This window comes from Marinobacterium sp. xm-d-564, from assembly GCF_013283345.1.
In the GTDB taxonomy this organism is placed as follows: domain Bacteria; phylum Pseudomonadota; class Gammaproteobacteria; order Pseudomonadales; family Balneatricaceae; genus Marinobacterium_E.
The window spans coordinates 1-114,365 of sequence record NZ_WBYO01000007.1; the positions used below are offsets into that span (position 1 = coordinate 1).

General features: G+C 48.0%; 106 protein-coding genes and 5 tRNA genes. 77 read left to right on the forward strand and 34 right to left on the reverse strand.

Annotated features, from left to right (window positions below):
* Positions 1 to 514: 514 nt before the first annotated feature.
* Both XMD564_RS08215 and XMD564_RS08220 read left to right on the forward strand, forming a co-directional pair.
* A complete protein-coding gene (locus tag XMD564_RS08215) occupies positions 515 to 775 on the forward strand; it encodes a succinate dehydrogenase assembly factor 2 (protein WP_173482130.1) in 261 nt (86 codons plus the stop codon).
* Positions 753 to 1,172, forward strand: coding sequence for a hypothetical protein (locus tag XMD564_RS08220; protein ID WP_173482129.1), 420 nt, complete (start codon positions 753 to 755; stop codon positions 1,170 to 1,172). Before XMD564_RS08215 ends, XMD564_RS08220 begins: the two co-directional genes overlap by 23 nt.
* On the opposite strand, the gene nadB is transcribed toward XMD564_RS08220, so the two are convergent.
* Positions 1,162 to 2,769, reverse strand: coding sequence for an L-aspartate oxidase (gene nadB / locus XMD564_RS08225; RefSeq protein WP_173508125.1), 1,608 nt, complete (start codon positions 2,767 to 2,769; stop codon positions 1,162 to 1,164). The two genes, XMD564_RS08220 and nadB, sit on opposite strands and share 11 nt — an antisense overlap.
* Before the next feature lie 215 nt (positions 2,770 to 2,984).
* Here nadB and rpoE point away from each other — a divergent pair, with 215 nt between their 5' ends.
* The 17 genes from rpoE to XMD564_RS08310 all read left to right on the forward strand — a co-directional run bounded on the left by rpoE (position 2,985) and on the right by XMD564_RS08310 (position 19,824).
* Positions 2,985 to 3,563 (forward strand): RNA polymerase sigma factor RpoE, encoded by a 579-nt coding sequence (rpoE, locus tag XMD564_RS08230; RefSeq protein ID WP_371740267.1) that lies wholly within the window; start codon positions 2,985 to 2,987, stop codon positions 3,561 to 3,563.
* An 18-nt stretch (positions 3,564 to 3,581) separates the two neighbouring features.
* On the forward strand, positions 3,582 to 4,376 hold the full coding sequence (locus tag XMD564_RS08235) for a MucB/RseB C-terminal domain-containing protein (RefSeq protein ID WP_173482127.1): 795 nt from the start codon (positions 3,582 to 3,584) through the stop codon (positions 4,374 to 4,376).
* A gap of 3 nt (positions 4,377 to 4,379) precedes the next feature.
* Positions 4,380 to 4,808 carry a SoxR reducing system RseC family protein gene (locus tag XMD564_RS08240; protein WP_173482126.1) on the forward strand — a complete coding sequence of 143 codons (429 nt, stop codon included), beginning with the start codon at positions 4,380 to 4,382 and terminating at the stop codon, positions 4,806 to 4,808.
* A 22-nt stretch (positions 4,809 to 4,830) separates the two neighbouring features.
* On the forward strand, positions 4,831 to 6,228 hold the full coding sequence (locus XMD564_RS08245) for a DegQ family serine endoprotease (RefSeq protein ID WP_173508126.1): 1,398 nt from the start codon (positions 4,831 to 4,833) through the stop codon (positions 6,226 to 6,228).
* Positions 6,229 to 6,361: 133 nt separating this feature from the next.
* Positions 6,362 to 8,161 carry a translation elongation factor 4 gene (gene lepA / locus XMD564_RS08250; RefSeq protein WP_173482124.1) on the forward strand — a complete coding sequence of 600 codons (1,800 nt, stop codon included), beginning with the start codon at positions 6,362 to 6,364 and terminating at the stop codon, positions 8,159 to 8,161.
* Positions 8,162 to 8,168: 7 nt separating this feature from the next.
* A complete protein-coding gene (lepB, locus tag XMD564_RS08255; RefSeq protein ID WP_173508127.1) occupies positions 8,169 to 8,960 on the forward strand; it encodes a signal peptidase I in 792 nt (263 codons plus the stop codon).
* 18 nt (positions 8,961 to 8,978) lie between these two features.
* Entirely contained in the window at positions 8,979 to 9,353 is a 375-nt protein-coding gene (locus XMD564_RS08260; RefSeq protein ID WP_173482122.1) for a DUF4845 domain-containing protein, read from the forward strand.
* Positions 9,350 to 10,027: a ribonuclease III gene (gene rnc / locus XMD564_RS08265; protein WP_173482121.1), complete on the forward strand. Its 678-nt coding sequence runs from the start codon at positions 9,350 to 9,352 to the stop codon at positions 10,025 to 10,027. Before XMD564_RS08260 ends, rnc begins: the two co-directional genes overlap by 4 nt.
* Before the next feature lie 2 nt (positions 10,028 to 10,029).
* Entirely contained in the window at positions 10,030 to 10,932 is a 903-nt protein-coding gene (gene era, locus XMD564_RS08270; RefSeq protein ID WP_173482120.1) for a GTPase Era, read from the forward strand.
* Positions 10,933 to 11,637, forward strand: a complete 705-nt coding sequence (recO, locus tag XMD564_RS08275; protein WP_173484079.1) for a DNA repair protein RecO — start codon at positions 10,933 to 10,935, stop codon at positions 11,635 to 11,637.
* Positions 11,637 to 12,380, forward strand: a complete 744-nt coding sequence (gene pdxJ / locus XMD564_RS08280) for a pyridoxine 5'-phosphate synthase (protein WP_371731474.1) — start codon at positions 11,637 to 11,639, stop codon at positions 12,378 to 12,380. Before recO ends, pdxJ begins: the two co-directional genes overlap by 1 nt.
* Positions 12,381 to 12,755 (forward strand): holo-ACP synthase, encoded by a 375-nt coding sequence (acpS, locus tag XMD564_RS08285; RefSeq protein ID WP_173482117.1) that lies wholly within the window; start codon positions 12,381 to 12,383, stop codon positions 12,753 to 12,755.
* A gap of 71 nt (positions 12,756 to 12,826) precedes the next feature.
* The gene (gene cysM, locus XMD564_RS08290) at positions 12,827 to 13,732 is read left to right on the forward strand and encodes a cysteine synthase CysM (protein WP_173508128.1); all 906 of its coding nucleotides are present in this window, start codon (positions 12,827 to 12,829) and stop codon (positions 13,730 to 13,732) included.
* A gap of 90 nt (positions 13,733 to 13,822) precedes the next feature.
* The gene (gene relA, locus XMD564_RS08295; RefSeq protein ID WP_173482115.1) at positions 13,823 to 16,087 is read left to right on the forward strand and encodes a GTP diphosphokinase; all 2,265 of its coding nucleotides are present in this window, start codon (positions 13,823 to 13,825) and stop codon (positions 16,085 to 16,087) included.
* Entirely contained in the window at positions 16,087 to 16,908 is an 822-nt protein-coding gene (gene mazG / locus XMD564_RS08300) for a nucleoside triphosphate pyrophosphohydrolase (protein WP_173482114.1), read from the forward strand. The genes relA and mazG overlap by 1 nt, the downstream gene beginning before the upstream one ends.
* Positions 16,909 to 17,168: 260 nt before the next feature.
* Positions 17,169 to 17,822, forward strand: coding sequence for an adenylate kinase (gene adk / locus XMD564_RS08305; protein WP_173482113.1), 654 nt, complete (start codon positions 17,169 to 17,171; stop codon positions 17,820 to 17,822).
* A gap of 226 nt (positions 17,823 to 18,048) precedes the next feature.
* The gene (locus XMD564_RS08310; protein ID WP_173508129.1) at positions 18,049 to 19,824 is read left to right on the forward strand and encodes an ATP-binding protein; all 1,776 of its coding nucleotides are present in this window, start codon (positions 18,049 to 18,051) and stop codon (positions 19,822 to 19,824) included.
* A 103-nt stretch (positions 19,825 to 19,927) separates the two neighbouring features.
* Here the strand turns inward: XMD564_RS08310 and ahpF are convergent, their stop codons facing one another.
* The 9 genes from ahpF to gloB all read right to left on the reverse strand — a co-directional run bounded on the left by ahpF (position 19,928) and on the right by gloB (position 30,569).
* Complete coding sequence (gene ahpF, locus XMD564_RS08315; RefSeq protein ID WP_173494515.1) at positions 19,928 to 21,475, reverse strand: alkyl hydroperoxide reductase subunit F; 1,548 nt, start codon at positions 21,473 to 21,475, stop codon at positions 19,928 to 19,930.
* 83 nt (positions 21,476 to 21,558) lie between these two features.
* Positions 21,559 to 22,125 carry an alkyl hydroperoxide reductase subunit C gene (ahpC, locus tag XMD564_RS08320; protein WP_173482111.1) on the reverse strand — a complete coding sequence of 189 codons (567 nt, stop codon included), beginning with the start codon at positions 22,123 to 22,125 and terminating at the stop codon, positions 21,559 to 21,561.
* A 115-nt stretch (positions 22,126 to 22,240) separates the two neighbouring features.
* Positions 22,241 to 23,836 (reverse strand): ABC transporter ATP-binding protein, encoded by a 1,596-nt coding sequence (locus XMD564_RS08325; protein ID WP_173482110.1) that lies wholly within the window; start codon positions 23,834 to 23,836, stop codon positions 22,241 to 22,243.
* Positions 23,833 to 24,858 carry an ABC transporter permease gene (locus XMD564_RS08330; protein ID WP_173508130.1) on the reverse strand — a complete coding sequence of 342 codons (1,026 nt, stop codon included), beginning with the start codon at positions 24,856 to 24,858 and terminating at the stop codon, positions 23,833 to 23,835. The genes XMD564_RS08325 and XMD564_RS08330 overlap by 4 nt, the downstream gene beginning before the upstream one ends.
* Before the next feature lie 3 nt (positions 24,859 to 24,861).
* Entirely contained in the window at positions 24,862 to 25,953 is a 1,092-nt protein-coding gene (locus XMD564_RS08335) for a microcin C ABC transporter permease YejB (protein WP_173508131.1), read from the reverse strand.
* A complete protein-coding gene (locus tag XMD564_RS08340) occupies positions 25,953 to 27,755 on the reverse strand; it encodes an extracellular solute-binding protein (RefSeq protein ID WP_371740268.1) in 1,803 nt (600 codons plus the stop codon). The genes XMD564_RS08335 and XMD564_RS08340 overlap by 1 nt, the downstream gene beginning before the upstream one ends.
* A 69-nt stretch (positions 27,756 to 27,824) precedes the next feature.
* Positions 27,825 to 28,073 carry a hypothetical protein gene (locus XMD564_RS08345; RefSeq protein ID WP_173494512.1) on the reverse strand — a complete coding sequence of 83 codons (249 nt, stop codon included), beginning with the start codon at positions 28,071 to 28,073 and terminating at the stop codon, positions 27,825 to 27,827.
* Entirely contained in the window at positions 28,073 to 29,674 is a 1,602-nt protein-coding gene (locus XMD564_RS08350; protein WP_173494511.1) for a LysM peptidoglycan-binding domain-containing protein, read from the reverse strand. The genes XMD564_RS08345 and XMD564_RS08350 overlap by 1 nt, the downstream gene beginning before the upstream one ends.
* Before the next feature lie 121 nt (positions 29,675 to 29,795).
* The gene (gloB, locus tag XMD564_RS08355; RefSeq protein ID WP_173508132.1) at positions 29,796 to 30,569 is read right to left on the reverse strand and encodes a hydroxyacylglutathione hydrolase; all 774 of its coding nucleotides are present in this window, start codon (positions 30,567 to 30,569) and stop codon (positions 29,796 to 29,798) included.
* Positions 30,570 to 30,648: 79 nt separating this feature from the next.
* Here gloB and XMD564_RS08360 point away from each other — a divergent pair, with 79 nt between their 5' ends.
* Genes XMD564_RS08360 through dnaQ form a run of 3 tightly spaced genes read left to right on the forward strand, consistent with a single transcriptional unit; the run spans position 30,649 to position 32,566 of the window.
* Positions 30,649 to 31,416, forward strand: a complete 768-nt coding sequence (locus XMD564_RS08360; protein WP_173482104.1) for a class I SAM-dependent methyltransferase — start codon at positions 30,649 to 30,651, stop codon at positions 31,414 to 31,416.
* Entirely contained in the window at positions 31,413 to 31,847 is a 435-nt protein-coding gene (rnhA, locus tag XMD564_RS08365; protein WP_173483475.1) for a ribonuclease HI, read from the forward strand. Before XMD564_RS08360 ends, rnhA begins: the two co-directional genes overlap by 4 nt.
* Positions 31,847 to 32,566: a DNA polymerase III subunit epsilon gene (gene dnaQ / locus XMD564_RS08370; RefSeq protein WP_173482102.1), complete on the forward strand. Its 720-nt coding sequence runs from the start codon at positions 31,847 to 31,849 to the stop codon at positions 32,564 to 32,566. Before rnhA ends, dnaQ begins: the two co-directional genes overlap by 1 nt.
* On the opposite strand, the gene XMD564_RS08375 is transcribed toward dnaQ, so the two are convergent.
* From XMD564_RS08375 to XMD564_RS08405, 7 genes are all read right to left on the reverse strand, one after another.
* Entirely contained in the window at positions 32,554 to 34,173 is a 1,620-nt protein-coding gene (locus XMD564_RS08375; RefSeq protein ID WP_173508133.1) for a SufS family cysteine desulfurase, read from the reverse strand. The two genes, dnaQ and XMD564_RS08375, sit on opposite strands and share 13 nt — an antisense overlap.
* Positions 34,173 to 34,547, reverse strand: a complete 375-nt coding sequence (locus XMD564_RS08380; protein ID WP_173482100.1) for a DUF2069 domain-containing protein — start codon at positions 34,545 to 34,547, stop codon at positions 34,173 to 34,175. The genes XMD564_RS08375 and XMD564_RS08380 overlap by 1 nt, the downstream gene beginning before the upstream one ends.
* Positions 34,548 to 34,557: 10 nt before the next feature.
* The gene (gene wrbA, locus XMD564_RS08385; protein WP_173508134.1) at positions 34,558 to 35,136 is read right to left on the reverse strand and encodes an NAD(P)H:quinone oxidoreductase; all 579 of its coding nucleotides are present in this window, start codon (positions 35,134 to 35,136) and stop codon (positions 34,558 to 34,560) included.
* A gap of 1 nt (position 35,137) precedes the next feature.
* Positions 35,138 to 35,482: an arsenate reductase (glutaredoxin) gene (gene arsC / locus XMD564_RS08390; RefSeq protein ID WP_173483478.1), complete on the reverse strand. Its 345-nt coding sequence runs from the start codon at positions 35,480 to 35,482 to the stop codon at positions 35,138 to 35,140.
* Between the two features lie 12 nt (positions 35,483 to 35,494).
* Positions 35,495 to 37,213, reverse strand: a complete 1,719-nt coding sequence (locus XMD564_RS08395; protein ID WP_173494509.1) for a proline--tRNA ligase — start codon at positions 37,211 to 37,213, stop codon at positions 35,495 to 35,497.
* 79 nt (positions 37,214 to 37,292) lie between these two features.
* Positions 37,293 to 37,778: a DUF523 domain-containing protein gene (locus tag XMD564_RS08400; RefSeq protein ID WP_173482096.1), complete on the reverse strand. Its 486-nt coding sequence runs from the start codon at positions 37,776 to 37,778 to the stop codon at positions 37,293 to 37,295.
* A 141-nt stretch (positions 37,779 to 37,919) separates the two neighbouring features.
* Positions 37,920 to 38,354 carry a MaoC family dehydratase gene (locus tag XMD564_RS08405; RefSeq protein WP_173483480.1) on the reverse strand — a complete coding sequence of 145 codons (435 nt, stop codon included), beginning with the start codon at positions 38,352 to 38,354 and terminating at the stop codon, positions 37,920 to 37,922.
* A 146-nt stretch (positions 38,355 to 38,500) separates the two neighbouring features.
* On the opposite strand from XMD564_RS08405, the gene fabV reads away from it, so the two are divergent.
* The 3 genes from fabV (at position 38,501) to XMD564_RS08420 (ending at position 41,219) form a co-directional block, all read left to right on the forward strand.
* Positions 38,501 to 39,694 (forward strand): enoyl-ACP reductase FabV, encoded by a 1,194-nt coding sequence (fabV, locus tag XMD564_RS08410; protein ID WP_173482094.1) that lies wholly within the window; start codon positions 38,501 to 38,503, stop codon positions 39,692 to 39,694.
* Positions 39,695 to 39,862: 168 nt separating this feature from the next.
* Positions 39,863 to 40,948 (forward strand): ferrochelatase, encoded by a 1,086-nt coding sequence (gene hemH, locus XMD564_RS08415; protein ID WP_173482093.1) that lies wholly within the window; start codon positions 39,863 to 39,865, stop codon positions 40,946 to 40,948.
* Between the two features lie 85 nt (positions 40,949 to 41,033).
* The gene (locus XMD564_RS08420; RefSeq protein ID WP_173482092.1) at positions 41,034 to 41,219 is read left to right on the forward strand and encodes a hypothetical protein; all 186 of its coding nucleotides are present in this window, start codon (positions 41,034 to 41,036) and stop codon (positions 41,217 to 41,219) included.
* 8 nt (positions 41,220 to 41,227) lie between these two features.
* Here the strand turns inward: XMD564_RS08420 and XMD564_RS08425 are convergent, their stop codons facing one another.
* Positions 41,228 to 41,596 carry a hypothetical protein gene (locus XMD564_RS08425; RefSeq protein WP_173482091.1) on the reverse strand — a complete coding sequence of 123 codons (369 nt, stop codon included), beginning with the start codon at positions 41,594 to 41,596 and terminating at the stop codon, positions 41,228 to 41,230.
* Between the two features lie 47 nt (positions 41,597 to 41,643).
* Entirely contained in the window at positions 41,644 to 42,771 is a 1,128-nt protein-coding gene (locus XMD564_RS08430) for a GNAT family N-acetyltransferase (protein WP_173482090.1), read from the reverse strand.
* 53 nt (positions 42,772 to 42,824) lie between these two features.
* Here XMD564_RS08430 and XMD564_RS08435 point away from each other — a divergent pair, with 53 nt between their 5' ends.
* The 31 genes from XMD564_RS08435 (at position 42,825) to XMD564_RS08585 (ending at position 82,106) form a co-directional block, all read left to right on the forward strand.
* Positions 42,825 to 43,268: an HIT domain-containing protein gene (locus XMD564_RS08435; protein ID WP_173508135.1), complete on the forward strand. Its 444-nt coding sequence runs from the start codon at positions 42,825 to 42,827 to the stop codon at positions 43,266 to 43,268.
* 238 nt (positions 43,269 to 43,506) lie between these two features.
* The gene (gene aspS / locus XMD564_RS08440) at positions 43,507 to 45,270 is read left to right on the forward strand and encodes an aspartate--tRNA ligase (protein ID WP_173489143.1); all 1,764 of its coding nucleotides are present in this window, start codon (positions 43,507 to 43,509) and stop codon (positions 45,268 to 45,270) included.
* A gap of 248 nt (positions 45,271 to 45,518) precedes the next feature.
* On the forward strand, positions 45,519 to 46,037 hold the full coding sequence (gene ruvC / locus XMD564_RS08445) for a crossover junction endodeoxyribonuclease RuvC (RefSeq protein WP_173484071.1): 519 nt from the start codon (positions 45,519 to 45,521) through the stop codon (positions 46,035 to 46,037).
* Positions 46,038 to 46,082: 45 nt separating this feature from the next.
* Positions 46,083 to 46,715 (forward strand): Holliday junction branch migration protein RuvA, encoded by a 633-nt coding sequence (gene ruvA, locus XMD564_RS08450; protein ID WP_173482086.1) that lies wholly within the window; start codon positions 46,083 to 46,085, stop codon positions 46,713 to 46,715.
* 1 nt (position 46,716) lies between these two features.
* The gene (ruvB, locus tag XMD564_RS08455; protein WP_173482085.1) at positions 46,717 to 47,730 is read left to right on the forward strand and encodes a Holliday junction branch migration DNA helicase RuvB; all 1,014 of its coding nucleotides are present in this window, start codon (positions 46,717 to 46,719) and stop codon (positions 47,728 to 47,730) included.
* Between the two features lie 6 nt (positions 47,731 to 47,736).
* Positions 47,737 to 48,153 (forward strand): tol-pal system-associated acyl-CoA thioesterase, encoded by a 417-nt coding sequence (gene ybgC / locus XMD564_RS08460; protein ID WP_173482084.1) that lies wholly within the window; start codon positions 47,737 to 47,739, stop codon positions 48,151 to 48,153.
* A gap of 12 nt (positions 48,154 to 48,165) precedes the next feature.
* The gene (gene tolQ / locus XMD564_RS08465; protein WP_173482083.1) at positions 48,166 to 48,843 is read left to right on the forward strand and encodes a protein TolQ; all 678 of its coding nucleotides are present in this window, start codon (positions 48,166 to 48,168) and stop codon (positions 48,841 to 48,843) included.
* A gap of 9 nt (positions 48,844 to 48,852) precedes the next feature.
* Positions 48,853 to 49,269, forward strand: a complete 417-nt coding sequence (gene tolR, locus XMD564_RS08470) for a protein TolR (protein ID WP_173482082.1) — start codon at positions 48,853 to 48,855, stop codon at positions 49,267 to 49,269.
* A 4-nt stretch (positions 49,270 to 49,273) separates the two neighbouring features.
* On the forward strand, positions 49,274 to 50,221 hold the full coding sequence (gene tolA, locus XMD564_RS08475) for a cell envelope integrity protein TolA (protein ID WP_173483482.1): 948 nt from the start codon (positions 49,274 to 49,276) through the stop codon (positions 50,219 to 50,221).
* Complete coding sequence (tolB, locus tag XMD564_RS08480; protein WP_173482080.1) at positions 50,215 to 51,525, forward strand: Tol-Pal system beta propeller repeat protein TolB; 1,311 nt, start codon at positions 50,215 to 50,217, stop codon at positions 51,523 to 51,525. Before tolA ends, tolB begins: the two co-directional genes overlap by 7 nt.
* Positions 51,526 to 51,833: 308 nt before the next feature.
* Complete coding sequence (locus tag XMD564_RS08485) at positions 51,834 to 53,174, forward strand: Na(+)-translocating NADH-quinone reductase subunit A (RefSeq protein ID WP_173482079.1); 1,341 nt, start codon at positions 51,834 to 51,836, stop codon at positions 53,172 to 53,174.
* 13 nt (positions 53,175 to 53,187) lie between these two features.
* On the forward strand, positions 53,188 to 54,396 hold the full coding sequence (locus XMD564_RS08490; RefSeq protein ID WP_173482078.1) for an NADH:ubiquinone reductase (Na(+)-transporting) subunit B: 1,209 nt from the start codon (positions 53,188 to 53,190) through the stop codon (positions 54,394 to 54,396).
* Positions 54,386 to 55,168, forward strand: coding sequence for a Na(+)-translocating NADH-quinone reductase subunit C (locus XMD564_RS08495; protein ID WP_173508136.1), 783 nt, complete (start codon positions 54,386 to 54,388; stop codon positions 55,166 to 55,168). Before XMD564_RS08490 ends, XMD564_RS08495 begins: the two co-directional genes overlap by 11 nt.
* Before the next feature lie 2 nt (positions 55,169 to 55,170).
* The gene (locus XMD564_RS08500) at positions 55,171 to 55,830 is read left to right on the forward strand and encodes an NADH:ubiquinone reductase (Na(+)-transporting) subunit D (RefSeq protein ID WP_173508137.1); all 660 of its coding nucleotides are present in this window, start codon (positions 55,171 to 55,173) and stop codon (positions 55,828 to 55,830) included.
* Positions 55,830 to 56,438 (forward strand): NADH:ubiquinone reductase (Na(+)-transporting) subunit E, encoded by a 609-nt coding sequence (gene nqrE, locus XMD564_RS08505; RefSeq protein WP_173482075.1) that lies wholly within the window; start codon positions 55,830 to 55,832, stop codon positions 56,436 to 56,438. Before XMD564_RS08500 ends, nqrE begins: the two co-directional genes overlap by 1 nt.
* A 30-nt stretch (positions 56,439 to 56,468) precedes the next feature.
* Entirely contained in the window at positions 56,469 to 57,698 is a 1,230-nt protein-coding gene (gene nqrF / locus XMD564_RS08510) for an NADH:ubiquinone reductase (Na(+)-transporting) subunit F (RefSeq protein ID WP_173508138.1), read from the forward strand.
* A gap of 3 nt (positions 57,699 to 57,701) precedes the next feature.
* Positions 57,702 to 58,748 carry an FAD:protein FMN transferase gene (locus XMD564_RS08515; RefSeq protein ID WP_173508139.1) on the forward strand — a complete coding sequence of 349 codons (1,047 nt, stop codon included), beginning with the start codon at positions 57,702 to 57,704 and terminating at the stop codon, positions 58,746 to 58,748.
* A 3-nt stretch (positions 58,749 to 58,751) separates the two neighbouring features.
* Complete coding sequence (gene nqrM / locus XMD564_RS08520) at positions 58,752 to 58,985, forward strand: (Na+)-NQR maturation NqrM (RefSeq protein WP_173482072.1); 234 nt, start codon at positions 58,752 to 58,754, stop codon at positions 58,983 to 58,985.
* Between the two features lie 39 nt (positions 58,986 to 59,024).
* Complete coding sequence (gene sthA, locus XMD564_RS08525; protein WP_173508140.1) at positions 59,025 to 60,425, forward strand: Si-specific NAD(P)(+) transhydrogenase; 1,401 nt, start codon at positions 59,025 to 59,027, stop codon at positions 60,423 to 60,425.
* 118 nt (positions 60,426 to 60,543) lie between these two features.
* Positions 60,544 to 61,506, forward strand: coding sequence for a MoxR family ATPase (locus tag XMD564_RS08530; protein WP_173508141.1), 963 nt, complete (start codon positions 60,544 to 60,546; stop codon positions 61,504 to 61,506).
* A 10-nt stretch (positions 61,507 to 61,516) separates the two neighbouring features.
* Positions 61,517 to 62,419, forward strand: a complete 903-nt coding sequence (locus XMD564_RS08535) for a DUF58 domain-containing protein (RefSeq protein ID WP_173508142.1) — start codon at positions 61,517 to 61,519, stop codon at positions 62,417 to 62,419.
* The gene (locus XMD564_RS08540) at positions 62,412 to 62,738 is read left to right on the forward strand and encodes a hypothetical protein (RefSeq protein WP_173508143.1); all 327 of its coding nucleotides are present in this window, start codon (positions 62,412 to 62,414) and stop codon (positions 62,736 to 62,738) included. Before XMD564_RS08535 ends, XMD564_RS08540 begins: the two co-directional genes overlap by 8 nt.
* A gap of 7 nt (positions 62,739 to 62,745) precedes the next feature.
* Positions 62,746 to 63,720, forward strand: a complete 975-nt coding sequence (locus XMD564_RS08545) for a VWA domain-containing protein (RefSeq protein ID WP_173508144.1) — start codon at positions 62,746 to 62,748, stop codon at positions 63,718 to 63,720.
* The gene (locus XMD564_RS08550) at positions 63,720 to 64,706 is read left to right on the forward strand and encodes a VWA domain-containing protein (protein ID WP_173508145.1); all 987 of its coding nucleotides are present in this window, start codon (positions 63,720 to 63,722) and stop codon (positions 64,704 to 64,706) included. Before XMD564_RS08545 ends, XMD564_RS08550 begins: the two co-directional genes overlap by 1 nt.
* A complete protein-coding gene (locus XMD564_RS08555) occupies positions 64,699 to 65,430 on the forward strand; it encodes a tol-pal system YbgF family protein (RefSeq protein WP_173508146.1) in 732 nt (243 codons plus the stop codon). The genes XMD564_RS08550 and XMD564_RS08555 overlap by 8 nt, the downstream gene beginning before the upstream one ends.
* Complete coding sequence (locus XMD564_RS08560) at positions 65,424 to 66,755, forward strand: hypothetical protein (protein ID WP_173508147.1); 1,332 nt, start codon at positions 65,424 to 65,426, stop codon at positions 66,753 to 66,755. The genes XMD564_RS08555 and XMD564_RS08560 overlap by 7 nt, the downstream gene beginning before the upstream one ends.
* Positions 66,756 to 66,923: 168 nt before the next feature.
* Positions 66,924 to 69,056 (forward strand): type I secretion system permease/ATPase, encoded by a 2,133-nt coding sequence (locus XMD564_RS08565; RefSeq protein WP_173508148.1) that lies wholly within the window; start codon positions 66,924 to 66,926, stop codon positions 69,054 to 69,056.
* A complete protein-coding gene (locus XMD564_RS08570; RefSeq protein WP_173508149.1) occupies positions 69,056 to 70,393 on the forward strand; it encodes an HlyD family type I secretion periplasmic adaptor subunit in 1,338 nt (445 codons plus the stop codon). Before XMD564_RS08565 ends, XMD564_RS08570 begins: the two co-directional genes overlap by 1 nt.
* Positions 70,393 to 71,019: a response regulator transcription factor gene (locus tag XMD564_RS08575; protein ID WP_173508150.1), complete on the forward strand. Its 627-nt coding sequence runs from the start codon at positions 70,393 to 70,395 to the stop codon at positions 71,017 to 71,019. Before XMD564_RS08570 ends, XMD564_RS08575 begins: the two co-directional genes overlap by 1 nt.
* A 160-nt stretch (positions 71,020 to 71,179) precedes the next feature.
* On the forward strand, positions 71,180 to 81,757 hold the full coding sequence (locus XMD564_RS08580) for a retention module-containing protein (protein ID WP_173508151.1): 10,578 nt from the start codon (positions 71,180 to 71,182) through the stop codon (positions 81,755 to 81,757).
* A 10-nt stretch (positions 81,758 to 81,767) separates the two neighbouring features.
* Positions 81,768 to 82,106 (forward strand): hypothetical protein, encoded by a 339-nt coding sequence (locus tag XMD564_RS08585; protein WP_173508152.1) that lies wholly within the window; start codon positions 81,768 to 81,770, stop codon positions 82,104 to 82,106.
* 66 nt (positions 82,107 to 82,172) lie between these two features.
* Here the strand turns inward: XMD564_RS08585 and XMD564_RS08590 are convergent, their stop codons facing one another.
* Both XMD564_RS08590 and XMD564_RS08595 read right to left on the reverse strand, forming a co-directional pair.
* A complete protein-coding gene (locus tag XMD564_RS08590; protein ID WP_173508153.1) occupies positions 82,173 to 84,098 on the reverse strand; it encodes an EAL domain-containing protein in 1,926 nt (641 codons plus the stop codon).
* Between the two features lie 30 nt (positions 84,099 to 84,128).
* Positions 84,129 to 84,764, reverse strand: coding sequence for a transglutaminase-like cysteine peptidase (locus XMD564_RS08595; RefSeq protein ID WP_217364291.1), 636 nt, complete (start codon positions 84,762 to 84,764; stop codon positions 84,129 to 84,131).
* Positions 84,765 to 84,990: 226 nt separating this feature from the next.
* Here XMD564_RS08595 and XMD564_RS08600 point away from each other — a divergent pair, with 226 nt between their 5' ends.
* The gene (locus XMD564_RS08600) at positions 84,991 to 86,400 is read left to right on the forward strand and encodes a TolC family outer membrane protein (protein WP_173508155.1); all 1,410 of its coding nucleotides are present in this window, start codon (positions 84,991 to 84,993) and stop codon (positions 86,398 to 86,400) included.
* Between the two features lie 109 nt (positions 86,401 to 86,509).
* Here XMD564_RS08600 and XMD564_RS08605 read toward each other — a convergent pair whose 3' ends face one another.
* Complete coding sequence (locus XMD564_RS08605; RefSeq protein WP_173508156.1) at positions 86,510 to 87,658, reverse strand: alpha-hydroxy acid oxidase; 1,149 nt, start codon at positions 87,656 to 87,658, stop codon at positions 86,510 to 86,512.
* 116 nt (positions 87,659 to 87,774) lie between these two features.
* On the opposite strand from XMD564_RS08605, the gene XMD564_RS08610 reads away from it, so the two are divergent.
* From XMD564_RS08610 to XMD564_RS08625, 4 genes are all read left to right on the forward strand, one after another.
* A complete protein-coding gene (locus XMD564_RS08610) occupies positions 87,775 to 88,416 on the forward strand; it encodes a FadR/GntR family transcriptional regulator (protein WP_256415756.1) in 642 nt (213 codons plus the stop codon).
* 174 nt (positions 88,417 to 88,590) lie between these two features.
* Positions 88,591 to 89,562, forward strand: a complete 972-nt coding sequence (locus tag XMD564_RS08615) for a tripartite tricarboxylate transporter substrate binding protein (RefSeq protein ID WP_217363849.1) — start codon at positions 88,591 to 88,593, stop codon at positions 89,560 to 89,562.
* Entirely contained in the window at positions 89,562 to 89,999 is a 438-nt protein-coding gene (locus tag XMD564_RS08620) for a tripartite tricarboxylate transporter TctB family protein (RefSeq protein ID WP_173482061.1), read from the forward strand. The genes XMD564_RS08615 and XMD564_RS08620 overlap by 1 nt, the downstream gene beginning before the upstream one ends.
* A 3-nt stretch (positions 90,000 to 90,002) precedes the next feature.
* Positions 90,003 to 91,505, forward strand: coding sequence for a tripartite tricarboxylate transporter permease (locus XMD564_RS08625; protein ID WP_173508158.1), 1,503 nt, complete (start codon positions 90,003 to 90,005; stop codon positions 91,503 to 91,505).
* 60 nt (positions 91,506 to 91,565) lie between these two features.
* On the opposite strand, the gene XMD564_RS08630 is transcribed toward XMD564_RS08625, so the two are convergent.
* Together XMD564_RS08630 and XMD564_RS08635 are read right to left on the reverse strand one after the other, a co-directional pair.
* The gene (locus XMD564_RS08630; protein WP_173508159.1) at positions 91,566 to 92,261 is read right to left on the reverse strand and encodes a response regulator; all 696 of its coding nucleotides are present in this window, start codon (positions 92,259 to 92,261) and stop codon (positions 91,566 to 91,568) included.
* Positions 92,254 to 93,843: a sensor histidine kinase gene (locus XMD564_RS08635; RefSeq protein WP_173508160.1), complete on the reverse strand. Its 1,590-nt coding sequence runs from the start codon at positions 93,841 to 93,843 to the stop codon at positions 92,254 to 92,256. Before XMD564_RS08635 ends, XMD564_RS08630 begins: the two co-directional genes overlap by 8 nt.
* A gap of 224 nt (positions 93,844 to 94,067) precedes the next feature.
* Between XMD564_RS08635 and thrS the strand changes: the two genes are divergently transcribed.
* From thrS to XMD564_RS08680, 9 genes are all read left to right on the forward strand, one after another.
* The gene (gene thrS, locus XMD564_RS08640; RefSeq protein WP_173483499.1) at positions 94,068 to 95,984 is read left to right on the forward strand and encodes a threonine--tRNA ligase; all 1,917 of its coding nucleotides are present in this window, start codon (positions 94,068 to 94,070) and stop codon (positions 95,982 to 95,984) included.
* Between the two features lie 56 nt (positions 95,985 to 96,040).
* Positions 96,041 to 96,541 carry a translation initiation factor IF-3 gene (gene infC / locus XMD564_RS08645; RefSeq protein WP_173482056.1) on the forward strand — a complete coding sequence of 167 codons (501 nt, stop codon included), beginning with the start codon at positions 96,041 to 96,043 and terminating at the stop codon, positions 96,539 to 96,541.
* Positions 96,542 to 96,635: 94 nt separating this feature from the next.
* Positions 96,636 to 96,830 carry a 50S ribosomal protein L35 gene (rpmI, locus tag XMD564_RS08650; protein ID WP_173482055.1) on the forward strand — a complete coding sequence of 65 codons (195 nt, stop codon included), beginning with the start codon at positions 96,636 to 96,638 and terminating at the stop codon, positions 96,828 to 96,830.
* A 32-nt stretch (positions 96,831 to 96,862) separates the two neighbouring features.
* On the forward strand, positions 96,863 to 97,219 hold the full coding sequence (gene rplT / locus XMD564_RS08655) for a 50S ribosomal protein L20 (protein ID WP_173482054.1): 357 nt from the start codon (positions 96,863 to 96,865) through the stop codon (positions 97,217 to 97,219).
* A gap of 102 nt (positions 97,220 to 97,321) precedes the next feature.
* A complete protein-coding gene (pheS, locus tag XMD564_RS08660; protein WP_173483500.1) occupies positions 97,322 to 98,305 on the forward strand; it encodes a phenylalanine--tRNA ligase subunit alpha in 984 nt (327 codons plus the stop codon).
* Between the two features lie 31 nt (positions 98,306 to 98,336).
* Entirely contained in the window at positions 98,337 to 100,715 is a 2,379-nt protein-coding gene (gene pheT / locus XMD564_RS08665; RefSeq protein ID WP_173508161.1) for a phenylalanine--tRNA ligase subunit beta, read from the forward strand.
* Between the two features lie 20 nt (positions 100,716 to 100,735).
* On the forward strand, positions 100,736 to 101,038 hold the full coding sequence (gene ihfA / locus XMD564_RS08670) for an integration host factor subunit alpha (protein WP_173482051.1): 303 nt from the start codon (positions 100,736 to 100,738) through the stop codon (positions 101,036 to 101,038).
* On the forward strand, positions 101,038 to 101,385 hold the full coding sequence (locus XMD564_RS08675; protein ID WP_173482050.1) for a MerR family transcriptional regulator: 348 nt from the start codon (positions 101,038 to 101,040) through the stop codon (positions 101,383 to 101,385). Before ihfA ends, XMD564_RS08675 begins: the two co-directional genes overlap by 1 nt.
* Before the next feature lie 45 nt (positions 101,386 to 101,430).
* A tRNA-Pro gene (locus XMD564_RS08680) sits at positions 101,431 to 101,507 on the forward strand.
* A 369-nt stretch (positions 101,508 to 101,876) separates the two neighbouring features.
* Here the strand turns inward: XMD564_RS08680 and XMD564_RS08685 are convergent.
* Both XMD564_RS08685 and ilvY read right to left on the reverse strand, forming a co-directional pair.
* A complete protein-coding gene (locus XMD564_RS08685) occupies positions 101,877 to 102,569 on the reverse strand; it encodes a tetratricopeptide repeat protein (RefSeq protein ID WP_173481121.1) in 693 nt (230 codons plus the stop codon).
* On the reverse strand, positions 102,569 to 103,444 hold the full coding sequence (ilvY, locus tag XMD564_RS08690; protein WP_173481120.1) for an HTH-type transcriptional activator IlvY: 876 nt from the start codon (positions 103,442 to 103,444) through the stop codon (positions 102,569 to 102,571). The genes XMD564_RS08685 and ilvY overlap by 1 nt, the downstream gene beginning before the upstream one ends.
* A 176-nt stretch (positions 103,445 to 103,620) precedes the next feature.
* Here ilvY and ilvC point away from each other — a divergent pair, with 176 nt between their 5' ends.
* Both ilvC and modF read left to right on the forward strand, forming a co-directional pair.
* Positions 103,621 to 105,093: a ketol-acid reductoisomerase gene (ilvC, locus tag XMD564_RS08695; protein ID WP_173508162.1), complete on the forward strand. Its 1,473-nt coding sequence runs from the start codon at positions 103,621 to 103,623 to the stop codon at positions 105,091 to 105,093.
* Between the two features lie 97 nt (positions 105,094 to 105,190).
* Entirely contained in the window at positions 105,191 to 106,636 is a 1,446-nt protein-coding gene (gene modF / locus XMD564_RS08700; protein WP_173481118.1) for a molybdate ABC transporter ATP-binding protein ModF, read from the forward strand.
* Positions 106,637 to 106,734: 98 nt separating this feature from the next.
* Here modF and XMD564_RS08705 read toward each other — a convergent pair whose 3' ends face one another.
* Positions 106,735 to 107,139 (reverse strand): response regulator, encoded by a 405-nt coding sequence (locus XMD564_RS08705; protein WP_173508163.1) that lies wholly within the window; start codon positions 107,137 to 107,139, stop codon positions 106,735 to 106,737.
* A gap of 115 nt (positions 107,140 to 107,254) precedes the next feature.
* Between XMD564_RS08705 and XMD564_RS08710 the strand changes: the two genes are divergently transcribed.
* A complete protein-coding gene (locus XMD564_RS08710) occupies positions 107,255 to 107,821 on the forward strand; it encodes a peroxidase-related enzyme (protein WP_173483506.1) in 567 nt (188 codons plus the stop codon).
* A gap of 11 nt (positions 107,822 to 107,832) precedes the next feature.
* Positions 107,833 to 108,252: a DUF4426 domain-containing protein gene (locus XMD564_RS08715; RefSeq protein ID WP_173481115.1), complete on the forward strand. Its 420-nt coding sequence runs from the start codon at positions 107,833 to 107,835 to the stop codon at positions 108,250 to 108,252.
* Positions 108,253 to 108,255: 3 nt separating this feature from the next.
* Here the strand turns inward: XMD564_RS08715 and XMD564_RS08720 are convergent, their stop codons facing one another.
* The 6 genes from XMD564_RS08720 to XMD564_RS08745 all read right to left on the reverse strand — a co-directional run bounded on the left by XMD564_RS08720 (position 108,256) and on the right by XMD564_RS08745 (position 109,462).
* Positions 108,256 to 108,738 carry a universal stress protein gene (locus XMD564_RS08720; protein ID WP_173481114.1) on the reverse strand — a complete coding sequence of 161 codons (483 nt, stop codon included), beginning with the start codon at positions 108,736 to 108,738 and terminating at the stop codon, positions 108,256 to 108,258.
* Between the two features lie 92 nt (positions 108,739 to 108,830).
* Entirely contained in the window at positions 108,831 to 109,016 is a 186-nt protein-coding gene (locus XMD564_RS08725; protein ID WP_173481113.1) for a DUF6726 family protein, read from the reverse strand.
* Positions 109,017 to 109,105: 89 nt separating this feature from the next.
* Positions 109,106 to 109,181 (reverse strand) — tRNA-Thr (locus XMD564_RS08730).
* Positions 109,182 to 109,190: 9 nt separating this feature from the next.
* Positions 109,191 to 109,267, reverse strand: a tRNA-Pro gene (locus tag XMD564_RS08735).
* An 18-nt stretch (positions 109,268 to 109,285) separates the two neighbouring features.
* A tRNA-Pro gene (locus tag XMD564_RS08740) sits at positions 109,286 to 109,362 on the reverse strand.
* A 24-nt stretch (positions 109,363 to 109,386) separates the two neighbouring features.
* Positions 109,387 to 109,462: transfer RNA gene (locus XMD564_RS08745), tRNA-Asn, on the reverse strand.
* Positions 109,463 to 109,616: 154 nt separating this feature from the next.
* On the opposite strand from XMD564_RS08745, the gene ycaO reads away from it, so the two are divergent.
* The 3 genes from ycaO to XMD564_RS08760 all read left to right on the forward strand — a co-directional run bounded on the left by ycaO (position 109,617) and on the right by XMD564_RS08760 (position 113,670).
* A complete protein-coding gene (gene ycaO / locus XMD564_RS08750) occupies positions 109,617 to 111,362 on the forward strand; it encodes a 30S ribosomal protein S12 methylthiotransferase accessory factor YcaO (protein WP_173508164.1) in 1,746 nt (581 codons plus the stop codon).
* 465 nt (positions 111,363 to 111,827) lie between these two features.
* Positions 111,828 to 112,823 (forward strand): ArsJ-associated glyceraldehyde-3-phosphate dehydrogenase, encoded by a 996-nt coding sequence (locus XMD564_RS08755; RefSeq protein WP_173508165.1) that lies wholly within the window; start codon positions 111,828 to 111,830, stop codon positions 112,821 to 112,823.
* 199 nt (positions 112,824 to 113,022) lie between these two features.
* Positions 113,023 to 113,670, forward strand: a complete 648-nt coding sequence (locus XMD564_RS08760; protein ID WP_173508166.1) for an LON peptidase substrate-binding domain-containing protein — start codon at positions 113,023 to 113,025, stop codon at positions 113,668 to 113,670.
* 58 nt (positions 113,671 to 113,728) lie between these two features.
* Here XMD564_RS08760 and XMD564_RS08765 read toward each other — a convergent pair whose 3' ends face one another.
* Entirely contained in the window at positions 113,729 to 114,043 is a 315-nt protein-coding gene (locus XMD564_RS08765; protein WP_173483509.1) for a hypothetical protein, read from the reverse strand.
* Positions 114,044 to 114,365: the final 322 nt, after the last annotated feature.

The following is a 114,365-nucleotide window of genomic DNA, read 5'->3' on the forward strand; positions in this document are numbered from 1 at the left end:
GTTTCCCCATGTGAGAGTAGGTCATTGCCAGGCACCTAATAAACAAAGAACCCCAGTACCGAAAGGTCCTGGGGTTTTTTGTTTTTTGGTCGCAAGGAGACTTCTGAGCGAATGCCCATGTGACAACCCATGCCCCAACGGGGCGGGGTTGAGGCGCTGCAAGCGTCGCGAAGCGATGACGAGCAACGCTCGGCACCTATTGTAGGTCATTGAGAGCTTCGTAAAGGATCTCTGCCAAATCCATCGCGGCCTTTGCAAGACCGCTCCAACGGTTTTAAAAAAGATCTCTGCCAACGTCAATAGCGGATGACAGGCTGAAGGCCAGTCACCGTAGCTTCGTAGCGAGTTAAGCACACCAGTGACAGGCTTTAGCCTGTCACCTGCTCTCCAATCACGCTCCCAACCTTCGCAGCCTTTGCAAGACCGCTCCAACGTCTCAACTTTCTCCCCCTACCATGCCCATTTAATGCTATATTTACTCTCATCTAATCAACGCGTTTTGGAGTGGTATAGCGTGTATTCTGAAGAAGACATTCGTCGTCTTACTTGGCAGTCTCGTCGTGGTATGTGGGAACTGGATCTGCTGTTTGTTCCGTTCATGGAGAATCATTTTCGGGACCAATCAGTTGAGGATCAAGATCGCTTTGTGAAGCTTCTTGATTGTGAGGATCAGGAGCTTTTTCTCTGGTTCATGCAGCGTGAAAAGCCGGCTGACCCAGATATGGAGAGGGCGGTCACTGTGGTGTTGGATTGTGTTCGCGCCAGTAAGGTTTGATCTTATTGAATCTAAAGCCAAACGTCTGTTTACGTTTGGCTTTTTTGTTTTAGTCGGTTTAACACCTTTACTCACCGGTGCATCGACTGCGGTGTATCTTCTGTTACTTACCTTCTCACTATGGGTCTATCGTGCTTTGGCTCCATTTGAGCGCTTTACCGGGTTTGTTTGGAATGCCGATAAAGATAGGTTTTGCCTGTTTATAGATGAGAAGATGTTAGTGACAGCTCCACCTGTTCAAATTATAAACTTAAGGTTTGTTCTCTTTATTAAAGTACAACCATTAGAGCGTGCATTACCCGTTTGGATTTGTGTCTGGTTTGACCAATTACCAGAGAGTGGGTGGCGGCGCTTATCGGTTATTTCTCAATACGCGCCTATTGCTGCTAAGCGTTAACGCCCCAGAAGTAGTTTTCCGGCACCAGAACGGTGTCATAAAGATCAGGTGACTGTTCTGGGTAGTCGAGCGTGTAGTGAAGGCCACGTGATTCAGTGCGTTTCATAGCACAGCGGATAATTAATTCCGAGACGGTCACTAGATTACGAAGCTCGATCAGATACTTACTCACTTTATAGTTGCTGTAGTACTCATTGATCTCATCGTTCAATAGATCGATACGGTGCTGTGCTCGCTGTAGGCGTTTATCAGTACGTACAATACCCACGTAGTCCCACATAAAACGGCGCAGTTCATCCCAGTTGTGCGAGATTATGACATCTTCGTCTGAGTTAACTACCTGTGAGTCATCCCAGTTAGGGACTTCTGGGAAGGCTTCTCCACTCTCTTGTAGCAGTGATGCCACTTGTTCAGCCGCGGATTTACCGTACACGATACACTCAAGTAGAGAGTTTGACGCTAATCGGTTTGCGCCATGAAGGCCTGTAAACGCGGTCTCACCAATGGCAAAGAGTCCTTTGATATCGGTCTGGCCATTTATGTCGGTCATGACACCGCCACAGGTGTAGTGTGCAGCTGGTACTACGGGTATCGGTTCCTTAGTAATGTCGATCCCAAGTTCTAAACAGCGCTCATAAATGGTTGGGAAGTGCTCTTTAATGAAATCTGCGGGTTTGTGAGAAATATCCAAGTGAACATATTCACAACCAACACGTTTCATCTCAAAGTCGATGGCGCGGGCGACGATATCGCGTGGTGCCAGTTCGGCTCTCTCATCAAAACGGTGCATGAAACGGGTGCCGTTAGGTAGTTTCAGAATACCGCCTTCGCCACGGATCGCTTCGGTGACCAAAAAGCTCTGTGCCTTAGGGTGATAAAGGTAGGTAGGGTGAAACTGATTAAACTCTAGGTTTGCAACTCGGCAGCCTGCTCGCCAAGCCATTGCAATACCATCGCCGGATGCGACGCCGTTCGGGTTGGTGTTATAGAGGTAAGCCTTAGAGGCACCGCCAGTTGCTAATATGACGGTTCGAGCAAGAAACAGATCAACGCTCTCTGTCTCTTGGTTGTAGACATAGGCACCTACACACGCATCTTCACCTAAGCCTAATTTACGACGGGTGATCAGGTCGATCGCAATTCGATCTTCAAACAGCTCAATGTTGCTGGCCGACCTTGCTTGGCTGATTAGAGTTTGTTGAATCGCTTTGCCTGTTGCATCGGCCGAGTGAAGTACACGGCGATGTGAGTGGCCGCCTTCTCGTGTTAAATGATACTGCTCTTCCTGTCGTGTGAAAGGTACACCCTGATCAATTAGCCATTGAATGCCTTTGGGGCCATCTTTTACGGTGTGTTGAACAGAGTCTAAGTGTCCAAGGTTGGCACCAGCAACCAGGGTGTCGTTGATGTGGTTTTCGGTTTGATCTTTTGGATCAAAAACACCGGCAATTCCACCCTGTGCCCACCAGGTAGCACCATACTCTAATTTACCCTTGCTCAAGACGTGTGCCTTCAGGTTAGACGGTAAATTTAGTGCGGCTGTTAAACCGGCTGCGCCACTGCCAATGATCAGTACATCTGCTTCAAATCGTGCCATCTGTTTTGACTTATTGAGACCGTAAAAAAGAGCTCTATTATGCGAGTGTGTTTAGCTCTTGGTAAGGGGTTTGTAAAAAAACTTCAATAATTGGGGAACTTTTCGACATTTTTTGAATCTTAGTCTGTGTAAGAGATTGATCGGCTTGATATTAGGTTGGTGTAACAATCATACTGTCATCCTCCGAAGCCCTTTGGCATTGACTAGGATAGAGAGTGAACGATACCAACCACAAGATAACCGATCAGATGCTTGTTGAGCGTGTACAGGCAGGTGATCAGCGTGCGTTTGATCTGCTTGTGAAGCGTTATCAGCATAAGATTATTGCACTGGTAGGGCGTTACATTCACGATCAATCAGAGTCGTTGGATGTTGCACAAGAGACGTTCATTAAGGCTTATAAGGCTCTTAAGAACTTTAGAGGTGAAAGTGCCTTTTACACTTGGCTGTATCGTATAGCCATTAACACTGCGAAGAACTATTTAGTCGCAAGAAGTAAAAGACCGCCTGATAGAGATTTAGATTTTCAAAATCTAGAGAGCGACACAGAGCTTAGAGATCTTGAAACACCAGAAAATAGTTTGCATCGAGATGAGATGTTCGAGGTGATGACCCGAACGCTCGAGCAACTTCCTGAAGAGCTTCGAGTGGCGTTAACACTTAGAGAGCTTGAAGGGATGAGCTACGATGAGATCTCCGAAGTAATGGGGTGTCCAATTGGCACCGTCAGATCAAGGATCCATCGAGCTCGTGAAGCGATTGATAATGAGTTGAAACCAATGCTCTCTAACTAGAGCAAATGAGGATCAAATATGTCGAGCAATAGAGAAAGTCTTTCTGCATTGATGGACTCGGAGGCAACTGAATTTGAGTTGCGTCGTGCTCTTAAACATTACGACGAGAACAGTGAAGACGCTCAAGTATGGCGTCGTTACCACCTCGCTCGAACCTTGATGCGTGAACAGAGCATCAACTCTACTGTTGATATCTCCTCTCAAGTCATGGCCTCTATTTCAGAAGAGCAATCAACTCAGGTTGAAGAGACAAAAACCTCTAGTTGGAGTGCGGTAGGTAGTATGGCTATTGCTGCATCCCTTACCCTAGCTGTCATGATTGGTTTGAACAGCGCTCAGCTGGGTGAGCCGAGCGCATTGGCATCCAGTGGCTACCTAGAGCGTAATCAAGGTTCTTCAGATCTTATGCGCACATCCCTTGCTTCAGGCGTTGAAGCGGTGCAAGAGAGTAAACCAACTCTCGAAGTGATTCGTCTATCTGAAGGTCTTCGCGGTCAGATCGATGAGCATATTGCACTGTTAAACAGCACTGGGACTGACTGGCAGGTTAACTGGCTACCCGATGGTTTTGCTGAAGTATCAGAACGAGTGACTGGTAACAGTCAATCTAAGCTCTACAAAAAGGGTGATCAGGTGCTAAGTGTGGTGATTAAACCGGCTGAAGCAGTCTCTGCATCGGAAGGCGCCTTAAGCGCACAAGGTTTGGTGGCTGTCGGTCGTTTAGTTGATGATCGTTTTGTCTCGGTAGTGGGTGATTTGTCACTGACGGATGCTGATAAAGTGGCTGCAAGCGTGGTGGTCGCTAGCAATTAATTCATGATCGAAGAGCGTGCGACGGTTCTCCGTTCTGAGGCCGATCAGGTTTGGGTAGAGGTGAGTCGCCAAAGTGCTTGTGCATCCTGTGCAAGCTCATCGACTTGTGGCCAGAAACGCCTCAGCGATTGGTTCCCAACCAAACGCGTTGAAGTTCTAATCGATAACCCCAGTCGACTTATTGTATCGCCAGGCCAAGAGGTTTGGGTTGGATTGGAAGAGGGTGCCTTGGTAGGTGCCTCTGTTACCGTCTACCTTATACCGCTGGTCGGTATGATCCTTCTGCCAATTTTGGCGAGATTTTTAAACTTTTCAGAATTTTTTCAGATAGTTGGCGCTATCCTTGGATTCATAGTCGGCTTGTTCATTGGCCGTAATATGGGTTTAAGAGGCGTAGCATCAGGGCAGTATCAGCCACGTTTGCTTCGCTAAGGTTTTTACCTAAGGAGTAAATATGACCTTTCTTCGATCAATTACCTTCGTAGCGGGTATCGCTATTTCATCCTTGGCGATGGCCAAGCAGTTACCCGATTTCACGGATTTAGTGAAAACGCTGTCGCCATCGGTCGTCAATATAAGCACGATTCAAGAACAGAAACAGAGTTCTCGTTCGGCTATGCCCCACAACTTCAACGACCAGGAAGTGCCAGAGATCTTCCGCGACTTCTTCAGGGGTTTTCAGCAGCCACCTGGGCAGCAGCCTCGTATGCATCCACAATCGCTGGGCTCGGGCTTTATTATTTCGGATGATGGCTACATTTTGACCAATCACCATGTGATCGATAAAGCTGAGAAAGTTCTGGTTAGACTGAATGATCGACGCGAAATTGAGGCAGAGATTATTGGTTCTGATCAACGTTCAGATGTGGCGCTACTCAAGGTCGATGCTAAAGATCTACCGGCACTGGAGATCGGTAGCTCTTCTGAGCTTGAAGTGGGTGAGTGGGTACTGGCTATTGGCAGTCCTTTTGGTTTTGACTCAACCGTCACTGCCGGTATTGTCAGCGCTAAGGAGAGAGCCCTTCCAGGTGACTCTTATGTTCCTTTTATTCAAACCGATGTGGCGATCAACCCAGGCAACTCCGGAGGCCCGCTATTCAATCTAGATGGCGAAGTGGTCGGTATCAACTCGCAGATATATACCCGCTCAGGTGGCTTCATGGGGGTCTCTTTCTCCATTCCCATCGATGTGGCTATGGAGGTTGCCAATCAGCTTAAAGAGAAGGGTAGCGTCTCTCGAGGTTGGTTGGGTGTGATTATTCAAGAGGTTACACGTGACCTTGCTGAATCATTCGGCTTAGATAAACCATCAGGTGCGCTGGTTGCACAGGTGTTAAGTGATAGTCCTGCAGAAGAGGCAGGGTTTGAAGCGGGTGATGTCATCGTTAAATTTAATGGCCGTGAGATCGGTTTGTCAGCCGAGCTACCTGCTCAGGTTGGTCGTATTGCACCGGGCGAAACAGCGGATGTCGAGGTGTTCCGTTCAGGTAGATCAGTCAACTTGAAAGTGACGATTGGTGAGCTTCCCTCAAATGAAGAGTTAGCCGCTAACCGAGCACAACCTGAGCCTAAAGAGAGAAAGTCTCTGGGCTTGGTGGTTCAAGATATGACGTCTGAAATCAAAGAGCGTACCGGCGTTGATGCAGGCGTCTATGTTGAATCAGTTGGACAGGGCCCAGCGGCCAATGCCGGGGTACGTCAGGGTGATGTGATCACTATGCTAGCCGGTCAGTCAATCAGTTCAGTGGAGCAACTGAGCGATATCGTGGCCGACTTGCCAGATGACAAAGCGGTGCCACTTCGAGTGATTCGTGGCGGTAATCCAGTCTTTTTGGCAATGCGTCTCGAGTGAACCTAGTGGATCGTTGAAAAGATCCTCTGCAGGGGCCTTAATGGCCCCTGTTTTCTATCTATAGGGCATGAATTCGAGTAGAATTGTGCGCTAAATTTTCTTTGTCGTTCCAAGAGTATAGGTTTTACACAGAGTGAGTGAACTAGATCACATTCGTAACTTCAGTATCATTGCACACATCGACCACGGTAAGTCGACGTTAGCCGATCGCATTATTCAAATTTGTGGCGGTCTGTCTGATCGTGAAATGGCTGAACAGGTCCTCGATTCAATGGATATCGAGCGCGAACGTGGCATCACCATCAAAGCTCAAAGTGTTACCTTGGACTATAAAGCGCGCAACGGTGAAACTTACCAGTTGAACTTCATCGATACGCCGGGACACGTCGACTTCTCTTATGAAGTTTCACGCTCACTCTATGCATGTGAAGGCGCGCTTCTTGTTGTCGATGCCGCGCAAGGTGTTGAAGCGCAGTCGGTTGCCAACTGTTACACCGCGATAGAGCAGGGCCTTGAGGTTCTACCTGTCTTGAACAAAATGGATCTACCTCAGGCTGAACCCGAAGTGGTTCGTCAGGAGATTGAAGAGGTGATCGGTATCGACGCTTCAGCTGCGGTCCCTTGTTCAGCTAAAACTGGGATGGGCGTTGAAGATGTTCTAGAGGCGCTGATCGATGTAATCCCACCACCACAAGGTGACCGTGAAGCACCACTTCAAGCTCTAATTATCGACTCCTGGTTTGATAACTACCTTGGGGTTGTCTCACTGGTTCGTGTGACTCAAGGAACCTTGCGTCGTAAAGATCGCATCATGGTTAAATCGACTGGCATGAACTATCAGGCTGAGATGGTCGGTATCTTTACACCGAAACAGGTGAAAACTGACATCTTACAAGCGGGTGAAGTAGGCTTCGTTGTTGCCGGCATCAAAGATATTCACGGTGCACCAGTGGGTGATACCTTGACGCATCAAAAAACACCTGATGTTGATGCACTGCCAGGTTTCCAAAAAGTTCAACCACAGGTTTATGCCGGTCTATTCCCAACCAGTTCGGATGACTATGAAGACTTCCGTGAAGCGCTCGACAAGCTAACGCTTAATGATGCTTCTCTCTTCTTCGAGCCTGAAACATCGGATGCACTTGGCTTTGGTTTCCGTTGTGGTTTCTTGGGTATGCTTCATATGGAGATCATCCAAGAACGCCTTGAGCGCGAATACGATCTCGATCTGATTACAACAGCACCAACGGTTGTCTATGAAGTGGAGATGAACAACGGCGATATCATCTACATTGACAGCCCATCGAAACTGCCTGACCCAGGCGGCATTCGTGAGATGCGTGAGCCGATCGTGACAGCCAATATCCTTGTGCCTCAGGATTATCTTGGCCAGGTCATTGGTTTGTGTGTGGAGAAACGCGGTATTCAGAAGAATATGCAGTTTGTCGGTAAGCAGGTTCAGTTAAGTTATGAACTGCCGATGGCCGAAGTGGTATTGGACTTCTTTGACCGGTTGAAATCGGTATCACGTGGATATGCTTCCCTTGAGTACAACTTCACCCGTTTCGAGGCCGCTAAGCTGGTTCGAATGGATATTCTCATTAACGGTGAGAAAGTGGATGCTTTGGCTGTTATCCTTCACCGCGATAACTCAATGTACCGTGGCCGTCTGCTCTGTGAAAAGATGAAAGACCTTATTCCACGTCAGATGTTCGATGTCGCTATTCAAGCGGCTCTGGGTGGTAAGATCATTGCTCGTACAACGGTTAAAGCTCTGCGCAAGAACGTCTTGGCAAAATGTTACGGTGGTGACGTGAGCCGTAAGAAGAAACTGCTCGCTAAGCAGAAAGAGGGTAAGAAGCGCATGAAGCAGGTGGGTCGAGTTGAGATTCCGCAAGATGCATTCCTAGCCGTACTGAAGGTAGACAGCTGAGGCTAATATGAACTTAGATTTTGCACTGATTTTGGTCGTAGTTACATTAGTTACAGGCCTGCTATGGTTATTGGATATCGCCTTTTTTGCACCCTCTAGAAAACGCAAAGAGTCGCAAATGGTGGAAGAGGGTTTCGAAGAACCTAAGGTTAATAAACCCTACTGGGCCGAACTCTCTAGCTCTATCTTTCCGGTATTAGCGGCTGTTTTGATTCTTCGTTCATTTTTATACGAACCCTTTCAAATCCCTTCAGGTTCGATGCTGCCAACGCTGAAAGTCGGTGACTTCATTTTGGTGAATAAATACCACTACGGTCTTCGTACACCGGTTGGAAACATCAAGTTTGTCGACAATAACGAGCCGCAACGTGGCGACGTTATGGTATTTAAATACCCTCAAAACCCGAGCGTGTACTATATTAAACGTGTGATAGGTCTTCCGGGTGACGAAATTGTTTATAAAGATAAGATGCTCTTTGTGAACGGTGAGCCGCAGAATCAAACGTTGATTGCTCAAATACCAGCGATCAACCCCAAGCGTCTTCAAGTTGAAGAGCAGCTAGGCGATGTTGCGCACGAGATCTATCGCGATGTAAATGCACGTGTAATGAATGGTGGCTGGCGTGTGCCAGAGGGTCACTACTTTATGATGGGCGATAACCGCGATAACAGTAATGACAGCCGTTATTGGGGTTTTGTTCCTGATGAATTGATCGTCGGTAAAGCGGTGAGTGTTTGGATGCATTGGGCTCAACTATTGAGCATTCCAGATTTCACGGCGATCCGATCCATTCAGTAAATAATACTGAGGTTGAGTATGGATAAGCACATTCGACAAAAGGGCATCAGTACACTATCGATACTGTTACTGCTTATTGTTGGCTCAGTTGGCTTTAGCCTTGGGTTTAAACTGCTAGCGCCTTACTCAACCCATACAACCGTGGTCAGCATTATTGAAGATATTATTGCTGACCCGGCTGAACTCTCAAAAAGTCGCGCCGAGATTCGTCGTGATATCGAGCGTCGATTTACGATTAATCAAGTAGCTCTGCCTGGACGTGACGCTTTGCAGATCACTCAGGATACTGGTGAACTGATATTCACGCTGGACTATGAAGAGCGCGTCCCACTGTACGGCAACATTGATGCTGTCGTTGTTTTTAAAGATGAATTTAAAGCGATAAAACCTTGATACGACCTGTCTCAGAGTTGGCTAGAAAGCTTGGCCACACCTACCAAGATGAATCCCTGCTTGAATTGGCGTTAACGCACCGAAGCTGTGGTAAGCGCAACAATGAACGCCTGGAATTTTTGGGCGATTCAATCCTAAACTTTGTCATAGCTAATGCGCTGTTTGAGCAGTTTGAACAGGCTAAAGAGGGTGAAATGAGCCGTCTTAGAGCAAAGTTGGTGAAAGGTGAAACTCTTGCAGAGATCGGTCGTGAGCTAGGTTTGGGTGATTATCTTCGCCTTGGTTCGGGTGAGTTAAAGAGTGGTGGTTTCCGTCGCGACTCAATTTTGGCTGATGCGGTAGAGGCGATCATTGGTTCCATTCACTTGGACAGTGATTTTGAGACGTCTAAACAGTTCATCTTAGGGTTGTTCAAAGAGCGTTTAGCAGCGATCGATCTTAAAAAGTCAGTCAAAGACTCTAAAACGCGCCTTCAAGAGTTTATGCAGTCACGACGTAAGCCGCTACCTGATTACCAACTGGATAAAGTCGTTGGTGAGGCGCATGATCAGACCTTCTATATCTCTTGTCAGGTTCAACTGTTGGATCAAAGCTGCAAGGGTGTTGGATCCAGCCGCCGCCAGGCAGAACAAGAAGCCGCTCGTGCTGCACTGATTGCACTAGGGCAGGAGTAATCATGGAAGCGAATACACGCTGTGGCTATGTTGCTATTGTTGGCCGACCGAATGTGGGTAAGAGCACACTGCTCAACCATATCCTTGGTCAAAAGCTGAGCATCACCTCAAAAAAACCTCAAACGACTCGTCATCAGATTCTTGGTATTAAAACCGAAGAGGATCTGCAGGTTATCTACGTTGATACACCCGGGCTACACAACGACGCTACAGGTAAAGCACTGAACCGTTACATGAACAAAGCCGCCTCTGAGGCGCTGCGTCATGTCGATCTAGTCGTCTTTATTGTCGATCGTACCGCTTGGACCGAAGAGGATGAGATCGTACTCTCTAAGTTGGAGAAGCTTCGTTGCCCAGTCATATTGGCGGTTAATAAAGTGGATCTACTCAAGGATAAAGAGTCGCTTCTCCCTTGGATCGAAACGCTCAATAGCAAACGCCATTTTGATCAGATCGTGCCTATCTCTGCTCACAAAGGGCATAACGTCGATCAACTAGAGCGTGCCGTTGAATCCTACATGCCGGAAGGGATGCACTTCTACCCTGAAGATCAGATCACCGACCGTAGCTCCCGTTTTGTCGCGGCAGAGCTTGTGCGTGAAAAACTGATGCGTAATCTAGGGGATGAAGTCCCTTACGGAACCACGGTTGAGATCGAAGAGTTTACTCAAGATGAACGTGGTCTGTTGACCATCAGTGCACTGATTCTTGTTGAGCGAGAGGGGCAAAAACGTATTGTTATCGGTGATAAGGGTGAGCGAATTAAAGTGATCGGTCGTGACGCTCGCATCGATATGGAACGCATGTTTGATGCCAAGGTCATGCTGAACCTTTGGGTTAAAGTGAAACGCGGCTGGGCAGACAACGAACGTGCCCTAGCAAGCCTTGGATATCATCACGACTAAATGAACAGTCGCACTGAACAGGTCGCAGCGTTTGTTCTTCACTCGCGTCCCTATCGTGAAACCAGTGCACTTGTCGATCTATTTACACTCGAGTATGGCAAAGTATCAGTAGTTGCTCGAGGTGTGCGCAGGCCAGGCTCAAAGTTACGCCATACGCTTCAACCCTTTACAGTATTGGCCGTTCGATTTGCAGGCCAGTCAGAGCTTAAAACGCTTCATCAAGCCGAATTGGCAGAACTACTCCCCACTTTGACTGGCAAAGCGTTAATGTGTGGCTTGTACGCCAATGAACTACTGGAGCGTTTGCTTCAACCCTTAGAGGCGACACCTAAGTTATTCCTCAATTACAAAGTGCTGCTTAATGATCTGCTTCAATCTCAAGATCACGAGGTGAGTTTACGGCTATTTGAGCAGGCGCTACTGAAGGAGTTAGGGAGTTGGAGCGATCTGTCAGGCTGTCATCAGCCGTACTACCGTTATGATGTTGTGCAGGGGATAAGTGCGGTAGATGAGGTTGCCTCGGCGCATTTCACAGGTGATCAGCTTCGTTCCATTGAACAAGGTGAGTATACTGATCCCAGCGTTAAGAAAGCGGCAAAGTATTTAATGAGAGAGCTCTTAAAAGAGCAGTTAGGTGACAAGCCGTTGCGATCAAGAGAGTTGTTTCAACCGAGATCTAAAGAGAGAAAAGGAGAGAGTGAGTGATCCAGCCAAATCGTATTTTATTAGGTGTGAACATCGATCACATCGCGACTCTTCGTCAAGCTCGTGGTACTCAATACCCAGACCCTGTCTATGCAGCGTCTATTGCTGAGCACGCTGGCGCCGATGGTATTACGGTGCACCTTCGTGAGGACCGTCGCCACATTCAAGATCGTGACATTCGTCTATTGGCGCAAACGCTTCAGACTCGTATGAATTTTGAGATGGCGGTTACTGATGAGATGGTCAGTTTTGCTGAAGAGATCAAACCTGCACACGCCTGTTTAGTGCCAGAGAAACGCGAAGAGTTAACGACTGAAGGCGGTCTGGATGTACTTGGTCATGAAATTCACATTCAGTCGGCGTGTCAGCGCTTGGCGAGAGCCGGAGTCGAAGTCTCACTCTTTATCGATCCTGATCAGGCACAAATTGATGCGGCTAAACGTGTGGGAGCTCCAGTGATTGAACTGCATACTGGTGCTTACGCTGAGGCAGAAGGCCAAGAGCAGTTAGACGAGCTTGAACGACTTAAAGAGGCAGCAACCTATGCTCACTCAATAGGTCTGGTGGTCAACGCTGGTCATGGTCTGCACTACCATAACGTAGAGCCGATTGCTGAAATTCCAGAGTTCAATGAGCTAAACATTGGTCATGCGATCATTGCCCGTTCACTCTTTGTCGGCTTGGATCAAGCGGTTCGTGAAATGCGTGATCTGATGCTTAATGCCAGAGCGATGGCCAGTTAAATGCTTGTTGGAACCGGTGTCGATATTCTTGAAATCTCTAGAGTGGAGCGCGCACTTGAGCGAACTCCCGGTTTTGCTGAGAGAATATTGACCCCCACTGAGTTGGAAGCGTTCAACCAATCTAGCCAACCCGCGCGTTTTTTAGCTAAACGCTTTGCAGCGAAGGAAGCGGCCGTTAAAGCCTTGGGTACAGGTATCGCTAAAGGCGTTAGCTGGCAGCACCTCGAGGTGGTTAAGAACAGTGCAGGTCGCCCTGATCTGTTGGTGACTGACAAAGCTCTAGAACACGCCGAGGTGCTTGGCATTACCCGGTGGTTTTTAAGCTACAGTGATGAGCAGCACTATGTGGTTGCTCAAGTGATCGCTCAGGCTTAATTCACCATTTCGATGGTGGAATTCCCCTGATATAATCGAATAATAAAATTAATTCTTATAACGGATTAGAGATGAGCTCAACTCAATACCCTACTATCGCTGAACTGGTCGGCAATACACCGCTGGTCAGACTGCAACGTATCGAAGCGCCAAATAACAACACCATTCTCTGTAAATTAGAGGGTAATAATCCTGCGGGCTCCGTTAAGGATCGTCCGGCATTGAGCATGATCACTCTCGCTGAAGAGCGTGGCGAGATCGCACCGGGTGATACATTGATCGAGGCGACTTCTGGAAATACCGGTATCGCGTTAGCCATGGCCGCAGCAATCAAGGGGTATACGCTTAAACTGATCATGCCTAATAACATGAGCGAAGAGCGAAAATCGGCTATGAGTGCCTATGGTGCAGAGTTGATTGAGGTGACCAAAGAGGAGGGCATGGAAGGTGCTCGTGACTTGGCCGAAGCCATGCAAGCGCGCGGCGAGGGAAAGGTTCTAAATCAGTTTGGTAACTTCGATAATCCTGAAGCGCACTACCGCACAACAGGGCCTGAAATCTGGCAACAAACCTCAGGAACTATCACACACTTTGTCAGCTCTATGGGAACTACAGGTACCATCATGGGGACCTCGCGCTACCTTAAAGAGCAGAATCCAAGCGTTCAAATTGTTGGTCTTCAACCCTCTGAAGGGTCTCAAATCCCTGGCATACGTCGTTGGCCAAAAGAGTATCTACCAACGATATTCGAAGAGAGTCGTGTCGATCGTGTATTGGATGTTGATCAGGCGGATGCTGAAGTCATGATGCGTCGTTTAGCGACCGAAGAGGGTATTTTCTGTGGTGTTTCGTCAGGTGGTTCCGTTGCTGGCGCGCTAAGATTGGCTCAAGAGGTTGAAAATGCAGTAATCGTCGCCATTATTTGTGATAGAGGCGATCGTTATCTTTCGACAGGTGTCTTCTCTAAGTCATCATAGGTTAAGCCCCGTCGTTCTAATATTGACGCCGTTTTTATGAGTTTGAGCTAGGGTATCAGCTCGCTACTCGCAATACAGGAGTAGCCTACATTGGTTAAGGTTCGTGACGATCAACCGGTCCGTGAAGATGGATCCGTTGATCTGGATCGTTGGTTAGAGATTCTATCTAACCGTTATACATTCGAAGATGAAGCGCGTTTCCGTCAGGCATGCGAATTAGTTGAAGCCTCCTTGAATGAAGAGAGCTCAACTCATGATGTCTGGTCACTGGGGCAAAACGCCTATCTTACTGGTCTGGAGATGGTCCAGATCCTCGTTGACCTGCAGCAGACAGAAGAGGCTCTGGTAGCCGGTGTGCTTTACCGTGCAGTGCGAGAAGAGCGACTATCAATCGACCGGGTTAAAGCTAAATTCGGTGCTGAAATCGCTCGTCTTCTGCGCGGTGTCTTGCAGATGGCTGCAATTGGCAGTCGCAAAAATCCACGTGATGAAGAGGGCGTGTTAGGCACTGGCGGCAGTCAGGTCGACAACGTTCGTAAGATGCTGGTCGCCATGGTGGACGATGTTCGCGTTGCACTCATCAAACTGGCTGAGCGGACCTGCGCGATTCGTGCAGTAAAAGATGCGGATCGACGTAAACGTTACATCGTTGCACGTGAAGTGTTCGATATTTACGCCCCATTAGCGCATCGGTTGGGTATCGGCCACATCAAATGGGAATTAGAAGATCTCTCATTTCGATATCTAAAACCTAATGATTACAAACACATAGCAAAGCTACTTGCTGAAAAGCGTCTTGCGCGTCAAGAGTACATCGACAGTGTCATTAAGCTGCTCGAAGAGAAACTTGTAGAGGTAGGTATTGATGGTCAGGTTTCTGGCCGCGCTAAACACATCTACAGTATCTGGCGAAAGATGCAGCGTAAGAATATCGAATTCAATCAGGTTTACGATGTCCGTGCCCTGCGTATATTGGTGCCAGAAATTCGTGATTGTTACACCGTGCTGGGCATAGTTCATGGCGCATGGCGAAATATCCCGCACGAATTTGATGACTACATCGCATCACCAAAACCCAACGGTTATCGTTCACTGCATACCGCGGTATTCGGTCCTGAATCACAGGCAGTAGAGATTCAGATTCGCACCTTTGACATGCATGAAGAGGCTGAGCTAGGTGTCTGTGCTCACCACCTCTACAAAGGGACAGATACAGCGAGTCGCGCCGATGGCTATGAAGAGAAGATCTCTTGGTTACGCCAGGTTCTCGAGTGGCATGACGAACTGGGCGATACTGAATCATTGGGTGATATTCTCCACTCCGATGTGACCCAGGATCGTGTCTATGTATTCACGCCAGAAGGGCACGTCATTGATCTTCCTGCTGGCGCTACCCCAGTTGATTTTGCTTACCGTGTGCACACGGAAATCGGTCACCGCTGTCGAGGTGCACGTGTCTCGGGTCGTATTGTTCCGCTCAACCGCGCGCTGCAGACTGGTGATCAAGTTGAGATCATGACAGGCCCAGAAGAGCGCCCAAGTCGTGATTGGCTCAACACCAACCTAGGTTATGTAAAAACCTCTAAGGGTAGAGCTAAGATTGCTCATTGGTTTAAGACTCAGGCTCGTGATCAAAATGTGGATGCGGGTAAAGAGATGATTCAGCGTGAGTTTAAGCGATTGGCATTAGACGCCACTGAGGTAGACCTATCGGATATCGCACAACGTCTTAAGTTCCTTTCCAATGAGAACATGTTTGCGGCACTCGGTGCTGGCGATCTAAGAATCTCGCAAGTGATCTCAGCTGCACAAGCGCGTGAAGAGCAGGCCGAACGTGAATCACAATTGGATCTGGATGTTCCTGCTTCGTCACCAAAACAGAGTAGGTCGAGTGACTCTGGTGTCCATGTTGTTGGCGTCGGCAGCTTGATGACTCAATTTGCTAGTTGTTGTAAGCCGATTCACGGCGATGCCATTGCTGGATTCGTGACACAGGGCCGCGGCGTCTCGATCCACCGTGAAGATTGTAAAGAGCTACAACACCTGCGCGAGGTGGAGCCCAGTAAAATTGTTCAAGTGGCTTGGGAAGAGGAGGCTGAAGCCACCTACCCAGTCGATATTGTCATAGAGGCCTTTGACCGATCAGGACTGTTGCGCGATGTTATGACCATCTTAGCGAACGAGCGAATCAATATATTGTCGGCTAACACACTGACGGATAAGAGTAGCAACGAAGCGAATTTGGCGCTGACCCTAGAGATCGGTCGACTCGATAAGCTTGGCAAGGTGATGGATAAGATCAATCAAATTCCGAATGTCAGTGACGTTCGCCGTGAACGCTCAGGGGTTCATTAATGAGTGATCGCTATACCCTGGATGACCTCATCTACCTGATGGAGCGTTTGCGTGACCCAAAAGCCGGTTGTCCATGGGATCTGGAGCAGACCTTTGCTTCAATCGTGCCTCATACCCTCGAAGAGGCTTATGAAGTCGCTGATACCATCGAACGACAGGATTGGCCTCATCTAAAAGATGAGTTGGGCGATCTACTGTTTCAGGTCATCTTCTATTCGCAACTGGGTAAAGAACAATCCCTATTTGATCTTCATGAAGTGGTTGATCAACTCTGCAGTAAGCTGCTGCGTCGCCACCCTCACGTCTTTCCAACAGGTCAGTTACGTGACAGTGCAGAGTCGATCGAAATAGATCAGCAAACTGTGAATGCACAGTGGGAGCGGATCAAAGAGCAGGAGCGCGAAAGCAAAGATCGCGCCCGTGTTTTAGATGAGGTACCAACGACACTGCCGGCTATGAGTCGTGCCGTAAAGCTAACCAAGCGTGCCTCTAAGGTAGGGTTTGATTGGGATGATGCTACCGGCGTGCTGGATAAGATTGAAGAGGAGATCCAAGAGCTCCGCGAAGCGATGCAGCAAGGTGATTTGGATGCGGTTCGCGAAGAGTTAGGCGACCTACTATTTGTTAACGCCAACCTTGCACGAAAATTATCAGTCGATCCCGAGCAGGCTGTTCGTAATACCAACCTTAAATTTGAACGTCGCTTCAACCATGTCGAGGATAGGGTGCTAGCCAGTGGTAAGGATTGGAGAGAGTTTACGCTTGAAGAGCTAGACGCTTGGTGGGATGAAGCCAAAAAGATCGAGAAATCTAAAAAATAGGTTTGATAGAGTCTTTGGCACTATTCGCTTAAAGCCTAATAGTGATTCAGTTCTCAAGCTCTATACAGCCATGCTAATATGCGTGGCTTGCTCGGGATAAGTGATTCCCTTGAGCGCACTTTAAACAGCTTTATAAAGTGCTAAAGGTGACACCGCACGGCTATGGTCGAATTGTGTAATAGCCACACCTAAATTAATGTCAGCGGTAAGAATTTTAATGCTGCGCCCAGGCGCAGCGTATTTTTTTAAGGAGAAAATTAATGCGAATGATACTTCTCGGTGCACCAGGTGCCGGTAAGGGTACTCAGGCTCAGTACATCACTGAGAAATACGGTATCCCACAGATCTCTACTGGGGACATGCTACGTGCAGCCGTAAAAGCGGGTACGCCTCTAGGTGTTGAAGCCAAGAAGGTTATGGACGCAGGTGGTCTGGTATCAGACGACATCATCATCGGCCTAGTTAAAGAGCGCATTGCAGAATCAGATTGTGCTAACGGTTTCCTATTCGACGGCTTCCCGCGCACTATTCCTCAAGCAGATGCTCTGAAAGAAGCTGGCGTTGCTCTAGATGCAGTCGTTGAAATTGACGTCGCAGATGAAGAGATCATCAAGCGTATGTCGGGTCGTCGTGTACACCCTGGTTCAGGTCGTACTTATCACGTCGTATTTAACCCACCTAAAACAGAGGGTAAAGATGACGTAACAGGTGAAGACCTTGTACAGCGTGAAGATGACCAAGAAGAGACAGTTCGCGCTCGCCTAAACGTTTACCATGATCAGACTAAACCTCTAATCGGTTATTACCGTGGTTGGGCTGATGAAGATGCTGCAACTGCGCCAAAATACGTATACGTAGAGGGCGTGGGTAGCGTTGACCAGATCCGTGATCGAGTATTCGAAGGCCTAGCTTGATATCAGAGCTACGGTAAATTAAACCGCACTTATTAGTGCGGTTTTTTTATGCCTACAGGGGGTTTTATTCTCATTCTAAAAGTCTCTTTAAAGGCAGCATTCGACCCAAAGCAGGCATTTCAACGCATCATCACTCTAAGAATAATTCCTGTTTGTCACTTTTGGGTCTATAGTTACAAGAGAGGTTGTCACTATTTTAGAACCCTTAAAGAGTTTAGATAGGTCGTTGAATTTGCAAAATATCGAGAAAAAGAGAGCCACTAATCGTCAGGGAGCAGCCCTGTCGGTTATATTGATCTTCTCCTGTATCGTCTATTTTATTTATGCATGGTTGTTTGATCTAACCTACGGGTTATATATGGCAGCTTGGCCAATAATTGGATACGCGACATCCTTTATTCTCTACACAAAAGATAAGGGTGTTCTCGCCACAACATTGAATCTGAGCACGTTATCGCTTGCCGTCACAATTGCCGCTAATTATGTTGACCCTGCTGTTAACCTCACAAACCTGTTGATATTGATCGTCGTGCTCTCGTTTTATCTGCTCGACATATCGAAAAACAGGCTTCAAATTATCTTCTTAAATGGATTGGTCCTCTTGTCGGTCAGTCTAACGCTTGGATCTGATTATGACCTTTTTGGAATCAGTATTGGTGACAGAGGGTTAGAGGGAAAAATTGGTAATCTCATCACGCTATCAACCGTTGTTGTCGGTATTGGCTACATGTCATTCAGATTTGTATCTGAACTGAAGGAGAAAGAATATTTCCTCGAAAATAAGGCGAGTGTTGAAGTCAAGCTGAGGCAGGATGTCGAGGAACATGTCGTTGAGCTTGCTAGAGAAAGGTTAAAAGCAGATTCTGCCAACAGGGCTAAGAGTGAATTCCTGGCAAATATGTCACATGAAATTCGCACACCGCTCAATGGGATATTTGGCTCACTTCAGGTGGTCGGGGCGCACCCTGAAGACCGAGAGACTGTGGTTCGTTACACCAATGTTGCAATGCAGAGCTATCACTCGGTGCTGGGGATTGTTAACGATATTCTGGATATCTCTAAAATCAACGAAGGCAAGGTGAGCCTCTATCCGGAGCCCGCTCGTCTGTGCGACACGGTAGGTATGGTATCGTCCGAACAGGCTGCTCAGGCTCATAATAAGGGCATCAAGTTAGAGACTCACTGCTCCGCACATGCGCGCGAGGGGAACCGTTTAATCGATACGACCCGCTTTAGCCAGATATTGCGAAACATTTTATCCAACGCGGTTAAATTCACTGATAAGGGCACAGTCTCTCTGTCGGTAGACATTGGTAACCAAAACAGTGAAGTTATCATCGTAATCGAAGATACCGGGGTAGGCATTCCTGCTGACAAGCTCGAAACAGTGTTTGAGGCATTCGAGCAGGCCGAGGCGAGTCGTACGACTGAACGAGGAGGCACGGGGCTCGGTTTGGCAATCACTAAACGACTTGTTGAGTTGATGGATGGCACCATAAAGGTCGATTCGACACTTGGCGAGGGAACACGATTCACTGTGAAGCTCACACTACCTGCCACTCAGCAACCTACAGCCGACCAGGAGCAGGGTGAGACTATCACCGAAATAAAACCGGCACGTATTCTCTTAGTTGAAGATGTGACGACTAACCGCCTTATTTTTAACGCCCTTCTCAAAACCTATCCGTTTGAGATTATTGAAGCTATAAACGGTGAGATCGGGGTAGAGAAAGCGTTAAATGAAGAGTTCGATCTGGTGTTTATGGATATCCAGATGCCGGTGATGGATGGTCTGGGGGCCTTGAGTGCTTTGAAGGCCGCGAACTACGACAAACCCGTAATCGCATGTACTGCCAATGTTATGAAAGAGGATATCGAACAATATCTTGCAGCGGGCTTCGACTCTGTTATCGGTAAGCCCTATCTGAAAGAAGATTTGATCAGCAATATTCAATCAGCGGTGACGCGCGACTCCCTACCTAAGTACATCAAACGGACTTAATCGGCCCAGAGACGCTGAGTACTTAAATGACTCCTAAGTGCCGTTAAGAGACAAAAAAGGAGAGCATTAAACTCTCCTTTTTTTATTTGCTAGCCTCTTCGACTTAGTTTCGAATCAGGTGATCAAAGGCGGATAGAGAGGCTGTAGCACCGGCACCCATCGAGATGATGATCTGTTTGTAAGGCACGGTGGTTGCATCACCCGCTGCGAATACGCCTGGTACATTGGTAGCACCGCGATCATCGATCTGGATCTCACCAAATTTGGTTAGCTCAACGGCACTCTCTTTTAACCACTCAGTATTTGGCACTAAGCCGATCTGAACAAATACACCTTCTAGCTCAACGCTGTGAGATTCGCCAGAGGTGCGGTCGGTATAGATCAAGCCGTTAACCTTACCATTCGCTCCAGTGATCTCTGTGGTTTGCGCGTTCTTGATAATGGTGACATTAGAGAGCGAGTTTGCTTTGTCTTGCAACACTTGGTCTGCACGAAGTGTGTCACCAAATTCTAAAACGGTTACTTCACTGACCACACCGGCAAGATCGATAGCTGCTTCGATGCCTGAGTTGCCGCCACCAATAACAGCTACGCGCTTACCTTTAAACAGTGGGCCATCACAGTGTGGACAGTAGGCAACGCCTTTGCCTTTGTATTCCGCTTCACCTGGGACACCCATCTCACGCCAGCGGGCGCCCGTCGCCATAATAATGGTTTTCGACTGTAGGTTTGCACCGCTCTCTAAGTTCAGTTGATGTAGGCCATCGGCTTCAGAGAGGCCCGCTGCGCGTTGCGCCGTGATGATATCTACGTTGTACTCTTTAACGTGCTGTTCCATGTTAGAGACCAGTTTTGGTCCCTCTGTGTAGGGAACTGAGATTAGGTTCTCAATGCCCATGGTGTCTTGAACCTGACCACCAAATCGCTCGGCGACTAAACCGGTGCGAATCCCTTTGCGAGCTGCATAGATAGCAGCGGCTGCACCTGCAGGACCGCCACCTACAACGAGTACATCGTATGGGTCGCGTTCCGATAACGCTTCTGCTTCGCGCTCAGCACCGGCAGTATCAAGCTTCGCTAGAATCTCTTTGAGCTCAGTACGCCCTTGGGTAAATAGTTCACCGTTCAGGAATACAGCGGGTACGGCCATCACCTCACGCTCTTCTACTTCAGATTGGTAGAGTGCGCCATCGATCATCGTGCTGGTGATGTTTGGATTTAGGCGTGCCATCAGGTTTAGAGCTTGCACCAAATCCGGACAGTTTTGACAAGAGAGCGAGATGTAAGTTTCAAAATGGAACTCACCCTCAAGGCTCTTAATCTGACTCTGAACCTCTTCAGGCTCTTTGCTTGGGTGTCCACCGGCTTGAAGAAGAGCAAGAATCAGAGTTGTAAATTCGTGACCCATTGGAATACCGGAGAACACAACACGTGGTTCAGCATCGGCTTCACCAAGAATGGCCATGCTTGGCACTCGGTGATGATCCCAATCAGTTAGCGTAATTTTGTCGCTACGCTCAGCGAGCGTTGTCGCGAGCTCTCTAAGTTCGTTACCTTTTGCTGAGTCGTCAGCAGCTAACTTAAGCTCAATCGGTTGTTTGATGTAGCTAAGGTACTGGTCCAACTGTTGGACAATATTTGGCTCTAGCATGATGACCTCATGAATAAAAAATAACTAAGCTTTAGAGAGAAACGAGGCTGCGAGTGCAGCCTCGGGAAAGGACTTAGGTCCGATTAGATCTTACCAACAAGATCCAAAGATGGTGCTAGAGTCTCAGCGCCTTCTTTCCATTTAGCAGGACATACTTCGCCTGGGTGAGCAGCAACGTACTGTGCAGCTTTGATCTTGCGAAGAAGTTCTGATGCGTCACGGCCTACAGAACCAGAGTTGATCTCAACGATCTGAATTTTACCTTCTGGATCGATAACGAAAGTACCGCGCTCAGCAAGACCTGCTTCCTCGATCATTACGTCGAAGTTGCGAGAGATCTGGCCAGTTGGATCGCCGATCATTGGGTAAGTGATTTTACCGATCGTCTCAGAAGAGTCGTGCCATGCTTTGTGAGTGAAGTGAGTATCAGTTGATACTGCGTAGATCTCAACACCGATCTTCTGGAACTCAGCGTAGCTGTCTGCAAGGTCACCTAGCTCTGTTGGGCAGATGAACGTGAAATCTGCTGGGTAGAAGAAAACAACAGACCACTTACCTTTAAGGTCAGCTTCTGAAACTTCTACGAATTCGCCAGCGTGGAATGCTGTTGCGTTAAATGGTTTAACTTCCTGGTTAATGTAAGCAGACATTCTGTCTTCTCCTTGGTTGGTTAAATTGTCATGTTTCAAGAATGCGACGAATCTTAAAGTTCGCCGACAAAAAGGTAAAATTAATTGTAACTAATGATGTTATTAATAAATGCTATCAGGCAGTCTCTTTTTCAAGGGCTGATGCAGAAATTAATTCGCGGGTGTAATCCGTCGAAGGGGCATTAAAAATAGCCTCTGCAGTGCCAGATTCAACCACTTTGCCACCTTTCATCACCATAACGCGGTGACTTAACGCTTTTATGACAGCGAGATCGTGGCTAATAAAAAGATAGCTTAGTTTATATTGGCGTTGCAGGGATTGAAGTAGATCAATGACCTGTTTTTGAACCGTTCTGTCGAGGGCAGAGGTCGGCTCATCTAACACGATTAATTTAGGCTTTAATACCAGTGCTCGCGCGATGGCGATTCGTTGTCGCTGGCCACCTGAGAACTCATGCGGGTAGCGATGTCTAGATTCTGGATCTAGCTGCACATCCAGAAGGGCTTGAATGACAGCGGCTTCTCTCTGTTCAGGTGAGAAACTCTGTTGTACTTCCAGCCCCTCACTAATGATCTCTGCCACAGTCATTCTCGGGCTGAGGCTACCGAAGGGATCTTGGAAAACGATCTGGGCAACACGGCGATGAGGTCGCATCTCCTTTTGGTTGAGCGAATCAACACGTCTGCCATCTAGCCATATCTCACCTTCGCTTTTGGTCAGTTTCAGAAGGGCAAAGGCCAGGGTTGATTTACCTGACCCTGATTCACCGACAATACCCAATGTCTCGCCCTTTTTGATCTGCAGATCGATGCCGTCAACCGCTTTAATGTGATCATAAACGCGTTTTAGAAGGCCCTGAGTTTTAGGAAACCAGACTCGAATGTTTTTAGCTTCTAACAAGGTGTTAGCGTCTGCTTCAACAGCAGCGAGGTCGCGCACAGGTTCTGCATTGAGCAGTGTGTTTGTGTAGGGGTGGTTGGGTGCATTAAACAGTGTAAGAGTATCTCCCTGCTCAACGACCTTTCCCTGTTGCATGACGAGAATTCGATCGGCGTAACGCTGCACAACATTCAGATCGTGAGTGATGATCAGTATGGCCATTCCCAATTTTTGTTGCAGTGCCATCAGCAGATCTAATATCTGCTTCTGTATCGTGACATCCAACGCAGTGGTGGGTTCGTCGGCAATTAGAATCTCGGGTTCGTTGGCTAATGCCATCGCAATCATGACACGCTGGCGCTGACCGCCTGATAGCTCGTGGGGGTAACTTTTCAAACGGGATTCAGGTGATGGGATACCCACCAGCTCTAGAAGCTCTATCACTCGTGTACGGGCCTTAGAGCCCGATAATCCCTTATGCAGTTTAAGCGATTCAGCTATCTGTTTCTCGATGCTATGAAGCGGATTAAGAGAGGTCATCGGCTCCTGAAAAATGTAGCTGATTCGGTGGCCTCTTATTGATCGAAGTTCGGCTTCTGTTGCGTCCTGAAGATCTTTCCCCTGGAAAACGATCGAGTCTGCTTGTATCTCTGTCTGCTCAGGCAGCAGTTTCAATAGCGACAGGGCTGAGACCGATTTGCCTGAACCCGATTCGCCAACAATCGCCAGTGTTTCACCTGCGTGTAGAGAAAAACTTAGATTCTCTACAGCTGCTTCAGGCTGATCAGGAAATCGAATCGATAAATGTTTTACGTCTAGAATCGGTTTCATCGGCTCTGTTTCCTGGGATCAAACGCGTCACGAACACCTTCACCAATAAAGATCAGTAACGTCAGCATGATAGAGAGTGATAAGAAAGCGGTCACACCTAACCAAGGTGCATGAAGATTCTCTTTGCCCTGTGCCACAAGTTCACCTAAGGATGGCGAACCGGGTGGTAGGCCAAAGCCAAGAAAGTCGAGCGCGGTTAATGTCACCAGTGCACCATTAAAGATGAAGGGCATAAACGTCAGAGTCGCAACCATAGCATTGGGAAGGACATGCTTAAACATGATGACTGAGTTCGGTTGCCCTAGAGCCCTTGCTGCTCTGACATACTCTAGGTTGCGTGCACGCAAGAATTCAGCGCGCACCACATCCACCAAATTCATCCATGAGAAGAGCAACATAATCCCTAGCAACCACCAGAAATTAGGCTCCACTAGGCTGGCTAGAATGATCAATAGGAAGAGAACCGGTAGACCGGACCAGATCTCAATAAAACGCTGCATAAACAGATCGACCTTGCCTCCGTAATACCCCTGTAAAGCACCCGCCACAACGCCAATCACCGAGCTTGCAAGGGTCAGGACCGTGGCAAACAGTATCGAGATACGAAAACCGTAGATCAATCTTGCCGCGACATCACGCCCCTGGTCATCAGTGCCTAACCAGTTGTCGGTAGTAGGCGGTGAGGGGGCCGGTTGGTCTAAGTTAAAGTTGATTGTGTCGTAGCTGAACGGGATAACGGGCCACCATAGAGTGCCGTTTTGCTCCTCAATCAGTTCAGTAATATAGGGATCTCGGTAGTCGACCGGTGCATCAAAGTCACCGCCAAAATCGGTCTCTGTATAGTTTTCCATTAACGGATAAAACAGCCCTTGATCCGTTTTGATTAGGATCGGTTTGTCATTCGCGATCAACTCGGCAAAGAGTGACAGGGTAAACAACAACATAAAGATCCAAAAGGAGTAGTAGGCTCGTCGGTTGCTTTTAAACTGAGCAATGCGTCGCTGAGTAATGGGTGATGCCATCGTTTAACCCTCTCGACTCTCAAAGTCGATACGAGGATCGACAAGGGTATAGGTGATGTCTGATACCAGCTTTAATAGAAGCCCCACTAGGGTGAAGATGTAGAGCGTACCGAAAATAACAGGGTAATCACGGTTGATAACCGCCTCATAGCCAAGCAGCCCTAAACCATCCAGCGAGAAGATCACCTCAATCAACATCGATCCTGTGAAGAAAATACCAATCAATGCAGCAGGCATACCCGCTATGATCAGTAGCATGGCATTTCGGAATACATGGCCGTAAAGAACCTGATGCTCGGTTAAACCCTTAGCCCGAGCGGTCAGTGCATACTGCTTATGGATCTCATCAAGGAAGGTGTTTTTAGTCAGCATGGTCAGCGTTGCGAAGCTGGAAATAACGGACGCTAGGATTGGTAGAGCAAGGTGCCAGAAGTAATCCCCGATTTTTTCGATCGGAGTCATCTCTTCAAATCCGGGTGAGGTTAAGCCACGCAACGGAAACCACTCAAAGTAGGTGCCGCCGGCAAATAGCACGATCAGTAAAATAGCAAACAAGAAGTTTGGGATCGCGTAGCCAACAATGATGATGCTGGAACTCCAGATATCAAAAGGGGAGCCATCTCGAACCGCTTTTCGAATGCCTAAAGGAATGGAGACTAGGTAGGTGATCAGTGTGGTCCATAGCCCAAGTGAGATCGAGACAGGCATCTTTTCGACAATCAGATCAACCACCGGTTTATCACTGAAAAAACTACGGCCAAAATCGAAGGTTAGATAGTCTGTCAGCATCTTAAAAAACCGCTCATGGGCCGGCTTGTCAAAGCCATAGAGTTGTTCGATCTCAGCAACCAGTGCGGGATCCATGCCTTGGGCACCCCGATATTTTGATTCGCCGCCTTGTGCATCGGCGCTGATATCTGAACGCTCTCCTGAACCAATACGACTGGTCGCATCAACCGAAAAACCCTGTAGGTGAGCTAGAGCTTGTTCAACCGGTCCACCAGGCGCCAGTTGAATGATTAGGAAGTTCAACAGCAAGATACCGAACAGCGTCGGTATCATGAGCAGTAATCGTCGAACAATGTACGCTGCCATTATGGCTTAGCCCACCAGGTATCCAGTCCAATGGTGTAGGTGGGGCGAATCGCAGGAAACTCAAATTTATCCCAGTAGGCGACACGGTGTGAGTCGATGTGGAACTGAGGCACCACAAAATGGTTCCACTGCAATACTCGATCCAGTGCTCGAGCACGCAGCACAAGCTGCTCACGATCCGGAGCTTGAATCAGAAGCTCCACTAACTGATCAATCGCGGGATCTTTGATGCCGATTAGATTTCTGCTACCGGGTTGATCGGCGGCTTCCGATCCCCAAAATTCGCGCTGCTCATTGCCTGGTGAGCTGCTCTGTCCAAAGCTGCCGACGATCATGTCGAAGTCAGTTGAACGAAGACGATTAATATACTGGGATACATCAACGATGCGGATGCTGACCTGCATCCCCAGTTTCTCTAGATTTTGAATAAAGGGTGCAACGACGCGTTCAAAATCCTTTTGCACCAGTAGTATTTCGAAATTGAATGAATCTCCGGCATCATTAACCAATTTGCCATCTTTTAGTGTCCAGCCAGCCTCTTTTAAAAGTTTAAGTGCTGTGCGAAGTTGAGTTCGGTTGCGCCCATCCCCTTTGGTGGTTGGCGCTTGGTAAACGGTTGTAAACACCTCATCCGGAATCTGGCCTCTGAACGGCTCTAAAATGGCCAACTCTTTTTCACTGGGTAGTTCAGTGGCGGCCATCTCTGAATTAGAGAAGAAACTGTGACTGCGAGTGTATGCGCTGTAAAACAGGTTGGCATTGGTCCACTCAAAATCGAAGCCGTGTGCGATGGCTGATCGAACACGAGGATCACTGAACTTGTCGAGGCGCGTATTCATGATAAAGGCTTGCATACCAGCCGGGTTGGCATCAGCAATCAGCTCCTTCTTAATACGACCCTCATCAAATGCCGGGCCCGTATAGCTGGTCGCCCAGTTTTTAGAGGAGTTCTCCTCTCTAAAGTCATACTCTTCAGCTTTGAATGCCTCCAGTGCGACGGTGCTGTCACGGTAGTAATCAAACTGCATGGCATCAAAGTTGTAGCGACCGCGGTTAACCGGAAGGTCGGTTCCCCAATAATCTGGGTTGCGCTTGTAGGTAATGGTTCTACCCGCTTCAAAAGAGTCTACAACGTAGGGCCCTGAACCCAAGATAGGGTCCAGCGAAGGCTTGGTGAAGTCTCGTTCTTTCCAATAGTTCGCAGAGAGAATAGGGACCTCGCCAATGATCAATGGCAATTCGCGGTTCTCTTCACTGCCAAACTCAAAACGGACAGTATGGTCTGTAATAGCGGTGATTGAACGGATGTCGCGGTAGTAAGCTTTGTAGAAGGGTGAGCCCTGTTCACGCAATAGTCTGAAGGTCTCGATGACATCGATTGCTGTCACAGGGGTACCATCGCTGAAACGTGCCTGCTTACGAAGATCAAACTCAACCCAGGCTCTGGATTCAGGCATACGGACCGCTTCGGCTAGTAAGCCGTACTGAGTGAAGGGTTCGTCGTAAGAGCGAGCCATCAGGGTGTCAAAGGTTAATCCGGTACCATCCGCTGCTGTGCCTTTGATAATAAAAGGGTTAAAGCTATCAAAAGTGCCGTTGGCGGCCTGTTTAAAAACTCCGCCTTTAGGTGCTTCTGGGTTAACGTACTCAAAATGACTAAACCCTGCATCGTATTTCAGGTCGCCGTGCATCGCGATCCCGTGCGAAGACTCGACACTGGCATGAGCCGTCAGTGCAACGGCGAATGAGAGAATGGCGCCTATTTTTTTTATGGAATTTTTTTGAATAGAACCCAAAGCCACGGAAACCTCCAACGAAACAGTTTATAAAACTATACGTTAGAAATAGGGTGCTAGGGTTAAAAATTCAACTTATTTTGTTGAATTGAGTGACTCAGCAAGCTTTTCCAGTTGCTGATGACGTTCGCCACGAGGCGTCTCTTGGCTTTTAAGCTGCTGATCCAACTCCATCAGCTTAGTCAGCTTGATTTGATCGCCCATCGAGAGACTGCGAATGAGGTCTTGATCAACCCATTCGCGGATGCGTTTCATCACAACTACTTTGAAGAACACAGCTAGAACCACCGAGATTACGATGATTGCAATGCCTAAAGTATCCATTAGCCCTGCTCAGGTTGTTTAACGCGAAGGGGTTGGCCTGGCATCAATAGGGTATCGATGCTGATGTCGTTCCATTTAAGCAGTTGCTGAACACTGATGTTGTGGCGCTGCGCAATGACGCTGAGGTTATCACCCTTGCGGACCAAGTACTGTGCAGTTGAAGAGGCTTGAGCATCGGCTTTGAAAATCGCTAAACGCTCACCAATTTTAAGCGTCTTAGAGGTGCCAAAGTTGTTCCAGCGAGCGATCGACTTGTGATCAACGCCGTAGATTTTCGCAATTTTCCAGAGCGAATCACCGGATTTAACCGTGTGAAGAATCTTTTTACTGCCTGCGGGTGCGCTCTTGCGGATACTGGCGGTGCGACGTTGCGTATCACTCAAGCGGTACTGGCTGGCATCAACCAGCGCTGATGGGATCAATAGAGATTGGCCAACGCGAATCAGAGAACTTTTCAAATCATTCGAGGTCTGAATGGTCGAAATGTTTGTGTTAAAGCGCTTAGCGATGACCGATAAGCTATCGCCAGGCTTAACTTCGTAACGAGCCCAGTTGATTCTGTCTGAAGGGGCGAGTGATGCTAGTTCGGTTTTAAAGCGCGCCGCGTTATCAACCGGAACCAATAGCTGGTGCGGGCCTTCTGGGTCCGTAGCCCATTGTGAAAATCCCGCGTTGAGCCTGTAGATCTCATCCAGTTCCACTCCGCTCAACTCAGCAGCGCGTGACAGATCAATCTGCCCCCCAGTATCGACGATTTCAAAATAGGGTTTGTCTGCAAGAGGTGCTAAAGCAAGACCATGCTTCTCGGGGTTTTTGAACACCTCAGAGATCGCTAGAATTTTAGGGACGTAGTGGCGAGTCTCACGCGGCAGTTTTAGATTCCAAAAATCGGTTGGCTTGCCGGCTTTTTTATTGCGTTTAACTGCACGACCTACGGTTCCCTCACCGGCGTTGTAAGCGGCCATGGCCAACAACCAATCCCCATCGAGGTAGTCGTGCAGATACTCTAGGTAGTTCAATGCCGCATGCGTTGATGCAACAATGTCGCGTCGACCGTCGTACCACCAGTTACGTTTAAGACCGAAATGATCGCCGGTTGCTGGCATGAACTGCCATGCTCCAGACGCTTTAGCCGGTGATTTGGCAAATGGGTCGTAAGAGGACTCTACTGCTGGTATTAGAGCGATCTCTGCCGGCATGCCACGTTTGATCACTTCATGCAGTACAAAGTGGTAGTAACGAGAGGCGCGGCCTGTTAAGCGGTTCAAATATTTGTCGTGCTCAACATACCAATCGATATGCTGTTGAACGACCTTTTTGTCCAGGTTGTGGTTGAGTCGCATGTTGTTGCGGGTTATTTCCCACAAGTCTGCTTTCTTTGGATCTTTCTCAAGTTCTAGAAGTACCGATTTAATCGGGGCTTCATCCCACTCTGGCTTCACTTTGGGTTCGGTACGCTGAACAAGAACAGGCTCGCTCTCAAGCACCTGGACAGGCTCGGTTGGACTCTGCTGTGCGCTCTGTTGTGTCGCGACGGTCTGACAGCCTGCGAGTGTGATCGCAAGGGCGCCAACCATCAGTGTCGATTTCAACTTTGCCATAGTGCCTTTCTGGACATTTATACCGAAAATTTAAAGCCGCAATTCTACCTGTGAGGGGCTATTGGGTCAATTTCATTAATTTTCTGTTAAGGAATAAAAAGTCCACTTCATAGATCACTATTTAGAAGCTGTTCTTCCATTCTCGCAGTGCCGCCAAGGTCTCGACTCCAGCAGAGAGTGTTTGGTTAGAATAGTGGCTGGCGCTTTGAATCAATGCCGCTTCACGCGTTCGCATGTAGGGGTTTATCTGGCGTTCTAATCCGATGCTGCTTGGCAGTGTCGGTCTGTTATCGGATCTTAGCTGTTCGCATCGAGTGATCGCTTGGTCGATGTCACTATTTTCTGGGTCAGCGGCTTTGGCAAAGGCCAGGTTGGCTAGAGAGTACTCATGCGTACAGTAGACCTCGGTCGCATCCGGTAGGCTTGCAAAGTAGTCCATTGCTTGTTGCATCTGATCTGCACTTCCCTCAAACAGGCGACCGCAGCCAGCTAAAAACAGTGTATCGCCACAGAACAGCTGTGGTGTATCGCCGTTAACTAAGTAGGCGATATGATCCAGAGTGTGTGCAGGGACAGCTTTGATACATAGAGACGCCCCAAACAGCTCAATGGAGTCTCCGTCAGATAGAGGGTGTGTTACACCAGGAAACTTTGACTCAGATGAGCCGTAAACAGGCACTGAGTATCGCGCATTCAAGGCGTCAACACCGCCAGTATGATCTCGGTGGTGATGGGTGACTAGGATAGCAGCCAATGTTTTGTTGGATTGAGTCAGATGCTGTTCAACCACATCCGCATCACCTGGATCGACAACGGCAATGGATGAGTCATCAGGTGATTCGATGACCCAGATATAGTTATCGTCAAATGCGGGTAATGGGGTTAGCTTAAACATCCTGAACTCCGAAGCTGAAATTTCCTCTCAGGTTACCTAGAATAGAGATCAATGAGAACCTACTTTGAAGGTGAAAACGATGAGTAGTGTGACTGATTTGAACGCAGTCAGCGAACTGCAGGCCTGGTATGACTCAGAGTTGGGTCAGCAGTTTTTGGCACAAGAGCGCCAAATGATCGAGCGTGCATTGCTCTCCGTGCAGGGCAGTCGTCTATTACAGGTTACTTTGGACGGTCGTCAGTGGCTCTGTGATACAGCCAGAGCTCAGCACGCTGTATTGGTTGCTCCTAGAGTTGAGCTAGGGATGGAAGAACGAACCCTAATTGCAACGCCAGAAGAGCTGCCCGTGCAGTCGGCGGTCATTGATATTTTGGTATTGCACCATGCTCATGAGTTTTCTGCGGATCCACACCAAGTTATTCGTGAAGCGGCCCGTATCCTTCGCCCTGGTGGTCATCTGATTTTGTTGGGTTTTAATCCGACCTCCTGGTTAGGGTTGCACTCACAGTTTAAGAGAAATCAGGGCGCCCCTTGGCGTGCCCAATTTATCTCGCAACACCGTTTAGGCGATTGGTTTAAGTTGCTGCAGCTCTCATCCTTAGGTGGGGACTCTAAAGAGTTCAACTACCCTCTGGAGAGTAACCAGTGGCGGCAACGGATCAGGCCTGTGGCCAAGGTGATTAAGGCGTTGCCGTTTAAATCCGGCAATCTATTCACAATAACAGCAAGAAAAGATGTAGCGGGTCTCACACCACTGCAACCGCAGTGGAATCGTCGTCTACTTGGCAAGTTACAAGTGATAGAATCTAAAGCAACAAGTGCTGGTGTAAGGCGAAATAAGAGTTGAAAGTAGTCACGATATATACCGACGGGGCCTGTAAAGGTAATCCTGGGCCTGGTGGTTGGGGTGCGCTATTAAGTTATGGCGGTGCTGAGAAAGAGATGTGGGGTGGGGAGCATGAAACCACCAATAATCGCATGGAGATCATGGCGGCTATCGAATCGCTAGAGTGTTTAAAACGACCCTCTAAGGTAATTCTCTACACAGATTCGGAATACCTGCGCAAAGGGATCACAGAGTGGATCCACGGCTGGATGAAGCGAAATTGGAAAAACTCCCAGGGCAAGCCGGTTAAAAATGCCGAGCTTTGGCAGCGACTTCATCAGGCGACACAACAACATGACATTGAGTGGCGATGGGTTAAGGGCCATAGTGGTGATCCAGGTAATGAACGAGCCGATCAGTTGGCTAATCGCGGATATGAGGAACAGCTCTAATGAGTCGTCAAATTGTACTCGATACTGAAACCACCGGTCTTGAGCCCGAAGAGGGTCACAACATCATCGAGATCGGTTGTGTGGAGATGGTGGCACGCCGCTTAACCGGTAACAACTACCATCAATACATTCTGCCCGATCGTGAGGTTGATGCTGAGGCGATGCAGGTCCACGGCATTACCAATGAATTTTTGGCAGACAAGCCTAAGTTCAATGTTGTGATGCACGAATTCATTGAATACGTGCGTGGTGCCGAACTGATCATCCATAACGCGTCGTTCGATGTCGGCTTCATTAATAAGGAGTTTGAGCGCAACGGGATTAAAGAGCGCATCGAAGAGTTCTGTACGATTACCGACAGCTTAGCCTTAGCGCGTAAAAAACACCCTGGTCAGAAGAACAACCTAGATGCTCTCTGTCGTCGGTACTTTATAGATAACTCGCACCGTGAATTGCACGGCGCCTTGCTCGACTCTGAAATCCTAGCCGATGTCTATTTGGCGATTACGGGTGGTCAAACCGCCTTGAGTCTATCGGTGGATGGGCAAGATGAAGAGGGTGGTGGACAGCGAATCAGACGCCTTACTCCTGAACAGGTTTCTGGTCTTAAAGTGTTGAAAGCGAGTGAAGATGACCTCACTGAGCACGAACGTTTTTTGGATATGCTGGATAAGAAATCAGACGGCGCTGTGTGGCGAAACCTTTCTCAGGAGTCATGAGACTCTAGCCATTCAATCAAACGTTGAATGGCGTTGCCACGCGTGCGACTCAACTGCCTTTCCAAGCCAAGGTCCGTTAGGTAAGTCTTGATCTGTTCGACAGTGGATCCCTGATCAATCTGGTGCTTAAAAAGCTGAATCAGAGCAGTAATCTGACGGCTCTCTGAGCACCCATCGAACTGAATAAAACCCTTTTCACTACTCAGTTTTAGCCAAGTCTGACTGGCACAACCTGTGACGAGATTTTCTGGTCGCTTTAGGCTTGGGTCTATTGAGACTGATCCCAAACTCATCAGTGCATTCAGTCGTGTTGGCCAATCTTTCGCTTGCTCAACCTGTTCTATCCAAAGCTTTGCTGAATCGCTATTCGATGTCTCATCACTCGTCACTGGTTGATGGCTACAGAGTGAACGCAAAAGGGCGATACAAGTGTCTAGCTCTTCAATTGTGTTATAAAACGCTAAAGAGATGCGCACAGAAGAGTGCAATCCAAATGACTGCATGAGCGGTTGCGCGCAGTGGCTACCGGCACGAACAGCGATGCCCTGTGCATCGAGTTGAGCGGCTATGTCGTCGGCATTGATCGTCTCATGATAGAAACTCACAATGGGTAAGCTGAACTCTCCAGCAGGGAGTATTTTAATCCCCTCTATGGATTTGAGTCCCTGCAAGAGGTGACTGGTCAGTTGCTGCTCGTGCTCTTCTATCTCTGCACGGTCTAGATTGTTTAGGTACTCAGCGGCAGCTGCCAATCCAATGGCGCCGGCAATATCGGGCGTGCCCGCTTCAAAGCGCAGCGGCGCCTCGGCATACTGGGTCTCAGTTAAGCTGACCGACTCAATCATCTCGCCGCCAACTTGCCAAGGGGGCATCGCATTAAGCAGAGCCTCTTTCCCGTAAAGAACCCCAATACCGGTCGGACCAAACATCTTGTGACCCGAAAACGCATAAAAATCAGCGTCAAGATCCTGCATGTCCAAGACCAGGTGCGGTGCCGCTTGAGCCCCATCGATCAGAGTCGTTAGGCCCTCTCTCTTGGCCAGTTTTACCATCTCTTTAATGGGGTAGACGGTGCCTAGGACATTGGAGGCGTGGGGTAGTGCCACCAGTTTTGGATTGAGTTTAAGGTAGCTTTGGTACTGATCTGAATTGAGTTCACCTGACGCTGTCAGTTCGATGACGTCTAAGTGGGCGCCAACCTGCTGCGCTAATCGCTGAAACGGAAGAATCGCAGCGTGATGAGCAGAGATAGCGATAACAATGCGATCACCTGCCTTGAGAATGGGTCTTAGGTAACTCTCGGCGACGAGATTGAGACCTTCGGTTGCACCTCGAGTCCAGACAATTTCATTGGGTTTAGCATTAATGAACTGTGCTAATTGACCTCGAGCCTGTTCAAAGTGTGCGGTTGCTAGGCTGCTCAGGTGGTAAGCCGCACGGTGAACATTGGCATTCTCTTTCCGATAAAACTGAGTTATTGCATCGATCACTTCGCGCGGTTTTTGAGTGGTAGCCCCGTTATCGAAGTAGATCAGGGGTTTCCCATCAACTCGTGTATTGAGGATAGGAAAGCTCGAACGTATTCGTCGCAGGGTTTGGCTGTCCATCAGTGACTGGTTTGCTCACGCAGCCAGCGACTCTGCCAGCGTGTATACATCATCGCAGCGGTAAACAGAGTCGAAATCAACAACACTTCAATCACACCATAGAGGGCTAAATGGGGTTGGATAGCCGTCAGTACACTGCCCAAGAAATAGAGCAGCAATACGAAGCAGAGCCAAGCGTGAGGACGCGGTGTGCCCTTTAATATAGCGGGTGTAAAACCGATCAGTGGCAGTAAGTGAACCAGCCAAATCACCCAAGGGTTATCTCCAGAACTCGGTGCTAACCATAAGAAACGTAGAGTGTAGAAGATTAAAAGGGCGATAAAGCTGACACGGGTAATTAAACCACTGATTGACGCTTTGCGTTGTAGAGACATGTTAACTCCTTTAACGACTGCTCAAACGCTGCGCTAGGGTACCTAAACGTTTACCCTGAGCGACGGCAATTCTCTGTTCGTCTTGTGATAGGCGGTGACTGTTTTGCGATACCTGACTGGCACCGTAAGGTGTGCCACCACGGGTGGTTGAGTGCAGTTCAGCAACATTATAGGGAACACCGACTAACAGCATTCCTTGATGGATCAAAGGCAGAGCCATAGAGAGCAGCGTACTCTCTTGACCGCCATGCAGTGAGCTGGATGAGGTGAACAGTGTTGCCGGTTTATCGATCAGCGAGCCAGACAGCCACTCTGACGTGGTCGTCTCGATAAATGCGCTTAACGCACTGGCCATATGACCAAACCGGGTTGGACTTCCTAATGCTAGGCCTGAGCACTCTCTTAAATCGTCCTGTGTGACATAGAGTGTCCCTTCACTATCTGCGAGGTTAGACGTTTCTGCATCCGGAACGGTTCTTATTTGAGCGTTAATACCAGATTGTTCAATGCCCAGTGCGATCGATTCAGCCAGCGCACGGGTCGCGCCATGACGACTGTAGAATAGAACCAGTACGTACGGCGCAGACATATTACAGAATCTCTAATACTTGCTCAGGAGGGCGGCCAATGCGCGCCTTGTCACCGTTGATCACAACGGGACGCTCCATCAGTTTTGGGTACTCAACCATAGCGGCAATCAATGCATCAGCTGAGGACTCTTTAGTCAGACCGGCCAACTTGAACTCATCCTCTTTGGTGCGGACTAAGTCGATAGGTGTGACACCCAGTGCAGCGATCAGTTGGCGCAGCTCATCGGCGGATAGAGGCTCTTTTAAATATTCACGAACGGTGAGTTCAGCACCTTGCTCTTCAACCAGTGCCAAAGTTTGACGTGATTTAGAACAGCGAGGGTTGTGAAGAATAGTGATGCTCATTGAAATAGTTCCTTATTGGCCCAGTTTCGCGATCAGCGCGTCCACGGCATTATCCAGTGGAAGATCAGAGGCTTTAGCGTCACGACGGCCTTTGTACTCAAGTTGGCCGGCTGCAATACCGCGGTCAGAGATCACCAGGCGGTGTGGAATGCCTGTTAGCTCCATGTCAGCAAATTTAACCCCTGGGCGCTCTTTTCGGTCGTCTAGTAGTACATCAACACCTTTTGCCTTCAGTTCTGAGTAGAGTTTGTCCGATAGCGCTTTTACGTCATCAGATTTATCGTAGTTCAGTGGTACTAGAGCAACGGTGAAAGGTGCTAGAGATTCTGGCCAGATGATGCCGTTCTCATCGTGATTCTGCTCAATGGCAGCTGCAACGACACGAGTAACACCGATACCGTAACAACCCATGGTCATTGGCACCGCTTTGCCGTTTTCATCCAATACCGTTGCATTCATCGCTTCGGAGTACTTCAAGCCCAACTGGAAAATGTGTCCCACTTCGATACCGCGACGAATGTTCAGCGTACCTTTGCCGTCTGGACTTGGATCGCCAACCTGCACGTTGCGAAGGTCTGCAACGCGTGGGGTTGGAAGATCACGCTCCCAGTTAATTCCGAAATAGTGTTTACCATCGATGTTAGCACCGGCACCAAAGTCCGACGCGCACGCCACTGCACGATCAATAACGATTGGCATAGGAAGGTTGACTGGACCAAGGGAGCCTGGACCAGCGCCCACAATCGCGCGAATCTCTTCTTCAGTCGCCATAGTCAGAGGAGAGGCAACTTCAGGCTGCTTCTCGGCCTTAATCTCATTTAACTCATGGTCGCCACGAACCAGAAGGGCAACTATGTCTGAATCAACCTCATCTGACGCTTTGACCATTAAGGTTTTAATCGTCTTCTCGATCGGTAGGTTGTGCTGTTCAACGAGCGCGGCAATGGTTTTAGCATCAGGCGTGTCAACCAAACGCATCTCTTCTGTAGGTGCATCCGGAGCGGCTTTAGGTGCGATTGCTTCCGCCATTTCAACATTGGCTGCGTAATCGCTGCTGTCAGAGAAGGCGATATCATCTTCACCAGAAGCGGCAAGAACGTGAAACTCATGAGAGCCGGTACCCCCAATAGAACCGTTATCGGCAATGACTGGACGGTAATCTAGGTTAAGGCGGTCGAAGATGCGAACGTAAGCATCAAAGTAGTCGTCGTAGGTCTTCTGTAGTGACTCTTGGTTGATGTGGAAGGAGTAGCCATCCTTCATAACAAATTCACGTGAGCGCATTACACCGAAACGCGGACGAATCTCATCACGGAATTTGGTTTGAATTTGGTAAAAGTTAGCCGGTAGCTGTTTGTAACTCTTAAGCTGGTTGCGAACCAGATCGGTAATCACCTCTTCGTGAGTCGGTCCAACACAGAAATCACGCTGGTGACGATCTTTCAAACGGAGCAGTTCAGGTCCGTACTGTTCCCAGCGGCCTGACTCTTGCCACAATTCAGCCGGCTGAATCGCAGGCATCAGTAGCTCCTGAGCACCCGAAGCATCGAGCTCTTCGCGAATGATCTTTTCAACCTTGCGCAGTGTTTTAAGACCCATCGGTAGCCAGGTGTATAGGCCTGATGCCAGTTTGCGGATGAGGCCCGCACGAAGCATTAACTGATGACTGATAACCTCTGCATCAGCAGGAGTCTCTTTGACGGTCGCAATAAGAAATTGACTAGCACGCATGGTGAAATTGTTTCCAGCTCAAATAAAAAGAGCCCATAGTTTAAGGATGGGCTCTTTCGGCTACAAGTTTTAAAAACAATTATGCGGTTTCAGATACTAAATCTAGCTCTTCTAACATCGCTTCTAAGCGATCAATTTCCGTCTCATTAAAGACTGGGATGCCAGACTCAATGACCTCTTGCGCTGCAATACCAGCGCCAGACGCCTCTTTACCACTGAAGGCAGCGCCTGAGATGTCGCGATTACCACAGGCTGGGCTATCTGCTTTCATCAAAGCCGCAACGCACCCCTCTCGCTTTGCCAGTTCTGCTGTGAGCTCGGCGCCAAGAACAAACTGCGGAGTAACGTCTTCGCCTTCATCTGTGATGACTTCAACCGGAATACGACGAGCAATAGTGGCGTAGGGGCGAGGGACAGTGAGACCACCGGCGACCTCGGGACAGATCCTAACGAGGCGATCTTCGTTTTGTAGCCTCTCTAGCAGGGGGTGATTAATGAGGTTGTGACGTCCATCGTATCGAACGTTTTCGCCCAAAAGACAGGCGCTGATAAGCACTTTATTCATAAATGTGTGACCGTGTTTTTTTATTATTGTGTCGTAGATGTCGCTGTACGACGATTTAGTGGTTGGCGATCATACAGAAGTGGAAAGGGGAAGTCAGCCTGTGAGTCTCAATCAATGGTCTTACACAGGCTGTTAGGCTGTTTAAGCCTCTGGACGGGCGTCCACCATAAAGGTTGCTTCACCCGTTGCGATTACCTTGTCGCCAACATAAACGTTGGTGTCACAAAGGACACGACGACGGCGTTCATTGATCTCTTTAACGGTGATTTCTGCTCTCGCTGTTTGCCCGATAAAAAGGGGTGCCTTGAACTTAATCTGCTGATCAACATAGATCGCTCCAGGTCCAGGAAGTTTCGTACCGGCCACAGTAGAGATTAATGCCGCACTTAGCATGCCGTGGGCAATGCGCTGGCCGAATGGAGTTGTCGCCGCATACTCTTCGTTGATGTGTACAGGATTGGTGTCACCCGAAATGCCTGCAAAGCCATAGACATCTGCCTCAGAAATGGTCTTTGCAAAACTGTCGCTCATACCAACTTCAAGGTCTTCTAAGTAGTAGCCGTGTAAATTATCCATAAATCATCCTAAACAGTGTGGAATTGGGTTTTTGCAACAGGTTACTCACTTTTTCATGGGGTGCAAGAGAGGTTTCAAGATTCCCCAGTGGGGATAAATCAGGTATCTTTGCGTTACGTTATATTGAATGGACTAAACTTTATACCATGATCATTAAACCAAAAATTCGCGGTTTCATCTGCACAACAACTCACCCAACAGGCTGTGAAGCAAACGTTCGCGAGCAAATTGCGAAGACTCAAGCGCAAGGAACGATTGATGGTCCTAAGCGTGTACTTATTGTAGGTGCATCATCGGGTTATGGTTTGAGTTCACGTATAACAGCAGCCTTTGGTGCGGGTGCTTCTACCATTGGTGTCTTCTTTGAAAAAGAGGGAACCGAGAAGAAACCAGGTACCGCGGGTTGGTATAACTCGGCGAGTTTTGAAAAGCTGGCCCACGAAGCAGGGCTTTACGCTAAATCGATTAACGGCGACGCTTTCTCTCATGAAGCGAAAGCGAAAACCATTGAGATGATCAAAGAGGACTTAGGTCAAATTGATCTTGTGGTCTATTCGCTGGCGTCTCCTGTTCGTAAAATGCCAGACTCTGGTGAGGTGATTCGTTCTGCCTTGAAGCCGATCGGTGAGGTCTACCGTTCAACAGCGATCGATACTAACAAAGATGTCATCATCGAAGCGGAAGTCGAACCAGCCAATCAAGAAGAGATCGACGCAACCGTCAAAGTGATGGGCGGTCAGGATTGGGAGCTTTGGATCGAAGCTCTGGATGAAGCAGGAGTTTTGGCTGACGGTGCTAAAACCGTTGCTTACAGCTACATTGGTACCGATATCACTTGGCCGATCTACTGGCACGGTACCCTTGGTAAAGCGAAGCAGGATTTGGATCGTGCTGCCTCTGAATTGAATGCGCGCTTGTCGAAAAAGGGTGGTCAAGCAAACGTAGGGGTTCTTAAGTCCGTTGTGACACAGGCCTCGTCTGCTATTCCTGTGATGCCACTCTATCTAGCTATGGTGTTCAAAATCATGCGTGCTGAAGGTGTTCATGAAGGGTGCCAAGAGCAGATTGACCGACTATTCCGCACCGGTCTCTACGGTGACAGCTGCGAAATGGACGAAGGCAACCGCTTCCGTCTAGATGATTGGGAGCTTCGTGACAGTATTCAAACGGCGTGTAAAGCCCTATGGCCAGATGTCACTTCTGAAAATCTGTTTGAATTGACCGATTACCAACTCTACAAAGATGAGTTCTTGAAGCTGTTCGGCTTCGGTATTGACGGTGTTGATTACGACGCTGAAGTGGATACTTTGGTTCCGTTCAAGCCACTCGAATTGTCTTAATACAAGTCAACTCAAAAAAAACCGGCTATGTGCCGGTTTTTTATTGTCAGTTGCTACAGGTGATCGTAAAGCCCATAGAGTGCGTATGGATTTTTCTGATTTCAGTCTTGGTGCACTCACATAAGATTGGCTACACTGTCACCATCAAACATTTAGAGCGTTTTTTAGATGAAATACAAAGGCTTTCCAAAATTTTCTCATAGCCAGAAAGATAAAATCGGCGTCCTTGTGACCAATCTGGGTACACCGGATGCACCGACTCCCAAAGCGCTTAAACGCTACCTTAAGGAGTTTCTTTGGGATCCTCGTGTCGTGGAAGTTCCGCGTCCAATTTGGTGGATGGTTCTCAATCTTATCATCTTAAATATACGCCCGAAGCGTTCTGCTGAAGCCTACTCAACCGTGTGGACGGACGAAGGCTCACCGCTTCTTACTCATACTAAAAATCAGACAGAAGCTATCCGTAACCATTTTGAATCGCTGTATGGCGATCGCGTCGTGGTTGATTTTGCGATGCGTTATGGCAATCCATCGATTGAATCAGTGCTAGATCGCATGCAAGAAGCGGGTGTTCGAAAGTTAGTAGTGTTGCCACTCTATCCGCAATACAGCGCTTCAACGACCGCTTCTACCTTTGATGCGGTAGCGAGTGATTTTCAAAAACGCCGTCTGATTCCAGATTTCCGTTTTATTCAGCAGTACGCTGATGAACCTGCTTACATTGAGGCGGTAGCAGAGAAGATCCAAGCTCATTGGGCTGAGCATGGGCGAGCGGATAAACTCATTCTCTCTTATCATGGTGTACCAAAACGATACCTTTTAAATGGCGATCCGTACCACTGTCAGTGTCATAAAACGACACGACTGATTGCCGATCGTTTGGGGTTAGAAGAGGGGGAGTACATGACCTGCTTCCAGTCTCGATTTGGTCGCGAAGAGTGGTTGAAGCCATATACTGATGAGACGCTTAAATCCCTACCTGGCCAGGGTGTGAAATCTGTTCAGGTGGTCTGCCCTGGGTTTTCGTCTGATTGTCTTGAGACCATTGAAGAGATCGGTGAAGAGAACCGCGAATATTTCGAAGAGGCGGGTGGTGAGCGTTATGAATACATTGAAGCGCTAAACTCTGATGCATCACACATTAACATGCTGTGTGGATTGATTGATCGTGAACTTCAAGGGTGGATCTCCAAACCTGAAGATGATTATCAATTACGAGCATCCGAAGCCAAAGCTAAAGGCGCGGAACAGTAGAGTTTGTTCTGCGCTAAAAAGCACTTTGCCTAGTGAATACTTTAGGCCACAATAGAATCTAATCTATTGGATCAGGAGGTCTGTGATGTCTGCTACGAAACCGCACCCTAAATTTCTTGAAGCGATGAGTCAGTTGTCACAGATGGACGAAGATGAGCGATTATCAGAGGCGAACAAAGAGCTGTTTGATCAAGCGATCAAGTACGCCCCACTCGATATTCAGCCTCAATTGATTGCGATTCAGAAAAAGTACGAAACCCCACTGCACTGATTGCTCGTTTATTGATCACTCCAATGCGACAGCTGGGACTTTAACCTCTCAATTTTAGCTTCAGCTCGATCCTCTCTAATTTTCGGTGGCGTATCAGTTGTGCGTCGCCCACCGTAAGACTGAACGGTCACTTGCCCATGTTTGACCTCGCTGGCGCGTTTAACACTGTTAGCGCGTCGATCAAAAGGTGAAGTACGACGTTCGGGGCCTTCATAGGCATCATGAATCGCCTGTCGCCACCAGTCATAAGCCGCATCATAAGAGACCAGTAGTTCGCTGGCGCGCTCTCCAGAGGGGAATTCCCAAAAGTAACGTATCTTTCCTTCTACAAGGTCACGAATAAGATAAGCGTCTTTGAGCTGGTTGAGCAGTGTCATGTTTAGTCCGTTAAATGGATTGTCTGGAATCTTTTCATAAGAGTAGACTATAAATCTGTGTTCTTAAACGGAAGTCTTTCAGATAAGTAAGATTTTTGTGATGACAGATAGTCCCGCTCCTCATCAACGAAGTTAGCGATCGCTTTGTGAAATTCTGGGTGATTAACCCAATGTACAGAGTGAGTAAATATAGGTTCAAAACCGCGCTTAATCTTATGTTCTCCCTGTGCACCTGAGTCAAAGCGCTTGAGCTGTCGTGCAATGCAGTAGTCGATCCCCTGGTAGTAGCAGGTCTCGAAGTGCAGCGCGTCATACTCTTCATAACAGCCCCAATAGCGACCATAGAGCGTACTGCTGTCATGGAAGGATAGGGCGCCCGCAACGATTTTTCCGTCAAGTTGTGCAAAGACAAACAGCATCTGCTCGGGCATGGTGTGCACTAATTCGGTAAAGAAGCTCTCATTTAGGTAGGGCTCACGTCCCCGTTTAAGGTAGGTGAGTGAGTAGAGTTCGTAAAACTGCTGAAGTTGATCTTGGGTAATATCTGAACCTGAGAGGTGAATGAATTTAAACGCCTCGGTTTTTTCGCGCTCTTTACGCAGCTCTTTGCGTTTTCGAGAAGTGAGCCCTTCTAGGAAGTGGTTAAAGTCACGATAATCTCTATTAAACCACTGATACTGCAGTCCGCTTCTGATTAACAAATCCCTAGGCAGAGCGCTTTTTATCGATGAGTCGTTTGGAAAGAGAAGGTGCCAGCTCTCTAATTTGTACTCGCTAGCAAAGGTTTTAATCGCTTGGGATATTCTCTGTAGAGACTCTTCAGCTTTCAGTTTACCTACCCATCTCGGGCCGGTTGATGGCGTAAAAGGGACTGCGCTTAGAAGCTTTGGATAGTAGTTTAAGCCGGATTGATGGAAAGCGTTTGCCCAACTCTGATCAAAAACATACTCACCCCAAGAGTGGTATTTAATATAGAGAGGGAGATAGATAATCGTCTCACCCTCCTCAATTAATTCTAAGTGACAGGGTTGCCAACCCTGTTCCGTCGAAACAGACCCTGAATGTTCCATCGCGGCCAAGAATTCATGACGCAGAAAGGGATAGTCGGAATCCTTAAGTTCATTCCAACGATGCTTATCAATACTATTAATGGATTGATGAGTCCTAATTTCCATCTGCTTGGTCTATATTTAAGAAAAGGTTAGGTCGTTACGAGGAGTATATAGAAATGGATGAACTAGAACTCGAATTTCAGTTAGATGCTCAACTTGCTGCGGATACGATTAAGTTGGGTGATTTCCCGCTCTCTTCGGTTTTGCTGATGAATGATAGCCAATATCCTTGGCTGATTCTTGTACCTCGTCGTGCGGGTATGACAGAGATCTACCATCTCAGTGCAGAGGATCAACAGCAGATGCTGCTGGAGACCAGTGCACTGGCTCAAGCGTTATCCGATATCTTCGCGGCCAAAAAGATGAATGTTGCGAATCTAGGTAACATGGTTTCCCAATTGCATATACATGTTATCGCCCGGTTAGAGAGTGATCCTGCTTGGCCAGGACCAGTCTGGGGGAAAGTGCCAGCACGGCCTTACAGCTCAGATGAACTAGCCTCTGTCAAAGAGCGTTTGGATGCCTTGTTAACCGGTGAGGTTGAGTTTAGAGCGGTATAATCAGCGTTTGACAGGTTGAAAACCAGTCACCGCTCTTCGTCGATAGTTTGACGTCCCAAAGGTGACAGGCCTTCAGCCTGTCATCCGCTCTAGAAACCACAAGATACTCTTTGAAATAGCAAAAATTGCCCTGTAATAGCCTGTTAATTCAGGTATAATTCCCGCCTTTCGGCCATAGGCCTAACCATTTTAGTTAATACTCGTTTCAGCGGGTTTTAGTAGATAGGACAGCAGAGTTATGCGCAGCCACTATTGCGGCGATCTTCGTGAAGAACATATTGGACAAGAAATTACCCTGGCAGGTTGGGTGCACCGTCGTCGTGACCACGGTGGCGTAATCTTCCTAGATCTTCGTGATCGTGAGGGTTTGACACAGGTTGTGTTTGATCCAGATCGCGAAGAGAGTTTCGCGTTGGCGGATAGCTGCCGTAACGAGTTCGTAGTTGAGGTTAAAGGCCTTGTTCGTGCTCGGCCAGAGGGTACTACCAACCCGGATATGCCAACGGGTGCTATCGAGGTGCTGGGTAAAGAGCTGATCATCCTGAACAAGGCTGAAACTCCTCCTTTTCAGTTGGATGAGCACCAGCAAGTGGGTGAAGATGTTCGTCTTCGTCACCGCTACGTCGATCTCCGCCGTCCAGAGATTCAAGAGAAGCTTCGTTTCCGCTCTAAAGTGACTCACCAGGTTCGTGCTTACCTTGAAGATCAAGGTTTCCTAGATATCGAAACGCCGATCCTGACTCGTGCCACCCCAGAGGGTGCTCGTGACTACCTAGTTCCAAGCCGTACTCATGAAGGTAGCTTCTTTGCACTGCCTCAGTCACCACAGCTATTTAAACAGCTCCTTATGGTCTCTGGCTTTGATCGCTACTACCAAATTGCTAAGTGTTTCCGTGACGAAGATTTGCGTGCGGATCGTCAGCCAGAGTTCACTCAGATCGATATCGAGACCTCATTCCTTGATGAACACGAGGTGATGGCAATCACTGAAAACATGATCCGTGGCCTGTTCAAAGATCAATTGAACATCGATCTAGGCGAGTTCCCGCACATGCCATACTCTGAGGCGATGCAGCGTTTTGGTTCTGATAAGCCAGATCTGCGCATTCCTATGGAGCTGGTTGATGTTGCAGATCTGGTCGCAAGTGTCGACTTTAAAGTGTTTGCTGGCCCAGCAACGGATCCAAAAGGTCGCGTCGCGGCTCTTAAAGTACCGGGCGGTTCTGAGCTGACTCGTAAGCAGATTGATGAGTACACTAAGTATGTATCAATCTACGGTGCGAAAGGTTTGGCGTGGATCAAAGTGAATGATCTAGCGGCTGGCGCTGAAGGCCTTCAGTCTCCAATTGTTAAGTTCTTGGGTGCAGAGATTGCGCTGCAGATTATGGAGCGCCTTGAAGCGAAAGATGGTGATCTTGTCTTCTTCGGTGCGGATAAAGCCAACATCGTTAACGAAGCCTTGGGTGCGCTGCGTATCAAAGTGGGTGAAGACCTTAACATGCTTGAGCGTGAGTGGGCGCCACTATGGGTTGTCGACTTCCCAATGTTCGAAGAGAACTCCGATGGCAGCATGACAGCGCTTCACCACCCATTCACAGCACCGAGCTGTTCACCAGAAGAGTTGATTGCTCAGCCTGAAGGTCAGCTGTCACGTGCCTACGACATGGTTCTTAACGGTTGTGAGCTTGGTGGTGGTTCGGTTCGTATCCACGATCAAGAGATGCAGAAAGCGGTCTTCAAAGTACTGGGTATCAGTGATGAAGAGGCGGACGAGAAGTTTGGATTCCTATTGAACGCGCTTAAGTTTGGTGCGCCACCACACGCGGGTCTGGCATTTGGTCTTGACCGTCTGATTATGCTGATGACGGGTTCTACTTCGATTCGTGAAGTGATCGCCTTCCCTAAAACTCAGTCAGCGGCTTGTCCAATGACTGAAGCACCGGGTGAAGTGAGCGCGGCTCAACTGCGTGACCTAAACATCAAGTTGCGTAAAACACCTTAATCGAGTGTTTGATTAAAAAAAACCGGCAGTAAGCCGGTTTTTTTGTGTCTTGAAATAGGCGGATAGAGTTGGGTCAGACCAGAGGTCAGACCCTGGCACCTTGTAGCTACGCAAGATCCGGTGTCTGACCTCTGGTCTGACACCACCTTCAAATCACGCTCCAATCCTTCTACAAAGCACCTATTGGTCTCGACCAAAACTACTGTTAGTATATACAGCATTAAAACAATCTCTACGACAGGCGACCGATGCTGATATTGGGAATCGACCCAGGTTCAAGAATTACCGGATACGGCATCATCAATGCTCAGGGTAATAAGGCTGAGTACGTTGCCAGTGGTTGTATCAAAATCGCAGATGCGACCCTTCCTGATAAGTTAAACCAAGTCTTTAGCGGTGTCTCTGAACTGATTGAGCGCTACCAGCCTCAAGAGTGTGCGATAGAGCAGGTCTTTATGTCTCGTAACGCTGACTCTGCGCTTAAGTTAGGGCAGGCACGAGGGGCCGCTATCGTAGCGGCCGTCAATCGAGGCGTAGAGGTTCATGAATATGCGGCACGCCTGGTGAAGCAGGCAGTAGCTGGAACTGGCGCTGCGGATAAGGGGCAGGTCCAGATGATGGTGCAACGTATTTTGTCACTTCCGGGGTTGCCACAGATCGATGCGGCTGATGGGTTGGCCATCGCACTTTGTCATGCCTATACCCGTCAAGGCTTAATAGCGACAGCGGGAACTCGTCGTTCAGTAAAAGGGCGATGGAGATTGTAGATGCTTTCGAATAATATCAATGCGTTACTTTATTGAGGTCAGATTGTGATAGGTCGTTTAACAGGTGAATTGGTAGAGAAGTCACCTCCAGAGTTGCTGATAGATGTTTCCGGTGTCGGTTATGAACTGGAAGCGTCCATGAATACCTTCTACAAATTGCCGGATGTCGGCACCTTTGTAACGCTGTATACACACTTCGTTGTGCGTGAAGATGCACAGCTTCTTTATGGATTTGCCGACAAAAACGAACGCACTCTGTTTCGAACCCTGATCAAGGTGAATGGGGTGGGGCCTAAGTTGGCGTTGACCATTCTTTCGGGTATCTCCGTCCAAGAGTTCATTCGAACGGTTCAGCATGAGGACAGTACAGCCCTGGTACGTCTGCCGGGTGTCGGTAAAAAAACCGCTGAGCGTTTAATCATCGAGATGAAGGATAAGCTGGATCGACTTGAGCTACCGACCCGTGTTGAAGCGGAACTGAGTGATTTTGCAATGCCCATCGTGGATGCGAAGCCTACCGTCGATTACAGAGCAGATGCAGAGACGGCACTGGTCGCATTGGGTTATAAACCGCTGCAAGCAACTAAGGCGATTGAAAAAGCGGTCACCGAATTGGGTGAGACGGCCGATACAGAATCGTTGATTCGTCAGGCACTTAAGATGATGGTGGCAAGCTAAGATGCAGATTGAACCTGATCGTTTTATATCGCCGGTTAAGACACCCAATGAAGAGGTGCATGATCGCGCGGTTCGCCCTAAGACACTTCAAGACTATGAAGGTCAGCCGCAAGTTCGAGAGCAGATGGAGATCTTCATCCATGCCGCTCGCAAGCGTAATGAAGCACTGGATCATACTCTGATCTTTGGCCCGCCAGGATTGGGTAAAACCACACTGGCCAATATTATTGCCAATGAGATGGGCAGTGAAATTAAAACCACCTCTGGCCCTGTTTTAGAGAAAGCGGGTGATATTGCAGCTCTTCTGACCAATCTTGAGCCGGGAGATGTGCTCTTCATAGACGAGATTCATCGACTCAGTGCCAGTGTCGAAGAGGTACTCTATCCCGCGATGGAGGACTACCAGCTCGATATCATGATCGGTGAAGGCCCAGCTGCACGATCGATCAAACTGGAACTGCCCCCCTTTACGTTAGTCGGTGCTACGACACGTGCCGGCTTATTGACGTCACCACTGCGTGATCGTTTCGGTATTGTGCAGCGGTTAGAGTTCTATTCGATTGCCGATCTGACCAATATTGTCATGCGAACGGCACGTTTAAGTGGTTCTGAAATCGATGAGGGTGGTGCGCACGAGATTGCACGTCGTTCTCGCGGTACTCCTCGTATTGCCAACCGGCTCCTGCGCCGTGCACGTGACTTCTCTGAAGTGAAAGGGGATGGGCGTATCACCGAAGAGATGGCTGATCTGGCATTGAATATGCTCAATGTCGATCAACATGGTTTTGATCACATGGACCGTCGAATGCTGCTCGCCATGCTAGAAAAGTTTGGTGGTGGTCCTGTTGGTGTGGACAGTCTTGCGGCAGCCATTAGCGAAGAGCGTGACACCATCGAAGACGTTCTCGAGCCCTATTTGATTCAGCAAGGTTTTGTCATGCGCACGCCAAGAGGGCGGGTGCTAACCGACCATGCTTACCGATACTTTGGTGTCGATAAGCCTGAAGGAAACTAGTTTATTATGGCGTTTCAGTGGCCTGTCAGAGTCTACATAGAAGATACCGATTTTGGCGGTATTGTTTACTACGTTAATTATCTAAAATTTATGGAGCGTGCTCGGACGGAGTTGTTGCGTTCGGCGGGTTGGTCGCAGCACGAACTGTCACAGCAAAATTTGATTTTTGTGGTTGGTTCGGTGGAGGCGCAATATTTAGCGCCGGCTAGGCTTGATGATTCGTTAATTGTCAGAACAACCGTCAAAAAACCGCAAGGTGCACGTGTTAAATTTCTGCAAGCTGTTGTTAAGGAGGGATCTGATAGAGTCCTCTGCCAAGCAGAAGTTGAAGTGATATCCGTCACTGGAGCCATGCGTCCGAAACGCTGGCCAAAAGAGTTAATTACATCAATCACCCAAGCGCATCCGGAAGCTTGGGATTAACAGGAGTTGAGTGTGGAAGATCAGCTGTCGATTTGGAGTCTCGTATTTGGTGCGAGTTTCGTCGTCCAGTTAGTTATGTTGTCGCTTTTGGCGGCTTCGTTTTTATCTTGGGTTGTTATCTTTCAACGTCGCCGCGTCATTAGCGGTGCACAAAAAGCGTTTAAAGCATTTGAAGAGCGTTTTTGGTCGGGTGCTGATTTAGGTCAGCTCTACCGCGAAGCCAATGCTGAACCTAATTCAGAGAGCGGAGCTGAAAATATTTTCCGTGCTGGACTCAAAGAATTTACACGTCTGACACAGCAGTCAAATGCTGATCCGGATATGGTGATGAACGGTGTGCAGCGAGCCATGCGTGTCGCAATGGCACGTGAAGAGGAGAAGCTCGAAGCGCACCTTCCTTTCCTTGCAACGGTGGGTTCTACCAGCCCCTATGTCGGTCTGTTTGGAACCGTGTGGGGTATCATGAATGCGTTTCGTGGTCTGGCTAACGTTCAGCAGGCGACCCTTGCCTCGGTAGCGCCGGGTATTTCAGAAGCCTTGGTCGCGACGGCTATAGGTCTGTTTGCGGCGATTCCGGCCGTGGTGGCCTACAACCGTTACTCAGCATCGGTGGATTCTCTGTTGAACAGTTACGAAACCTTTGCCGATGAGTTCTCTAGCATTCTTTACCGTCGCGTTCATGCTCGTTAAGGGTAAAAGATGATTAGGCGTCAGCGCACAAAGCGCAAATTGAATGCAGAGATTAACGTCGTACCCTATATCGATGTGACCTTGGTTCTGCTGATTATCTTTATGGTGACAGCTCCTATGTTGACTCAAGGCGTTGATGTGGAACTCCCGAAAGCCTCCTCTGAGCCTGTAGAGACTCAAGATGAAGAGCCATTGATCGTGACGGTTGATGCAGAAGGACTTTACTACATCAATTTGGGTGAAGATGAGACGGTTCCTAAAAGTGCCGAACAGATAGCGGGTCAGATCAGGCAGATACTCTCGGTTAACCCTGGAAAAATGATGTTGGTTCGAGGTGATCGTCAAGCGAGCTATGATCAGGTGGTTCAGTTAATGGTGCTGTTACAGGGTGCTGGAGCTGAACGAGTCGGTTTGGTGACGGAGTAGATCCTTGTTCGATCGTAGTTATCTTCTGCCAACCCTTTTTGCTGCACTGGTTCATGCACTGGTGTTGGTGGTTATTTCAGGGGTTTGGATCGGTCAAGAGGTGGATCGTAAAGCGCAGCCGCGACATATCGAGGCTCGAATGGTCGATCTTTCGGCTCTGGCTGAAAAGAAAGCCGCTGAAGAGAAATTGATGAAAGATAAAGCAGCTGCAGAGGCTGCGAAGAAAAAAGCCGCGGAACGAGCCAAGAAAGCCAAAGCCGATGAGGCAAAGCGCAAGAAAGCAGCGGACGCTAAACGTAAAGCGGATGCTAAAAAAGCCGCTGATAAGAAAAAAGCCGATGACGCTAAGCGCAAAAAAGCGGCTGAAGAGAAAAAGAGAGCAGAGGCTGAACGTAAAGCTGCAGAGCGTAAAAAAGCTGAAGCGGCTAAGAAAAAAGCTGATGCAGAGGCTAAAAAAGCCAAATTAAAAGCCGCTGAAGAGGCTAAGAAAAAGGCGGAAGCTAAGAAGCGTCAAGCGGAAGAGGCTAAACGCAAAGCTGCAGAAGAGGCCAAACGAAAAGCGGATGCAGAGCGTAAAGCCCAGGAGCAGGCTGAAGCAAAACGTCGCGAAGAGCTGGCAAGGCAGCGTGCCGCAGCAGCTGAAAGAGCAGCACAAACGGTCGCTGATGTAGGTGCCTACATTCGAACGCTAACAGAAGATAACTGGCGTCTGCCCTCTACAGCACGTAACGGGATGACAGCGACCGTGCGGATTCACTTCTTCCCATCGGGTGAAGTGGATCTGGCAGAGATTATTAAAAGCAGTGGTGACATGGCTTACGATCGATCAGTACTTCAGGCGATTGAGCGTGTAGGGCAGTATGAGTTGATTGCAAGCGTCGACCCGATTACGTTTGAGCGTAATTTGCGTAGAGTGTTAATTGAATTTAGACCTGAGGGATTGAGATGGTAAATCTTAACCAATTTAAAAGCCTGATATTTGTTCTGTTGTGGGCGCCACTAATCGTTAAAGCTGAATTGGTTGTCGAAGTGACACAGGGTCTTTCTGAGCCAACACCAGTAGCGGTTGTCCCTTTTAAGTGGACAGGGCAGGGTGCGCTTCCAGAAGATGTGGCGCAGATTGTCGATCAAGATCTATCACGTTCAGGTCTATTCACTACTTTACCAAGATCAGCGATGTTAAGCCTGCCTTCTGAGCGCAGCCAGGTCTTCTTCCGTGATTGGCGAATGACGAAGAGTGACTTCCTTGTGGTCGGTAAAATCGAGCCGATCTCCGCGACACGCGTCAGCCTTCGCTATGAACTTTATGATGTTCTTAAAGAGGAGAACATCATGATCCAGCCTTTAGAGAGTGACATTAACCAACTTAGAGATGCGGCTCACTTTATTGCGGATCAGATCTATCAGGCACTGACAGGCAATCGTGGTGCTTTTTCAACTCGCATCGTCTACGTCACCGCTGAACAGTTGACCAGTCAAACCTCTCGCTACCGTCTTGAGATGGCTGACTGGGATGGCAACCGTCCGCGTGTAATTTTAGAGTCACGCGAACCGATCATGTCACCGAGCTGGTCCGCGGATGGCAAGAAGATCGCTTACGTTTCGTTTGAAACGGGTCGTCCATCAATCTATGTTCAGTACCTGGCAACCGGGAAACGCGAACGAATCCAATCATTCTCCGGCTTGAATGGTGCGCCGGCTTGGTCACCTGATGGCAATAAGCTAGCTCTGGTGCTCTCTAAAGACGGTAATGCCGAGATCTATGTGTTGGATGTGACCTCGGGTCAGTTGCAACGAGTGACTAATCACTATGGGATCGATACCGAGCCAAGCTGGGCGCCCGATGGTGAGTCGCTCTTCTTCACCTCTGACCGAGGAGGGTCGCCACAGATCTATCGTCTATTCTTGGCGACACGTCAAATGACTCGAGTAACCTACGAAGGAAACTACAACGCCCGTGCCAGCATGACCCCTGACGGTCGCTTCCTAGCGTTGATTCACCGCTCAGGTGGGTCAGGTAATCGCTTCTCTGTTGCGGTATTGGATCTAAAGACTGATCGACTCGATATTCTGACAGAGACCGGTTTGGAAGAGTCTCCCACCATTGCGCCTAATGCCAGCGTAGTCCTTTATGCAACGCAAGAGGGTAATCAAGGTGTGCTATCAGCAGTCTCTTTGGATGGTCAGGTACGATTTAGAATGCCGAATACTCGTGGTGATGTTCGCGCTCCTGCATGGAGTCCCTACCTTTATTAATGTTGGTAGTATAATTCCACATAACCGGACAGGTTATTCCTGTCCGTCATAAACACCCCCGCCTTCGGTTTTAAAAAGCATCTATATAACAAACCGTTAACTGTTTATTCAAAATTAGTTAGCTGTTTGTCCTGTAAATTAACTACATAATCACTGAAAGCCCCTCTCCCTCTGTAGCGGCAATAAACCTCTGTCAGGTATAATTTGCGCGATTTTGGGAAAGGTCCGTCTGTACGATTGAGCTTCAAAAGAGCGAGATGGTTTCAGTACGAGGCTTTAAAAATTTTTAGCGGATTGGAATAAAGCGAATGATCAAGATCAGAAAGGGTCTAGATCTGCCTATCACAGGTGCACCAGAACAGAAGGTATCCCCTTCAGCTGATGTTAAAACTGTGGCGCTTCTAGGAGCCGATTACGTTGGTCTAAAACCAACAATGATGGTTCGGGAAGGGGATCGAGTAAAACTCGGTCAGGTGATCTTTACTGATAAGAAGAATGATGGCGTTCAATTCACAGCTCCTGGTGCAGGGGTTGTTACTGCGATTAATCGCGGTGAACGTCGAGTGCTACAGTCAGTCGTCATTGAATTGGATTCAGACGAAGACGCAGTTGAGTTTTCTAGTTACGCAGCTTCTGAGCTTGCCTCTTTGGAAGAGTCTCAGGTTCGTGAAAACCTAATTGCTTCAGGGTTGTGGGCTTCTCTAAGAACTCGTCCTTTCGGTAAGGTACCAGCAGTCGATGCGGTACCAAGTTCGATCTTTGTGACTGCGATGGACACCAATCCATTAGCGATGGACCCTAGCGTTGTTCTAAGTGCCGAAAAAGAGGCGTTTGAACAGGGTCTAACCGTTCTGACTCGCATCCAAGCCAACAACGTTTATCTCTGTGCAGCTCCAGGTACAGAGCTACCTTCCGTATCTGGTGTTACAACAGAAACCTTTGAAGGTACTCACCCTGCCGGCAACGTAGGTACACACATTCACTTCCTTGATCCGGTTCACCGTAACAAGCAGGTATGGTACTTGGGTTACCAAGATGTGATCGCGATCGGTAAGTTATTTACAACGGGTCGTTTGAGCACTGAGCGTTACCTATCTTTAGCGGGTCCCCAAGTTGAGGTGCCTACGCTGCTTAAAACACGTGTTGGTGCGTCACTTGATGAGTTGACGGCTGGTCAGCTTAAAGCTGGCGATAACCGTGTGATCAATGGCTCTGTTTGGAATGGTGCTAAAGCGTCTGGTCCAACCGCTTACCTTGCGCGTTACGCCAACCAGGTAAGCGTTCTTCGTGAAGGCACAGAACGTGAATTCATGGGTTGGGTAGCACCAGGCACAGAGAAATTCTCTGTGATGAACATGTTTGTATCTATGTTCAAGCCGGGTAAAAAGTTTGCCTTTACTACAACAACAAACGGTTCAGAACGTGCCATGGTTCCTACTGGTCAGTTTGAACGTTTGATGCCCCTAGATATTCTTCCAACTCAACTGCTTCGTTCACTGGTTGTCGGCGATATCGCTGTTGCTATGGACCTTGGTTGTCTTGAGCTGGAAGAGGAAGATCTGGCGCTCTGTACTTTTGCCTGCCCAGGTAAATATGAGTACGGCGAGATCCTTCGTGACAACCTTTCTCGTATAGAGAAAGAAGCCTAAGGAGGAGAAGATTATGAGCTTACGTGGTTTTTTTGATTCTTTAGAACCTCACTTCCACAAAGGTGGTAAGTACGAGAACTGGTACGCACTCTACGAAGCGGTAGATACCATTTTCTACACGCCAGGTGCCGTGACTAAGACAGCCTCACACGTTCGTGATGCGGTTGACCTAAAACGTATGATGATCCTGGTTTGGATGTGTACCTTCCCTGCGGTATTTGCTGGCCTGTACAATGTTGGCTTCCAAGCAAACAGCGCAATGGAAGTGCTTGGCCTGACCGAAGCGGAAGGCTGGCGGGGTGCTGTAATTTCTGCTCTTGCAGGTTACGACGCAACAAGCGCCTGGGATAACATCCTACATGGTGCCATGTACTGGCTACCCATCTATGCAACGACCTTTATTGTTGGTGGCTTCTGGGAAGTCCTATTTGCAATGAAGCGTGGCCATGAAGTGAACGAAGGTTTCTTCGTAACTTCGATCCTTTTCTCACTGATTCTTCCTCCGACTGTTCCGCTATGGCAGGTCGCACTGGGCATCAGCTTTGGTGTTGTTATCGGTAAAGAGGTGTTCGGTGGTACTGGTAAAAACTTCCTTAACCCAGCACTGACAGGCCGTGCATTCCTATTCTTTGCTTACCCAGCACAGATGTCAGGTGATGCGATCTGGACCGCAGTTGATGGCTTCTCAGGTGCAACACCGCTTGGTCTAGCCGCTGCCGGTGGTATCGAGGGCGTTCTTGCTGCAAACGTGACTTGGATGGATGCTTTCCTAGGCTCGATTCAAGGTTCAGTGGGTGAAACCTCAACATTGGCGATCATGATTGGTGGTGCAGTGTTGCTGTTTGCTCGTGTTGCCGCGTGGCGAATTGTTGCCGGTGTTTTCCTCGGCATGGTTGCGACCACGTTACTGTTCAATGCGATCGGTTCTGAAACCAATCCAATGTTCAGCGTTCCTTTCTACTGGCATCTTGTTATGGGTGGATTCGCGTTCGGTATGTTCTTTATGGCGACCGACCCAGTTTCTGGCTCAATGACGGATAAAGGTAAGTGGGTTTTTGGTGCTCTAATCGGCGTGATGGTTGTTCTTATCCGCGTGGTTAACCCAGCATTCCCAGAAGGTATGATGCTCGCGATCCTATTCGCGAACCTCTTTGCACCGCTCATCGATAACTTCGTGGTGCAAGCGAACATCAAACGGAGGATCGCACGTAATGTCGGCTAATAACGATACGATTAGCAAAACGGTTACGGTAACCGTCCTGCTATGTGTAATCTGTTCGGTTGTGGTGTCAGCAGCAGCTGTCATCCTTAAACCCAAACAGGTTGCTAACAAAGATCTTGACCGTAAGACAAACATTCTTGCGGCAGCGGGTCTTCTTCAACCAGGTAAGTCGGTTGATGAGCTCTTCGCACAGATCACAACAAAGGTTGTGGATATGGAAACAGGCAAGTTTACGGATGCAGTAGACGGTGCCAAGTTCGATATCCAAAAAGCAGCTAAAGACCCTGCGCTATCAAAATCACTGTCACGTGAAGAGGATAAAGCGTCGATCAAGCGTCAGCCTAACTACATGCCAGTCTACGTTGTAGAGGGTAATAACGGTGCGTTGGATAAGATCATTCTGCCTGTTCACGGTTACGGTCTATGGTCAACGCTGTATGGCTTCCTAGCATTGGAAGGCGATCTAAACACAGTGGTCGGTTTAGGCTTCTACTCACACGCAGAGACTCCGGGTCTTGGTGGTGAGGTGGATAATCCTGCTTGGAAAGCGATCTGGCCGGGCAAAAAAGTCTACGCCAATGATATGCAGAAGCCTGAGCTTCAGCTAATCAAAGGTAAGGTTGATGCATCAACAGTTAACGCTGAGTACAAAGTTGACGGTCTGTCAGGTGCAACGTTGACGGCTAACGGTGTCACCAACCTTGTTCAATTCTGGATGGGCAAAAACGGCTACGCTCCGTTCTTGGCTAACCTTCGTGCAGGAGACGCTTAATCATGGCTAAGTCAAAAGAGATCTTGACGACCCCTATCTTTAAGGACAACCCAATTGCACTGCAAATCTTGGGTGTATGTTCTGCACTAGCGGTTACGTCAAACATGGCAACGGCATTGGTTATGTCGTTGGCTGTTATTGTGGTTACCGCATTCTCGAACATGTTCGTGTCGATCATTCGTAACCATATCCCGGGTAACATCCGTATCATCGTTCAGATGACGATCATTGCATCCTTGGTAATCGTCGTTGACCAGATTCTAAAAGCTTATGCTTACGATATCTCTAAGCAGCTTTCGGTATTCGTTGGTCTGATCATTACTAACTGTATCGTAATGGGTCGTGCAGAGGCCTTTGCGATGAAGAACCCACCACTACCAAGCTTCTTAGATGGTATTGGTAACGGTCTTGGTTACGGCGCTGTACTGATGTTTGTCGGTTTCTTCCGCGAACTCTTTGGTGCAGGTTCACTCTTCGGTATTGAGATTCTTCCGCTAGTGACTAATGGTGGTTGGTACCAGAGCAACGGTCTATTGTTGCTTCCTCCAAGTGCCTTCTTCCTAATCGGTATCTTCATCTGGATTATCCGTTCTTGGGATCCAAAACAGGTTGAGGCGCCAGATTTTGAAATGGCGGCTAACACGAAAGGAGGTTCTCACTAATGGAACAGATGATCAGTCTTGCCGTTAAGGCGATCTTCGTTGAGAACATGGCTCTCGCATTCTTCTTGGGAATGTGTACCTTCTTGGCGATCTCTAAGAAGGTTCAAACAGCCTTTGGTCTTGGTGTAGCCGTTATCGTTGTATTGGCGATTACGACTCCAGTAAACAACCTGATCTTCAACCTGTTGCTTCGTGAAGGGGCATTGGCTTGGGCGGGTTACCCAGAAGTTGACCTTAGCTTCCTAGGTTACATCTCTTACATCGGCGTTATCGCTGCGATCGTTCAGATCCTAGAGATGTTCCTAGATAAATTCGTTCCAGCGCTTTACAACGCGTTAGGTGTCTTCCTACCACTGATCACAGTTAACTGTGCAATCATGGGTGCAGCGTTGTTCATGGTAGAGCGTGACTACACCTTTGGTGAGAGTGTCGTATACGGCACGAGTGCAGGCATCGGTTGGGCACTTGCGATCACAGCGCTAGCGGGTATTCGTGAGAAGCTGAAGTACTCAGATGTACCAGAGGGGCTTCGTGGTCTAGGTATCACCTTCATCACTGTAGGTCTGATGTCACTGGGCTTCATGTCATTCTCTGGCGTGTCTCTGTAACTGGTCTACTAGGAGAGGAATGAATTAGCTATGAATGCAGAAATCATCCTAGGCGTGGTGATGTTTACAGTCGTGGTACTAGCATTGGTTGCTATTATCTTGGCTGCCCGCGCTAAGCTGGTTAGCTCCGGCAATGTAACAATTGAAATTAACGGTGATCCTGAAAAAACAATCACTGTGCCTGCAGGCGGTAAATTGCTGCAGACTCTAGCAGACAAGGGTGTATTCCTTGCCTCTGCTTGTGGTGGTGGCGGTACCTGTGCCCAGTGTAAATGTGAAGTTCATGAAGGTGGCGGTTCTATGCTGCCTACAGAAGAGTCACACTTCACAATGCGTGAAGCAAAAGAGGGCTGGCGTCTAAGCTGTCAGGTGCCTGTTAAACAGGACATGAAGATTCATGTTGAAGATGATGTCTTCGGCGTTAAGAAGTGGACTTGTACGGTTGACTCTAACCCGAACGTCGCAACCTTCATCAAAGAGCTGACTCTGCGTCTGCCTGAAGGCGAGAACGTCGACTTCCGTGCAGGGGGTTACGTTCAGCTAGAGTGTCCACCACACACCGTAAACTACAAAGACTTCGCAATCGAGGAAGAGTACCACCCAGATTGGGATAAGTTTGATATTTGGCGTTACGTCTCTAAAGTAGATGAAACAACGATTCGTGCTTACTCGATGGCGAACTACCCTGAAGAGCGCGGTGTGGTTAAGTTCAATATCCGTATTGCAACTCCACCTCCGGGTCGTGACGATGTGCCACCTGGCATCATGTCATCGTACGTATTTAGCCTGAAACCTGGTGATACTATTGATGTTTACGGACCATTCGGTGAGTTCTTCGCTCGCGATACTGATAACGAAATGGTCTTCATCGGCGGTGGTGCCGGTATGGCGCCAATGCGCTCACACATCTTCGATCAGCTTAAGCGTCTAAACTCTAAGCGTAAGATCTCTTTCTGGTACGGTGCACGCTCTGTTCGTGAAGCCTTCTACACAGAAGAGTTCGATAAGTTGGCTGAAGAGAATGAGAACTTCGAATGGCACCTAGCACTGTCTGATCCACTTCCAGAAGATAACTGGGAAGGTCTGACTGGCTTCATCCACAACGTCCTTCTAGAGAACTACTTGAAGGATCATGAAGCACCAGAGGATTGTGAGTACTACATGTGTGGGCCACCAATGATGAACGCAGCGGTGATCGACATGCTACTCAACCTAGGTGTTGAACGTGAGAACATCATGCTTGACGACTTCGGTGGCTAATAGATGATTTCAGGTTTTAAAAGCCTTATTAAATGGCCGGTAGCTATGCTACTGGCCGTTTTTGTTCTAACGGGCTGTAACTTTTTTGAAAATGAGAAGGTGGTTGGCATTGATGGTCAAACCATGGGCACTACCTTCAGTATGCGCTGGGTTGATCTTAACGAAGATCGAATCAACGATATTCGCAATCGTGCCGGTAAGGTTCTTGCAACCGTTAATCAGCAGATGTCGACCTACATTCCTAATAGTGAACTCTCGACCTTTAATAAGCTTCCTGCAGGCAGTGAGATGGAAGTCTCAGACGCGCTGGCAGCGGTTGTAGAGCAGTCATTGACGATCAGTGAACGATCCGGCGGGGCGTTTGATGTCACAGTGGGTCCGTTGGTTAACCTTTGGGGCTTTGGGCCCAATGGCCGTATCGAAAAGGCACCTACCGAGGCAGAGATCGCTTCGTTGCAGGAACGTATTGGTTACCAAAAAGTCGAGGTTTTAAAAGACCCCACTCGTTTGCGAAAATTAGGACAGCAGTATGTTGATCTGTCGGCCATCGCTAAAGGCTACGGCGTTGATCAACTGGCTGAGACTCTCGAAGCCGAAGGTATTTACAACTATTTGGTTGAGATCGGCGGTGAGCTTCGCGCTAAAGGCTTGAAGCCAGATGGTTCACACTGGCGCATTGCCATTGAGTCACCGGCATCGATGGAGCGCAGTATCGGACGAATCATTAATGTTAAGGATACGGCGATTGCTACATCCGGTGATTACCGAAACTACTTTGAGGAAGGCGGTGTCCGTTTTTCGCACACCATTAATCCTGAGACGGGTAAACCGATTACTCACCGCTTAGCGTCAGTAACCGTATTAATGCCGACCTGTGCTGAGGCGGATGCATTAGCAACGACCCTGATGGTCATGGGCGAAAACAGAGGCTTTGAGTTCGCCAAAGAAGAGGGGATAGCAGCCTACTTCTTATATAAGTCAGAGCAGGGTGATACATTTATCGAACAGGCAACAGCAGAGTTTGAAGCCTTTGTTCAAGAAGGAGAGTAAGCCATGGAAATTATGGTCATTACATTTATTGTTCTACTGGTTGTCATCGTTGGTATGTCAGTAGGCGTGATCTTCTCGAATAAGCCAATTAAGGGCTCTTGTGGTGGCATGAGTGCACTTGGCATGGATACAGTTTGTGATATCTGTGGCGGTCGTCCCGAAGATTGTGATGGCGAGCAAGACGCGGTCCAAAAGAAAGAGATTAATAAAGACGATCTAGCTTACGAAGTTAAGTAGATCGATCGACGATAACGACAAGGAAAGTTGAGGTACTAAATGGCAGCCTACGAATACGATGTAGTGGTAATTGGCTCGGGTCCTGCGGGTGAGGGTGCTGCAATGAATGCAGCTAAAAAAGGTCGCCGTGTAGCGGTGATCGAAGAGCAGTCCACAGTCGGCGGTAACTGTACTCATAAAGGTACCATCCCTTCTAAAGCGCTGCGTCACTCCGTTAAACAGATCATCGAGTTCAACACCAACCCAATGTTCCGTGATATCGGTGAACCACGCTGGTTCTCATTTCCTAAAGTGTTAAGTCGTGCCGAGAAGGTGATCTCTAATCAGGTCATGCTACGCACTAACTTCTATGCGCGCAATCGTGTTGATCTCTTCTTTGGTGAAGCCAAGCTGGTTTCAAACAGTGAAGTCAGTATTGTAGGTAATAACGGCAGTGCTGATACGCTCAAAGCGAAAAACATCATCATCGCAACGGGCTCCAGCCCATACTGTCCACCGGATGTTGATTTTAACCACCCACGTATCTACAACTCAGACACTGTGCTTAAACTCTGCCATACACCACGCAATATGGTGATCTACGGTGCCGGTGTTATCGGTTGTGAATACGCCTCTATCTTCAGTGGGTTAGGGGTGAAAGTGGATTTGATCGACAATCGTGATCGTCTTCTATCTTTTCTAGATGGCGAGATCTCTGATGCGTTGAGTTACCACCTACGCAACAAAGGCGTCATGATTCGTCACAACGAAGAGTATGACAAGATTGAAGGGACAGAGAACGGTGTCGTAATCACCATGAAGTCTGGTAAGGTCCTTCGTACGGATGCCTTCCTATGGTGTAACGGTCGTACCGGCAATACCGCACAACTTGATCTTGATAAGGTCGGTTTGAAAGCCAACGGTCGCGGACAGTTGGATGTTGATGATCACTACCGTACGGAAGTCGATGGTATCTACGCTGTAGGTGATGTGATCGGCTGGCCTGGCCTGGCATCAGCAGCGCTTGATCAAGGGCGTGCCGCTTCAGAAGATATGTTGGATGCCGATGATTTTCGTTTTGTCAGTGAAGTGCCTTCAGGTATCTATACCATTCCAGAGATCAGCTCGATCGGTAAAACCGAAGAGGAGCTTACCTCGGCAGCGGTACCCTACGAAGTGGGTCAAGCCTTCTTTAAAGATACTGCGCGTGCTCAGATTTCCGGTGAACCCGTTGGTATGCTGAAAATCTTGTTCCACCGTGAATCTCTGGAAATTCTGGGTATCCACTGCTTTGGTGACCAAGCATCCGAGATCATCCACATCGGCCAAGCGATCATGGCACAAGAGGGTGAAGCGAATACTGTGAAGTACTTTGTAAACACCACCTTCAACTACCCAACCATGGCTGAAGCCTACCGTGTTGCTGCTCTTGCGGGCCTAAACCGATTAGAGAGTAAATAAACTATTCTATGGTTGTTAAGAGCGCCTTAGGGCGCTCTTTTTGTTTAAGCCAAAGATCTATAACGGTATAACTAAATTAGCTACAATGGTTCATTACTTCACCGAAGGGGTTTGAACCGTGAGCGAGCTGACACCACTGCATGAGTTAAGGTCTAAAATCGAAGAGATCATCGTCGGCCAAGAGTCTGTGATCGATCGTCTTCTTATTGCGTTACTCAGTGGCGGGCACGTGCTCCTTGAAGGCCCACCGGGTCTAGCTAAGACAACTCTGGTTCATTCTCTCGCCGCGGGAATGAATGCCCGTTTTCAGCGTGTTCAATTTACACCGGATCTTATGCCAGCCGATTTGACTGGCAGTGAAGTGTTCGATGCCAATAGTGGCAGCTTCCGTTTTATCGAAGGACCACTGTTTCATGAGGTGTTACTGGCTGATGAGATCAACCGTGCGCCACCTAAGGTGCAATCTGCACTGTTGGAAGCCATGGCCGAGCATCAAATCACGGTGGCCGGTAAAACCTATCCTCTGCCTCCTGTCTTTATGGTGTTGGCAACTCAAAACCCCCTAGAACAATCGGGTACCTACCCTCTGCCTGAAGCTCAACTGGATCGTTTCCTATTCAAAATCCTATTGGACTACCCAAGCATCGATGAAGAGATCGAGATCACTCGTCGTGCGCGTGCTGCCCAAGAGGGGCATGTCGAGGCCGACATGAAGGCCCTAATGACACCCAGTGAACTTCTTGCCTTAAGAGAGACGTTAAACAGTGTTTATATTGAAGAGCGGGTAGAGCGGTTTGCGATAGAGTTGGTCTCTGCCACTCGTCGATTAAATCAATACATCCCAGAGTGGGGTGGTTATGTGAAAGCAGGTGCATCACCTCGCGCGTCGATTGCACTGCTTCAGGCGGCGACCGCAAGAGCACTACTGAACCAGCGTGATTTTGTGCTTCCTGAAGATATTCATGCGCTTGCCGTTGATGTACTTCGTCATCGCTTGGTACTCAGCTTCTCGGCTAAAGCGGACGGGGTAACCGAAGAATCAGTGATTCATCGTCTTTTAGAGACGCTCCCGGCGGTTTAACAGGTCTGTTGTGAACAGCTTAGTTGACCGACCTCTGCTAGGTCCTGATGAGATAGCGCAACTGATTGCCTCTGGTGCTGTCTTGGCTTCACAGGTAGAGGGTCAGATTAATCAACGTCTAAACAATGGTTCTAATAAAGCAGCTTTATTGGGCGGTGGAACTGAATTTGATGATCTGCGCATTTTTCATTTTGGGGATGACCCTAGAAAGATCGATTGGCGTGCTTCTGCTCGATCTCAAGAGAGGTTAGTTAGATCCTACCGTAGTGAATTTCAGCAACCTCTTCAGTTGGTCGTTGATCGCAATTCAACCATGCGGTTTGGCACAAAGAAGCGTCTGAAAGTCACTCAAGCTGCTAGATTGTCACTCTGGTTAGCAGGTATTTACCATCAGCAAGATTATGCACTGGGTGCGTTTTTATTAGAGCAGAATGCCACTGTGTTTGACTCTAGGGTGGGGGATGACTGGCTCAACCTTCTCTGTGAGGCTTTGGTCTCGCCTGCACCGCCTTCGCAGAATTCAGCGATCAACTGGGATGCTGTTTTAACGCAACTTGTTTCTGATACACCCACCGGTGCTAAAGTCATTTTGATTTCAGATTTTAGATCGTTGAACTCAGATCACCGGGCGCTTTTAACTGAACTATCAGAAAAGAGATCATTGAGCGCGTTCCTCATTTCAGACCCCATGGAGAGAGATCCAAAGGCGCTGTTAGGTCGTGATTTGATCTGGGGTCCTAAGAGGTTCTGTGTCGATGGCCAAGAGTCCATCGCTCGTATTCATCAAGCCTACTCGAATCGATTGTTAGAGATTCAGGATCTAATGTCACTATCAGGCATCCCGCTGATTGAAGTCTGTAGTTCGCTCGATCAGTTTACCCTGAGCCTGTTAGGTGGTGAGTATCATGAATGAAGCACCGTTAAGGCTCTTCGATATTTTGCCAATGGTTGACCACTCATCCAATCTGGCACTGATGGCTATACTCTCTCTGGCAGTACTATTTACACTATTTATTGCAATTTGGTACCGCTTTTTTACACCACTAGCAAAGTTGCAGCGCGCACTATCAAATCAGTCGATGACGCCGCGTCAGGGCTGTCATCAATTAGCGGGAATCATGGTCATTGACACTGCCTTACTACAGGAACTGAACAGGTTGCGGTTTCAACCTGCTGAACCGACACTCGATGAAGTTCAAACATTGATCAAGAGGGCGCGACATGTTCTCTGATTGGGGAATGTTACAACCTCTTTGGTTGTTACTAACGCCTCTAATTTTGACTCTCTTTTGGCGTCGCAGAAACTCTGATGCGCCTTGGCCAGACCTACTGCAAAGAGAGAGAGTTCGTTACCCTCTTTATGGCGAACTGACTAATGAAGAGCCTGAAGCATCGCAATACCAGCCGCGTCGTGAACGGCTATTGATGATGTCCATGACATTATTCGTATTGGCTTTGGCCCAACCCGTTGTCTACCGTGACACCATTGAACTACCAGATCAGAAAGATCCTGTAGACCTAGTGCTATTGGTGGACACTAACATCACGATGGTGCTGAAAGACTATTTTGACGGTGAGCAGTCGATTGAAAGAATGAGCCTTACCAAAGAGCTCTTATCAGAGTTCGTTAATGGCTTTCAGGGTAATCGTATTGGCCTAAGTATTATGGGAAACCCTCCGTATCATTGGTTGCCGTTTACCGATGATCGAGACGCCGTGACACAAGCCATTGCTCGTATTAGGGTGACACTCGGCGGGCGTTTAAGCGACATGTCGGCTTCACTCAAGCTGGTCAGTGACAACTATCCAACGGATCTTAATCCTGTCGTTGTGATGGTGACCGACAGCGGTATGCAGTTGGGTGAAACCTCTCCACAAGCTGCTGCGAAAGCCCTAGCTGATGCCGGCTATACCCTCTATGTTATTGCGATAGGCTCGACTGAGCTCTCACAGGAACAGAAGGCGCGTGCCGGATTTGTCTATGACCCTGTGGACCTCGCTCTGTTGGATGAAGTGGCTAAGGCGGGCGCCGGCAAGATGTTTCACGCTCTGAACATCGACGCCTTTGAAGAGGCTCTGCAAACTATTTCACAAGAGCAGACGACTCAGAATAGATCAATTAGTACATTGCCCTTGGTGGAGCCGCTCTACCCCTGGTTTATTCTGTCTGGACTCATGCTGCTGATACTGGCCTTTGTGAGGAGGAGTGTCTGATGGTCTATTGGCGCGAACCTCTTCTGCTATGGCTGATGCTATTGCCATTAGCGATTCTCGTTATCTCTACTGTTAGAGAAAAAAAGAGACTGACACAGCTGGTCGATGATGAGCTGCTCCCTTGGGTTCAGCCACCCAGTCGATCTGGATGGGAAGGGTTAAAGCCGCTCTTATTGTCATCGATTTGGGCGCTATTGATCCTCGCATTAGCGGGACCTAGAACCCCCCAATTCATCCCAAATGATCTTACATCAGCGCAGGATCGTGTCATTATCCTGTTGGATTATTCAGACTCCATGCGAGCGATAGATGCGCGAGGTCTTCAGGGTGTGGTGCCTCGCATAACTGCGGCCACCGAGCTTGCAAACTCTTGGTTGGACCCTGATGTGCCGATCGTTGAGACAGGTCTATTGGCTTTTTCTGGCAGTGCGCACTGGCTATTAAAGCCGACCATGGATAGTCATCTAATCCAACATTTTCTAGCTCAAGGTGATGAGCTCTATCTCCCCACTCTTGGGAGTAACCTAGTTGAGGCATTGTCGGCCATTCGGACTCTGCCAAGGGGGCCTGATACAAAAAGCCACATAGTAATTTTAACGGATGGTGATGTGGTTCTGGAAAACAGCGAGAGCATTGGGTCCACTCTAGTATCGCTGCATGCCTCTATGCCGATGACACTGAATCTAATCGGGTTGGGCGGTGGAGAGCCTACTCAAGTTCCCGGTCACCCTTCGGCCAATACTCAAATGAACAGCACCTTTCTTAAGTCGCTGGCGTCACTGCATCCCGATTTTAGTTACAGGACACCGGAATCCTTGTTAGGGCAGCCCTTGCTAAAGTGGCTCAATATTGAGTCTAGGCGTATCACTCCAGAGAACTACGCCCGAGTTGTCTGGTCTGAGTGGTTTTCGATACCGCTTTTGATAGCACTTCTGCTCATAGTCGTTCTCATACATCGTTCACCAACGAGGTGGTCGAATGGTTAGTCTAAAACGAGCTGTGCTATTCGGTTATGGCTTACTTTTGCTGTTAGTGATGCTGACCTATTGGGTTGTGCCACAGTTTATTGAACCTTCGAAATATGAATCACAGTTTCAGCAAGCAGAAGCCTGCTATCGTCAGCAAGATTGGGAGTGCGCGCAGCTCAATTTTGCGGCGGCTGTCTGGTCCTCTGAATCGAATATTGATCGTGGGATTGCACTGTTTAACCTGGCGAATACTCACTTCTACCGCGGCGAATACACACAATCTAAGTTGCTCTACCAAGAGGCAGAAGAGTTTGGGGTGGATGCGCAAAAAATAGCGGTGAATCTATCGTTCGCGCGTTCACTCGAAGCATCAATGAAGCAGCTGTTATTGGATATTCAAAAGAGTGCCGATAAAGCCGATTGGCATAACGCTTCAGGTAACCTACCGATCGACCTTTTGGATCAGGTGGCAGAAGGTGTCTACCTTGGTGTCAGTCAGGAGCTTCCGGAAAATATACTTAACCTATCGGCCGATCAGGTCAAACCCCTGTTAATGGCCTCCATCGATCAGCATTTAGGCAGGCAGAGCGAGTTGGAGTACCAGCCACGCTGGATCAGAACTGATTCGACCGGTTCCAGAACGACTGCAGAGTTATTGAGTCGTGTGATGCGCCTTGAGTTAGATTTACCTAATAGCATCGATCCAACTCCTATCAAAGTGGAGGGGGAGCGGCCGTGGTAAAACTGTTATTGATTCTCGTCTTCAGCATCGGGCAGCTTCATGCGGCCAACTTGTCTATCCTGCCTGAAAAAGCTCAGATCGAGCAGGGCCGCTCTGTGACAGTCAATATGCTCTATGTTGGCCCCGCCTCGCCAGATGAGTTGAATGTTAAGCGTTGGCAAACTCAGGTGTTTACAGAAAAAGGTTATCGAACAGAGAGAGAGTTGCCCGATGGGCAGGTAGAAGTTAAGCAGCGCCTTACACTCTTTCCAAGACAATCAGGTCTGCTAACCTTGGGCCCCCTAGCATTGGGTGGGGCCAAATCGCAGCGTTTTGATCTGATGGTGACACCTGCGGTAGTTAATAATGTAGACATTACACCTATCTGGGACACACTGCCGGAACAGATCTGGCAAGGCGAATCCATTGAGAGTTGTGTGAGTATGCCGTTATCTGAGCAACGCAACCGTATTAAGATTGAGTCGCTGGAAATTCCGGGAATCTCTGCAGTGCAGACACTATCCAGAACAGGTTTATTTGAGGAGCAGCTCATCGCAAAACGGTGTTGGCGTTTCTCAGCCCAACAGCCTGGAAATTACCTCATTGAGTTACCGCCCTTGATCCAACGAGGGCGTGGCCGATGGACCTTCTATCTTCCAGCTCAGGCTATTGAAGTCTTGCCACTGCCAAGCTATCTGCCAAACAGTATCAGTATCGGTAAGCCGAATATCAAGGTGCAACAGGGTGAGCTAGGTTGGCGAATCAGTGTCCAGGTGGTTGCAGGGTCTTCGGCGCAAACCTTATGGGGTGTAAGAAGTGCGCTAGCCAAAGCGATGGCTATTTCTGCAGATCAAATCATAGATTCTGAGGGTGAATTTTTTGTCCCCTATAAGCGCTGGTCGTTTGGCCAGATTGTCACAGTAAAACTCCCATTCTTTAATACGCTAACGGGGCGATTAGACACAGTTGATCTGCTGCTTAAAGCGCCCTGGAAATTGCCAATGACCGCCATTGTGTTCTTATTGATAGTCGCTGTCGCTATCCTCATTAAAGTGACTCTTTTAGCGGGAGCATTTAAGCAAAGAAGAGCAAGAGTGCAGGCGTTTAAACATGCGATCTACTCAGCAACGACAGCTGATCAGCTTAGATCACTGGTGTTAGCGGGTGGTTGTGCTGGAGCAGAGTGTAGCGAGCGTTATAAAACCCTTCAACACTGGGCCGATGCGCAAGGTGATCAAGAGGCGACTTGGCTAGCTCACAGCATTAACCAATTGGCTTTTTCTAAAAGCGATCAAGCGCCTCTTGAAGAGATAAAACGAACATTGATCAATCGATTAACTCTCTAGTTTGTTAACCGGTTGATCACAATTTTGAAGTTCACCCTCTGCTCTTAGCATTTCTATATCCCAATTTATTTCTAAATTGCCATATCAATTGGCACGAAACCTGCATTGCTAAGTGCAAATAGTATCCGCTTTTAAGTTTATGGTGGAAATAGCAATAGAGGTTTCTAAATGCATCCAAATGATGTTGACCCTTTACTACAGTCTTTGCTCGCTTTAGCGCGTACTTATGGCATAACGGCTACAGAAGAGACTCTAACAGCTGGCCTTCCTCTCGTTGATGATCGGCTAACACCATCGCTTTTCCCCCGTGCAGCCGAGCGTGCCAACTTAACGTCACGTATCGTTAATAAATCATTGGATGAGATGACAGCCGATCATCTTTTACCGGCTATCTTACTTACAAAGGACAATAAAGCACTTGTGCTGCTCGGTTGGAGTCACGACAAAGGCATAGCGGACGTGATCCTTCCAGAATTAAGCCATGCCAAGTCGACGATCAGTCGCTTTGAACTGGCAAACCTCTTCACGGGCCACGCAATACTGGCGCGTCCCGTTTTTCAGATGGATAGCAACCTAAAACCCAATCGTCTTAAACATCAAAAAGGACACTGGTTTTGGTCAGCTATTCGAGAAAATAGAGCCGTATACCGTGATGTGCTCTTTGCAGCTCTATTTATTAACCTATTTGCACTAGTCGTTCCTATATTCACCATGAACGTCTATGACCGCGTTGTACCAAACCATGCCATAGAAACGCTGTGGATGTTGGCGGCAGGGGTAGGGATTGTATTGGTTGCAGACGCCTTTTTGAAAACCATCCGCTCTCACTTCTTGGATTTAGCCTCAAGGCGTGTTGATGTGCGTCTTTCCGCAAAGATCATGGAACGTGTTTTAGGGTTACGCTTAGAAGCTAAACCCAACTCAGTGGGCTCTTTTGCCTCTAACTTGCGCTCATTTGAATCGGTGAGAGACTTCATTACCTCCGCCTCCATTAACGCCCTAATTGATCTTCCATTCTCGATCATTTTTCTGTTGGTCATTGCGTGGATTGCTTCGCCCGTTGTGGTTCCAGTTGTGGTAGCGATTGTTTTGGTCGTTCTATATGCACTAATCACGCAATCGCGTTTGCGCCGTTTAACTGAAACCATGCACGTTGCAAGCGCTATGCGTAACTCGACTCTGGTTGAATCGCTAGTCGGCCTAGAGACGCTGAAATCGATGGGTGCAGAGGGGCGCATGCAGCGGAAGTGGGAAAGTACCTCCTCTTACCTTGCTAGAGTGGGCATTCAGCTTCGCAAACTATCAACCTCCAGCATCTCATTTACACAGTGGGCACAACAGACCTGTGCCGTTGCGGTCATTGTTTACGGTGTCTATCTAATAACGGCGGCAGAGTTGAGTATGGGAGGCTTAATCGCGGTCAATATGCTCGCGTCCCGTGCACTAGCACCGTTCGCACAAATGGCAGGTCTCATACTGCAGTATCACAATGCTGCGACAGCACTGGATTCGCTAGAAGAGATTATGTCCAAACCGGTTGAGCGGACGGAAGATCGTCAACTGCTGACAAGGGATCACCTTAAAGGTGACTTGGTATTCAGTCATGTCAATTTTGCTTATCCAGACTCAGAGGTTGGCGCTTTGCGTGACGCTTCATTAAGTGTCAATCAGGGTGAAACGGTTGTTGTGCTTGGTCGAGTTGGTAGCGGTAAATCGACTCTGCTTAAAATGGCGATGGGCCTTTACACCCCAAATGATGGAGCTGTAACGATCGATGGTATTGATCTTCGCCAGTTGGATCCTGCCGATCTTCGAACCCGCGTCGGATATGTGCCGCAGGACGCGGTGTTGTTTCGTGGCTCCCTACGAGAAAACCTCATGCTTGCTCAGTTGCATGTCACTGATGCAGATCTTATGCAGGCAGCTGAAATGGCCGGTATTGATGAATTTATAAAGCGCCACCCTAAAGGGCTCGACATGGAAGTTGGTGAGCGCGGCGAAGCTTTATCCGGTGGTCAACGAAAAGGGGTCGTGCTAGCCCGCGCATTAGTGCACCGACCAAACGTGATGTTTATGGATGAACCTACAGGATCTATGGACCACTCAACTGAGGCCGCAGTGGTTAAAAATCTAGCCGAGTATCGTAAAGGAAGAACTTTGTTCCTAATTACACACCGTACTTCATTGCTCGATTTAGCCGATCGTATTGTAGTGTTAGACAACGGCCAAGTGGTCGCTAACGGACCTCGCCATAACGTGATTGAAGCCTTGAGGCAAGGCAAGGTCGGGAGGGCTTCATAATGATCGAACAAAAAACCGCCAACCAGCTTGAAGCGATTGATGAACAGTTTAATTGGGGAGCTGATGTCAATCGAGCTTATGTAGAGCAGTCGCCTCTGCGTCTGCGTGGTCTGCTCTACCTATTGATGCTCATTGTGATTGCTCTAGTTACCTGGGCCTACTATGCAAAAATTGATGAAGTGACAAGGGGCGAGGCCCGAGTCATACCTGCTCAACAAGTACAGATTATCCAATCCCAAGACGGTGGTTTAGTACAAGAGATTCACATTAAAGAGGGGGATGTCGTCGAACAAGGCCAACTGCTCATTAGCCTAGACCAAACTCGTACGGGATCTCAGTTGCGTGAAAGTCGCGCAGAACTCCTCGCACTGGTTGTAAAAGCTGAGCGTCTAACGGCTGTGGCAAACGGTACCGTTTTTAAACCAAGTGAAAAGCTAAGCGAACAAGTGCCAATCATCGTTCAGCAAGAGCAACAGTTGTTCACATCGAATATCAACCGTTTAGAGACGATTAAGACAATTGCGAATGAGCAGCTGAATCAACGTCGGCAGGAAGTTGATGAGCTGACAGCACGCCGTAATCAGTTAGTAGAATCGCTAAAACTGGCTAAGCGCGAACTAGAGGTAACGCGTCCATTAGTCAAAACCGGTGCAGTGTCAGAAGTGGAGTTACTTCGTTTGCAGCGTGAGGTGAATCAGTTCAGTGGTGAATTAGAACAAGCAAAATCACAGATTCAACGTTCTCAATATGCCATTACTGAATCTGAAAACAATTTACGTGATGTTGAACTCTCTTTCTTCAATGAAATTCAAGAAGAGCTGGCAAGGACAACTGCCCGCGTAAATGCCCTAACTGAAACGGATAATGCACTGTCTGATCGAGTCAACCAGACTCAGATCTATTCACCTGTTGCTGGTACGGTAAAACAACTCTATTTCAATACGCGAGGGGGTGTTATTAGTGCGGGTCAGGAAATCGCAGAGATTGTACCGTTGGATGATCGCATGTTGCTGGAAGTGAAAATTCAGCCACGTGATATCGCCTTCTTACGCCCCGGCCAAGAGACGGTCGTTAAGTTTACCGCTTATGATTTCGTTATCTACGGCGGTCTAAAAGGGGTCGTTGATCAGATTGGTGCCGACAGTATTATCGATGAAGAGGGTAACGCCTTTTACAACGTAACGGTTAGAACTACAGAGTCGTTTAACCGAGATGACATGCCAATCATTCCGGGCATGGTGGCGGAAGTGGACGTTTTAACGGGCAAAAAGTCTGTGCTCAATTACCTGGCTAAGCCTATTTTACGTGCCAAACAGTACGCCCTTACGGAGCGCTAATGGAGAGTCTTTTTTTCGGCTACCGCAATGGCCTTCGTGATAATTGGAAAACCGCTTTTCCGAATGCTCGGTCGGGCACCCAACCGGCTGATAGTTTGCCATCATCATTGGTTTGGCTAGATATAAGCGCTTTTGAAGACCATGATGCTGCACTCTGGGTAGCGTCGTTTGTGGGTAAAGGTCGTAAAGTCATCGTGCTGAGTTCTTCACCCAACGATCAACAGGCCTACAGCATGATGAGTATCGGTGCCTCTGGATATTGCCATGCACTGGCAGCGGCTAGTCAGTTACAAGAGGTCGCAGATGTTGTTAAAAAAGGTGGTCTTTGGGTTGGCCCGGGCGTTTTACAACGCATCATAGGCGTTTCGAATAAGATAGCTTCACTAAGATCAGACAAAACATCGCTTGACCCGGCTTTGTCGGTTTTAACCGCAAAAGAGCTAGAAGTGGCGGCCGATGTGGCTGTGGGGTTAAACAATAAAGAGATTGCTGAAAAACGCTATATGTCAGAGCGAACGGTTAAGTCACATCTCACGACAATTTTTCAAAAGTTCAACGTACGTGACCGCGTTCAGCTCGCCCTGCTTATGAATGGTGTGCCATTCAAAAAAGAACAAGCAAGTTAGTCTTAAATCAAAACCCATTACATAAAGTCTTGGCACGTTTCCTGCTTAATCCTTACCAATCGGCAGATTAAGTCTGCCCAAAAGTACGATGTAGAGACATCCAGCTCAACCTAGTATGAGCTTAAAGAACTCTATAAAGCTCTCTTAGTAGGATTACATAATGGCCAACCCAGTTATTGCTACCGTTCAATCAGTTACAGCGCCGATCACTGTTCGTGATGAATCTGGCGCCCTTCGTCAAGTAAATACTGGTGACCAACTTCGCCTTGGTGATGTCGCACTCACCGAAAATGGACAGACAGCTACTTTGCAAATGACAGACGGCACTGTCGTAACCTTAAGCGGGGCAAAAGAGACACTCCTTTCATACGATCTAATGGCAACCACTGCAAGCTCAGCAGATGAAGCCGCTATTAGCGAATCTAGCCTAGATCAGCTTATTAATGACGTTCGTGATCAAGTGGCTACCAACACCCCAGAAGTAGACCAAATTCTAGCCGCACTGCAAGGGGATGGAACGATTGATAACTTGCTCGAAGAGACCGCAGCGGGTTTGACAGGTGAGGGCGAAGGGGAAGGTCACTCTTTCATCATATTAGATCGTATTGATGAGCAAATAGAGTTAGCACTCACCACAACCACCCCTTTTATTGTCACAGAAGAGCAAGTACCGTTCGAAGGAGTGCAAAGGGCAAGCTTTAATCTACCCTCTGAGAGTGATGTTGCACCGAATATTGCTCAATTTACCGATAACTTTGTCAATGGCGTAAGTTACACCACTTCGTCTGGGCTAACGGGTTTAACTGGTGATGCGGGTGAACCTGGTTCGTTTCGTTACAACGATGGCGACACTATTACCTTCTCAATTGGTGCAATAACCATTGCTGAATTCTCAGCGGGTCTAATTCAAGGTCCATATCTGTTTATTCAAGACCTCAAAGGCCTATCGCTTTCAGAAACCAATGATCAGTTTGTTGAGAACGTCGCGATTTTCCTTCAGGCATTAGATTCAGACCTTGACGATGGCAACAATCAGGATGGTCTTCAGACACAAGACATTAGTGCTGAAGAGGCGTCAGCTGCTTTCTCTAATAATATTGAGATTACCGCCGCGATTCGCACTCTGTTCGAAAACTATGTTGACCCAGCAACAGGTCAGGCACTCAACCTGATGAACTCTGGTAAAGGTCAGGTTTCAGATGCGTTATCCAAAGCCGGTGTCGAATTTACCGCTAAGTCTGAGATGGAAGGTGTCTCCTACGAAGTAAACAGTGCCAATGGCGGAACGGTTGTCATTGACGAGGACGGTTACTTCACCTTCACGCCAAATGATGATTCCAGCGGTGAGCAGTCATTCACTTATACCGTCACCAATAATTCAGGTGATACCGTCGAGATGACGCGAGTGGTTAATCTGTCTGACGAAGATACATTAACAGGCAGTGTGCGCATGAATAGCTTTGAGACACTCGCCATGCAGCATGTTCAAGAGACGATCGGTGAACTAGCCGGTGATCGCGCGCCTGAAGCTATGGACGCTCGTACCGAAGATACCTGGGGCGAGTTTTTGGAAGGGACAGAGTCTGACCGAGTTGTTAATTACAGCACAGCGCCTGAAGCGCTTCAGTTTGACGATGCGGGTATTAAGTTCGTTGTAGATGCCTCAATGCTGGCTTACGGCTACGTACCTAAACAGATCAACGACGACTCCATGATGAATAACATGGATCTATCTGATGTGAGTGTTCGTCTGCTCGATAACGATGGTGCGCCCATCGCAAACAGAAGTCTGTTCATTGAGTTTGATGCCGAAACCAAAACAGGTGTCGTTACACTTACCGCAGACGATGATACGAGCCTTGATGAATTAGCCGTTGAAGTGGCTGACGGTCTTCTTGAGAACCTAGCCTTTGATTACACCATATGGGACTGGACAGTACCCGTAAAAGTTGAGGGTGCTGGCGCTATCGACGCCTACAAGTCACACCTCTCTGCTAATCCTACTGATATTGTAGAAGATGGTGTTTACAGCCAGTTTGTAGTCAATAGCACACTGGCTTTTGATGAAGCACAAAAACTAACGGTTAAGTTCTCTCCGGAAGGGAGTGGAACTGATTTTGCAGAGTACTCAGACGACTTCTCAGTGCCGATCCAATATCGTAATGGTGATGGTGACTGGATCGATATGCAGGTGTTAGACGAAACCTACACCCGTGCAGACTACGATAAACCGCTCCCAATTTTTGAATTCGAACTGGCAGCAGGTTCAACCGCTGTAGAGATTCGAATTCCTGTATTCGATGACCCCTACATCGAAAACACAGAAATCATTGATATGTTGGTAGAGGGTGACAACTTCTATTCAGAGAACATCCAAGCAAAAATTCTAGATAACGACTCGGCCAACACAACACCTATCGTTGAAGTCAACTTTGCAGTGGTCAATGAAGAAGACGGTTACGCGAGCCTAACTTTCAGCCTAGTCGATCAAGACGGTAATTTAGTAACCGATACATCCGATACGACGATCACCTATCAAACAGCCGATTTGAGTGCTAAAGCAGGATTGGATTACACCGTTATTCCTAATGATGGTTACACAGGGACTGCGGTTATCGTAGCGGGAGTATCGACGGTTACCATTCAAGTGCCAATTATTGACGATTCAATTATCGAACAAACCGAGTTTTTCAAAGTTGATGTCCTATCGGTTTCAGATAATGCCGTTCTTGGTGACCCGGAAGCGTCGGTACGTATTTACGATAATGATGGCATGACCATCACAGGTGATGCGCAACAAGAGGGCACAAACATTACTTACACGGTCGTTCTATCATCAGAACTACCATCGGGTGAAAAGATCATCACCCTAACCCCAACCAATTCAGGTGCAACCGCCTCCGTAAATGACGACTATTCTTTAAACTCAGTGTCTGTCACCTATACTGATGGCGATCTGAATACCCAAACCATCTCAGCCAACAGTGATGGATCATTTACTCTCCCGGACGCGGTGACTACTTTTCAAGCATCTTACTCAACGGTTATTGATAACACACCCGACGGTGGAGTAGACACATCCCGGGATGAAACCGCACGCCTACAAGTGCAAGTTGAATACCAAAGCGGCGATGAAACACTGACAATCACAGGGCTGGGTGAAGCGACTATTTTGGATGCTAATTCACCCGAAGCAGATTCGGTTGAAGTGACGGGGGGCGAAGATGATTCTTCCATCACCATCACACTCGTCGGCAGCGATATCGACCTCAATGACAGTATTGAAACCTTCACTCTAAGCAACTTGCCTGCAAACGGTACTTTGTACACGGATGTAACGTTGACCACATTAGCTGTTGCAGATACGAGCTATGCTGCGAGTGATGATGAGCTAACTCTATATTTTGTACCCGATGAGAATTGGAACGGCGAGACTAACTTTAATTTCACCGCAAATGATGGTGAGTTGGATTCAGAACCAGCAACGGCAACGATCAAGGTCACGCCAGTCAATGATCGTCCTACAATCGACGTAACAGTGGCTGCAACATTTAATGAGAACGATGCGGTTGCGGGTCAAACGGTCGCGACGTTCAGTGCAAGTGATGAAGAAGATGGCACCTTGACGGTTGCTGCTGGAGACGTGACGTTCACAGGAACAACGAATAGTGCGGGGTACTACGCGTTCGATGGTGAGAACGTAGTTCTGACCCAGGCGGGTGTTGATGCGATCAATGCAGGTACTTCGTTGCCAGCGGTTGATCTGACAGCAACGGATAGTGGCAGCTTGACAGCCAATGCTAATGCGACACCAACGTATACAGCAGAAAACGATGGTCCAACAATCACAGTCAAAGTAGCTGCGACCTTCAACGAGAACGATGCGGTTGTAGGTCAAACGGTTGCGACGTTCAGTGCAAGTGATGAAGAAGATGGAACGCCTTCTGTCGACTTCACTGGATCATCTAATAGCGCGGGTTACTATGCAATCAGTGGTAATACAGTTGTTCTGACATCGGCAGGTGTTGCTGAAGTTAATGCGGGTACAACACTGCCTTCTGTGAACTTAACCGCGACGGATTCACAGGGGCTGACAGCATCAGATAATGATTTACCAAGCTACAACGCACAAAACGATGGTCCAACCATCACAGTCACAGCGGAAGCGACGTTCAACGAGAATCATGCGGTTGTAGGTCAAACTGTAGCGACGTTCACGGCCAGTGATGAAGAAGATGGCACATTAACGGTTGCTGCTGGAGACGTGACGTTCACCGGAACAACGAATAGTGCTGGGTACTACGCGTTCGATGGTGAGAACGTTGTTCTAACTCAGGCGGGTGTGAATGCGATTAATGCCGGAACCACCTTGCCAGCGGTTGATCTAACGGCGACGGATAGTGGCAATCTGAGCGCGAATGCTAATGCGACACCAACGTACGCTGTTCAGAACGATGCACCCAATATCACAGTTACAGCCAATGACTTTATTGAGGATGCCGGCGGTCTAGTGGCCGGCACGTCAGTGGCGGGCACATACACCACGTCTGATGAAGAGGGTGATACGTTAACTGTGACGTTCAATACAAGCAGTGACCATTACACGCTAGGTACAGGAGCTGATGCAGGAAAAGTCTTACTCACTCAGGACGGTATCGGTGTGATCAATGCAGGTGGTGACCTGGATGCGATCTATCTGAAAGTGAGCGATGGTTTGCTGGGTGATAGCGACAGCGATACGCCAGTCGTAACACCTGTGAATGATGCGCCTACGTCAACCGATGACAGTGTGACCACTGATGAAGACGTGGCTAAGGTGTTGTCGATCGATGATTTTGGAACCTACTCAGATATAGAAAATTCGGCGATATCATCAATACAAATTACGACGTTGGAAGATAATGGTCGTCTGGAATACGACAATAATGGTACTTGGGAAGCGGTGACGTTAAATCAGGTCATTACAAAAGCAGATATTGATGCTGGCAAGCTTCGTTTTGTCCCCGATGAAAACGAGAATGGTGCTGCCTATACAACGGTCGGATTCAAGGTTAATGATGGCACAGACTTCAGCGTTGACGCTTATACACTTACGGTCAATGTAACACCGGTCAACGATGCACCAACCCTATCACCAGGTAGAATTATCCTCTCTGAAACCTTTGAAAGCACAAATGGTTCTGATATCGAATCCCGTCCTAATGGTTGGTACGTAGAAAAAGGGTCAAACAATGAATTTACGGGCAGTAGCGGTGTGATGTGGACCGTAGATGCTGCGGGTATCGAGATACAGGGTAATGTCGGTGGATCCGCTGCTTATGAGGGTTCACAGCATGCAGAATTGGACAGTCATGGTAATGATACTGATGTTAAATTATCCACCACTTTTGATGCTCAAGAGGGAGAGATTCTTTCACTGACATTCGCTTATAAACCTCGCCCTGGTGTGGAAGATAGCAGTGATATGAAAGTAACTCTTGGTGGCAAAGAGGTTAGCATCCTATCCGATAGCAATGGTGATATCTCTTTTGTTGACTCAGATGGTGTTACAGCTAGTCAAACTGAAGCGGGTAATGGTTGGACACTAATTACGCTGAATTATTTACCATTAGAAGAAACGGATAATATTGAACTTAAATTTGAGGGTTTAGAACCGGAGGGTGTTCAGGATTCAGTGGGTGCCTATATCGATGATATTCAATTAGTTGCTAATACAGTTAGCAGCGCTTCAATTACTGAGATTGAAGACAGTAACCCCCTTGAAAATATTGCGGTTCACTCGTCTCGCGGCCAAATAGCCTTTGAAGATGTTGATCTCACTGATCAACATGACGTGAAAGTGAGCACAAAAGTTAAAGACGAATCGGACAACTTCATTACATCCCCACTTGGCAGCTTAACGCTATTAGACAATACCAATAATACGGATGGAACGGTGGAATGGGTGTTTACCGTTGATGACTCAGTTATCAATCATTTGGCAGCAAATGAGTCACTGACACAAGTCTACACTGTTACGGTTGATGATAAGAATGGCGGCAAGGTTGACCAAAACATCACAGTTGTCATTACGGGTGTCAATGACGCTCCAGAGATCACAGTCACAGCCAATGATTTTATTGAGAATGCCGGCGGTTTCGTGGCCGGCACGTCAGTGGCAGGCACATACACCACGTCGGATGAAGACGGTGATGCGTTAACGGTCACGTTCAATACAGCGAGCAGCCATTACACGTTGGATACGGCTAACAACCAAGTGTTGCTGACGCAAGCCGGTATTGACGTGATCAATGCAGGTGGTGACCTGGATGCGATCGATCTGAAAGTGAGCGATGGTTCGCGGGATGGTATCGGCAGCGATACACCTGAGGTGACTGAAACGAACGATCCGATGACGTTCAGCATGAGTGCGCCAGTAAGCTTTACCGAAGGTACAGCGGCAGTAGGAGATTCGGTAGCGACAGTTGCCTCAGTGAACGACCCTGATGGTGGTGCGATTACCTACACGATTGATGACACCACAAATTATGCCATTAATAGCAGCACTGGAGCCGTGACGTTGACAGCAGCGGGTGCGGCGTTGGCAAATGCGGATACGGGTGCCGACTTGCCACAGTTCACGGTGACCGCAACGTCTGCAGGTACCTATGGTTCAACGGCTGATGACAGCGTTGATCCGTCTGTGACTGAAACGAACGATCCGATGACGTTCAGCATGAGTGCGCCAGCAAGCTTTACCGAAGGTACAGCGGCAGTAGGAGATTTAGTTGCGACAGTTGCCTCAGTAAACGATCCGGATGGCGGTGCGATCAGCTATAGCATCAGCGATACAACGAACTACGCGATCAACAGCAGTACAGGAGCCGTGACGTTGACAGCAGCAGGTGCTGCGTTAGTGAATGCTGATACGGGTGCCGACTTGCCACAGTTCACGGTGACCGCAACGTCTGCAGGTACCTATGGTTCAAGTGCTGACTCTAGTGTTGATCCTTCTGTGACTGAAACGAACGATCCGATGACGTTCAGCATGAGTGCGCCAGCAAGCTTTACCGAAGGTACAGCGGCAGTAGGAGATTCGGTAGCGACAGTTGCCTCAGTAAACGATCCGGATGGCGGTGCGATCAGCTATAGCATCAGCGATACAACCAACTACGCGATCAACAGCAGTACAGGAGCCGTGACGTTGACAGCAGCAGGTGCTGCGTTAGTGAATGCGGACACGGGTGCTGACTTACCTCAGTTCACTGTGACCGCAACGTCTGCAGGTACCTATGGTTCTCCTGCAACTGACAGTGTAGATCCTTCTGTTACCGAGACGAATGATGTACCTACCATCACTACTGATTCAGGGAACACGAACAACGCTAATGATGTTGTTTATGAAGCTGGTTTGGCATCAGGCTCAGGCATCGGTCCAACAACGACTTCTGCAGGCGGTACGATCACTTTTGCGGATGCAGATGGGTTGGATGACATTGCATCAATCAAGATCAATAGTGCAACTTACACGGTTTCAGAGCTAAATGATGCAACTGCCGGAACTCCTCTGAAAGTGTTAGGCGAGAAGGGCACGCTGAGCATCACGGATTACACTGATGGTGTAGCAACCTACAGTTACACTTTAAACAGTGCGGTCGATCACGAAGCAGGCGCTAGCACACAGGAAGAGTTCACTCTGACTCTCTCAGATGGAAGCTCGAGTTCAGACCCTGTATCGATCGGGATTGATATTGAAGATGATGCTCCGGTTGCTAGATCAAATGCCAATGGTGTCATAGACAGTAACAATGTCCAACGAACGGACCTTGGGTTCACTGTTAAAGCATTTAATCCTGATGGTACTGATGGGGTCATTGGATACCAGGCTAATCCCAAGGGCTTTGGCGTGGTTGGTAATGTTTCGGGCGCGTCTGTTGAGCTGGGGGCTGATAGTCAGAGAAGCGAATCAATTGTTGTTACTTTTGATACGCCAGTGTCATCAGTTGATTTAGTACTAGCTTGGCAAAATGGTCGAGAGCACGCCATTATCGAGCTTTTTGAGGGGGATACAAATGTAGGCACCCATATAATCGAGGGTGGCACAGATAGAATCGATGAGATCGGTACTCTAACTGCAGACGAGAATCAAAGCTTTACAAGTATTCGTTTCTCTGCCCCAACGGGCGGTGGTCATGACTACCTAATCAATTCGATAGGTTTTAATCAAGGTGCTGTTCAAGAAGGCGCTACACTAACCGTGACTGCTGAGAATGGCGTATTGGAAAATGATGAGTCGGGTGTAGATGGTTACAACAGCCCCCAGATAGTAGGTGTTGTGTCAGGCTCTTCAGCAGGCACTGATACAAAAAATGATTCAGTAGGAAATGTGATCAATGGAACCTACGGCCAACTTACGCTGAATGCCGATGGTAGTTATGAATATCAATCAACCTCAAACGCAGTAACAGCGGATGCAACGGATACGTTCACGTATACAATTCAAGATGCAGACGGTGATTTGGACTCAGCGATTCTATCAATCAACATTACTAATGTTACCGCTGTAGCCAATGTTGCACCAGAGGTCACAGTCACCGCCAACGACTTTACTGAAGATGCGGGCGGTCTCGTGGCCGGCACGTCAGTGGCGGGCACCTACACCACGTCGGATGGAGACGGTGACACGTTAACGGTGACGTTCAATACAAGCAGTGACCATTACACGCTAGGTACAGGAGCTGATGCAGGAAAAGTCTTCCTCACTCAGGATGGTATTGATGTGATCAACGCAGGTGGTGACCTGGATGCGATCGATCTGAAAGTGAGCGATGGCTCGCTGGATGATACCGACAGCGATACGCCAGTGGTGACTGATGCCAATGATCCATCCGTACTTACCGCAGACACAGCCTCAACCAAAGAAGACGTCGCCGTATCTGGAAATGTTCTCTCAAACGATTCTGATGAAGACGATGTATTATCTGTTGCTTCTTTCTTAATAGCGGGTGAAAGCGGTACGTTTACCCTCGGCTCAGATTATTCAATTTCTGGTATTGGTGTATTAAATCTTGCTGCGGACGGTAGTTACACTTTCACTCCTTCAACCAACTGGAATGGTTCAGTTCCACAAGTCACGTATACAACTAATACGGGCAGTAGCTCTACCTTGGATATCACTGTTGATCCTGTTGCTGACTATGTCACGGGTTCAATGCAGATCAAGATCGGCAGTGAGCTAACTTACGATATTACAGGCGAATATGACGGATCGGATTATGTGACCGATTCAGGTGTTATTTTCTCGCCGGGTGATGGAACAGATCTCAATATCAGTGGTGGACTAGGTGTGGGTGTTGATTCTAGTAACGGCAGCGGTGACCAAAACAGGATAGATATTGGCGAAACCGTTCATGTGAATTTTGATAATGTTCAAGCGCCAATGAGCTCATTCACCGTATTTACTAAAAACACTAAAAAAGACACTTTGTCATTTGATGTAGGTTTAAATACGAAAGATATGGATTCGAGTGACTTTAGTCTATCAGGCTCAATCGCTCCGCAAACTTTGGATTTTATTTCTTCTAACGGCAACGATGAGTACTTGAAGATAGAAATCACGGTTGCTGGCAATAATGGTTCAGCAATATTTGATGCTGGTTATGGAGTAGATGCAAACGATGAAGAGATTACGTTTAACCATGCCGATAATTCTTGGTCTTTAAGTTCAAGAGACCTCACTGCTCTGGGGACAATTTCAAGTGTTGTAGTAAGTATCGATATTGACGGTTCAAAAGTTAATCTCACTAACGGTGGAGATAACTTTGGTCTAAATTTTGATGATCAGACGCTAGCAAGTATGGTTATTACTAATACCAGTGAGTTTGGAAATTCAGGCGATGGCTATCAGATTGATGATTTGATATTCAGCCCGGGTACTTATTACAGTAAAACTTATGCGATTGATATCAGCGCACAATTGGTTGAATCAGTGGATGAGAGTTGGACGGGTCCGGTTACCTTAAGCGGCTTCCCTACGGGTAGTATCTTGTATTATGTGGATGCGAATGATGTTGTTGTAGAAATAGCATCAACCAATGGTGCAGGCGAAGAGTTCGTCATCGAATCTTCGGTTTATGGTGCTATTTTGGATAACTCATTTGACGCAGCCAATGAGACCTTTGCAGACAAGCTCTTCATTAATACACCTGAAGCATTAGATCCTAATTTCATTCCAGATTTCATTGTCTCTACTTCAGAAAGTGGCGTTACTGATGCGCGCTCAATACTTGGCGGCACGGGTAACTCAACATTTGTCGGCTCTGATAATGGTGACAACATCGATGGTGGTGCTGGTGACGATACTATTATTGGTGGTAAAGGAGAAGATATTCTTACCGGTGGACTCGGTGACGATGTGTTCGCATGGACTCTTGCCGATGCAGATGGTGGCAATGACACAGTCACAGACTTTGGCACAGGTTCAGATGGTGCTGATAGCGGTACCGGTGTTGATGCTTTGGATCTAGGGGAATTACTACAAAATGAAGATGGCTCTTCTGCTTCGAATTTGTTGGGATATATTCACATTTCAAAAGTAGGTGACGATACAATCGTTAAGATAGATGCTGATGGTGGAAGCGATTTTGATAATTATGATCAGCAGATTACCCTTGAAGGCATGGATTTAGTAACAGGCCATGATGATCAAACAGCCATGATTAATGATCTGCTATCAAACGGCAAACTCATTACAGACTAAGGAGCCTAATATGCCCTACATTAAACGAAATGAACGCGGTGATATTGTGGCGGTGTCTGAGGAGGCGCTGCCGGGTTTTCTTGAGTCTGCTGAGTCGGATGACAGTGAGATTATGGCATTCAGCTCCTCAATTGCAGGGCAAGAGCATGTTGAGCTTAGCCGTTCTGATTTAGACTTTGTTCGTGTGTTGGATGACGTGATTGAGCTATTGATGGCGAAGAATGTGATTCAGTTTACAGAGCTGCCTGATGCGTCCCAAGCGAAGATGTTGATGCGTCGTCGCTTGCGTGATGGCCTGGATAATAAGTTAGATCTACTACCAGAAGATGAAAAGCTACTTTTAAAATGATTCGCATTGTGCGAATTAAATTAGAAAGGTCTTACAATCTTATCCGCCGATAAAAACCACCTTGGCTTAATCGCTTAGGTGGTTTTTTGCTTCTGGCCCTGCACCTGCATCTAGGCCAAGTTCATTAAGGATGTTCCACTCTTCAGGTGTCTGAACCATGGCAGCAATGGCCGTAAAGCCGATTGAGTGAAGCACCAAGCAGAGTGCACGAAGCAGTGTTTGGTTCTGCATGTCTTTATCAATATTACGAATCAAAGAGGCGTCTATCTTCACATAATCTAGGCCAAGATCATGCAGTGCACTGATGCGCTCAATATCCTGTCCTGCGTGTTTTATACCTACACGCACACCCATCGGTTTTAGGTTTTGAATAAGCTCTTTAAACGCGGCAATGCGTTGGTGTGCCCCTTGCTCTGGTATCTCAATAGACAATCGACTTGCTGCTTTGGGTACTTCATTGAGTGTATTGATCAACCACTGTTTGAAAAGGCTGTCATCAAGAGACGCGGGCGTAAGGTTCACAGCAATAGCGCTATCACTGTTTTCAAGTGTTTTGATGGCTTGCTCAATGAGTGCTTTGTCAAAATCAGCGGTACGTTTTAGACGTTGTAGCCACGGGATAAATTCACCAGCTTGGATGAGTGAACCTTGTACGTTCAGGCGAGCTGCGGTTTCGTTATGTACCAGGTTGCCTTGCACGGATACGACAGGGAACTGAACTAAACTAAACGCCTTTGTGGTTAGGGCATCGCTGATCAACGCACTCCAGTGCTCAGTACTGTTATTTCCCTGTACATCACTCTGACCAAACGACTCTATGATCACTGGGTCTATTAAAGATTTTATTTGGGCTTCTTGGATTTTGGTATCCAGTATTGTCATTAGCTCCGCTAGTGTGCTTTTAGGCGAATATTGAGCGGCGCTCATAGGGATGGTATCGAGGCTATGTACATCAAGTCTGCGTGCGACCTCTTTAACTTTTTGCTGAAGCTCGGTTGCTAAATGACTTGGGTTTTCATTGCCGGCTGCTAAGAGTGCAAAGTCGGAGCCGTTCAATCTACCTGCTGCCCAGTCACTATTTTTGACAACATAATCACTAAGAGTATCACCGATGCCTGCAAGCAATTTGTCTGCATCTATGCGACCTATTTCGCGGTTTATCTCTTGTAGGTTCGGTATGCGGAACAGTATTACTGCCCCGTTAGATGATTCGTCATCATGGCCTAATGCAGCCGATAATTTACCCATGAACGGGTCGCGATTGAGTACTTTGGTGATTCTGTCTAACTGTGCATTTTTGCGCCACTGTTCTAGTCGATCTGTCTCTTGTTTAAGCATCGCTTGAATACGATCAGACAGGCTATTCATTGATGAAACTACGGACTTGAACTCAAGCGTTTTAGGCTCTGGTGTTGTTATGAAACGGCGCTCGCTAATGGCTTTTGCTTGGCTGACAACGCTCGACAAGGGTTGGGTAATAACGCGTAATAACAAACTGCCCAGTAACCCTGCTAATGCAGCAGCAACGACAAAATAGCTAAAGAGTTTTTTGGTGCTAGACCAGAGCTCTGAGTAAGCAAAGCGATTGTGGCTCTCCAGTGTTAGCATGCCGACTTGAGTCCATCCATCTTGAATGGCAGCAGCCCCTGGTATGGCATTGATAGGAAAAAGCTCAATAAACCAATTGGGTGCTTCTGTTACTGGAGAGTTATCAGTGCGCTCTACTAGCGTAGTGCCGTCTGCTCCGGTCAGTTTAATCTCCTTGTAAAAGCCCGTATCGAACTGTGCAGCCAGCGTTAGCTCTAGCATGACTGGGTCTGCTTGCGAGCGACTCAAAGAGAGTGCAAGGGCGTTGACGTTATCTGAGTTTTTGATGGTTAACTGCTTCTCTAAGTAGTTTTTTGCAGATAAGCTGCTCACCACGAAGCTGCCACCAAAGGCGATTGCCATAAGCAGGATGATGCCAATCCATAACTGTTTAACTAATGACATAGCGAAGCTCCATTGGGTCATAAGAGGGCATTACTGAATTCCCTCATTTTGCATTCGTTCAAGTAGGTCACTCCAGCGTGATAATTTAGAGGCTGGATCATTCGAAGCGGCAGTAGTTGATCCTCCGACCCAAATGCCTGCCGAATTGAAACTAAAGACAGGTGTTAGGTCTGGTCGGCTACTCGCCACTTTAATATCGGGTATCAAGTTATCTAAAATCAGTGGCGCTGAAGTGGGCTTTTCATAATAGCTCAACACCATATGAGCCTGGCTTACAGTGCTGTTTACACCGCCTATTTTGGCCTTTACGTAGAACAAGCGTAGATGCTCCATAGGCATTCCGGCTAATAAAAGAGTAGTGTATTTAGCAATCGTAAAATCTTCGCAATCACCTTTTAAAACTCCCATGGTTTCTAAAGGGGTCGCCCAGTAGTCACTCTCTTTCCAGTTATAGATGTCATCAACAAACAGCACTCGTTTGTTAAAGAAGTCGTTGACCGCCTCTAGCTTTTCTTCGTTCGCAAGGGGGCTGATCTCACTAATTAGATCCTGCCAGTCATTAACCGTTGCAACAGCCTTGTCGCCGTATCGCTCTTTAGCGATCTCTAAAATGCCTACATAGTCTGTTTTAGCTAGCACGGTTGTCAGAGTTAAGGCAAATATCACACCTGCAGATCGGTTGAGCGATCTACGTATCCAGTTCGATTGGAAAAGTGGGTGCGTGAGAGTCATAAAACGTGGTTCGGTGGCCTTTTTATATAAATATTAGCAATTTGCGAAAAGTTGGCCTGCAATTTGCAATCGTTTGACTAGACTTTCCTTAAAGGAAATATAGTCGCTGAATGGTATGAATACCAACTCAGCAACACGATTAATTGAATAGGAACTTAGAATGCATCGACTTTTAGCGATCTCTGTTTTCATGGCATCTTCATCTATAGCTGTACAGGCCAGTGAGATAAGCCTATTTGACAAAGCAATCAGTGAAGCACTGATCAATAACCCAAGTGTCAATGCAGCTTGGTATAACTTTGAGGCGGCAGCAGAAGAGCAGCGTTCGGCTGAAGGTGGTTACTACCCGAGTATCGATCTAGATATGGATGTGGGGACGCGCTGGTCTAAAAGCCCTGGTACTGGTTTGGATGATTACCACCATTCAACGGCAACGCTTACGCTGACTCAGATGATTTATGACGGAAACGAGACACGTAACCAAGTGGCTCGGTTAAGCCATGAACGCCGCGCTCGTTACTTTGAATTTAAATATGAGACCGAGCAGGCGGCTTTTCAGGCAGTTAGCGCCTATGCCGATGTGGCACGCGAACAAAAACTCTTAGCGCTAACCAAAGAGAACTACGTAGAGCACCGTAAAATTTACGATCAGATCCTAGAGCGCGTAGAGCAGGGCGTTGGTCGTGGCGTGGATTTAGAGCAAGCCAACGGTCGATTAGCTTTGGCAGAGACTAACTTATTGACAGAAGTTGCTAATCTGCACGATGTGTCTGCTCGTTACCAGCGCATGACTAACCTACAGCCAGAGGATAACCTTGAAGATATTACCCTGAATACAGATCTGATAGGTTCGGATGCTAATAGCGTCCTAAAAACGGCCTATCAAGAACACCCCTTCTTAATGGCCACTACTGAATCAGTCATGGCGGCTCAGGCTGATAAGCGAGTGCGTGAAGCGGCAAACCAACCTAAATTGGATCTGCGCGTACGCGATCAGCACGAGAGAAACCGCTCCGGGAACTCTGGAAATTATCGGGATATGGCGGTTGAGCTTGTGCTTAGCTTCAACCTATACAACGGAGGGGCTGATGCAGCCGCTATTCGCCAGTATCAAAAGGCGGCAACCAGTGCAGAGACAGAGCGCCTTGCTGCCTGTTATGACATTCGACAGGAGGCAATGATTGCCTTTAATGCAATCAATAATTTGCAAAGCCAGATTAGTCTGCTAGAGCAGAACGCATTAGCCATCAGCAAAGCGCGCGTTGCCTACCGTGGTCAGTTTGATATCGGTCAACGCACCTTACTCGACCTTCTTGATACTGAGAATGAGTACTTTGAAACGCGTCGTGCACTTGTGAATGCACAGAGTGATCTGACCATTGCAAAGGCACGAACACTCTCTTCAATGGGTCTGCTAGTCCGTTCATTTGATGATAGCTCTTTCTCACGTGTAGCCGATGATGTCATGGCTCCTTCAAATGAGGGGTACAGCCTATGCCCAGAAGAGCCATCACGACAATATTCAATCGACCGTGAAGCGCTTCTGAGCAGTGTTATGAGTGGTCAATAAGAAAAAATAGACTGCACTGTCTGAATTAAGAAATAAAAAAGCAGCCCTAGGGCTGCTTTGTTGTCTGTTCAGTACTAGATATTATCTCTGTTTAACCGAGCGATCCTTTTTAAAGTTCGCCTTTAATGACAATGTCATCTTTTGAGACTGAAGCAATATCACGATGCCCCATAAAGGCCATGGTCAATTCAGCCTCCTCATGGAAAATCTCTAACATTCTTGTTACACCCGCTTTACCCATAGCACCTAGGCCATAGACCATAGGACGGCCGACCAACACGCCTTTAGCACCCAGTGCGCGAGCACGTATCACATCTTGGCCAGAGCGAATGCCACCATCCATCCAGACCTCGATTTGGTTGCCAACAGCATCAACGATCTCTGGAAGCACGCTGATCGATGAGCGAGCACCATCTAACTGACGGCCGCCGTGGTTTGAGACGACAATGGCGTCGGCACCTAGCTCGATACACTTCTTCGCATCTTCAGCTTCTAGAATGCCTTTGATGATCAAAGGGCCATCCCAAAGTTCACGGAAGAACTTCAAGTCGTCCCAATCTAGGTTGGGATCAAAGGATCCGGCCGTCCATTTCATTAGATCGTTCATGTCATCAACGCCGGTCGCACAGCCTTGGATGTTGCCAAACTCACGATTTTTAGTCCCCAACATGCCGAATGCCCAGCGTGGACGACGTGAAATATCTAAAATGTTAGGGATAGTCAGGCGGGGAGGTGCGGTCATACCGTTGCGGTGGTCTGCATGGCGCTTACCGATCATCTGAAGATCCAGTGTAACAACCAGAGCGGAACAGCCTGCAGCTTTGGCACGTTCGATCAACTTCTTAGTGAATTCGCGATCTTTCTGAACGTAGAGCTGGAACCAGAAGGGTTTGGTGGTTGCTTCGGCTACCTTCTCAATGGAACAGATGCTCATGGTAGACAGAGTAAAAGGAACGCCAAAGGCCTCAGCAGCTTGCGCTGCTTTGATCTCACCATCGGCGTGTTGCATACCCAAAAGACCCACCGGAGCCATGGCTACTGGCATGGTCACATCCTGTCCCACCATTTGAGTCGCTAGGGTGCGGGGTGCAAGATCACGCGCCACGCGCTGACGAAACAGAATCTTGTTAAAGTCAGAGTCATTCATTGCCAACGTCTGTTGCGTCCATGATCCAGACTCACAGTAGCCTTGGAACATTTTAGGGACACGTTTGTGGTAGAGACGACGTAGGTCAGATAGTTCGCAAATTACACTCATTGAAGGGCTCCTTAACTTTTTTTGCACTCTATCCTGTTGCAGCGTACTCTTGCAGAAAATAAACACCACTTGTCAGACCAGTTATGTCGATCACTTCTTCTCTGTTATCGCTATTGATGGATACTACTCGAGCAGGCGAAACCCTTCCGTCTGAGTCGAGGTTAGCTGCTCACTTTTCAGTATCCCGAAGTGCGATTAGGGAGGCTATGTCAGAGTTGCTTGCCGCCGGTCTGCTCATTAAACAGCAGGGACGTCTAACTCGTCTGGTTAACCCTTTAGAGAGTGTGGTTCTTAATTTACCGGTAAAAGCAGATCCGACATTGAATGACGTTAGGGATGTGCTTGAGTTAAGAGCTTTTATTGAATCTGTGGCCGCTGGGTGTTGTGCTGAGAACGCTTCGAAAACGCAGATTGCAATCATTCGATCTGAGTTCGAGAAGATGCAGCTGCGGAGTCAAAAGAACACGACATTGATTCGCGCAAAAGCGGATCTTCAGTTTCATATGCTGATCGCTAAGTACAGCCACAATCTCGTAGTCGCTAGTTTAAGTGAGCTCTTCTACAACCGTTATTTTTCATCTATTTACAAGGCCTTAGATCTAACACTTAAACGTTATGGGCGATATCCTGAGCGGATTAATCCTCAGCATCAGCAGATATTCTCGGCTCTTGAACAAGGGGATCGGTTAGCCGCGCAGGAGGCGGCAAGAGAGCATGTGCTTTACACACGCTCTCTGTTGGCGTTCGCCCGTCAGTAGGCAATCCTGTTATTCCACACTATTAAGCCGTCTCGTGAACTTTATGAACAAAATGCTGTTTATAAAATTAATACTCCTTATCGCCACAAGCTTTTTCTTAAGAGTGGATTTTTCTAAATTCTTGTTAACTGTTCATCAAACTGCGATGTCAGTGTTCATAACAAGGAGAAGAAAATGAAACTAGCAAAAATTAAATTTCTAGCAGCTGGCGTTGCAATGAGCGTTGCCTCTTCTGCAATGGCGGCTGAGTGTATTGCACCTGCTAACCCAGGCGGTGGTTGGGACTTCACTTGTCGTCAAATCGGCAAAATCATGCATGACATCGGTGCCGTTAAAGATCCCGTTCAAGTCACTAATATGGCGGGTGCAGGCGGTGGTCTAGCCTACGCGCACGTGGTTAACGAGCGTAACGACGACGGTGATCTTATTGTTGCTGCTTCAACAGCTACAGCAACGCGTCTAGCTCAAAACGCTTACTCAGGTATGACGTCTGATCAGGTTCGTTTCCTAGGTGCTATCGGTGCTGACCCTGGCGTTATCGTGGTTGCTAAAGACTCGCCTTACCAGACTCTGAACGAGTTGCTTGATGATGTTATAGCGAACCCTGGTAAGCACGCCTTTGCCGGTGGATCAGCTGCAGGCGGTTACGATCACCTTAAAGTCCTAATGGCGCTGAAACGTAAAGGCTTCACGGATATCCGTAAGGTTAAGTACATCGCTGTTGACGGTGACGCTGATGCGATCACTCAGACAGTTGGTGGCTTCACGTCAGCAATGACAGGTGACATCTCAGGTGTTGTAAGCTTCATTAAAAACGGTGACGTTCGCGTACTGGCTTCATTCACTGACGAGCGTATCGAAATTCCAGGTCTAGATGTTGTGATTCCAACGGCTAAAGAGCAGGGTATCGATGTTGTCGCGGTTAACTGGCGTGGTCTCTACACTCCAAAAGGTGCGTCTGAAGCTTCTTACAACCAGTGGTCTGATGCGCTAGCTCAGGTTGCAGCCTCTAAAGAGTGGGCGGACGCTATGGAAGCAAACGGTCTTGTTAAGTTCACGAAAGTGGGCCCAGACTTCCAGAACTACCTAAACGGTGTGATGCAGGAAGTACAAGATATGTCTAAAGAGCTTGGTGTAATCAAGTAATGACAGATCGCATAACGGGGTTAATCGTCGTTGTGCTGGCGCTCGCGTATTTCGCGGGCGCCACTCAACTGCAAGAGCCTTTTTTCTCTGATCCACTCGGCCCAAAAGCCTTCCCGATGATGATTGCGTCGGTAGCGGTAATCTGTGGTCTTGTGATGATCATGAAACCGGATCAAGAGCCAGAGTGGCCAGGTTTAACAACCTTTATGCACATTGGCTTTGCAGTTGTAGCGCTGGTTTTCTATGCCTACACACTTAAACCGCTGGGTTTCTTAGTTTCAACCGCGATAGCCGGTACCGCTGTATCCTATCTGATTGAAGCTAGAGCAAAAAATGCTGTAGTGACTGGAGTGCTTTTCTCAGGAGCGCTGTTCCTGATCTTTAAGTTCATCTTCGGTTTAAGTCTTTTTGCGCTACCGCGCTGGTTGATGGGGTAGGGTATGGATATCTTTGCAAATTTGGCCATTGGCTTTGATGTGGCGCTCTCGCCTTTCACCCTGGCCCTTGCTATAGCAGGCTGTATCCTTGGAACGATGATCGGCTCTCTGCCGGGTCTAGGTCCATCGAACGGTGTTGCGATACTAATTCCTTTAACATTCTCATTTGGTCTAGATGCAACTCAGGCACTGGTATTAATGACGAGTGTTTACTACGGCGCCATGTATGGTGGTCGTATCTCTTCGATTCTTCTGAACATCCCGGGTGATGAGCCGGCTATGATGACCTGTCTTGATGGGTATCCAATGGCCAAATCAGGTCGCGCCGGAGATGCGTTGGTACTCTCAGGTGTCGCTTCGTTCGTCGGTGCACTGTTGGCGACGGTTGGTTTAATGCTGCTTGCGCCGTTGTTGGCTCGTGTGGCTTACCAGTTCGGCCCAGCCGAGTACTTTGCGCTCTACATGCTGGCCTTTGCCACCTTAGGTGGTATCGGTTCTAACAACCAGGCTAAGGCAGCATTAGCTGTCTGTATCGGTCTGGGAATCGCGACCATTGGTGTGGATGCTTCAACGGGCATGACTCGTTTTACCGGCGATAACATGCACCTGTTTGATGGTATCGACTTCTTGGTAGCCATCGTTGGTCTTTTTGCGGTCTCTGAAGTACTGGTGTTTATTGAGTCACACGGTAAAGACTCTGCCATAGGCGTGAAACTAGAGAAAGTACGTATTCCTTGGGCTGACATTGCTCGCACTAAATGGACCATGCTAAAGGCAACAGTGATCGGCTTTATTGCAGGTCTATTGCCGGGTGCAGGTGCATCGTTGGGTAGTTTCTTGGCGTACATGCAAGAGAAGTCCTCAGTACGTGACAACTCGCAGTTCGGTAAAGGTGATCCACGTGGTATCGCTGCACCAGAGGCGGGTAACAATGCGGCGGCAGGGGGGGCGTTAGTGCCTATGTTGACGCTAGGTGTACCGGGTTCAGGTACAACAGCCGTTCTGCTAGCACTTTTGATGACGTTGAATATTACACCGGGTCCCACGTTGTTTAACGACCGACCTGAAGTGGTTTGGGGTTTGATCGCCTCACTACTGATTGCCAACGTTGTACTGTTGGTGCTTAACGTCCCAATGGTGAAGATGTTCAGCCGAGTGTTACAGGTATCCCCTGCGATTCTGCTGCCAGGTGTGACCCTAGTTGCATTTGTCGGTATCTACTCACTGACCGGTAGCTACTTCGATCTACTATTGATGATTGGCTTTGGTGTGCTGGGTTACCTGCTACGCAAGATGGACATTCCTTCAGTACCGGTCATTCTGGGTATTCTGTTGGGTGGTCATATGGAAGTTAACCTTCGCCGTGCGATGGTGCTTTCTGATGGTGACTGGACCTATCTGTTCAGCAGTAACATCTCAGTCGGTCTATGGATTGCTGCTGTTCTTGGCTTCCTAGCGCCGTTCATCTTCCGTGGCAAGTTGAAACCACCTACGCAGAGTAACTAACCACGACAGGTTGGTAGAAGCTCTAATAAAAAACGCTGATAAGAGTCAGCGTTTTTTTGTTTATAGCCCCTTGTAGCGCCGTTCGGGTCGGCCGACTGTGCCATAGTTAATATCGGCATTGAGTCGCTCTTGTCCCACTAGATATTCCAAATAGCGTCTCGCGGTGGTGCGGCTAGAGCCAATGCGCTCGCCTACCTGCTCTGCACTTAAAGAGTCATGACTCTCCCTGAACACCGCAACAATTTTTTCCAGTGTAATCTGGTCGATCCCTTTGGGTAGAGCTTCAAGTTTAAGGCTGCTGTTTTTGCTCTCTCTGTGACGCGAGAGCAGTTGATCAACATCTTGCTGGGAAAGTTCGTTAGCTTGATTTGAAAGGGTTTTTTTATGAGATCTGTACTGGTTTAAGGCGCCAGAGAGGCGATCAAACACTAAGGGTTTCAGAACATAGTCAAACACACCCAGACGCAGTGCCTCGGATAGGCTATCCACCTCTTTAGCGGCTGTGATCATGATGACGTCGGTTTGTGAGTCCCCTGAACGCAGAGTTTTAAGAAGATCTAAACCGCTTCCGTCAGGGAAGTGGATGTCTAACAGCACAAGATCCGGCTGAAAAACATCGAGCATATCTTGTGCGTCTCGGGTTGAGTGGCTAATGCCTATGACGTCAAAGCCATCGATGCGCTCTACAAAACGTCGCTGAATCTCAGCAATCTGTGGATCATCTTCAGCAATCAGTATTTTCAATGTATCAGACATCCTTGCCACTCCTTGGTAGATAGAGGGTAAAACGGCTTCCGCCTGAGTGTGAGGTTTCTACAGTAATGTGGCCACCTAGGGCTTCTATGGTCTCTTGCACTAAAAATAGTCCGATGCCACGACCTTCGCCTTTGCTGCTGACCCCTGAGGTAAATAGGTTGTTGATCTTGTTGGGATCAATACCCTCGCCGTCATCTTCGACTTCAATAATGATATCCGAGCCCATATCGGTCATTGATAGGCGCACCTCTTCGGAGTGGGCCGAAAGTGAGGCATCAAAAGCGTTATCAATTAGGTTGCCGATTAACGTCACCATCTGCTGTGATTCAATATGAGACGGAAGTTGGTGAAGCTGTGAACCCTCATCAATCTCAAGTGTCAGCCCTAGTTCATTCGCGCGATTGAATTTTCCGAGTATACAGCCTGCTACGACCGGATCTGCCACCGACTCTTTTAGCCAGGTTAACAGCTCCTGGTGCTCCTTAGTCTCCTGTCCAATAAGATCGAGCGCTTCCTGCTTGGCATCTAAACTAATGAGACCTGCAATGGTGTGTAGTTTATTGGCGTATTCGTGTGCTTGTGAACGAAGGGCTTCAGCATACTGGCGAATGCGGGTTAGCTTTCGGCTCACCTCAGTCAACTCATCTTTCGGGCGGAAACTGGCAACCACACCCACCACCTGGTCCTCTTTCACGATGGGTAATCGGTTAATGATCAATTGTCGGCCGTTGACGAGAGTCTCTCGATCGTACTCGGCTTCACCGGTCTCAAGCAGCATGGGCATTCTTGAATCGGGAAGTACCTCACTGAGTGGGCGTCCTGAAACATCTTGATCATCAATCCCGAGTGTTCTTAGTGCTGCTCGGTTAAAGGTGGTGATTTCACCTTTTGAGTTAATGGAGATGATCCCCTCTCGAACCGACTCCAGCGTGGCGTTTCGCTCTAGGAATAGGGCAGCGATCTCGTGAGGTTCAAGGTCAAAAATGGCAGACCTAAAACGGCGTGCAATCCACATGGCCAACATAATCGACACCAAGAGTAGGGCAAAGGTGCCAACGATGACGGTGCCTTGATAGTTAAATATGGTCTGGTCGATGGTTTTGGTTAAATAACCGACCGAAACCACGCCGACGATCTTGCCCTGATCATCCAGCACGGGTGTCTTGCCTCGGATTGACTCCCCAAGGCTGCCAACGGCTTTAGAGATGTAACTTTCACCAAGTTCCAGTGCGCGATAGTTATCACCACCCACCATCGGTTTGCCGATGCGTTCTGGTTTTGGGTGAACGAGACGTATGCCGTCGATATCACCAATTGAGATGAAACTGGCGTCGGTTGCTAATCTGAGGTCGGCTACAATGGCTTGGACCGCGTCACTATCACTGCGACTGACAGCGTCGCGAATAGAGGGGGTTTGAGAGATCATTGACGAGAGCTGCAGGGCGCGTTGACCGATCTGATCTTCGAGTGAATCCGCTAGATATCTTAGGGTGAAAATTCCCAACACAATCGCCTGCGTCAGGATCAATAGACTGACCAGTAGTGTTAAGCGGGTGCTGATTTTAAGGCGAGGTGCTTTCATCCCTGTGCTCTTATCATTTTTGTTGTCGCAATGATGCCACGATGCTTGATAAAAATCAGTCACTTCGTGGCTAACCATTGGGTTTTAAGCCGGATCAGGGTGGAGACTGGTTGGTTAGATCTGTATAATACTGCCCTTCAATTGAAACGCGCTTCGACTGAGTCGTTCGCACATAACTTACGTGGCCTGTCGTATGGGTCACCACTGAGCACTAGGATCTATAAATGCCTGTTATTACTCTTCCTGATTCAAGTAAACGTGAATTCGATCAGCCACTGTCTGTCTTTGATCTGGCGTCTGATATCGGCCCAGGTCTAGCGAAAGCTACCCTTGCTGGTCGAGTGAATGGTGAATTGGTTGATACCTCTTTTGTCATCGAGGCGGATGCAGACGTCTCTCTTATCACGGCGCGCGATGAAGAGGGTGTCGATATCATTCGTCACTCAACTGCGCACTTGATGGCGATGGCTGTTCAAGATCTTTTTCCTGGTGCTCAAGTGACGATTGGTCCAACGATCGATGACGGTTTCTACTACGATTTTGCTTATGAGCGTCCATTTACGCCAGAAGATCTAGAGAAGATCGAAAAGCGCATGGCGGAACTGGCTAAGTCGAATCTTCCTGTTGAGCGCTCAGTTATGAGCCGTCCTGACGCAGTGAAAATGTTTGAAGCGATGGGCGAGAAGTACAAGGTTGAGATCATTGAATCGATTCCTGGTGAAGAGGATCTCTCGTTCTACAAGCAGGGTGATTTCATCGATCTATGTCGTGGCCCACACGTGCCTAATACGGGCCACCTAAAAGTTTTCAAACTGATGAAAGTGGCTGGCGCTTACTGGCGCGGTGACGTTAAAAACGAGCAGCTAACTCGTATCTACGGCACAGCTTGGGGTGACAAGAAAGACCTTAAAGCCTACTTGCACCGCCTTGAAGAGGCAGAGAAGCGTGACCACCGTAAACTCGGTAAGCAGTTGAATCTGTTCCATCTTCAGGAAGAAGCACCAGGTATGGTGTTTTGGCATCCGAATGGCTGGACTCTTTGGCAGGCAGTGGAACAGTACATGCGTGAACAGCAGCGCAAACGTGGCTACCAAGAGATCAAGACACCGCAGGTGGTTGAACGTACTCTGTGGGAAAAATCAGGTCACTGGGATAAGTTCCAAGAGCAGATGTTCACGACCCACTCTGAGAGCCGTGACTTTGCCGTTAAGCCGATGAACTGCCCATGTCACATTCAAGTATTCAACCAGGGATTGCGTTCATACCGTGACCTACCTTTGCGTATGGCTGAATTTGGCTCGTGTCACCGCAATGAGCCATCTGGTGCACTGCACGGTATCATGCGTGTTCGTGGCTTCGTTCAAGATGATGGTCACACTTTCTGTGCTGAGGACTCTATTCAATCTGAGGTGGCTGAATTCATCGACTTCCTTCATGAGGTCTACACTGATTTCGGATTCAGCGACATTATTTACAAACTCTCTACTCGACCTGAGCAGCGTGTCGGTTCTGATGAAGTTTGGGATAAAGCTGAAAAGGCGTTGGCTGATGCTTTGGACGCAGCGGGTCTGGATTGGGAAGAACTGCCTGGTGAAGGTGCCTTCTACGGTCCTAAGATTGAATTCTCACTACGTGACTGTCTGGGTCGTGTTTGGCAGTGTGGAACGATTCAGGTCGACTTCTCGATGCCGGGTCGACTCGATGCTCAGTTTGTTAACGAGAAGGGCGATCGTGAAACACCGGTTATGTTGCACCGTGCGATTCTAGGTTCGTTTGAGCGATTTATCGGTATTTTGATTGAGCACTACGCGGGGGCGCTGCCGACTTGGTTGTCTCCAGTGCAGGTTGCCGTCATGAATATCACCGATAAACAGTCAGATTTTGTCAATGAAGTGGTGTCTAAGCTGCAAAATAGCGGCATTAGAGCAATTTCGGACTTGAGAAATGAGAAGATCGGCTTTAAAATCCGCGAGCGCACTCTACAGAAAATCCCTTATCTTCTAGTAATCGGCGATAAAGAAGTTGAATCTGGCAGCGTTGCTGTACGCACACGCACAGGTGAAGATATGGGTGTATTTAGTGTTGAAGACTTTGCTAACTTGTTGATTCAAGAGAATAATCGCAAAGGTCGCAGCGAATAAAAACGCTTTAGGAGAAACTAGCTATCAAGCGTGATAACAAGCGCGGTCAAAAGAATTTGCCGCCAATTAATGAAAATATTCGAGCTCGTGAGTGTCGTTTAATCGGCGCTGACGGAGAGCAGGTTGGTGTTGTAAGCCTTAATGAAGCGCTTCGTGCGGCTGAAGAGGCAGGATTGGATCTAGTACAGATCTCCGATTCCGACCCAATCGTCTGTAAGGTGATGGACTACGGTAAACACCTTTACGACCAGAAAAAACGTGCAAATGAGGCTAAGAAGAAACAGACTCAGATGCAGGTTAAAGAGATTAAGTTCCGTCCAGGGACTGATGTGGGGGATTATCAGGTAAAACTACGCAACCTGATACGTTTCCTAGAAGGTGGAGATAAGACCAAGATTACGATTCGCTTCCGCGGTCGTGAGATGGCGCACCAGGAGCTCGGAATGGAGCTTCTTAATCGAGTTGAAACGGATTTGGCAGACTACGGTACTGTTGAAGCTCGTCCTAAACTTGAAGGTCGTCAGATGGTCATGGTCATAGCTCCTAAGAAAAAGTAGTTGGTTCCAAACTAAGACCTGCCGTGCCATCCAGTATGGTGTTGCAGGTTTTGTTCGTTCCAACAGATAACTAACGAATGCGTGGAGAAAGTAAATGCCAAAGATTAAATCTGTCCGCGGTGCGGCAAAGCGTTTCAAGAAGACTGCTAATGGCTTCAAGCACAAGCAAGCCTTCAAAAGTCACATTCTGACCAAGAAGACTACTAAGCGTAAGCGTCAGCTACGCCCAATGCTTCAGGTACATGCAGCTGACCAGGCTCTGGTTAAGCGCATGCTTCCATACATTTAATTGGTTACGAATAGGATTAAGAAGGAGTTACCATGCCTCGCGTAAAACGTGGTGTACAAGCTCGTGCACGTCATAAAAAAGTATTGAAACAGGCTAAAGGTTACTACGGCGCTCGTAGTCGTGTATTCCGCGTAGCCAAACAAGCTGTCATCAAAGCGGGTCAGTACGCTTACCGTGACCGCCGTCAGCGCAAACGTCAGTTCCGTGCTCTGTGGATTGCTCGTATTAACGCAGCAGCTCGCATCAATGGTTTGTCGTACAGCCGTCTGATCGCTGGCCTTAAAAAGGCTAACGTTGAGATCGACCGTAAGGTACTGGCTGATCTGGCAGTGCATCAGCAAACAGCGTTTACCGCTGTTGTTGAAAAAGCAAAAGCAGCACTAGCCTAAGACAATCGTCACCCTAGGGTGATGAATTGATCGACTCAGATAGGGGAAGGGTGCTCGCTCTTCCCCTATTTTTGTATTTGGACCCAGAGAGTGGAGCCGTAAATGGAAAATCTTGACGCCCTGTTGGCGGAAGGAAAAGCCGCTGCTGAAGCAGCGAGCGATGTAAAAACTTTAGACGAAGTTCGTGTTCAGTACCTAGGTAAGAAGGGGCACCTTACCCAGCTATTGAAAGGGCTTGGTAAACTATCTAACGAAGAGCGTCCTGCTGCAGGTGCACGCATCAACGTGGCCAAAGAGGCGCTGTCCGATGTGCTGAATGCGCGTAAGAGCCTACTCGAAAATGCTGCACTTGAAGCGAAGTTGGCTGCAGAGAAGGTGGATGTCACGCTTCCTGGTCGTCAGCCAGAGTTGGGTGGCCTGCACCCAGTGACAAAAACGATGGATCGTATTGAAGCTTTCTTCAGTCGCATCGGTTACTCGGTAGAAGAGGGGCCTGAGATCGAAGATGATTACCACAACTTCGAAGCGCTCAACATTCCATCGCACCACCCAGCGCGTGCGATGCACGATACCTTCTATTTTGACGCTCACCGTCTGTTAAGAACCCACACTTCTCCAGTACAGGTTCGTACGATGGAGGCGCAGAAGCCGCCTATTCGTATTATCTGTCCAGGTCGTGTCTACCGTTGTGACTATGACCAGACCCACTCACCAATGTTCCATCAGGTTGAAGGTTTGATCATCGATAAGAACATCAGCTTTGCAGATCTTAAAGGTACGCTTGAACAGTTCTTACGTGAATTCTTTGAAGAGGATGTGCGTGTGCGTTTCCGTCCTTCCTACTTCCCATTTACTGAGCCTTCTATTGAAGTCGATATCGATCGCGGTGATGGTAAATGGCTAGAAGTACTAGGCTGTGGCATGGTTCATCCAAAAGTACTTGAGATGTCGGGTATCGACTCTGAAGAGTACACCGGATTTGCCTTTGGTATGGGGGTTGAGCGTTTCGCAATGCTGCGTTATGGCGTTGACGATCTACGACTATTCTTTGAAAACGATCTGCGCTTCCTAAGCCAGTTCAACTAATTCAGCCGATAGCAGACGAGAGTATTTAACTATGAAATTCAGTGAACAGTGGTTACGTGAACTGGTTCAGCCTGCCATCGATACGCAGGGTTTAGCGGATCAACTCAGCCTAGCAGGTTTAGAAGTTGATGAGATTGAGTCGGTTGCCAAAGAGTTTTCCGGTGTGGTTGTGGGTGAAGTTCTGAGTGCCGAGCAGCACCCAGATGCCGATAAACTGCGCGTATGTCAGGTAAGCGACGGTAGTGAGACCTTCCAAGTGGTGTGTGGTGCCCCCAACGCCCGTGCTGGAATCAAGACCGCTTTTGCAACGGTCGGTGCCGTTCTACCGGGTAACTTTAAGATTAAGAAAGCCAAGCTACGTGGTGTTGAATCCATGGGTATGCTCTGTGCTGAAGATGAGCTAGGCCTATCGGATGATCATGGCGGCATCATGGAGCTTCCAGCCGATGCTCCAGTCGGTCAGAGTGTCCGTGACTACCTTAATCTTGAAGATATGATCATCGATGTCGATTTGACGCCTAACCGTGGTGACTGCCTAGGTATGGTCGGTATGGCTCGTGAAGTGGGTGTATTGAATAAAGCCGCTGTGGCTGAGATCGATTGCTCTGCTGTTGCAGCAACCATTGGTGATACCGTTTCGATCGAGTTAGAAGCCGCTTCAGCTTGCCCTCGCTACTTGGGTCGTGTCATTCGTGGCATCGATATCAATGCACAGACGCCACGTTGGATGGTTGAGCGTTTAGAGCGTTCTGGCGTTCGCTCTATCGATCCTGTTGTCGATGTTACCAACTATGTGTTGCTTGAGTTAGGGCAGCCAATGCACGCTTTTGATCTGAATAAGATTGAAGGTGGTATTCGTGTTCGCATGGCCGAGCAGGGCGAAGCGCTAACACTGCTTGATGGCAGTGAGATTAAGCTGAACGCTGATACGCTAGTGATTGCCGATCACAATAAAGCAATTGCGATGGCGGGCATCATGGGGGGCGGTAACTCTGAAGTCTCTGAAGAGAGTAAAGATATTCTGCTTGAGTGTGCCTACTTTGACCCTATCGCGATTGCAGGTCGCGCACGAAACTATGGTCTGCATACGGATGCATCCCACCGTTACGAACGTGGTGTTGATTGGCAGTTACAGGCGCGTGCTATTGAGCGTGCGACAGCCTTGCTGATTGATATTGTCGGTGGTGAGGTTGGTCCGGTTATCCAGGCTGTATCTGAAACGAACTTGCCGAAGCCGGTCGCACTTGAACTGCGTCACCAGCGTGTCACTGATATGTTGGCACTTGAAATTCCAGCGGCAGAGATCGAAGAGATCCTAACGCGTCTAGGTCTTCAGTTGCGTGCTAATGGCGATGGCTCATGGATGGTTGCGGTTCCTAGCTACCGTTTTGATATCAGCATCGAAGTTGATCTGATTGAAGAGATTGCACGCGTTTACGGCTACAACAATCTGCCGTCTAACACACCCCGTGCCGAGCTTCCTCTGCCCTCAATCAAAGAGTCGAAACTAACGGCAAGCACCCTGCGTCGTCATTTGGTCTCTCGTGGATACCAAGAGGCGATTACCTACAGCTTCATCGAAGCGGGTCTAGCAAAACAGTTTGACGATCAGAATGAAGCGGTAGCGCTTGCTAACCCTATCTCTGCTGAAATGGCGGTTATGCGTACCACTATCTGGCCAGGTCTCTCTAAAGCCGTTGCTTATAACCAAGCGCGTCAACAGAGTCGAGTGCGTCTGTTTGAGATTGGTCAGTGCTTCATTGCCAATGGCGATGAGCTTGATCAAGAGAACAGCCTAGCGGGTATTATTTCGGGTAACCGTTCACCAGAATCGTGGATGGGTAAGAGCGACAAGGTCGATTTCTTTGATATCAAAGGTGATCTGGAATCCTTGTTTTCTTTGGGTGGCGATGCGAGCCAGTTTAAGCTGGTTGCCGATACTCACCATGCCCTTCACCCAGGTCAGTCAGCTCGCATTGAGAAAGCGGGCGTGACAGTGGGTTGGGTTGGTGCGATGCACCCAAGCTTACAGAAGAGCTTAGATCTTGCAGGTCCAGTCTATCTATTCGAGATGAAGCTATCATCTCTGTTGGAAGGGCGTCTACCTCGTTTTGCATCCCTCTCTAAATTCCCAGAGTCACGTCGTGATTTAGCGATGGTGATCGGTGCAGAGGTGAGCTTTGACTCGGTTCGTTCTATTGCGCAGTCAGAGGGCGGTGAATTCCTAAAAGAGGTCATCCTATTTGACGTATATACCGGCCAAGGTATTGAAGATGGACAAAAAAGTCTTGCTCTTGGCTTGACCTGGCAGCACCCATCGCGCACTCTTAACGAAGAAGAGATCAATGCATCAGTGCAAGCGGTCGTTGAAAAACTGACCTCTGATCTAGGTGCAGTATTGCGAGATTAAGCCTAATAAAGGGGTTTGGTATGAGTGCGTTAACCAAAGCGGATATGGCAGAGCGTCTTTTTGAAGAACTCGGTCTAAACAAACGCGAAGCGAAAGAGATGGTTGAATCGATGTTCGATGAGATCAAAGAGAGTCTTTCGCATAACGAGCATGTCAAACTCTCGGGTTTTGGTAATTTTGATCTACGCGATAAGCGACAGCGTCCTGGACGTAACCCTAAGACGGGTGAAGAGGTGCCTATCTCTGCCCGTCGAGTGGTAACCTTCCGTCCGGGGCAAAAGCTTAAAGAGCGAGTAGAGCTGCATTCAGCTAAGCAACAATAATGTCGAGCGATCTTCCTACCATCCCAACCAAGCGTTACTTTACGATTGGTGAAGTCAGCAAGTTGTGTGATCTAAAGCCTCATGTGCTTCGCTACTGGGAGCAAGAGTTCGAACAAATTGAGCCGGTTAAACGCAGTAATCGCCGCTACTATCAGCACCAAGACATTCTTCTGATTCGTGAAATCAAGGGCCTTCTCTACGAACAAGGCCTTACTATTGCTGGAGCAAAACAGTATCTGACAGCAGGTAATACACACGATGATCAAGGGCGGTATAAGCAGTTGATTCGCCAATCGATTACCGAGCTGGAAGATATTCTTAAATCGATGAGAATTAACGCCAACTAGGCTTTAAACCCGAAAGCGCATCCTGTAACATGCGCGCCAAGTTTCCGGAATGTAGCGCAGCCTGGTAGCGCACCTGCATGGGGTGCAGGGGGTCGGAGGTTCGAATCCTCTCATTCCGACCATACAAACACAAAGGGCCACCCGTTAGGGTGGCCCTTTGTGTTTCTGGTGACTGGCTTTAGCCTGTCATCCGCTGTTGGCTTAAATGGACCCTCTGGAAAACGCTCATAAAGCCGATGACAGACTGAAGTCAGTCACGTCGCAGGCGATCAAAGCGCGGCCCCGAAGGGGCGAAATACAGGGATCTGTTTCGTAATCCTCTCATCTCAAATTCGCGACTTTTCGCTGTGCTCAAAATCGCTCCAACAGGAAATTAGCCACCCGTTAGGGTGGCCCTTTGTGTTTTCCGGTGACTGGCTTTAGCCTGTCATCCGCTGTCCGGTTAATTGGGTTGTCTGGAAAACGCTCATAGAGCCGATGACAGACTGAAGTCAGTCACGGAGGCTTCGAGACAAGCTGATGAGTTGTTCTTCTAGCACCTTACGCACCTCATCACTTATATCGTCCAACAGGCGTCTATTGATCTCGACAGACAGCCACTTAGCGGATCCCTCCTTGAAGGCGATCTCAAAGTGTTCAGACGCTTTGTTGACGTCTTTAGCAACGACTCTTCCAGTGAGGTAGTAGTAGCCTAGATTCCAGTGCGCGAAGGCGTGTTTTTTGGAAGCTGCGCCTTGGTATAGCTTAAACGCTCTCTCCCAATCGATCTCGGTACCTTCCCCGTTTTCGACCATCTGCGCTAAGTTGAACTGTGCGTTGGGTCCGCCTTTTTCAGCGGCTTGTGAAATGAGCTGATAGGCCAGTGCTGTCTGTTTCGGTACGCCAGGGTGTCCCTCCCGGTACATCTTTCCCAATCGAAAGGTTGCACCATTAAAGCCGGCCTCCGAGGCGCGTTTGAAATAGGATTCAGCCTTAACAGGATCTTGTTCCAGCCCTTTACCAAACAGATACATATAACCAAACAGAAAATTGCCTCTGGGGTCTTCATTGAGCTGAAGATCACGAGCACCGGCGATAGCTTCTGAATACTGTTCACTGAACAGTGCTTGCCAGGTCTCCCTGAAACTGGCGGCTTGAAGAGGAGTGGTGAGAAGCAGAAATGCAACAGCGATCAGTTTCATCATTAGCTTAGCTCCCAGAACGCTTCAATCAATGGGTTTTTTAAGCTACGTGTTAGTGTAAATAGTCCGATCTCATAGGGTTTTAGAGCGGGTTGTACATCCAGTATTCTGATTCGCTCGACCAGTGGACTGTTATCCAAAACAATTTTGGGCACGACACCAATGCCGAACCCCAAGCTCACCATGCTGACGATCGCCTCGTTACCTGCAACCTGAGCATAGATATTGGGTGTGATGCCTTGCTCGTTTAACCAGTCGTCGACCCGACTTCGAGCAACACCCGCTTCAGAGAGAATCATAGGGGTGCTCTGCCAATCCTCAACGCTTTGTGGTGAGCTGTTGGGTAAGTTGGGTTGTGCCTCTGCCGGTGCAATAAATACTAAGGGAGATTGGGTAATCGGTTTAAATGAGAGGCTTTTGCTCAGGTTGTCGGGTTGAGCGGCAATGGTGATCTCCTCTATACCCTCTTGGATACGTGCAATGGCGCGATCAGGGTCCCCTGTATGAAGCTTAATCTCGATATGCGGATGTACTTGGCGAAAGCGGTTTAACAATTCGTACAGGAAGCTGTAACTAGCTGTTACCGAGCAGTAGATACTGATCTCACCGCTGAGCTGTCCTGTTTTGTCCGTCAATTCGCTGCGAATAATATTCCACTGACTGTAAGTTTCGCGGGCGTACTGTAGAAAGCGTTGCCCCTCTTGGGTAAGAACTACAGTCCGATTATCACGTTTGAACAGTTCTACGCCCAGCTCCTCTTCGAGTTGGCGAATGTTTCGAGAGAGGGCTGATAGACTGACATGGCACTCTTCACTGGCCCGTCCAAAGTGCAGAGTGTCGGCCAATGCTAAAAACTGTTTCAGATTCTTTAAATTCATGGGGGTAGTCTATCTAAATTGTCTATTGTTGCGCAAATCGGGATGTTGTGTTGCAAATATATCAATTTAAGAAACTATTGGTTTTGCTTATAATCTGCCCACTTTGATTAGAACTCTAGTCAGTTGTCCGTGTCGTTCAACGACGCACCTCCCAATTAAATTAGGATCTGTTTAGCATGGCTAACTACTTCAATACACTGCCACTACGTGAGCAGCTAGCGGAACTGGCTAAGTGCCGTTTCATGGATATGTCTGAATTTGCTGATGGCGTTGAAGCGCTTAAAGGCAAAAAAATGGTTGTAATAGGTTGTGGTGCGCAAGGCCTTAACCAGGGTCTTAACCTACGCGACTCAGGCCTAGATGTCTCTTACGCTCTGCGTCCTGAAGCGATTGCTGAAAAGCGTCAGTCATGGAAAAACGCAACGGACAACGGTTTCACTGTTGGTACTTACGAAGAGCTTATTCCTACTGCAGACGTCGTACTTAACCTAACTCCAGATAAGCAGCACACAGCCGTTGTTAACTCGGTGATGCCTCTGATGAAAGAGGGCGCTTGCCTATCTTACTCACACGGTTTCAACATCGTTGAAGAGGGTATGCAGATCCGTGACGACCTAACCGTTATCATGGTTGCACCTAAGTGTCCTGGTTCAGAAGTACGTGCTGAGTACGTGCGTGGCTTCGGTGTACCTACACTGATCGCGGTTCACGAAGATAACGATCCTAAGGGTGAAGGTCTAGCACTGGCTAAAGCTTACGCTGTAGGTACTGGCGGTCACAAAGCGGGCGTTCTAATGTCATCGTTCATCGCAGAAGTTAAGTCTGACCTTATGGGTGAACAGACTATCCTTTGTGGTATGTTGCAGACTGGTTCGATCCTATGTTTCGACAAGATGGTTGAAGAGGGTATCGACGCTGGTTACGCATCTAAGTTGATTCAGTACGGTTGGGAAACCATCACTGAAGCACTTAAGTACGGCGGCGTTACCAACATGCTAGACCGTCTATCTAACCCAGCTAAGATCAAGTGTTTCGACCTTGCTGAAGAGCTAAAAGTGATCATGCGTCCGCTTTACAACAAGCACCAGGATGACATCATCGACGGCACTTTCTCACGTGTCATGATGGAGGATTGGGCGAACGATGACGCTAATCTTCTTAAATGGCGTGCAGAGACTGCAGAGACTAACTTCGAGAAGACTCCAGCAGGCGACGTAGAGATCTCTGAGCAAGAGTACTTCGACAAAGGCATCCTTATGGTTGCTATGGTCAAAGCAGGTGTTGAGCTTGCATTCGAAACAATGACGGCTGCTGGTATCATCGCTGAGTCTGCGTACTACGAGTCACTTCACGAGACTCCACTAATCGCAAACACTATCGCTCGTAAGAAGCTTTACGAAATGAACGCAACAATCTCTGATACTGCAGAGTACGGCTGTTACCTATACAACCACGCGTGTGTGCCGCTACTAGGTGACTTCATGAAGGGCATCAAATCAGACGTGATCGGTAAAGGCCTAGATCTTGACGACAACGGCGTAGATAACGCTCGTCTAATCGAAGTTAACGCTGCACTACGCGCTCACCCAGTTGAAGCGATCGGTACAGTTCTTCGTGGCCACATGGCTGACATGAAGAAGATCGTTTAATTTTAGATAAAATTTAAACGACTCAAAGCCGAGTGCCTCGCAAGGAGTACTCGGCTTTATGCTTTTTATAAACTCTATTTGTTGATTAGGAATCCCCATGTCGACATCCATTCACATTGAAAACCTTGACGTAAACTTTGATGAACGCTTTGACCTTAAAGGGGTCGATTGGACCATTGAGCCCAATCAGCATTGGGTCATCACCGGTACCAATGGTTCTGGTAAGTCGGCGCTTGCAGCGGTGTTAGCAGGGTTTGGTGATGCATTGAATGGATCCATAGAGGGAGTCCCAAATAGAGTTGGACTCGTTTCATTCGAAGCTCAGGCAGAGTTGATCAAACAGGAGCTTAAAAAGGATGACGCCGATATTTTAGATGTCATCTCAGAAGGAACCCCCGTTCGGGAAATGATCTTTGAGCATTGTGAAGATCAACTGTTAGCGGCTGAATTAGTCGAGCAGTTCGGTTTGTCGCCGCTGTTGGATAGAGCATTCCGCAAGCTTTCGACCGGTGAGAGCCGCAAGATGATGTTGGTCCGTGCGTTGGCCAATAACCCAGAGCTTCTTATTTTAGATGAGCCATTTGATGGGTTAGATGCTGATACGCTTGCGATGCTGCAGCAGCATTTAGCCAGCATCATTGATACCACGCCGATGATACTGGTGTTAAACCGCTTCGACGAAATGCCTGATTTTATTACTCATGTTGCCTACATGGAGAAGGTGGGTAACGATGCGGGACGTCTAGCATTTCAGGTCGATCGCAGCGATGAATCGGCTTATGCAGAGCTATACCAACTGCTTCACTTGAAAACGACAGATCTAGAGGTTCCACCGGCGGATCCTGCTAACCCGCTTCCAGAACTGAATCCGAATGATCCACTGGTCAAACTGACCGATATCTCGATCAAATACAGTGATGCAGTAATTGTTGAGGGCTTCAACTGGACGATAAATCCTGGCCAACATTGGCAACTGAGCGGTCCAAACGGCAGTGGTAAAACAGGTGTGCTCTCATTGATTACTGGCGATCACCCGCAGTGTTACGTCAACGACATCTTTGTGTTCGGTTTTCAGCGCGGTAACGGCGAGAGTATCTGGCAGATTAAGCAGTTTATTGGTTATGTGTCGACCGCACTGCAATGGGAGTATCGTGTCAGCATCAGTTGTAAAAATGTCATTATCTCGGGCTTCTTTGACAGCATTGGTATGTACACCAAATCAACCGATAATCAGAAGATGATTGCCGATCAGTGGCTTGCACTGCTGGGTATGCAGGATCGCGCCGATGTGCCGTTCAACAAGCTCTCTTACGGTGATCAGCGACTCTTGTTGATTGCGCGCGCCATGGTAAAACATCCACCGCTATTAATTCTGGATGAGCCCTGTCTAGGGCTAGATGATATGAACCGACAGTTGGTATTGGCTCTGATTGAGAAGATCTGTGAGGGTAACGAGACGACCGTCTTGTATGTAAACCACCACGCTGAAGATCAAATCAAAGGGATAGAGCACTTTATGGCGATGCAGAAACGCCAATCCTAATCCGTTAACGAACCACCCATAGTGCAATGAGTAGTGCGGTTGGAATAAGATTTTTAGTAGTTATTGACGGTCCAATATACCTGTGTACGCAATGTTTCTTAAGAGTGGGGATTAAATGAAATATCCAGAAGCCCGCGAATGCGCTGTAACAAAGCTTGTGATGATAGTCCTTTCTTACACACCACGGTAGCACCAGCACTGTAGGTAATTCTCTCCATTTCTGGATCAGCGTGTGAAGACAGAACAAAGACAGGTATTTTATATTCACTCAAATCATGGCGAATATAACGGGTAATCTCGATACCGTTCATTGCATACATGACAATGTCGACAACCACTAAATCTGGCAATTGACCGGTGTCACTCAATTTTTGAAGCGCCTGTTCGCCACTGTTTGCGATACTCACTTCAGCCAGTGTATCTAGGGCTCCACTGATGAAATCTTGAGAAAATTCATCGTCTTCAACTATAAGTATTCTTGGCTTTCGGGTGTCATCTGTCATTGTTCTATCTACTTTATCCTATAGATTTATCCTAGCACTGATTGAATCAGTTCAATACAGCACAGATCATGTTTCTGGTATAAATAGTAAAAATTTAGAATATGAGTCTCTTCTAATGAGTAATCAGATTAGTGTTTTTAGTACCCCTGATATAAAGGATCTACCTGAGGATATCCGTGATCTTATTTTAACGGTTCAGGAAAAGTCCGGTTTTGTTCCTAATGTTTTTCTGGCATTGGCTAGGAGGCCAGACGAGTTCCGTGCGTTCATTGCTTATCACGATGCGCTTATGGAGCGGGAATCGGGGCTGACAAAGGCTGAGCGTGAGATGATTGTGGTAGCCACTAGTAGTCTTAATCAGTGCCAATACTGTGTTGTTGCGCACGGCGCAATTTTGAGAATACGTGCGAAAAATCCATTGATTGCCGATCAGATAGTCGCTAATTACCGTAAAGCAGATATTACTGAACGCCAGCGCGCTATGTTGGACTTTGCCATGAAGGTAGCTCAATCAGCTAATGAGGTCGGTGAGGCAGACTTTGATAGGCTGCATGCTCAGGGGTTCAGTGATGATGATATTTGGGATATCACTTCAATCACAGGGTTGTTTGGCTTCTCTAATCGCATGGCCAATGTCATGAGTTTGCGCCCTAATGATGAATTTTACAGTTTAGGTCGCTAGTAAGGATTGTTATGAAAAAACAGGTAATTGCTTCACTATTTGCTGGCTCTTTAGCCTTTGTTTCAACCGGTGTATGGGCAGAAGATTGTAAGGTTAAAACCTATGTTTCTGCGAGTGAAGAGCTTTCCGAACATGTGGCAGATCTATATGGATTCGAACGTAAGCCCTCATTGGGCTACTTGACGATCACTTGCGTTGATCCTGTGACCTTCGGTTCTTATCAATTTGAGGATCCAAAGGTAAGAGTGTCAGGATCAACAGGAGACGTGGTATTGGAGATGCGTGAGTTTTATGAAGGGATGCGCATCATGTACACGGCTAATTTTCCGTTCACGCATGGTGAGGTGACTCGGTTTAGTGTTGTAACTGATCTCAAAGAGACAGACGCTCAACTCAATCATCAGTTTGAGCAGCGTCTGTTTAATCGCTAACTATTAGCTTAAAGGGACGATCAACACAGGTATTACACTGTGGCTCATGACTTTGCGTGACGTTGAGCCCAATAACATGTGCTGAAGGGTCGCATGGGTCCGTACACCCATGACAATCATATCCGCATTGATCTTGTCAGCTGTATCGATGATGACTTGCCAAGGTGTGCCTTGATCGACGCAGGTGGCAATGTCGCTCGGATTAATGGACCCTTCTGGAACCTCGTCCTCGCAAAACGCTTTGATGCGTTGTTCCACTTTTTCCATCAAACGGGCAGAGCCACTTCTCTCTAACTCATTAAGCTCATCACGATCGATGACATTTTGTAGAACAGCAGCTGCGCCGTCACTGATCTTCTCTACGGCGTGCAAGTAGGTGAGTTTGGCATCGTACAGCTCGGCGAGTTTAACAGCGTGTCGAAACGCAGGGCGTGAGCCATCATTAATGTCTGATGCGTAAAGAATATTGTTTACGGCAGGTAGCATAACACTCTCCAGATTGGGTCTAATGCCTGTACTTTAGAGAGTGTTTAGTAGGGTGTCAGAAAAAGAACATCTTTGTCTGATTTAGAGCAATTTTAAATCGGGATTTTGTCAATTCCATCCGCCACGGTGTCGATTGACTCGTCAATTGGGTCACCGACCACGGGTACAACAGAGATGATTGCCCCACCAACGCGCATAGGTACCGTCACGACTTTAGTAAGTACACAGCCTTGAAGAGTCAGGGCTGCAAGGGATAAGGTAATGAGCTTAATATTCATGCGAGCACTATACCTTAAAAATGCCTATAAAAGTGGCTATGTTCGCAGAGTGCTTAAAGAAAAAATGAACGGTGATAAGAGGTAGTAAATGGTGCCGGCACCAAGAGTCGAACTCGGGACCTACTGATTACAAGTCAGTTGCTCTACCAACTGAGCTATACCGGCACAAAGAGATGGTCGGAGTAGTAGGATTCGAACCTACGACCCTCTGCTCCCAAAGCAGATGCGCTACCAGGCTGCGCTATACTCCGACGAGGAGTGAGAAAAAGTGGTCGGAGTAGTAGGATTCGAACCTACGACCCTCTGCTCCCAAAGCAGATGCGCTACCAGGCTGCGCTATACTCCGACTTTTTCTCTTGTTGAGTAAAGTTGGCTCCTCGAGCTGGACTCGAACCAGCGACCAATAGATTAACAGTCTACTGCTCTACCAACTGAGCTATCGAGGAACTGTTTGCTCAACTGAGGGCGCATATACTAATTACGGGGCGGACCTTCGTCAAGCGCTCATTTGAACTTTTTCCTACTATTTCTTCAGGTATAATCTTTCGAATAAATAATAAGTTAGCTGACACCTCTGTTAGTCCACAAAGAGTACAAAAAATGACCAGAATTCCAGGAAAAGATGCCCCGCTTGAAGAGTCGATCGAGCGCATGAGTCAGGGGCTGAAGGATCTTGGTTTTGACATAGAGGAGGTGAGTTGGCTCAATCCTGTGCCTCACGTCTGGTCACTGCATATTCGTGATCGTCACTGCCCACTATTATTTACTAACGGTAAAGGGTCTACTCCTGAAGCTTGTCTTGCCAGTGCGCTGGGCGAGTTCTATGAACGATTGAGTACTAATTACTTTTTTGCCGATTACTTTTTCGGTCAAGACATTTCCGATCGTGAGTTTGTTCACTATCCCAATGAGCGCTGGTTCCCAGCCTCTGCCGGTCAGTGGCCAGAAGGCCTGCTGGATCAAAACAGCCGAAATCACTACGACCCTGATGAGGAGCTCAGTGCCGATATGTTGGTAGACCTAAACTCGGGTCGAGCTGATAGGGGTGTGTGCGCTTTACCCTTTGTTCGTCAGTCGGATAAACAGACAGTCTGGTTTCCAGTCAATGTGTTGGAGAATCTCTATGTCTCCAATGGTATGGCTGCCGGCAATAATCTCTTTGAAGCGCGCGTTCAAGCGCTGTCTGAGATTTTTGAGCGTCATATAAAGAACACCATTATCTCCAGTGGTATTACACTGCCGCGCATTCCGGCTAAGGTGATTGCACAATATCCTCGCATCGAAGCATCCATCAAAGCACTGCGTGTTCAAGGATTTTTGGTTGATGTGCGTGACGCCTCTCTTGGAGGAAAATACCCTCTGGTCAATGTCACGCTGTTTAATCGCAATGATGGTGGCTGTTTCGCTTCATTTGGTGCTCACCCTAAGTTTGAGGTGGCACTGGAGCGAACCGTCACTGAGTTGTTGCAGGGTAGGGCTTTGGACTCTCTGAACGATTTCCCGCACCCAACCTTTGATATTGATGAGGCGGCGGAACCGCAAAATTTAGAGACGCACTTTATCGACTCCAGTGGGGTTGTCGCATGGGATATGTTCGCCGATGAGCCTGATTACCCCTTTACCGAGTGGAATATAGAGGGCAGTTCGGAGGATGAGTTTGACGAGCTCTGTCGAATTATTCATGGCGTAGATTTACAGATCTATATTGCCGACTATCAACACCTAGGGCTCGATTGTTGCAGGATTTTGGTCCCAGGGATGTCAGAGATCTATCCTGTTGATGAGTTAATTTGGCGAAACAATAATCTAGCAGTGCCTCTGCGATCACGACTGTTATCACCCGCTCAGCTTGATCAGGAGATGGCGTTGGATCTGTTGGAAGAGTTAGAGCAGGGTGGATTTGATGATCAACAGCGTCTTGCTGAGCTGTTAGGGTTCGCAACGGATTCTGGTTCGCCCTGGGATCGCGTTCGCATTGGGGATATTAAGTTCAAGCTCGCGCTTAAGTCAGGCGAGTTGGAATTAGCACTAGAGCAAGTTGACTGGATGTTAAACTTTGGTCACCTAACAGGCGATGAGATTAAATTGCACCGCTGTCTTTCTGAATTGATACGATTAGAGATAGATTCCAATCGTGAGCGAGAACAGTATGAACGTCCATTGGTTGCGCTCTATGGTGAAGCGCTATACCAAGAAGCTCTGGCTAATATTGCTGGAGAGAAGCTGTTCGATGCTCTGTCCGGGCTTGATGAGACACTCTCTAACCTAAACACTCATCACTCGCTGCTAACAGTCTATAAGCGTTTGCATGATGTGAAGTCAGGTTCTTATGAAAAACGGTATTAAGACAATAGGGACAGTCATTACACTTGCGGTCGCAGGGGCTCTGTTTAGATGCTAGTTTTAATGTGTGATTGTCCCTTGGCTGTCTAGTTCGATTCCTATTATTAGCAGCACAATTCAGCACCCGCAGTGGGTGCTTTTTTTTGCCACAAAAAAGGCCAGCATCCGCTGACCTTTTATCCTCTGGGCAGTTAACCCTTATCGACCATTAACCTGCGATCAGTGAGCCTACAAAAATTAGGGCGGGTGAAATTGCGATCAGTAGAAAGACTAGATCCAGTGCCCATACAGTTGCCGGTGTGTGATCTTTTGAAATAGCAGCCATTTGCTTGCTCCTTCTGTTTGTTTGGTTAACTGTAGATTACGCCTTTCTAATATAGGCGCATTGATATGTGTCAAAAGATTCATTTGTCTTCAATTTGTAACAAAACGCTGAAATAATTCTGTCATCTTATGAAGGAGTATTTTATGCGCGTTGGTATCAATGGGTTTGGTCGAATGGGCCGTCTGACAGCTCGTGTACTGTTTGATAGTGCGGATGTGGAGATCGTTCAGATAAACGACCCTGCCGGGGATGCGGAAACCTTGGCTCACCTTATGAATTTCGATTCAGTTCACGGACGTTGGAGCAGAGAGGCACTTCCCGTTGATGGTGGCATGCAGGTGGCAGATCAGTTCATTGCCGTTAGCTCGAACAAGAGCATTGAAGAGACCTGCTGGAGTGGCTGTGACCTAGTCATAGAGGCGTCAGGGAAGTTCAAATCAAAAGAGGCACTTCAGCCCTACCTTGATCAAGGGGTTAAGCGTGTCGTTGTCACTGCGCCGGTCAAGCAAGAGGGTGTGCTGGACTGTGTCATGGGGGTGAATGATGACCTATTTGATCCTGAGCAGCATCGAATTGTGACAGCCGCCTCATGTACTACCAACTGTCTAGCACCTGCGGTGAAGGTAATTCATGAGAATTTAGGTATTAAACACGGTTCTATGACGACTATTCATGATATTACCAATACCCAGACTATTATTGATGCTCCGCACAAAGATCTGCGTCGTGCTCGCTCTTGTGGTACCAGTTTGATTCCCACCACAACCGGTTCGGCGACGGCCATTACGCATATATTCCCAGACCTAAAAGGGAAATTGAACGGCCACGCGATACGTGTACCTCTAACCAATGCATCGATTACAGACTGTGTCTTTGAGGTCAACAGAGCGACCAGTGTTGAAGAGGTTAATCAGTTGCTTAAAGCCGCATCTGAGAGCTATTTAGCAGGGATCCTGGGCTATGAAGAGCGTCCGTTAGTTTCAATCGATTACAAAACGGATCCTCGGTCGAGTGTCGTCGATGCGCTCTCGACCATGGTGGTTAACGACACCCAGGTGAAGCTCTACCTTTGGTATGACAATGAGTGGGGCTACGCGAATCGTACTGCGGAGCTGGCCCGTAAAGTCGGCTTGGCTTAGTAATTAGGGGCTAGTTGGAGTGGTCTTAAAAAGGCCGCGACGCCAATCCAGGTCCAGTGACTGACTTTAGTCTGTCATCTGCACTATCATTTGGCACTATTTTGTAGAGCGGATGACAGGCTGAAAGCCAGTCACCGAGTTTAAGTAGTCCGACCCTAATTGAGTTGCGTAATCTCTTTAAGTTTTTAAAGGAGGCTGCGTGACTCAAATCGCCATTTTTCCCATTCCCGACTGTGTTACCTTTCCTGGCACAGTGTTTCCGTTGCATGTGTTTGAACCCCGTTACCGACAGATGATCAATCACTGTTTGGAGACAGGTATGCCGGTAGCGATTTGTCACACACAAAAAGAGATCAGTCCTGCCAAATCGGGATTGCCTCTGAAAGAGGCGTTGCAGACTAACCAGGCAACCTATCGACCCTACACCGTGTTTAGTGCTGGTCAGTGCGAGCTGATTAAGCAGTTAGATGATGGTCGTCTAGTGGTGGATGTCCATATCGATCAGCGATACTCTTTGGGTCAATCACTGCAGCAGATTCCCTACTCGGTGTATGAGTGTCAACCAATGGCTGATCGTGAGATGACTGAAGATGAGTTGTCAGAAGCAATTGAGTTGGTTGATAAGGTGCGCCATCGTGTATTGGCAATGGTGCAAGGTGATAGCCGAGCGGCCAATAAGTTGAGTGACATTCTGAATCAGGAAGAGTGGTTAACCAAATCGCCACAAGCGTTCAGTTTTGAGTTGTTTGGATTAATTCGATTTGATGCTCACTATTTGCAGCAAGCACTGGAGATGGAGAGTGCGGTAGAGCGACTCAGATTTACATTGGATTTAATGAATCGTTAACCTAGGGAATCTGCGAATAAGTTCCGCATCTTCACTGCGGGACTTGTTCGCAGTTTCCTTACTCCCAAACTTCTCGGATAGGCTCTCCGAAATCGTCGTAAATGACTTTGCGTTTAGGTTTACTCAGTTTTCTCGCTAATTTAGGGCGCTCTTTGATTAAGCGTCTTGCATCGATGGTCTGCAACACACCCTCGCAGGGGGTTCTCGACTCGCGTGGTTTACCGTCATTAAAGACGGGGCGTATCAGCCCTCCGTGCGGAACTCCACTCTGACCCTGTGGAATCTCTTTAACCTCACCACCAGAGCGCAGAAAATCCTGAACTTGCTGTTCAAGCTCGGCGCGGATCTGGGCTTTGGTCTTTTTGTCGAACATGATTCCATCCAAATAGGTCAGCCGTGTATTGTAAGGCTTTGCGCAGTGGTTGGCGATATCTATTGAGTGGCTGGTCTGGCGGATGACAGGCTGAAAGCCAGTCACCGCAGCTCCGTAGCCAAGTCGGTAAACCAGTGACTGGCTTTAGCCTGTCATCTGCCCTTGATGCTTCTGAGATTGTTAGGGTCAGACCATAGGTCATATATGGTCCGTCCCGCGTTATGCAAGATAAAAGTACCAATGGTTAAGGTGAGCTGCAGTCATATATCCGGCTTTTGATGAAGATCTCTTTCTTCTAGCCCCAATGGATTCTGCATACTTC

What these genes read in the sequence shown, in the direction of transcription:
- XMD564_RS08615 (WP_217363849.1), top strand. Translation starts at nt 88,591, where the DNA reads ATGAAACTAGCAAAAATTAAATTTCTAGCAGCTGGCGTTGCAATGAGC.
- ruvB (WP_173482085.1), top strand. Translation starts at nt 46,717, where the DNA reads ATGCAGATTGAACCTGATCGTTTTATATCGCCGGTTAAGACACCCAAT.
- fabV (WP_173482094.1), top strand. Translation starts at nt 38,501, where the DNA reads ATGATCATTAAACCAAAAATTCGCGGTTTCATCTGCACAACAACTCAC.
- XMD564_RS08335 (WP_173508131.1), bottom strand. Translation starts at nt 25,953, where the DNA reads ATGGCAGCGTACATTGTTCGACGATTACTGCTCATGATACCGACGCTG.
- XMD564_RS08495 (WP_173508136.1), top strand. Translation starts at nt 54,386, where the DNA reads ATGTCGGCTAATAACGATACGATTAGCAAAACGGTTACGGTAACCGTC.
- XMD564_RS08580 (WP_173508151.1), top strand. Translation starts at nt 71,180, where the DNA reads ATGGCCAACCCAGTTATTGCTACCGTTCAATCAGTTACAGCGCCGATC.
- XMD564_RS08435 (WP_173508135.1), top strand. Translation starts at nt 42,825, where the DNA reads ATGGATGAACTAGAACTCGAATTTCAGTTAGATGCTCAACTTGCTGCG.
- cysM (WP_173508128.1), top strand. Translation starts at nt 12,827, where the DNA reads ATGAGCTCAACTCAATACCCTACTATCGCTGAACTGGTCGGCAATACA.
- XMD564_RS08545 (WP_173508144.1), top strand. Translation starts at nt 62,746, where the DNA reads ATGTTACAACCTCTTTGGTTGTTACTAACGCCTCTAATTTTGACTCTC.
- ahpC (WP_173482111.1), bottom strand. Translation starts at nt 22,125, where the DNA reads ATGTCTGCTTACATTAACCAGGAAGTTAAACCATTTAACGCAACAGCA.
- XMD564_RS08345 (WP_173494512.1), bottom strand. Translation starts at nt 28,073, where the DNA reads ATGGATACTTTAGGCATTGCAATCATCGTAATCTCGGTGGTTCTAGCT.
- ihfA (WP_173482051.1), top strand. Translation starts at nt 100,736, where the DNA reads ATGAGTGCGTTAACCAAAGCGGATATGGCAGAGCGTCTTTTTGAAGAA.
- XMD564_RS08575 (WP_173508150.1), top strand. Translation starts at nt 70,393, where the DNA reads ATGGAGAGTCTTTTTTTCGGCTACCGCAATGGCCTTCGTGATAATTGG.
- ycaO (WP_173508164.1), top strand. Translation starts at nt 109,617, where the DNA reads ATGACCAGAATTCCAGGAAAAGATGCCCCGCTTGAAGAGTCGATCGAG.
- aspS (WP_173489143.1), top strand. Translation starts at nt 43,507, where the DNA reads ATGCGCAGCCACTATTGCGGCGATCTTCGTGAAGAACATATTGGACAA.
- pheS (WP_173483500.1), top strand. Translation starts at nt 97,322, where the DNA reads ATGGAAAATCTTGACGCCCTGTTGGCGGAAGGAAAAGCCGCTGCTGAA.
- ybgC (WP_173482084.1), top strand. Translation starts at nt 47,737, where the DNA reads ATGGCGTTTCAGTGGCCTGTCAGAGTCTACATAGAAGATACCGATTTT.
- modF (WP_173481118.1), top strand. Translation starts at nt 105,191, where the DNA reads ATGTCGACATCCATTCACATTGAAAACCTTGACGTAAACTTTGATGAA.
- tolR (WP_173482082.1), top strand. Translation starts at nt 48,853, where the DNA reads ATGATTAGGCGTCAGCGCACAAAGCGCAAATTGAATGCAGAGATTAAC.
- gloB (WP_173508132.1), bottom strand. Translation starts at nt 30,569, where the DNA reads ATGTTTAAGCTAACCCCATTACCCGCATTTGACGATAACTATATCTGG.
- XMD564_RS08625 (WP_173508158.1), top strand. Translation starts at nt 90,003, where the DNA reads ATGGATATCTTTGCAAATTTGGCCATTGGCTTTGATGTGGCGCTCTCG.
- arsC (WP_173483478.1), bottom strand. Translation starts at nt 35,482, where the DNA reads ATGAGCATCACTATTCTTCACAACCCTCGCTGTTCTAAATCACGTCAA.
- ilvY (WP_173481120.1), bottom strand. Translation starts at nt 103,444, where the DNA reads ATGAATTTAAAGAATCTGAAACAGTTTTTAGCATTGGCCGACACTCTG.
- ruvC (WP_173484071.1), top strand. Translation starts at nt 45,519, where the DNA reads ATGCTGATATTGGGAATCGACCCAGGTTCAAGAATTACCGGATACGGC.
- XMD564_RS08260 (WP_173482122.1), top strand. Translation starts at nt 8,979, where the DNA reads ATGGATAAGCACATTCGACAAAAGGGCATCAGTACACTATCGATACTG.
- XMD564_RS08430 (WP_173482090.1), bottom strand. Translation starts at nt 42,771, where the DNA reads ATGGAAATTAGGACTCATCAATCCATTAATAGTATTGATAAGCATCGT.
- XMD564_RS08685 (WP_173481121.1), bottom strand. Translation starts at nt 102,569, where the DNA reads ATGATGAAACTGATCGCTGTTGCATTTCTGCTTCTCACCACTCCTCTT.
- XMD564_RS08590 (WP_173508153.1), bottom strand. Translation starts at nt 84,098, where the DNA reads ATGTCATTAGTTAAACAGTTATGGATTGGCATCATCCTGCTTATGGCA.
- XMD564_RS08620 (WP_173482061.1), top strand. Translation starts at nt 89,562, where the DNA reads ATGACAGATCGCATAACGGGGTTAATCGTCGTTGTGCTGGCGCTCGCG.
- recO (WP_173484079.1), top strand. Translation starts at nt 10,933, where the DNA reads ATGAACAGTCGCACTGAACAGGTCGCAGCGTTTGTTCTTCACTCGCGT.
- pheT (WP_173508161.1), top strand. Translation starts at nt 98,337, where the DNA reads ATGAAATTCAGTGAACAGTGGTTACGTGAACTGGTTCAGCCTGCCATC.
- acpS (WP_173482117.1), top strand. Translation starts at nt 12,381, where the DNA reads ATGCTTGTTGGAACCGGTGTCGATATTCTTGAAATCTCTAGAGTGGAG.
- XMD564_RS08360 (WP_173482104.1), top strand. Translation starts at nt 30,649, where the DNA reads ATGAGTAGTGTGACTGATTTGAACGCAGTCAGCGAACTGCAGGCCTGG.
- XMD564_RS08715 (WP_173481115.1), top strand. Translation starts at nt 107,833, where the DNA reads ATGAAAAAACAGGTAATTGCTTCACTATTTGCTGGCTCTTTAGCCTTT.
- nqrF (WP_173508138.1), top strand. Translation starts at nt 56,469, where the DNA reads ATGAATGCAGAAATCATCCTAGGCGTGGTGATGTTTACAGTCGTGGTA.
- XMD564_RS08765 (WP_173483509.1), bottom strand. Translation starts at nt 114,043, where the DNA reads ATGTTCGACAAAAAGACCAAAGCCCAGATCCGCGCCGAGCTTGAACAG.
- XMD564_RS08240 (WP_173482126.1), top strand. Translation starts at nt 4,380, where the DNA reads ATGATCGAAGAGCGTGCGACGGTTCTCCGTTCTGAGGCCGATCAGGTT.
- sthA (WP_173508140.1), top strand. Translation starts at nt 59,025, where the DNA reads ATGGCAGCCTACGAATACGATGTAGTGGTAATTGGCTCGGGTCCTGCG.
- XMD564_RS08565 (WP_173508148.1), top strand. Translation starts at nt 66,924, where the DNA reads ATGCATCCAAATGATGTTGACCCTTTACTACAGTCTTTGCTCGCTTTA.
- XMD564_RS08610 (WP_256415756.1), top strand. Translation starts at nt 87,775, where the DNA reads ATGGATACTACTCGAGCAGGCGAAACCCTTCCGTCTGAGTCGAGGTTA.
- XMD564_RS08325 (WP_173482110.1), bottom strand. Translation starts at nt 23,836, where the DNA reads ATGAAACCGATTCTAGACGTAAAACATTTATCGATTCGATTTCCTGAT.
- XMD564_RS08635 (WP_173508160.1), bottom strand. Translation starts at nt 93,843, where the DNA reads ATGAAAGCACCTCGCCTTAAAATCAGCACCCGCTTAACACTACTGGTC.
- XMD564_RS08330 (WP_173508130.1), bottom strand. Translation starts at nt 24,858, where the DNA reads ATGGCATCACCCATTACTCAGCGACGCATTGCTCAGTTTAAAAGCAAC.
- XMD564_RS08550 (WP_173508145.1), top strand. Translation starts at nt 63,720, where the DNA reads ATGGTCTATTGGCGCGAACCTCTTCTGCTATGGCTGATGCTATTGCCA.
- mazG (WP_173482114.1), top strand. Translation starts at nt 16,087, where the DNA reads ATGAGTGATCGCTATACCCTGGATGACCTCATCTACCTGATGGAGCGT.
- XMD564_RS08630 (WP_173508159.1), bottom strand. Translation starts at nt 92,261, where the DNA reads ATGTCTGATACATTGAAAATACTGATTGCTGAAGATGATCCACAGATT.
- XMD564_RS08420 (WP_173482092.1), top strand. Translation starts at nt 41,034, where the DNA reads ATGTCTGCTACGAAACCGCACCCTAAATTTCTTGAAGCGATGAGTCAG.
- XMD564_RS08245 (WP_173508126.1), top strand. Translation starts at nt 4,831, where the DNA reads ATGACCTTTCTTCGATCAATTACCTTCGTAGCGGGTATCGCTATTTCA.
- XMD564_RS08725 (WP_173481113.1), bottom strand. Translation starts at nt 109,016, where the DNA reads ATGAATATTAAGCTCATTACCTTATCCCTTGCAGCCCTGACTCTTCAA.
- XMD564_RS08585 (WP_173508152.1), top strand. Translation starts at nt 81,768, where the DNA reads ATGCCCTACATTAAACGAAATGAACGCGGTGATATTGTGGCGGTGTCT.
- hemH (WP_173482093.1), top strand. Translation starts at nt 39,863, where the DNA reads ATGAAATACAAAGGCTTTCCAAAATTTTCTCATAGCCAGAAAGATAAA.
- tolB (WP_173482080.1), top strand. Translation starts at nt 50,215, where the DNA reads ATGGTAAATCTTAACCAATTTAAAAGCCTGATATTTGTTCTGTTGTGG.
- thrS (WP_173483499.1), top strand. Translation starts at nt 94,068, where the DNA reads ATGCCTGTTATTACTCTTCCTGATTCAAGTAAACGTGAATTCGATCAG.
- XMD564_RS08405 (WP_173483480.1), bottom strand. Translation starts at nt 38,354, where the DNA reads ATGGATAATTTACACGGCTACTACTTAGAAGACCTTGAAGTTGGTATG.
- XMD564_RS08380 (WP_173482100.1), bottom strand. Translation starts at nt 34,547, where the DNA reads ATGTCTCTACAACGCAAAGCGTCAATCAGTGGTTTAATTACCCGTGTC.
- XMD564_RS08400 (WP_173482096.1), bottom strand. Translation starts at nt 37,778, where the DNA reads ATGAATAAAGTGCTTATCAGCGCCTGTCTTTTGGGCGAAAACGTTCGA.
- XMD564_RS08710 (WP_173483506.1), top strand. Translation starts at nt 107,255, where the DNA reads ATGAGTAATCAGATTAGTGTTTTTAGTACCCCTGATATAAAGGATCTA.
- ahpF (WP_173494515.1), bottom strand. Translation starts at nt 21,475, where the DNA reads ATGCTAGAGCCAAATATTGTCCAACAGTTGGACCAGTACCTTAGCTAC.
- adk (WP_173482113.1), top strand. Translation starts at nt 17,169, where the DNA reads ATGCGAATGATACTTCTCGGTGCACCAGGTGCCGGTAAGGGTACTCAG.
- nadB (WP_173508125.1), bottom strand. Translation starts at nt 2,769, where the DNA reads ATGGCACGATTTGAAGCAGATGTACTGATCATTGGCAGTGGCGCAGCC.
- XMD564_RS08755 (WP_173508165.1), top strand. Translation starts at nt 111,828, where the DNA reads ATGCGCGTTGGTATCAATGGGTTTGGTCGAATGGGCCGTCTGACAGCT.
- XMD564_RS08425 (WP_173482091.1), bottom strand. Translation starts at nt 41,596, where the DNA reads ATGACACTGCTCAACCAGCTCAAAGACGCTTATCTTATTCGTGACCTT.
- XMD564_RS08490 (WP_173482078.1), top strand. Translation starts at nt 53,188, where the DNA reads ATGAGCTTACGTGGTTTTTTTGATTCTTTAGAACCTCACTTCCACAAA.
- XMD564_RS08500 (WP_173508137.1), top strand. Translation starts at nt 55,171, where the DNA reads ATGGCTAAGTCAAAAGAGATCTTGACGACCCCTATCTTTAAGGACAAC.
- dnaQ (WP_173482102.1), top strand. Translation starts at nt 31,847, where the DNA reads ATGAGTCGTCAAATTGTACTCGATACTGAAACCACCGGTCTTGAGCCC.
- wrbA (WP_173508134.1), bottom strand. Translation starts at nt 35,136, where the DNA reads ATGTCTGCGCCGTACGTACTGGTTCTATTCTACAGTCGTCATGGCGCG.
- nqrM (WP_173482072.1), top strand. Translation starts at nt 58,752, where the DNA reads ATGGAAATTATGGTCATTACATTTATTGTTCTACTGGTTGTCATCGTT.
- XMD564_RS08395 (WP_173494509.1), bottom strand. Translation starts at nt 37,213, where the DNA reads ATGCGTGCTAGTCAATTTCTTATTGCGACCGTCAAAGAGACTCCTGCT.
- XMD564_RS08555 (WP_173508146.1), top strand. Translation starts at nt 64,699, where the DNA reads ATGGTTAGTCTAAAACGAGCTGTGCTATTCGGTTATGGCTTACTTTTG.
- XMD564_RS08540 (WP_173508143.1), top strand. Translation starts at nt 62,412, where the DNA reads ATGAATGAAGCACCGTTAAGGCTCTTCGATATTTTGCCAATGGTTGAC.
- XMD564_RS08350 (WP_173494511.1), bottom strand. Translation starts at nt 29,674, where the DNA reads ATGGCAAAGTTGAAATCGACACTGATGGTTGGCGCCCTTGCGATCACA.
- XMD564_RS08485 (WP_173482079.1), top strand. Translation starts at nt 51,834, where the DNA reads ATGATCAAGATCAGAAAGGGTCTAGATCTGCCTATCACAGGTGCACCA.
- XMD564_RS08570 (WP_173508149.1), top strand. Translation starts at nt 69,056, where the DNA reads ATGATCGAACAAAAAACCGCCAACCAGCTTGAAGCGATTGATGAACAG.
- era (WP_173482120.1), top strand. Translation starts at nt 10,030, where the DNA reads ATGGAAGCGAATACACGCTGTGGCTATGTTGCTATTGTTGGCCGACCG.
- XMD564_RS08515 (WP_173508139.1), top strand. Translation starts at nt 57,702, where the DNA reads ATGATTTCAGGTTTTAAAAGCCTTATTAAATGGCCGGTAGCTATGCTA.
- XMD564_RS08235 (WP_173482127.1), top strand. Translation starts at nt 3,582, where the DNA reads ATGTCGAGCAATAGAGAAAGTCTTTCTGCATTGATGGACTCGGAGGCA.
- XMD564_RS08600 (WP_173508155.1), top strand. Translation starts at nt 84,991, where the DNA reads ATGCATCGACTTTTAGCGATCTCTGTTTTCATGGCATCTTCATCTATA.
- rpmI (WP_173482055.1), top strand. Translation starts at nt 96,636, where the DNA reads ATGCCAAAGATTAAATCTGTCCGCGGTGCGGCAAAGCGTTTCAAGAAG.
- rplT (WP_173482054.1), top strand. Translation starts at nt 96,863, where the DNA reads ATGCCTCGCGTAAAACGTGGTGTACAAGCTCGTGCACGTCATAAAAAA.
- XMD564_RS08375 (WP_173508133.1), bottom strand. Translation starts at nt 34,173, where the DNA reads ATGGACAGCCAAACCCTGCGACGAATACGTTCGAGCTTTCCTATCCTC.
- nqrE (WP_173482075.1), top strand. Translation starts at nt 55,830, where the DNA reads ATGGAACAGATGATCAGTCTTGCCGTTAAGGCGATCTTCGTTGAGAAC.
- ilvC (WP_173508162.1), top strand. Translation starts at nt 103,621, where the DNA reads ATGGCTAACTACTTCAATACACTGCCACTACGTGAGCAGCTAGCGGAA.
- XMD564_RS08705 (WP_173508163.1), bottom strand. Translation starts at nt 107,139, where the DNA reads ATGACAGATGACACCCGAAAGCCAAGAATACTTATAGTTGAAGACGAT.
- lepB (WP_173508127.1), top strand. Translation starts at nt 8,169, where the DNA reads ATGAACTTAGATTTTGCACTGATTTTGGTCGTAGTTACATTAGTTACA.
- XMD564_RS08675 (WP_173482050.1), top strand. Translation starts at nt 101,038, where the DNA reads ATGTCGAGCGATCTTCCTACCATCCCAACCAAGCGTTACTTTACGATT.
- XMD564_RS08605 (WP_173508156.1), bottom strand. Translation starts at nt 87,658, where the DNA reads ATGAGTGTAATTTGCGAACTATCTGACCTACGTCGTCTCTACCACAAA.
- XMD564_RS08720 (WP_173481114.1), bottom strand. Translation starts at nt 108,738, where the DNA reads ATGCTACCTGCCGTAAACAATATTCTTTACGCATCAGACATTAATGAT.